This window comes from Bradyrhizobium sp. LA6.1 (genome assembly GCF_040547805.1).
Lineage (GTDB): Bacteria > Pseudomonadota > Alphaproteobacteria > Rhizobiales > Xanthobacteraceae > Bradyrhizobium > Bradyrhizobium barranii.
The window spans coordinates 113,157-197,308 of the sequence record NZ_JBEPQK010000018.1; the positions used below are offsets into that span (position 1 = coordinate 113,157).

Annotated in this window: 93 protein-coding genes (1 of these 93 only partly in view); 42 read left to right on the forward strand and 51 right to left on the reverse strand. The window is 63.9% G+C overall.

What is annotated here, in order from left to right; genetic code table 11:
- The 6 genes from fabF to ABIB99_RS34065 all read right to left on the reverse strand — a co-directional run.
- Positions 1-1,248: the 5' portion of a beta-ketoacyl-ACP synthase II gene (gene fabF, locus ABIB99_RS34040; RefSeq protein WP_135215283.1), read on the reverse strand. Its footprint begins 18 nt before the window's first position; the window shows 1,248 of its 1,266 coding nt (coding positions 1-1,248); it begins with the start codon at positions 1,246-1,248; its stop codon lies off the left edge, out of view.
- A 108-nt stretch (positions 1,249-1,356) separates the two neighbouring features.
- Positions 1,357-1,596, reverse strand: coding sequence for an acyl carrier protein (locus ABIB99_RS34045; RefSeq protein ID WP_008130699.1), 240 nt, complete (start codon positions 1,594-1,596; stop codon positions 1,357-1,359).
- 307 nt (positions 1,597-1,903) lie between these two features.
- On the reverse strand, positions 1,904-2,641 hold the full coding sequence (gene fabG / locus ABIB99_RS34050) for a 3-oxoacyl-[acyl-carrier-protein] reductase (protein WP_028147729.1): 738 nt from the start codon (positions 2,639-2,641) through the stop codon (positions 1,904-1,906).
- A 12-nt stretch (positions 2,642-2,653) separates the two neighbouring features.
- Positions 2,654-3,613 carry an ACP S-malonyltransferase gene (fabD, locus tag ABIB99_RS34055; RefSeq protein WP_038931867.1) on the reverse strand — a complete coding sequence of 320 codons (960 nt, stop codon included), beginning with the start codon at positions 3,611-3,613 and terminating at the stop codon, positions 2,654-2,656.
- Between the two features lie 172 nt (positions 3,614-3,785).
- Complete coding sequence (locus ABIB99_RS34060) at positions 3,786-4,811, reverse strand: fatty acid desaturase family protein (RefSeq protein ID WP_354179811.1); 1,026 nt, start codon at positions 4,809-4,811, stop codon at positions 3,786-3,788.
- Positions 4,812-4,814: 3 nt separating this feature from the next.
- Positions 4,815-5,519: a TetR/AcrR family transcriptional regulator C-terminal domain-containing protein gene (locus ABIB99_RS34065; protein ID WP_063983699.1), complete on the reverse strand. Its 705-nt coding sequence runs from the start codon at positions 5,517-5,519 to the stop codon at positions 4,815-4,817.
- A gap of 345 nt (positions 5,520-5,864) precedes the next feature.
- Between ABIB99_RS34065 and rpsF the strand changes: the two genes are divergently transcribed.
- From rpsF to rplI, 4 genes are all read left to right on the forward strand, one after another.
- Positions 5,865-6,371 (forward strand): 30S ribosomal protein S6, encoded by a 507-nt coding sequence (gene rpsF / locus ABIB99_RS34070; protein WP_014495806.1) that lies wholly within the window; start codon positions 5,865-5,867, stop codon positions 6,369-6,371.
- A gap of 5 nt (positions 6,372-6,376) precedes the next feature.
- Entirely contained in the window at positions 6,377-6,616 is a 240-nt protein-coding gene (gene rpsR / locus ABIB99_RS34075; protein WP_007592020.1) for a 30S ribosomal protein S18, read from the forward strand.
- Between the two features lie 128 nt (positions 6,617-6,744).
- Complete coding sequence (locus ABIB99_RS34080; protein WP_063983701.1) at positions 6,745-7,722, forward strand: YybS family protein; 978 nt, start codon at positions 6,745-6,747, stop codon at positions 7,720-7,722.
- A gap of 48 nt (positions 7,723-7,770) precedes the next feature.
- Complete coding sequence (rplI, locus tag ABIB99_RS34085; RefSeq protein ID WP_063983702.1) at positions 7,771-8,373, forward strand: 50S ribosomal protein L9; 603 nt, start codon at positions 7,771-7,773, stop codon at positions 8,371-8,373.
- A gap of 36 nt (positions 8,374-8,409) precedes the next feature.
- On the opposite strand, the gene ABIB99_RS34090 is transcribed toward rplI, so the two are convergent.
- The 4 genes from ABIB99_RS34090 to ABIB99_RS34105 all read right to left on the reverse strand — a co-directional run bounded on the left by ABIB99_RS34090 (position 8,410) and on the right by ABIB99_RS34105 (position 11,200).
- Positions 8,410-8,877 carry a PaaI family thioesterase gene (locus ABIB99_RS34090; RefSeq protein WP_028149711.1) on the reverse strand — a complete coding sequence of 156 codons (468 nt, stop codon included), beginning with the start codon at positions 8,875-8,877 and terminating at the stop codon, positions 8,410-8,412.
- Positions 8,878-8,887: 10 nt separating this feature from the next.
- Positions 8,888-9,484, reverse strand: a complete 597-nt coding sequence (locus ABIB99_RS34095) for a TetR/AcrR family transcriptional regulator (RefSeq protein WP_231144888.1) — start codon at positions 9,482-9,484, stop codon at positions 8,888-8,890.
- A 108-nt stretch (positions 9,485-9,592) separates the two neighbouring features.
- Complete coding sequence (locus ABIB99_RS34100; RefSeq protein WP_354179817.1) at positions 9,593-10,582, reverse strand: hypothetical protein; 990 nt, start codon at positions 10,580-10,582, stop codon at positions 9,593-9,595.
- Positions 10,583-10,894: 312 nt separating this feature from the next.
- Positions 10,895-11,200: a hypothetical protein gene (locus ABIB99_RS34105; RefSeq protein WP_231144886.1), complete on the reverse strand. Its 306-nt coding sequence runs from the start codon at positions 11,198-11,200 to the stop codon at positions 10,895-10,897.
- A 442-nt stretch (positions 11,201-11,642) separates the two neighbouring features.
- On the opposite strand from ABIB99_RS34105, the gene ABIB99_RS34110 reads away from it, so the two are divergent.
- Entirely contained in the window at positions 11,643-13,151 is a 1,509-nt protein-coding gene (locus tag ABIB99_RS34110) for a replicative DNA helicase (RefSeq protein WP_063983703.1), read from the forward strand.
- Positions 13,152-13,197: 46 nt separating this feature from the next.
- Positions 13,198-14,475, forward strand: a complete 1,278-nt coding sequence (alr, locus tag ABIB99_RS34115) for an alanine racemase (protein ID WP_354179915.1) — start codon at positions 13,198-13,200, stop codon at positions 14,473-14,475.
- Positions 14,476-14,635: 160 nt separating this feature from the next.
- Here the strand turns inward: alr and ABIB99_RS34120 are convergent, their stop codons facing one another.
- The gene (locus ABIB99_RS34120; RefSeq protein ID WP_071914679.1) at positions 14,636-14,860 is read right to left on the reverse strand and encodes a cysteine rich repeat-containing protein; all 225 of its coding nucleotides are present in this window, start codon (positions 14,858-14,860) and stop codon (positions 14,636-14,638) included.
- Here ABIB99_RS34120 and ABIB99_RS34125 point away from each other — a divergent pair.
- Both ABIB99_RS34125 and ABIB99_RS34130 read left to right on the forward strand, forming a co-directional pair.
- Complete coding sequence (locus ABIB99_RS34125; protein ID WP_354179820.1) at positions 14,859-15,308, forward strand: hypothetical protein; 450 nt, start codon at positions 14,859-14,861, stop codon at positions 15,306-15,308. The two genes, ABIB99_RS34120 and ABIB99_RS34125, sit on opposite strands and share 2 nt — an antisense overlap.
- A 68-nt stretch (positions 15,309-15,376) precedes the next feature.
- Positions 15,377-16,153 (forward strand): exodeoxyribonuclease III, encoded by a 777-nt coding sequence (locus tag ABIB99_RS34130; protein ID WP_354179822.1) that lies wholly within the window; start codon positions 15,377-15,379, stop codon positions 16,151-16,153.
- A gap of 104 nt (positions 16,154-16,257) precedes the next feature.
- Here the strand turns inward: ABIB99_RS34130 and ABIB99_RS34135 are convergent, their stop codons facing one another.
- From ABIB99_RS34135 to ABIB99_RS34145, 3 genes are all read right to left on the reverse strand, one after another.
- The gene (locus tag ABIB99_RS34135; protein WP_354179824.1) at positions 16,258-17,073 is read right to left on the reverse strand and encodes a DUF4886 domain-containing protein; all 816 of its coding nucleotides are present in this window, start codon (positions 17,071-17,073) and stop codon (positions 16,258-16,260) included.
- A gap of 97 nt (positions 17,074-17,170) precedes the next feature.
- Positions 17,171-17,539, reverse strand: coding sequence for a GFA family protein (locus tag ABIB99_RS34140; RefSeq protein ID WP_354179826.1), 369 nt, complete (start codon positions 17,537-17,539; stop codon positions 17,171-17,173).
- Positions 17,540-17,616: 77 nt separating this feature from the next.
- The gene (locus ABIB99_RS34145) at positions 17,617-17,934 is read right to left on the reverse strand and encodes a hypothetical protein (RefSeq protein ID WP_354179828.1); all 318 of its coding nucleotides are present in this window, start codon (positions 17,932-17,934) and stop codon (positions 17,617-17,619) included.
- A gap of 181 nt (positions 17,935-18,115) precedes the next feature.
- Between ABIB99_RS34145 and ABIB99_RS34150 the strand changes: the two genes are divergently transcribed.
- The 8 genes from ABIB99_RS34150 (at position 18,116) to ABIB99_RS34185 (ending at position 24,098) form a co-directional block, all read left to right on the forward strand.
- Positions 18,116-18,856 carry a FadR/GntR family transcriptional regulator gene (locus ABIB99_RS34150; protein WP_071914689.1) on the forward strand — a complete coding sequence of 247 codons (741 nt, stop codon included), beginning with the start codon at positions 18,116-18,118 and terminating at the stop codon, positions 18,854-18,856.
- Positions 18,857-18,909: 53 nt separating this feature from the next.
- Complete coding sequence (locus tag ABIB99_RS34155) at positions 18,910-19,809, forward strand: NAD(P)-dependent oxidoreductase (RefSeq protein WP_354179830.1); 900 nt, start codon at positions 18,910-18,912, stop codon at positions 19,807-19,809.
- Between the two features lie 10 nt (positions 19,810-19,819).
- Positions 19,820-20,503, forward strand: a complete 684-nt coding sequence (locus tag ABIB99_RS34160) for an amino acid ABC transporter permease (RefSeq protein ID WP_063983713.1) — start codon at positions 19,820-19,822, stop codon at positions 20,501-20,503.
- Between the two features lie 7 nt (positions 20,504-20,510).
- Positions 20,511-21,179, forward strand: a complete 669-nt coding sequence (locus ABIB99_RS34165) for an amino acid ABC transporter permease (RefSeq protein ID WP_028169586.1) — start codon at positions 20,511-20,513, stop codon at positions 21,177-21,179.
- Between the two features lies 1 nt (position 21,180).
- Complete coding sequence (locus ABIB99_RS34170) at positions 21,181-21,939, forward strand: amino acid ABC transporter ATP-binding protein (protein WP_028149724.1); 759 nt, start codon at positions 21,181-21,183, stop codon at positions 21,937-21,939.
- A gap of 19 nt (positions 21,940-21,958) precedes the next feature.
- Positions 21,959-22,753 carry a transporter substrate-binding domain-containing protein gene (locus tag ABIB99_RS34175; RefSeq protein WP_354179833.1) on the forward strand — a complete coding sequence of 265 codons (795 nt, stop codon included), beginning with the start codon at positions 21,959-21,961 and terminating at the stop codon, positions 22,751-22,753.
- 68 nt (positions 22,754-22,821) lie between these two features.
- Positions 22,822-23,268: a ribose 5-phosphate isomerase B gene (gene rpiB / locus ABIB99_RS34180; RefSeq protein ID WP_063983716.1), complete on the forward strand. Its 447-nt coding sequence runs from the start codon at positions 22,822-22,824 to the stop codon at positions 23,266-23,268.
- A gap of 104 nt (positions 23,269-23,372) precedes the next feature.
- Positions 23,373-24,098 (forward strand): sulfite exporter TauE/SafE family protein, encoded by a 726-nt coding sequence (locus tag ABIB99_RS34185; protein WP_354179835.1) that lies wholly within the window; start codon positions 23,373-23,375, stop codon positions 24,096-24,098.
- Positions 24,099-24,104: 6 nt separating this feature from the next.
- Here ABIB99_RS34185 and ABIB99_RS34190 read toward each other — a convergent pair whose 3' ends face one another.
- Together ABIB99_RS34190 and ABIB99_RS34195 are read right to left on the reverse strand one after the other, a co-directional pair.
- Positions 24,105-26,183: a putative bifunctional diguanylate cyclase/phosphodiesterase gene (locus tag ABIB99_RS34190; protein WP_354179837.1), complete on the reverse strand. Its 2,079-nt coding sequence runs from the start codon at positions 26,181-26,183 to the stop codon at positions 24,105-24,107.
- The gene (locus ABIB99_RS34195; RefSeq protein WP_354179839.1) at positions 26,183-27,340 is read right to left on the reverse strand and encodes an ABC transporter substrate-binding protein; all 1,158 of its coding nucleotides are present in this window, start codon (positions 27,338-27,340) and stop codon (positions 26,183-26,185) included. Before ABIB99_RS34195 ends, ABIB99_RS34190 begins: the two co-directional genes overlap by 1 nt.
- Positions 27,341-27,541: 201 nt before the next feature.
- Here ABIB99_RS34195 and radA point away from each other — a divergent pair, with 201 nt between their 5' ends.
- The 6 genes from radA to ABIB99_RS34225 all read left to right on the forward strand — a co-directional run bounded on the left by radA (position 27,542) and on the right by ABIB99_RS34225 (position 34,913).
- Complete coding sequence (gene radA, locus ABIB99_RS34200; protein ID WP_063983719.1) at positions 27,542-28,990, forward strand: DNA repair protein RadA; 1,449 nt, start codon at positions 27,542-27,544, stop codon at positions 28,988-28,990.
- 166 nt (positions 28,991-29,156) lie between these two features.
- Complete coding sequence (locus ABIB99_RS34205) at positions 29,157-29,786, forward strand: CvpA family protein (protein WP_063983720.1); 630 nt, start codon at positions 29,157-29,159, stop codon at positions 29,784-29,786.
- Positions 29,787-29,815: 29 nt separating this feature from the next.
- Positions 29,816-31,321 carry an amidophosphoribosyltransferase gene (purF, locus tag ABIB99_RS34210; protein WP_063983721.1) on the forward strand — a complete coding sequence of 502 codons (1,506 nt, stop codon included), beginning with the start codon at positions 29,816-29,818 and terminating at the stop codon, positions 31,319-31,321.
- A gap of 216 nt (positions 31,322-31,537) precedes the next feature.
- Positions 31,538-32,278, forward strand: a complete 741-nt coding sequence (locus tag ABIB99_RS34215; protein ID WP_354179843.1) for an SDR family NAD(P)-dependent oxidoreductase — start codon at positions 31,538-31,540, stop codon at positions 32,276-32,278.
- A gap of 78 nt (positions 32,279-32,356) precedes the next feature.
- On the forward strand, positions 32,357-33,520 hold the full coding sequence (locus ABIB99_RS34220; protein WP_354179845.1) for an NHL repeat-containing protein: 1,164 nt from the start codon (positions 32,357-32,359) through the stop codon (positions 33,518-33,520).
- 166 nt (positions 33,521-33,686) lie between these two features.
- Positions 33,687-34,913, forward strand: coding sequence for an ABC transporter substrate-binding protein (locus ABIB99_RS34225; protein ID WP_071914710.1), 1,227 nt, complete (start codon positions 33,687-33,689; stop codon positions 34,911-34,913).
- A 105-nt stretch (positions 34,914-35,018) separates the two neighbouring features.
- On the opposite strand, the gene ABIB99_RS34230 is transcribed toward ABIB99_RS34225, so the two are convergent.
- The 8 genes from ABIB99_RS34230 to ABIB99_RS34265 all read right to left on the reverse strand — a co-directional run bounded on the left by ABIB99_RS34230 (position 35,019) and on the right by ABIB99_RS34265 (position 43,969).
- A complete protein-coding gene (locus ABIB99_RS34230) occupies positions 35,019-36,275 on the reverse strand; it encodes a TCR/Tet family MFS transporter (protein WP_354179847.1) in 1,257 nt (418 codons plus the stop codon).
- Positions 36,272-37,654 (reverse strand): ribosome biogenesis GTPase Der, encoded by a 1,383-nt coding sequence (gene der, locus ABIB99_RS34235; protein ID WP_166095820.1) that lies wholly within the window; start codon positions 37,652-37,654, stop codon positions 36,272-36,274. Before der ends, ABIB99_RS34230 begins: the two co-directional genes overlap by 4 nt.
- Before the next feature lie 49 nt (positions 37,655-37,703).
- A complete protein-coding gene (locus tag ABIB99_RS34240; protein ID WP_354179849.1) occupies positions 37,704-38,255 on the reverse strand; it encodes a hypothetical protein in 552 nt (183 codons plus the stop codon).
- Positions 38,256-38,299: 44 nt separating this feature from the next.
- Positions 38,300-38,953 (reverse strand): tetratricopeptide repeat protein, encoded by a 654-nt coding sequence (locus tag ABIB99_RS34245; protein WP_063983726.1) that lies wholly within the window; start codon positions 38,951-38,953, stop codon positions 38,300-38,302.
- 166 nt (positions 38,954-39,119) lie between these two features.
- Positions 39,120-40,712, reverse strand: coding sequence for a class I adenylate-forming enzyme family protein (locus ABIB99_RS34250; RefSeq protein ID WP_354179852.1), 1,593 nt, complete (start codon positions 40,710-40,712; stop codon positions 39,120-39,122).
- Positions 40,713-40,787: 75 nt separating this feature from the next.
- Complete coding sequence (locus ABIB99_RS34255) at positions 40,788-41,372, reverse strand: NnrU family protein (protein ID WP_354179854.1); 585 nt, start codon at positions 41,370-41,372, stop codon at positions 40,788-40,790.
- A gap of 166 nt (positions 41,373-41,538) precedes the next feature.
- On the reverse strand, positions 41,539-42,117 hold the full coding sequence (locus ABIB99_RS34260) for a UCP034077 family protein (RefSeq protein WP_166095795.1): 579 nt from the start codon (positions 42,115-42,117) through the stop codon (positions 41,539-41,541).
- A gap of 232 nt (positions 42,118-42,349) precedes the next feature.
- On the reverse strand, positions 42,350-43,969 hold the full coding sequence (locus tag ABIB99_RS34265; protein ID WP_085402821.1) for a peptide chain release factor 3: 1,620 nt from the start codon (positions 43,967-43,969) through the stop codon (positions 42,350-42,352).
- 158 nt (positions 43,970-44,127) lie between these two features.
- On the opposite strand from ABIB99_RS34265, the gene sugE reads away from it, so the two are divergent.
- Entirely contained in the window at positions 44,128-44,442 is a 315-nt protein-coding gene (gene sugE / locus ABIB99_RS34270) for a quaternary ammonium compound efflux SMR transporter SugE (RefSeq protein ID WP_354179857.1), read from the forward strand.
- Here sugE and ABIB99_RS34275 read toward each other — a convergent pair.
- From ABIB99_RS34275 to ABIB99_RS34305, 7 genes are all read right to left on the reverse strand, one after another.
- Entirely contained in the window at positions 44,435-45,439 is a 1,005-nt protein-coding gene (locus tag ABIB99_RS34275) for an inorganic phosphate transporter (RefSeq protein ID WP_166352684.1), read from the reverse strand. The genes sugE and ABIB99_RS34275 overlap by 8 nt on opposite strands.
- Before the next feature lie 15 nt (positions 45,440-45,454).
- Positions 45,455-46,099 carry a DUF47 domain-containing protein gene (locus ABIB99_RS34280; protein WP_014495845.1) on the reverse strand — a complete coding sequence of 215 codons (645 nt, stop codon included), beginning with the start codon at positions 46,097-46,099 and terminating at the stop codon, positions 45,455-45,457.
- Positions 46,100-46,255: 156 nt separating this feature from the next.
- Complete coding sequence (locus ABIB99_RS34285) at positions 46,256-47,224, reverse strand: branched-chain amino acid ABC transporter permease (protein WP_071914733.1); 969 nt, start codon at positions 47,222-47,224, stop codon at positions 46,256-46,258.
- A gap of 1 nt (position 47,225) precedes the next feature.
- Positions 47,226-48,089 (reverse strand): branched-chain amino acid ABC transporter permease, encoded by an 864-nt coding sequence (locus ABIB99_RS34290; RefSeq protein ID WP_063983732.1) that lies wholly within the window; start codon positions 48,087-48,089, stop codon positions 47,226-47,228.
- A 72-nt stretch (positions 48,090-48,161) separates the two neighbouring features.
- Positions 48,162-49,382 (reverse strand): ABC transporter substrate-binding protein, encoded by a 1,221-nt coding sequence (locus ABIB99_RS34295; protein ID WP_354179861.1) that lies wholly within the window; start codon positions 49,380-49,382, stop codon positions 48,162-48,164.
- Positions 49,383-49,430: 48 nt separating this feature from the next.
- Positions 49,431-50,177, reverse strand: coding sequence for an ABC transporter ATP-binding protein (locus ABIB99_RS34300; RefSeq protein ID WP_063983734.1), 747 nt, complete (start codon positions 50,175-50,177; stop codon positions 49,431-49,433).
- Complete coding sequence (locus ABIB99_RS34305) at positions 50,170-50,925, reverse strand: ABC transporter ATP-binding protein (protein ID WP_063983735.1); 756 nt, start codon at positions 50,923-50,925, stop codon at positions 50,170-50,172. Before ABIB99_RS34305 ends, ABIB99_RS34300 begins: the two co-directional genes overlap by 8 nt.
- Before the next feature lie 302 nt (positions 50,926-51,227).
- On the opposite strand from ABIB99_RS34305, the gene ABIB99_RS34310 reads away from it, so the two are divergent.
- On the forward strand, positions 51,228-51,908 hold the full coding sequence (locus tag ABIB99_RS34310; RefSeq protein ID WP_354179864.1) for a PAS domain-containing protein: 681 nt from the start codon (positions 51,228-51,230) through the stop codon (positions 51,906-51,908).
- Positions 51,909-51,946: 38 nt separating this feature from the next.
- Here ABIB99_RS34310 and ABIB99_RS34315 read toward each other — a convergent pair whose 3' ends face one another.
- Positions 51,947-52,300, reverse strand: coding sequence for an ArsC family reductase (locus ABIB99_RS34315; RefSeq protein WP_354179866.1), 354 nt, complete (start codon positions 52,298-52,300; stop codon positions 51,947-51,949).
- A gap of 104 nt (positions 52,301-52,404) precedes the next feature.
- On the opposite strand from ABIB99_RS34315, the gene ABIB99_RS34320 reads away from it, so the two are divergent.
- The 3 genes from ABIB99_RS34320 (at position 52,405) to ABIB99_RS34330 (ending at position 54,411) form a co-directional block, all read left to right on the forward strand.
- Positions 52,405-52,776, forward strand: coding sequence for a tRNA-binding protein (locus ABIB99_RS34320; protein WP_354179868.1), 372 nt, complete (start codon positions 52,405-52,407; stop codon positions 52,774-52,776).
- A gap of 216 nt (positions 52,777-52,992) precedes the next feature.
- Positions 52,993-53,625 (forward strand): TetR/AcrR family transcriptional regulator, encoded by a 633-nt coding sequence (locus ABIB99_RS34325; RefSeq protein ID WP_354179870.1) that lies wholly within the window; start codon positions 52,993-52,995, stop codon positions 53,623-53,625.
- 3 nt (positions 53,626-53,628) lie between these two features.
- Positions 53,629-54,411, forward strand: coding sequence for a sulfite exporter TauE/SafE family protein (locus ABIB99_RS34330; RefSeq protein ID WP_354179872.1), 783 nt, complete (start codon positions 53,629-53,631; stop codon positions 54,409-54,411).
- A gap of 2 nt (positions 54,412-54,413) precedes the next feature.
- Here ABIB99_RS34330 and ABIB99_RS34335 read toward each other — a convergent pair whose 3' ends face one another.
- The 11 genes from ABIB99_RS34335 to ABIB99_RS34385 form a co-directional block, all read right to left on the reverse strand.
- Entirely contained in the window at positions 54,414-55,118 is a 705-nt protein-coding gene (locus ABIB99_RS34335) for a glutathione S-transferase family protein (RefSeq protein ID WP_071914746.1), read from the reverse strand.
- A gap of 92 nt (positions 55,119-55,210) precedes the next feature.
- Positions 55,211-55,354: a hypothetical protein gene (locus ABIB99_RS34340; RefSeq protein WP_166095729.1), complete on the reverse strand. Its 144-nt coding sequence runs from the start codon at positions 55,352-55,354 to the stop codon at positions 55,211-55,213.
- A gap of 118 nt (positions 55,355-55,472) precedes the next feature.
- Entirely contained in the window at positions 55,473-56,138 is a 666-nt protein-coding gene (locus ABIB99_RS34345; protein WP_354179875.1) for a DUF429 domain-containing protein, read from the reverse strand.
- Positions 56,139-56,166: 28 nt separating this feature from the next.
- Complete coding sequence (locus tag ABIB99_RS34350; RefSeq protein WP_354179877.1) at positions 56,167-56,514, reverse strand: carboxymuconolactone decarboxylase family protein; 348 nt, start codon at positions 56,512-56,514, stop codon at positions 56,167-56,169.
- A 3-nt stretch (positions 56,515-56,517) separates the two neighbouring features.
- Positions 56,518-57,039 carry an RNA polymerase sigma factor gene (locus tag ABIB99_RS34355; protein WP_354179879.1) on the reverse strand — a complete coding sequence of 174 codons (522 nt, stop codon included), beginning with the start codon at positions 57,037-57,039 and terminating at the stop codon, positions 56,518-56,520.
- Positions 57,036-57,245, reverse strand: a complete 210-nt coding sequence (locus ABIB99_RS34360; protein ID WP_063983742.1) for a YgaP family membrane protein — start codon at positions 57,243-57,245, stop codon at positions 57,036-57,038. The genes ABIB99_RS34355 and ABIB99_RS34360 overlap by 4 nt, the downstream gene beginning before the upstream one ends.
- A 95-nt stretch (positions 57,246-57,340) precedes the next feature.
- Entirely contained in the window at positions 57,341-58,525 is a 1,185-nt protein-coding gene (locus ABIB99_RS34365) for a serine hydrolase domain-containing protein (protein ID WP_354179881.1), read from the reverse strand.
- Positions 58,526-58,602: 77 nt separating this feature from the next.
- Complete coding sequence (locus ABIB99_RS34370; protein WP_354179883.1) at positions 58,603-59,295, reverse strand: GNAT family N-acetyltransferase; 693 nt, start codon at positions 59,293-59,295, stop codon at positions 58,603-58,605.
- A gap of 4 nt (positions 59,296-59,299) precedes the next feature.
- Entirely contained in the window at positions 59,300-59,647 is a 348-nt protein-coding gene (locus tag ABIB99_RS34375; RefSeq protein ID WP_063983745.1) for a Lin0512 family protein, read from the reverse strand.
- A 181-nt stretch (positions 59,648-59,828) separates the two neighbouring features.
- Entirely contained in the window at positions 59,829-61,493 is a 1,665-nt protein-coding gene (locus ABIB99_RS34380; protein ID WP_354179885.1) for an acetolactate synthase large subunit, read from the reverse strand.
- Positions 61,494-61,686: 193 nt separating this feature from the next.
- Positions 61,687-62,580, reverse strand: coding sequence for a LysR family transcriptional regulator (locus ABIB99_RS34385; RefSeq protein ID WP_063983747.1), 894 nt, complete (start codon positions 62,578-62,580; stop codon positions 61,687-61,689).
- Positions 62,581-62,697: 117 nt separating this feature from the next.
- Between ABIB99_RS34385 and ABIB99_RS34390 the strand changes: the two genes are divergently transcribed.
- Positions 62,698-62,925 carry a tautomerase family protein gene (locus ABIB99_RS34390; protein ID WP_014495867.1) on the forward strand — a complete coding sequence of 76 codons (228 nt, stop codon included), beginning with the start codon at positions 62,698-62,700 and terminating at the stop codon, positions 62,923-62,925.
- Here the strand turns inward: ABIB99_RS34390 and ABIB99_RS34395 are convergent.
- The 3 genes from ABIB99_RS34395 to ABIB99_RS34405 all read right to left on the reverse strand — a co-directional run bounded on the left by ABIB99_RS34395 (position 62,912) and on the right by ABIB99_RS34405 (position 64,881).
- Positions 62,912-63,556: an O-methyltransferase gene (locus tag ABIB99_RS34395; RefSeq protein WP_354179888.1), complete on the reverse strand. Its 645-nt coding sequence runs from the start codon at positions 63,554-63,556 to the stop codon at positions 62,912-62,914. The two genes, ABIB99_RS34390 and ABIB99_RS34395, sit on opposite strands and share 14 nt — an antisense overlap.
- A 19-nt stretch (positions 63,557-63,575) precedes the next feature.
- On the reverse strand, positions 63,576-64,202 hold the full coding sequence (locus ABIB99_RS34400; RefSeq protein WP_354179890.1) for a PadR family transcriptional regulator: 627 nt from the start codon (positions 64,200-64,202) through the stop codon (positions 63,576-63,578).
- A gap of 127 nt (positions 64,203-64,329) precedes the next feature.
- Complete coding sequence (locus tag ABIB99_RS34405; RefSeq protein WP_354179892.1) at positions 64,330-64,881, reverse strand: carboxymuconolactone decarboxylase family protein; 552 nt, start codon at positions 64,879-64,881, stop codon at positions 64,330-64,332.
- A gap of 70 nt (positions 64,882-64,951) precedes the next feature.
- Between ABIB99_RS34405 and ABIB99_RS34410 the strand changes: the two genes are divergently transcribed.
- Both ABIB99_RS34410 and ABIB99_RS34415 read left to right on the forward strand, forming a co-directional pair.
- Positions 64,952-65,305, forward strand: coding sequence for an MmcQ/YjbR family DNA-binding protein (locus ABIB99_RS34410; RefSeq protein WP_354179894.1), 354 nt, complete (start codon positions 64,952-64,954; stop codon positions 65,303-65,305).
- A 100-nt stretch (positions 65,306-65,405) separates the two neighbouring features.
- Complete coding sequence (locus ABIB99_RS34415) at positions 65,406-65,561, forward strand: hypothetical protein (protein WP_094184234.1); 156 nt, start codon at positions 65,406-65,408, stop codon at positions 65,559-65,561.
- Between the two features lie 77 nt (positions 65,562-65,638).
- On the opposite strand, the gene ABIB99_RS34420 is transcribed toward ABIB99_RS34415, so the two are convergent.
- The gene (locus ABIB99_RS34420) at positions 65,639-66,109 is read right to left on the reverse strand and encodes a MarR family winged helix-turn-helix transcriptional regulator (RefSeq protein WP_135215233.1); all 471 of its coding nucleotides are present in this window, start codon (positions 66,107-66,109) and stop codon (positions 65,639-65,641) included.
- Positions 66,110-66,257: 148 nt separating this feature from the next.
- Between ABIB99_RS34420 and ABIB99_RS34425 the strand changes: the two genes are divergently transcribed.
- The 3 genes from ABIB99_RS34425 to ABIB99_RS34435 are packed head-to-tail and all read left to right on the forward strand — an operon-like array spanning position 66,258 to position 68,050.
- Positions 66,258-66,659 carry an Ohr family peroxiredoxin gene (locus ABIB99_RS34425; RefSeq protein WP_354179896.1) on the forward strand — a complete coding sequence of 134 codons (402 nt, stop codon included), beginning with the start codon at positions 66,258-66,260 and terminating at the stop codon, positions 66,657-66,659.
- A 46-nt stretch (positions 66,660-66,705) separates the two neighbouring features.
- On the forward strand, positions 66,706-67,119 hold the full coding sequence (locus ABIB99_RS34430; protein WP_354179897.1) for a cupin domain-containing protein: 414 nt from the start codon (positions 66,706-66,708) through the stop codon (positions 67,117-67,119).
- Between the two features lie 52 nt (positions 67,120-67,171).
- Positions 67,172-68,050: a bifunctional helix-turn-helix transcriptional regulator/GNAT family N-acetyltransferase gene (locus ABIB99_RS34435; protein ID WP_063983755.1), complete on the forward strand. Its 879-nt coding sequence runs from the start codon at positions 67,172-67,174 to the stop codon at positions 68,048-68,050.
- Positions 68,051-68,056: 6 nt separating this feature from the next.
- Here ABIB99_RS34435 and ABIB99_RS34440 read toward each other — a convergent pair whose 3' ends face one another.
- On the reverse strand, positions 68,057-69,277 hold the full coding sequence (locus tag ABIB99_RS34440; RefSeq protein WP_063983756.1) for an MFS transporter: 1,221 nt from the start codon (positions 69,275-69,277) through the stop codon (positions 68,057-68,059).
- A gap of 322 nt (positions 69,278-69,599) precedes the next feature.
- Here ABIB99_RS34440 and ABIB99_RS34445 point away from each other — a divergent pair, with 322 nt between their 5' ends.
- A complete protein-coding gene (locus ABIB99_RS34445) occupies positions 69,600-70,061 on the forward strand; it encodes a cupin domain-containing protein (protein ID WP_063983757.1) in 462 nt (153 codons plus the stop codon).
- 17 nt (positions 70,062-70,078) lie between these two features.
- Here ABIB99_RS34445 and ABIB99_RS34450 read toward each other — a convergent pair whose 3' ends face one another.
- Together ABIB99_RS34450 and ABIB99_RS34455 are read right to left on the reverse strand one after the other, a co-directional pair.
- Positions 70,079-70,660, reverse strand: coding sequence for a DUF308 domain-containing protein (locus ABIB99_RS34450; protein WP_354179898.1), 582 nt, complete (start codon positions 70,658-70,660; stop codon positions 70,079-70,081).
- Positions 70,661-70,765: 105 nt separating this feature from the next.
- Positions 70,766-71,350, reverse strand: coding sequence for a TetR/AcrR family transcriptional regulator (locus tag ABIB99_RS34455; protein ID WP_063983759.1), 585 nt, complete (start codon positions 71,348-71,350; stop codon positions 70,766-70,768).
- 78 nt (positions 71,351-71,428) lie between these two features.
- Between ABIB99_RS34455 and ABIB99_RS34460 the strand changes: the two genes are divergently transcribed.
- From ABIB99_RS34460 to ABIB99_RS34470, 3 genes are all read left to right on the forward strand, one after another.
- Complete coding sequence (locus ABIB99_RS34460; RefSeq protein WP_231144870.1) at positions 71,429-71,926, forward strand: peptide deformylase; 498 nt, start codon at positions 71,429-71,431, stop codon at positions 71,924-71,926.
- 428 nt (positions 71,927-72,354) lie between these two features.
- On the forward strand, positions 72,355-74,097 hold the full coding sequence (locus tag ABIB99_RS34465; protein ID WP_231144868.1) for an adenylate/guanylate cyclase domain-containing protein: 1,743 nt from the start codon (positions 72,355-72,357) through the stop codon (positions 74,095-74,097).
- A gap of 752 nt (positions 74,098-74,849) precedes the next feature.
- Positions 74,850-75,800 (forward strand): transglycosylase SLT domain-containing protein, encoded by a 951-nt coding sequence (locus tag ABIB99_RS34470; protein WP_354122525.1) that lies wholly within the window; start codon positions 74,850-74,852, stop codon positions 75,798-75,800.
- A gap of 481 nt (positions 75,801-76,281) precedes the next feature.
- Here ABIB99_RS34470 and ABIB99_RS34475 read toward each other — a convergent pair whose 3' ends face one another.
- A complete protein-coding gene (locus ABIB99_RS34475; protein ID WP_354179901.1) occupies positions 76,282-77,334 on the reverse strand; it encodes a phosphatase PAP2 family protein in 1,053 nt (350 codons plus the stop codon).
- Positions 77,335-77,456: 122 nt separating this feature from the next.
- Here ABIB99_RS34475 and ABIB99_RS34480 point away from each other — a divergent pair, with 122 nt between their 5' ends.
- The 5 genes from ABIB99_RS34480 (at position 77,457) to clcA (ending at position 83,916) form a co-directional block, all read left to right on the forward strand.
- Complete coding sequence (locus ABIB99_RS34480; RefSeq protein ID WP_354179903.1) at positions 77,457-78,446, forward strand: phosphatase PAP2 family protein; 990 nt, start codon at positions 77,457-77,459, stop codon at positions 78,444-78,446.
- Positions 78,447-78,684: 238 nt separating this feature from the next.
- On the forward strand, positions 78,685-79,686 hold the full coding sequence (locus tag ABIB99_RS34485; RefSeq protein ID WP_354179905.1) for an ABC transporter substrate-binding protein: 1,002 nt from the start codon (positions 78,685-78,687) through the stop codon (positions 79,684-79,686).
- Between the two features lie 295 nt (positions 79,687-79,981).
- Positions 79,982-81,655, forward strand: coding sequence for an arylsulfatase (locus ABIB99_RS34490; protein WP_063983765.1), 1,674 nt, complete (start codon positions 79,982-79,984; stop codon positions 81,653-81,655).
- A 360-nt stretch (positions 81,656-82,015) separates the two neighbouring features.
- On the forward strand, positions 82,016-82,279 hold the full coding sequence (locus tag ABIB99_RS34495; protein ID WP_028157629.1) for a hypothetical protein: 264 nt from the start codon (positions 82,016-82,018) through the stop codon (positions 82,277-82,279).
- A gap of 218 nt (positions 82,280-82,497) precedes the next feature.
- Positions 82,498-83,916 carry a H(+)/Cl(-) exchange transporter ClcA gene (clcA, locus tag ABIB99_RS34500; RefSeq protein WP_354179908.1) on the forward strand — a complete coding sequence of 473 codons (1,419 nt, stop codon included), beginning with the start codon at positions 82,498-82,500 and terminating at the stop codon, positions 83,914-83,916.
- Positions 83,917-84,152: the final 236 nt, after the last annotated feature.

The window sequence follows — 84,152 nt, forward strand, 5'->3', positions numbered from 1 at the left end:
GAAGATCACCGACGCGTTGGTACCGCCAAAACCAAAAGAATTCGACAACGCGACGTTGACCTCGCGCTGCTTCGCAATGTGCGGCACGAGATCGATCGCAGTCTCCACCGACGGATTGTCCAGATTGATGGTCGGCGGCACGACATTATCGCGAATCGCGAGAATGGCGAAGATCGCCTCGATCGCGCCGGCGGCACCGAGGAGATGGCCGGTCGAGGATTTGGTCGAGGACATCGCGACCTTGGAAGCGGCGTTGCCGAGCAGCCGCTCGACCGCACCGAGCTCGATCTCGTCGCCGAGCGGTGTCGAGGTGCCGTGGGCGTTGATGTAGTCGAGATCGGATGCCGTGAGGCCGGCGCGCTTGAGCGCTGCCGCCATGCTGCGGAAGCCGCCATCGCCATCGGGCGACGGCGAGGTGATGTGATAGGCATCGCCCGAAAGACCGTAGCCGATCACCTCGGCGTAGATCTTGGCGCTGCGACGCTGAGCGTGCTCGAGTTCTTCCAGGACGAGGACGCCGGCGCCCTCGCCCATCACGAAGCCGTCGCGGTCCTTGTCGTAGGGGCGCGATGCCTTCTCGGGCGTTTCGTTGAAGCCGGTCGAGAGCGCGCGCGCGGCATTGAAGCCGGCAATGCCGATCCGGCTGATCGGCGACTCGGCGCCGCCGGCAACCATGACGTCGGCATCGCCCAGCGCAATCAGGCGGGCGGCGTCGCCGACCGCATGTGCACCGGTCGAACAGGCCGTGACCACCGAATGGTTGGGCCCCTTCAGGCCGTGCGCGATCGAGACGTAGCCGGAGGCAAGATTGATGAGACGGCCCGGAATGAAGAACGGCGACACCCGGCGCGGTCCGCGCTCCTTCAGGAGGATCGCGGTTTCGGCAATGCCGGTGAGGCCGCCGATGCCGGAACCGATCATGGTGCCGGTCGCACACTTGTCCTCTTCGGTCTCGGGATGCCAGTTGGCATCATCGAGCGCCTGGCCGGCTGCGGCCATGCCGAAGATGATGAAGTCGTCGACCTTGCGCTGGTCCTTCGGCTCCATCCAGGTATCGGGATTGAAAGTATCGTTCGTGCCGTCGCCGCGCACGACGGTGCAGGCGTATTTGGTCTGAAGATCGGAGACATCGAAGCTCTCGATCCTGCGTGCGCCGCTTTCGCCGTTGAGGATGCGTTTCCAGGTCGGTTCGACGCCGCAGCCGAGCGGCGACACCATGCCGAGACCAGTGACGACAACCCGCCTCATATTCGAAAACTCCGCATCGAAAGATTCACGGCCAATAACAAGAAACCGGCTGACCGCTGGTCAGCGGCCCGTCCGGTTTCAATGTTGTCCCCGCGAAAATGAAGAGCCTTAGCTCTTCGCGTTCTTCTCGAGAAACTTCGTGGCGTCGCCGACGGTGAGAATCGTTTCCGCGGCGTCGTCCGGAATCTCGCAACCGAATTCTTCTTCGAACGCCATCACCAGCTCGACGGTGTCCAGACTGTCGGCGCCGAGGTCGTCGATGAAGCTCGCAGCGTCGACAACCTTCTCGGGTTCAACACCAAGGTGTTCGACCACGATCTTCTTAACCCGCTCGCCAATGTCACTCATTGCATAACCTCGTGTTGTTCCCTGTAGACCCGACCCCCCGGGACGATACGAGCCGTCGTGGTCGTTGACTGCCTTCGCTTACGAACTTTGATTGGCCCCATCTTAACCGATGCAGGCCCGGCGAGACGGCCAAGGCTCCGCATCGCCAATATACAGGGTTTCAAAAACCTGCAATGGCGTTCTTTGCCCATCCGTTGAGCGTCCGGTTATCATACTTCAACTGCCTTGACTACAAGCCTCATTTCGCACCGGAAACGGCCGTTTGCCGCATCCCGCACCGCCCATGTGGGCAGTGCGGAAGGAGACGTCAGATCATGGCCATGCCGCCGTTGACGTGGATGGTTTGTCCCGTGACGTAGGCCGCTTCGTTCGAACTCAGGTAGACGGCGGCGGCTGCGATGTCCTCCGGCGTCCCCAGGCGGGCAGCCGGAACCTTGGCCAGAATCGTCTCGCGCTGCTTGTCGTTGAGCGCATCGGTCATCGGCGTCTTGATGAAGCCCGGCGCGATGCAGTTCGCGGTCACGCCGCGCTTGGCGTATTCGGCACCGAGCGTCTTGATCATGCCGATCAGGCCGGCCTTCGATGCCGTGTAGTTGCCCTGCCCGGGATTGCCGGTGACGCCGACGATCGACGTGATGGCAATGATACGGCCGAAGCGCTTGCGCATCATCAGCTTGGTCGCGGCGCGCGCCAGGCGGAAGGTCGAGGTCAGATTGATGTTGATGACCTCCTCCCAGTCCTCGTCACGGAGCTGGACGAAGAGATTGTCGCGGGTGATGCCGGCGTTGGCGACGAGAATGTCGACCTGCCCCATCGCGGCTTCCGCGGCGGGCACCAGCGCCTCGACCTCGTCGGCCTTGGAGAGATTGCAGGGCAGCACATGGGTACGCTCGCCGAGCTTGCCGGCAAGCTCATCCAGCACTTCCTTGCGCGTTCCGGAAATCGCAACGGTAGCACCCTGCGCGTGCAGCGCCTGCGCGATCGCGCCGCCGATGCCGCCGGTCGCGCCGGTGACGAGCGCCTTTTTGCCAGTCAGGTCGAACATTGAAAAACTCCTTCAGGCCTGCTTCGCAGCGGCCAATGCATCCTTGGCAGCGGCAATGTCGTTGGGACCACCGACCGACACGCCGACGGCGCCGTCCGCAATGCGCTTGACGAGACCAGACAGCACCTTGCCGGCGCCGATCTCGAAGAAGCGGTTGACGCCCTGCCCTGCCATATAGGCAACCGACTCGCGCCAGCGCACCGTGCCGGTGACTTGCTCGACCAGGCGGCGACGGATCTCGTCGGGATCGCTGATGGCGCTCGCCAGCACGTTCGACACCAGCGGCGCCGCCGGCGCCTTGATCGTGACCTTCGCCAGCGCCTCCGCCATGGCGTCGGCGGCGGGCTGCATCAACTTGCAATGGAACGGTGCGGACACCGGCAGCAGCATTGCGCGCTTGGCACCCTTGGTCTTGGCAATCTCGACGGCGCGATCGACCGCAGCCTTGTCGCCGGAGACGACCACCTGCCCGCCGCCATTGTCGTTGGCAGCCTGGCAGACCTGGCCCTGTGCCGCCTCGCCTGCGACCTCCATGGCGGCCTCGTAGTCGAGACCAAGAAGAGCGGCCATCGCACCGGCGCCGACCGGCACGGCTTTTTGCATTGCGAGACCGCGGGTGCGAAGCAACCGCGCGGTATCCGAGATCGTCAGGCTGCCGGCCGCGGCCAGCGCCGAATATTCACCGAGCGAGTGGCCGGCGACGAAGGCCGCATCCCGCCCCACGGAAAACCCGGCTTCGGCCTCCAGCACACGCAGCGTGGCGACAGATACCGCCATCAGCGCCGGCTGGGCGTTCTCTGTAAGCTGGAGCGTTTCTGCAGGACCATCCCAGATGATCGCCGTCAGCTTCTCCCCAAGCGCGGCATCGACCTCGTCGAACACGGCGCGCGCCACCGGAAAGGCGTCGGCCAAGGCCTTGCCCATGCCAACCGCCTGGGACCCCTGCCCTGGAAATGTGAATGCTGCCGTCATCGGCGCTCCCTGCTTGTCGGGCGTGATCCCTGCGAGAACCGGCAGCCGATGACGCACGGCCTTAGGCCATGGTTCCGGATCATGCTCCAAAGGGGGCCGTAGACACTGTCCGGGGCCGGAATGTCAAGCCAAGATAGGAACTTCGCCCGGGATTCAACGGGGAATGCTGGCCCTAGAATCCACCATTGGTCTGATTGGCGTCGACCGCCGCCCCTGCCTGCGCGCGGCGCGCGCTGTTCACGAGCTGCCCCGGCCGGTCGTCCCGGTCCGGCTTCGCGGTCGCCAGCCGCAGCACCGCGGCGTAGCCCGGCTGCACCTCCATGCGATCTGCGTGCCGGCTCGCACTCAGCAGGCGATGCACCTTCGGCAGATTGTAGCAGGGCACGTAGAACAAGAGATGATGCTCGAGGTGATAGTTCACGTAGTACGGCGCGATGAACAGCCGCTCGAGGAAATTCGCATGCGTGGTGCGGGTGTTGCGCAAGGGATCGCTGCTGTCGGGCACGACAGCGTGCTCGGCGATGTTGCGGATGCGGGTGATGACCATCATCCAGGTCAACAGCGGCACCAGCCATAGCAGCGGATAGGCCCACCACACGCCGGCTGCCGCAAGCGCTGCGAACATCGCGGCATTGGCGAGGCATTGCGGGCCGAGCTTCTCCCAGAAATGCGCAGCGCGCTGCCGCAACGTCCAGTCCTTCGGCCCGAGCGCATTGAGCAGTTGCGCCTTGCGCTGCTGGTAGCCGGTCTGCCCGGTGATGTCGCGAATGAACTTGCGGCGATAGCTCAGCTTGGTGATCGGAAACGGCGCCGACAGCACGAGATCGGGGTCGTCCTCCTGCTGGGTGCGCGCGTGATGCTGAAGGTGGTAGCGCCGATAGCTGCGCGTCTCCGCGAAGAGAGGATAGGCGCAGAACCATTGGCTCAGGGTCAGATTGGTCTTCTCGTCAGCGGACAGGCAGCCATGCGCGCCGTCATGCATCAGGATCGCGAGCCCGAGCTGGCGCGAACCGATGATGGCAACGGCGAGAATGTAGGTGATCGGGTTGGGCCACCACGCCACCAAAGCGATCGCTGCGACAATGAGTGCCCAGGCGTGGGCGATCAGCGCGACGCCTTTCCAGGTCACGCGCTGGCGCACGTCGGCGAGCTGGTCGTCGGTCAGGAAATCGCGGGCACGCATGCGAAGTGCAGTCATGGCCTAACCCTCCTCATTCGAATTGCCAGATGCGTCGCGCTCGTCGACCAGACGGAGGCGCGCCGTGTCGCTGGCTGATTTCGCCTGCTCGCCAAGCACACGCAGCATCTCGGCGCACAATTCATCCGGCGACCGGCCCATGGCGTACCCCTCGAGAATGACGCCGATGGCGACGGCCCAGAACCGCCGCGAGCTTTCGTCGGGCGCACGCAGGGAGCGCCAGCCGTGCCGCGCGACCTGGCTCGCATAGGCGCGTGCGCCTTCACCGTGCAGGCGCTCGATGGTGCGCTCGACCAGCGGCGCAAGATCCTGGCGCCGCCGGGTCAGCGTCAGCGCCTCTGCGAAGAAGGCGACCGAATCGCTCGCCGTCACGGTCTCGGCTAGCGCGCGGGTATAGTCCCGCGGCGTGCGCGCTTTCAGCGCTGCCTGCTCCGTCGCCCGCGCCAGATACAGCAGCTCTCGGCAAGCGCATTCGACGAACAGCGCCTCCTTGGTGCGGAAGTAATAGGTGATCTGGCTCGGGAACGCGTCCGCGGCGGCGGCGATGTCGGTGATGGCCGTGCCGGACAGCCCCCGCTCCCTGAACAGCGGGCTCGCCGCATCCAGCAGCAGCGACCGCATCTTGCGGCCGGCCGAACGTGTGGCCCGTGCCGCATGCTTGGGGTCGCCAGCCGCCTCTAACGGCTCATGGACCGACTTTTCCGCCATTGGGGTCCTCTGCGTTGATTTATTTGTATGCTATACAAACAAATAAATCAAGCTGGTATGGTCCGCGAGGACCGGTCCCGCTGCCCGCACCGGAACCATCCGGGGCCGAAAGCACGGCCTCCAACCTTGCAAAGCCGGCCAAAATCCGTATAAGCGCGCCATCCGCAGACCCCGGCCGGGAGCTGAACGGACGGTCTCAGCAAATCATTCGTGATTTTGGTGTGGCAGGGCCAGTCGGCCCGTCGTCCCGTGTTTCCGCCTTCTGAGCTTAATCCCAGAGTCCTTTCCGAAGGCCTCTTAAGGGCTTGACGCCGGGCGATGCGCCAACATGAGGAAAGGACCATTATGGCTCTCTATGAGCATGTTTTTCTCGCGCGCCAAGACGCGAGCACGCAGCAGGTCGAAGAGCTGACTGCGCAGATGACCGGCATCGTCGAGGGTCTCGGCGGCAAGGTCACCAAGACCGAGAATTGGGGCGTTCGCTCCCTCACCTACCGCATGAACAAGAACCGCAAGGCGCACTTCGTGCTGCTCAACATCGACGCGCCGTCCGCGGCGATCGCCGAGATCGAGCGCCAGGAGCGCATCAGCGAAGACGTGATCCGCTATCTCAGCGTCCGCGTCGAGGAGCTCGAGGAAGGCCCGTCGGCGATGATGCGCAAGGCTGACCGTGACCGCGAGCGTGACGACCGTGGCGGCGGCTTCCGCGGCGATCGTGAAGGCGGTGGCTTCCGTGGCGACCGCGAGGGTGGTTTCCGTGGCGGCGATCGCGACGGTGGTGGCTTCCGCGGTGACCGCGGTCCGCGCCGTCCGCGCGACGAAGCTGAAACGACAACGCCGGATGCGGAGTAAGATCAATGGCTGAAGCTGGTGCACGCCGTCCGTTTTTCCGTCGTCGCAAGAGCTGCCCGTTCACGGGCGCAAATGCTCCGAAGATCGACTACAAGGACTCCAAGCTCTTGATGCGCTACGTTTCCGAGCGCGGCAAGATCGTGCCGAGCCGCATCACCGCGGTGTCGGCCAAGAAGCAGCGTGAGCTCGCCCGCGCCATCAAGCGCGCGCGCTTCCTGGGCCTGCTGCCCTACGTCATTCGCTAAGACGAATTCGGCCGGCGGCGACATCGCCGCCGGCCGCGCTTTTTTGGTTTCATAAGGCTTCCGGGTCGTCCGGTCGCCGATGGTTGGGGCAAGATGCCTCTAACCGCTCGAAGGGAGCGGGACAGCTGATGATGACTCTTGGACTGATAGCTCTGATCGCCGGCGCTGCGTCGGCCCTGATGTTCGCCTCGATCGTATCGGGCGCGCTGATCTCGCTCGTCCTGTTCTATCTCGCACCGCTGCCGCTGATGGTCGCCTCGATCGGCTGGGGCCCGCTTTGCGCGAGCCTCGGCGGCATCGCAGCTGCGATCGGCCTCGGGGCCCTGTTCGGCCTGCCCTACTGCATCGCCTTTGCCGTGACCGTCGCGCTGCCCGCGTGGTGGCTCGGCCATCTCGTCCTGCTCAGCCGGCGGGTTGGACCCGTCGCGCCGGAAGCCACCACCGAGCCGCCGGCCGAGCCCGAGCTCGAATGGTATCCGGTCGGTCGCATCCTGCTGTGGATCGCGGGCTTCGCCGCGCTGACCACGATCGCCGCCCTGCTCACCCTCGGCACCGACGCCGAGACCATCACCGGCACGCTGCGGCGCGGCTTGATGCGCCTGCTCCGCACCGCCGACCCGCAGACGTCAGGCGAAGCCGGTCAGTTCGTCGACGCGCTGGTGCTGATCGCTCCGGCCGCCGCCACCATCGTCGCGATGATGACGCTCACCCTCAATCTCTGGCTCAGCGGCAAGATAACGGCGACATCGGGCCGCCTGCTGCGTCCGTGGCCGGACATGATGACGGCCGAGCTGCCGCCGATGACGCTGGTGGCGCTCTGCATCGCGCTCGCGTTCTGCTTCACCGGCGGGTTGCTCGCGATGGTCGCGCAGATCACGACGGCGGCGCTGATGATGGGCTATGCGCTGACCGGATTTGCCGTGCTGCATACGCTGACGCTGGCGCTGAAGAGCCGCACCTTCTGGCTCGGTTCGACCTATGCCGTCGTCGTGGTGTTCGGCTGGCCCGTCATCGCGATGGTGATCCTCGGCCTCGCGGATGCCGTGTTCGGCTTCCGCGAGCGCTTCCTGCGCAGCCGCCAGCCACCGCCGCTGCCAACCTCTTAAGTTCAACCCCAAAACCCAACTCACTCAACACTTCAAAGGAGAACGAATATGGAAGTCATTTTGCTGGAACGCGTGAGCAAGCTCGGCCAGATGGGCGAAGTCGTGAAGGTTCGCGACGGCTATGCCCGCAATTTCCTGCTCAAGCGCGGCAAGGCGCTGCGCGCCACCGCCGACAACCGCGCCAAGTACGACGGCATGAAGGCCGATCTCGAGGCTCGCAACCTCCAGTCCAAGGGCGAGGCGTCCAAGGTCGCCGAGAAGATCCAAGGCAAGAACATCATCGTGATCCGTCAGGCTTCCGAAGCCGGCCAGCTGTTCGGCTCGGTCACGGTGCGCGACGTCGTCATTGCGTTCGAAGCCGACGGTGTCTCGCTTGAGCGCCCGCAAGTGCAGCTCGACGCGCCGATCAAGACCATCGGCAAGCACACCATCACCGTCGCCGTTCACCCCGAGGTCGAGGTCGAGGTTTCCGTCACGGTTGCGCGCAGCCAGGACGAGGCCGAGCGCATCAACCGCGGCGAGGACATCTCGACCCGCAACGAGGACCGCGATGCGGCCGCCGAAGCGATCGCCGCCGCCGGCGAGTTCTTCGATCCGGAAGCCCAGCAGGACGACGAGCCGGCGCCGGCTGCGGACGAGACCGAGAAGTAAGACCCGCGTTCGCGCAGGTTGCGACGCCCGGCCGCCTCAGGCGGCCGGGCTTTTCGTTTTCGCGGCGACGTCCTCGCTCAGCATCGCGATCGAAGCGAGCGCAGTTGCCGTGTGCTTCTCGACACCGTCGTTGACGCAAAACACGTCGGCCGCGACCACCGAGACCTGGCGGCCCGGCTTGATCACCCTGGCCCGGCAGATCAGTTTCTCGCCGACCGCCGGCGACAACAGATTGAGCTTGTATTCCGCCGTCAACGCCGGCTGGCCGCGCGAGGTCGCCGCCGCGATCGTCGTGGCGTTGTCGACCAGGAAGGCGGTGACGCCGCCGTGGAAGAAGCCGTGCTGCTGGAGCAGCTCGGGCCGGCGCGCGACCGCAATCGTGCAAGTGCCGCGCGACAATTCCGAGAGCTCGGCGCCCACCAGGTTCATAAACCCCTGACGGCCGACATTGGCGTGGATGCGCTCGGCTACAGCTGCGAATTCGGGATCTGCTTCGGCTCGCATGCGGCTTCTCCTATTGCTTGTGGATCCGATCGGGCGGCCGCAGCGCACGGATGGCACAGGCGACAAGCGTGTCGGCTTCGCTGCGCGGATCGGCGCGGTCACGTCCCGAGAGAAAGGCGCGGCAGAAGATCTGGGCAGGGCCGATGAGCTGGCTGACGAACATCACCGGCGTCATCGGCAAGAGCTCGCCGCCGGCAACCAACGGCGCGCGCCAGCGCTCGATGCCTTCGGCAAGGCGCGCATTCTGCGCGCGCTGAGCGTCGCGGACGTCCTCGCTCCATTCGCTGCGCGATATCTCGAAGAGATAGCGGGCCTCGCGCCGGCTCGACACCACCCAGTCGAGATGGGCCCGGATCAACCGATCGATGCCCTGCCCGGCCCTCGGCATCGGATCGAGCGCGGCCAGCACCGCGGCGTGATAGTGCCGCAGCACCTCCAGGAACAGCGCGCCCGCCAGTTCCTTCTTCGATCCGAAGACATGAAAGAAGCTGCCGTTGGAGGCGCGTGCCCGGGCGCGGATCGCTGCCACCGTCGCGGCTTCGAAGCCGACGCGGTCGAATACGAAAAGCCCGGCCGCCAACAGGTCGTCACGCACGCTCGTCGTCATCGACGCCTCCTAGAGCATCACTCTAGAGTAACGCTCTAATTGCGGTCAAGACGATGCGAAGGCCGCGATGCGTGCGGCCTTCGCAAATCGACGGAAAATCTGGCTCGCTTAGCGCGAAATCGGCGGTGTGGGCGGACCGGACGAGTCGGCTGGCGCCGCGGGCGGGGCCGCAGCGGTCGCGGGCGGTGCAGGCTCCTGCGGCTTGGCTGCCGGCTCGGAGCTCACGGCAGGCGCGGCCGGCTTAGCAGCCTCCTCCGCCGGCTTGGCCTCGGCGGGCTTCGCGGCGGCAGACGGTGCAGCCGGCGTGACCTGCGGTACCGGATCGGGCCGCAGCGCCGGAGTATCGCTGCCGCGCGGCTCGACCTTGGCACTATCCGGCCTGGCCTCAGCGGGCTTCTCTGCCGGCTTGTTCTCGGGCTTCGCCTCGTCACGGCCGGGCTCGACCTTGGCCGAGTCGGGCCTGGTCGTGTCAGGCTTGGTCTCGGCCTTCGGCTCGCTCTTCTTGTCTTCAATGGCCGGCGCGGCGGCGTCGACCTTCGGTGCTTCCTCGGTCCCGGGCTTGGCGCGACGCTTAGCTTTGCGTCCCTCGGGCGCGGCCTGGCCCTCGGGCTTCGCACCTTCCTTCGATCCCTCCTCGGGTGGCCGTGCCGCGCGCTTCTGACGGGCGCCCTCGGGCGCGGCAGCCTCGCCGTCCGGCTTGGCGGCGTCCTGGGAGCGCTGGCGGCGCCCCTGATGGTCCGGCGCCTGGCCGGGCGCGGTATTGGCTTCCTTCTCCTTGGCGCCGTCCTTTTTGTCCTTGCCGTCCTTGGCCTGGTAGCGGGTGTCGGTGGCACCGTTGGAGACGAGGTAGGACGCGAGCACGCCGGCCATGTCGGAGCTGGTCGTGTAGTGCTGGCGCAGGAAGCCCGGCAGCGAGCCCGGCGCCACCGTCTTCAACAGACCGCGCGGGCTCTTGTGGCAGGCACTGCAGGTCTGCGCGAAAAGCTGGGATGGGGCCTTGCCGGCCTCGAGGTTCGTCGCCTGCGCAAGGACGGTATCGGTCGCGCCGAAGCCGATCAGAAGAAATACCGTCGCGAGGCTGAGCGCTCGGCTCGACATTCCCATCATCTCCATTGAATTTACGCGAATGCAGCCGGCATAAGGCGCGGCGGCGGGTCACCTTTTAGCGGATTGAGCCGCGAATGGAAGCAGCCTCCACACGCAAGGATGTGATTAAGCGCTTTTGGAATATCGGCTGTGATCACAGCGCAATAGCGCTGCAGCTTGTTCGAGTGCCGGTGGCCTCGTGAGACGACGCGTCGCCTGTCGGAAGCGGCACATCGTCGCAAAGTCACGACGCCGCAGACACCCGTCATCGTGCGCGCGAAGGCGGCGCCGAACCCGGACCTGACGCTGGTTGGTGAATGAATCCTAATGACGCAGGGTCGAGATCTGGGACGATCGGAAAGAGGCTGTTAACGCCAGTTGCGCCCGCAGGTCCGCGAGGGTCTCGGGCGAGACCGGCTCGCGCCGCACTTCGGGCCGCTCGGCGTGCTGCATGGCCGCGATCAGCCCCGACAACCAAAGCCGGCTGGCCGCCTCGCTTCGCCAATTCTGGTGCTGCCGTTCTGGCCGCATCGCTCGCCTCGTTCCCTGGTGGCGGGAGACAACCCCCCGACCGCCTTCCTGTTCCGGGTCGTACCCCGAAAGAATCCGGGGAGATGTGATCTGTTTCACATAAGTCTCGTCGGGCCCGGCTTAGACCGTCGCCATGAGCAAGCGGACCCAAACCTCATTCGACGTGCAGGACGACCTCCGCACCGATTACGCTCTGATCGCCACCGGCGTCGGAGCGGCCTTGGTTGCGCTGGTCTACCTCCTGCTGGTCTGAATCCGAGCCCAAAGCTCCCGGCGTGCGTCATTTCGCGCGCTTCTTGATACGTCTGCGCGCCAATCCATTAGGTTCATGTCACCCGGAGTTTTCCGTGGCGCGGTCACGGCCGCTTCCGGGACGGGCGAGTTCCGCAAAAACCGTCAAGCGCGGCGCGTGCCGCGGCTGCCAATCATCCACCATTTTAACTGAGCGGTTGATAGCGGTCAGCTTTTGCTTCCGCTTTGGCCTGAGGCGGCGCTTTATCCCGGCCCCGTATCCGCCCCAGAAAATTGCTAACGCTCGACCATGGCCCTGACTGATTCGAACGTCCTCAAACTCGCGCCCGAGCCCGGAACTCCGGCGTATCGGAGCGCGCCGCATAATATCGAGGCGGAACAGAGCCTTCTCGGCGCGATCCTGGTCAACAACGACGCCTTCTACCGCGTCTCCGACTTCCTCGAGCCGAAGCATTATTTCGAGCCGCTGCATCAGACCATCTACGAGACGGCCAGCAGCCTGATCCGGATGGGCAAGATCGCCACGCCCGTCACGCTGAAGACGTTCCTCCCGGCCGACACCGATGTCGGCGGCATGACCATCGGGCAATATCTGGCGCGGCTCGCGGCGGAAGCGACCACCATCATCAACGCCCAGGACTACGGCCGCACCATCTATGATCTGGCGCTGCGACGCGACCTGATCGGCATCGGCGAGGACATGGTCAATGTCGCCTATGACGCGCCGGTCGACTTCGCGCCGCGGGCGCAGATCGAGGACGCCGAGCGCCGCCTGTACGAACTCGCCGAATCCGGCCGTTATGACGGCGGCTTCCAGAAATTCTCGCAGGCGTTGGCGGTCGCGGTCGATCTCGCGGCCAAAGCGTTCCAGCGCGATGGAAAGCTGTCCGGCATCTCGACCGGCATGCGCGACCTCGACACCAAGATGGGCGGCCTCCAGCACTCCGACCTCATCATTGTGGCCGGACGCCCGGGCATGGGCAAGACTTCGCTGGCGACCAACGTCGCCTACAACGTCGCCAAGGCCTATGTCGGCGAGGTCCAGGCTGACGGCACCATGAAGGCCGCCAATGGCGGCGTGATCGGCTTCTTCTCCTGCGAAATGTCGGCCGACCAGCTCGCCACGCGTATCGTCGCCGAGCGCACCGGCATTCCCTCCTCCCACATCCGCCGCGGCGGCATCTCGGAAGCCGATTTCGACAAGATCCGGGAAGTCTCGATCGAGCTGCAGTCGCTGCCGTTCTATGTCGACGCGACCGGCGGCCTGTCGATCGCGCAGCTGATGGCACGCGCGCGCCGGCTGAAGCGGCAGAAGGGCCTCGATCTCCTCGTGATCGACTACATCCAGTTGCTCTCCGGATCCGGCAAGCGGAGTGACAACCGAGTACAGGAAATCACGGAGATCACGACCAGCCTGAAGGCGCTGGCCAAGGAGCTCAACGTTCCCGTGATCGCGCTGTCCCAGCTCTCACGCCAAGTCGAATCCCGCGACGACAAACGGCCGCAGCTCTCCGACTTGCGTGAATCCGGATCAATCGAGCAGGACGCCGACGTCGTCCTGTTCGTTTACCGCGAGGAATATTACCTCGCGATGAAGGAGCCCCGCCCAGGCACGCCTGAACACGAGAAGTGGCAGCTTGACATGAGTCTTGCGCACGGAAAAGCCGAGGTCATCATCGGCAAGCAGCGCCACGGCCCGACCGGCACCGTCGATTTGGCGTTCGAAGCCTCGGTCACCAGGTTCGGCGACCTCGCGCCTGACAGTCAGTTGCCGGTTCGCAGCGGCAACGACTACTGAGTTCCTTGAACCAGACCGGCCTCTTGCGTAAAACGGCGCCATGACAATGGCGTCCGACCCGAAAATGATCCCGCAATCCGGCCTCCTCTCCGCGGAGGCCAATCAGGCTGCCGCGCTCGCAGCCTATGGCGGCGTGCTCACCGTCGATCTCGACGCCATCATCGCCAATTGGCGCAAGCTCGAGAAGACGGCCGTGCCGGCCGAATGCTCGGCCGTGATCAAGGCCGATGCCTATGGCTGCGGCGCCGCGCAGGTCTCGCGGGCCCTGAGCAAGGCCGGTTGCAAGACCTTCTTCGTCGCCACCATCGAGGAAGCGCGCACTGTGCGCGAAGCCGTGCCGGAAGCCGCGATCTACGTGCTCGGCGGCTATTTCCAGAACACCGGCGAGCACTACGCCAGGATCAATTGCCGGCCGGTGATCGGCGATCTCAACGAGCTTGCCGAATGGGACGTGTTCTGCCGCCGCACCGGCTGGACCGGAGGCGCCGCTGTTCACATCGACACCGGCATGAACCGGCTCGGGCTGACGCTTGCGGACGCGCAGGCCATCATCCCCCGCATCAACGCCGGCGATCACGGCATCACGCTGGTGATGAGCCATCTGGTCTCGGCCGAGCAGCTCAACAGTCCCGTGAATGCAAAACAGCTGGCAACCTTCCGCAGTATCGCCAGCGAATTTTCCGGCGTGCCGGCTGCGCTTGCCAATTCCTCCGGAATCTTCCTCGGCGCGCCCTTCCAGTTCGACCTGGTGCGGCCGGGCGCAGCGCTCTACGGCGTCAACCCGACGCCTGAGGCCGACAACCCGATGCAGCCGGTGGTCGACCTCAAGGCGCGCATCGTGCAGACCCGCAATGTCGAACGCGGCGAGAGCGTCGGCTATGGCGGCACCTGGACTGCGCGGCGGCCGACAAAACTCGCAATCATCGCAGTCGGCTATGCCGACGGCTATTTCCGCGCCGCCAGCTCCAATGACGGCACCCGCGGCGCCGAGGTCGTTGTCGCCGGCAAGCGCTGCCCGGTCGCGGGCCGCGTTTCAATGGACCTGATCGCGATCGACATCACCGACTTGGCCCCGAATGCGGCGCGGCGCGGCCACATGGTGACGCTACTCGGCGAGGGCATCACCGTCGACGAGCTCGCGCATCATTTCGGCACCATTGGCTACGAGGTGCTGACCAGCCTCGGCCGCCGCTACGCCCGCGTCTACAAGGGCGGCAATGAGGTGGAGCCGCTGGTCAAGCCGGAGCCCGCGCCGACGGCCGAGCAGCCGCCCTCCCCGCCGCCGATCGAGCAGCCCGCGAGCCCGCCGCCGCTGCCGTCTTAATCGACACTCTCGTTCCCCGCACGCAGCGCAGCGCTCTTTCAGCGGTGCGCTGCAGAGCCGGGGCCATCTCTCAACATCGTACCGTGTAGCTATCTGGGGTCCCGGCTCAGCGCAGCAACGCTCACGCGTTGCAGCGCGTCCGGAACACGACAGTGGCGCTTTACTTCTTCCGGCTGTCGAGCGCCGTCTTGCAGGACGCGCTGAGCTGGTCACGCTTGGCGTTGAGGCAGGCGATGATCTTGCCGCCACCGGGCGCGATGCCGGCGCAGAATTTGTCATAGTCCGCCTTGCACGCGCCGCGTGGATCGGACGATTGTGCCGACGAGACACCGGAGAACGCGACGACGAATGCGACGATGGCGAGGCTCAGACTGGACTTCAACATGGATTTGGATCTCCGGTGGCGGCGCAAACGACCGCGGCCGCAATCTCTACATGAAGATTGCGGCACTCAACGTCAACCGAATCTGTCCTACGACCGCGCGGCGAAGCCTGATGTCGCTGCCTCGCCCGTGGTCCTAGGGGCGATGATGCTTCATCGATCTCATCGCGCTCTATTATCCGCGCACCTTGTTATCGATAACCCACGCATCCATGCTCTCTTTGCACGCGTTGCCGATATGGCTCCTGTACCTGTTCAGGCAAGCAACAATGCGCCCGCCCCCCGGCACGACACTGGGGCAGTATTTGAAATATTCCACCCTACAGGCGATTTCCATTTTCTCGGCAGCAAGAGCCACTCCGGAAAATGCGGTTGCGGCCACGACTACGGCAAGGCAAAGCTTGGTCATCGTCAAACCTCCATCGTGTCGATCGGCAATTTTGGGTTGTAAGCATACATCGTGGAACGCCGATGACAACGGTTGCGAGTCATTTCTGAAGATTTCCAGTCGTTGGGCCCATGAGGATCGCGACGTTCAACATCAACAATGTCAACCGCCGCCTGCCCAACCTGTTGCGTTGGCTGAGCGCGGCGAAGCCTGATGTCGTCGCGCTCCAGGAACTGAAGGCAGCCGACGGCGAATTTCCGGCGGCAGCCATCGAAAAGGCCGGCTACGGCGCGGTGTGGTGTGGACAGAAAACGTGGAACGGCGTCGCCATCCTCGCCCGCAATGCCGAGCCCATTCTCACGCGCGATCGCTTGCCGGGAAAGCCTGATGATCGCGAAGCCCGCTACATCGAGGCCGCCGTGCGCGGAATCATCGTTACCAGCATTTATCTGCCGAACGGCAATCCGCAGCCGGGGCCGAAATTCGACTTCAAGCTCGACTGGTTCGCGCGCCTCAAGCGCCACGCCAAGACCTTCATCAAGCAGGATCTGCCCGTGGTGCTCGCCGGCGACTACAACGTCGCGCCTGATGAGATCGACATCTATCCGACGCGGTCATGGGACAAGGATGCGCTAATCCAGCCGAGGAGCCGCGCAGCCTTTGCCTCGCTGGTCGAACAAGGCTGGTGCGATGCGATCCGTGAGTTGCATCCGGACAAGCGCATCTACACGTTCTGGGACTACAAGCGAAACCGCTGGCCGCGCGATGCGGGCCTGCGGCTGGATCATCTCCTGCTCAGCCCCGCCCTCGTCTCGCGGCTGGCCAAGGCGGGTGTCGACAAGAAGGTGCGTGGCGAGGATGGCGCAAGCGATCACGCGCCGGCGTGGGTGGTGCTGAAGGAGCGTTGAAGGTGCCGTAGGGTGGGCAAAGCGAAGCGTGCCCACCAAAGCCGCTTGGACTTGGGGAGAAATGGTGGGCACGGCGCGAGCGCGCCTTTGCCCACCCTACGAGATCAACGCCCGTAATAGTCCTGCACCGTGTCCCACGCCGCCTTCTGCAACAGCTGCGTCGTCTCGGGATCGAGGCCCATGTTGTAGGAATTGCCGACCGGCGAGCGCCCGGTCAGCGCGGCGAGTGTTACGCAGGTTGCGAGGTACGTGCCCGCCGGACTCGGGTGCCGCTTGTCCGGCGCATACAGACTGAGTTCCGGCTGGAGCTTGCGCACGCGCGCGAAGGCGAGACCTGCGGGGATCACGAGCGCATCATTGGCATTGCCGGCGAGCGTATAGGCCTCGGCCAAGGCTTCCGTCATCTCCGGCTTGTCGGCATAGGCCCAGGACATAAAGAACACCGGCCGCATGCCGTGGGCACGGACGATCTCGCTGTCCTTCTTGGCGAAGGTCGCGAACGCGTCCTTCAATTGCGGATGGATCGGGCACTGGCTGCAATCCATCATGACGACGGCGTCGAACTGCCTGCCCGGCTTGTTGAAGACGACGTTGTTCTGCTCGTCGAAGGAATAGGCGCCGATGCCGCCCGGTCGCAGCAGATTGTCCATGTCGTGCCAATCGAGGCCGGAGCCGCCGATCGTGGCCATGGTGTTGCGGTACGCCGCCTTGTTGTCAGCATCAGCCGCGCGCTCCATGAAGGAGAGATGCCCGGGCATGCCGTTGTTGTAGTAGAAGAAGCTGTTGCCGACGAACAGCGCGGCCTTGGGGAAGTCAGGTCCTGATGTCGTGACCTTCGGTTTGGTCTGCGCCTGCGCGTTGAAGCCGGCTGCAACGGCCAGACACATTGCGAGCATCACTCGCGCAAAAAGACGCATCATGGCTTCCCCCCTTTTTCTCTGGGGCCGGACCAAATCAGCTTTTCAAAATCGCCTCAAGGTCACAGACGCGCAGCGGACATGCGCGCGCCCTGCATGCTCACCACAAATTCCTGCCGTCGATCATGTTCACCGGCACGGCATCGAGATCGAAATCGTCGAACAGGCGCGCGTTCACGGCAACCTTGGGATTGTCGAAATCGGGCTTGCCGGTCGACCAGTCCGGCGACTCCGAATAGGTGCCGCAGCCGCAGCTCGCGCAGAAATGATGTTTGACCGTGCGGCTGCCCCAGAGATAGGTCGTGACGTTTTCCGGCGGCGACAGCAGGCGAAATTGCGCGGGCTTGTAATAGGCCCACAACGCGCCACGCTTGGCGCAGAGTGAGCAGGTGCAGCGCGTCACGCTCGCCGGCGCCTCCGTCACCTCGAACACCGTCTCACCGCAATGACAGCTTGCCTCGATCGGCATCGACCCGCTCCCCGTTTTGTCAGGAGATGGTCGTAGCCTGCCCCTGCTGCCAACATGCTGTCAGCAGCGCGACTCCGTCACGGAGCCTCATTCGCGGACAACCGCCTGGCGTTCGCGGCCACGTGCTCGCGATAGCGCTGGACGATCGCGGCCGGCGTTGCTCCCGCAAGCAGGCTCGCGGCCGCCTCGAAAGCCGCGGCGATCTTCTCGCTGACCATCAGCACGGCCTCCTGCCCGGCGGCCTCGTCGCCATGGCTCAGCTTCTCGCACCGCAGCCGCACCACCTCGCTCGCTTCGACCGCGAGCATCGCGCCCGCATACCAGGGAAAACCGTTATCGGATCCGCTGAGCGCCGCATGGCGGTCGAGGGCGGAGAAAGAATGATGATCGGGCATCGCGGACCTCAAGTTCTTTGAGTGAGCGCTCCGATCAATAAGCCTCAAATTTGAAGGATCCGGCCGGGGAACTGATCGGATTGGCCACGCCTGCGACACCCGCAATTAACCAAGGCTCTTGACGCCGACGCGCTGGTTAGCCTACTGGTCTGACCAAGATCAGACCAAAGAAGAGACCGGGATGGAAGTGAAGCGGGCCACCGAGGGCGAAAAAGGGTTCGAGAAGGTGTTCGCCTTCCTGCGCGAACGCCTGCTTGCGGGCTCGCTCAAGCCCGGCGACCGCCTGGTTTCCGAGCGCGAGCTGGCAACCCTCCTCGGCGTCAGCCGGCCCATCGTCCGCGAGGCGCTGCGCGCCCTCACCGTGCTCGGCATCGTCGAAATCCGCGACCGCATCGGCACCGTGGTGACGCAGCCGGATGTCTCGGTGCTGAACGACTTCTTCACCTTCGCGCTCGCCCAGCAGGCGGACATGCTCGATGACGTCATGCAGGCGCGCGTCGCGATCGAGTGTCAGGCGATCCGGCTCGCCTGCGAGCGCGCCAACATCGCCGATTTCGAACGTCTGCAGCGTGCGCTCGCGAAGATTGGAGAGACGATCGACGAGGCGGATGCCGGCGGCATGGCCGACTTCGAATTCCATCGTGCCATCGTCGTGGCATCGCATTCGGAAACGCTGACGGTCCTGCACGGTTCGCTGGCGGGACTGCTGACGCATTCGCATCGCAGCCGCCGCGAGCTGGTGCAGGCCTTCCCGTCGATGAAGACGTACCTGATCGACGACCACCGACGCATCTTCGACGCGATCATCGCGCGCGACCCCGAGCGAGCGGATGCGACGCTTCGCAAGCATTTTGCCATTGGCGACGAATACCGCAGGCGCGCCGTCGTCGGCGACATCGACAAGACCAGCGCCTCAGGCTGATCGCGGCAGGCCAACAAGCAAGAAACCACTCAACCAAGAAACGGACGACTGACATGGGACGGAACGACAAGGGCAATGTCGGCTTCATCGGCATCGGCACGATGGGCCGCGAGATGGTGCGCAACCTCCTGGTGGCCGGGCATGCGGTTCGCGTCTTCGATCTCAACGAAGCCGCCCTGGCCGACTGCGTCAAGGAAGGCGCGGCCGGCGCCAACAGCCCCGCCGACGCCGCGCAAGGCGCCGACATCGTCATCACCATGTTGCCCGATACACCCCACGTCGAGGCGACCGTCTACGGTGAACATGGTCTCCTGAAGTCTCCCCCGCCCGGCAAGCTCGTCGTCGACATGAGCACGATCTCGCCGGTCGCCGTCCGCCGCATCCATGCCGACCTGCAAAAGGCCGGCGTCAGCTTCATCGACGCGCCGGTCTCGGGCGGACCGGTGGGCGCCAAGAACGCTACGCTCTCGATCATGGCCGGCGGTGATGCGGCGGCCTTCGCGCAGGCCGAGCCGTTCTTTCGCGCAATGGGCACGACCATCACGCATGTCGGCGCCTCCGGCGCGGGCCAGACCGTAAAACTCTGCAATCAGCTGATCTGCGGCATCAACATTCAGGCCATCTGTGAGGCACTGGCGCTCGGGCGCGCGTCTGGCCTCGATCTCAATCTGCTGCGTCGCGTTCTGCTCGGTGGCTCCGCCGCGTCCTGGATGCTTGACAAGCTCGGTCCCGCAATGATTGCGGGCGACGTCTCCGCCGGCTTCCGGATCGATCTCCAGCTCAAGGATCTCCGCCTGGTGCAGGAGCACGCACAGGCGCTGAGCGTGCCGCTGCCCGGCACCGCGCTCGTCACCAGCCAGTACGTGGACGCACGCGCGCATGGCGAAGGCAGCAACGGCAACCAGGCGCTGTTCCGCGTCTATGACCGCATGACCAACCAGACCACCGGCTGAACCTGATACGATGAGCCTCCAACTCGACTTTCCCGCGGTGCTGGAGCGTTGGCCGAATTTTCTGGCCGGCGCGGCGCTGACGCTGGAGTTGGCGGCCTTCGCGACGGTGCTCGGCGCCCTGTTCGGCACGCTCGCGGCCGTCGGCCGCGGCTCACGAAGCCCGCTGATCGCGGGCGCCTGCAAAGGCTATGTCGAGACCATCCGCAACACGCCACTGCTGGTACAGATCTTTCTGGTCTATTTCGGCCTCGCCAGCCTCGGCCTGAAATTCTCCGCCTTCACCGTGGCGGTGGCCGCGTTGACGATCAATGTCGGCGCCTACACCGCCGAGATCATGCGCGCCGGTTTCGAAGCGATCCCGCGCGGACAGATCGAGGCCGCCGAAGGGCTGGCGCTGTCGCGACTGCAAATCTACTGGCACATCATCCTGCTGCCGGCGATCGAGAAGGTCTATCCGGCGCTGACCAGCCAGTTCGTACTGCTGATGCTGGCTTCCTCGGTCTGCTCGCAGATCTCGGCGGAGGAACTCACCGCCGTCGCCAACTACATCCAGTCGGACACCTATCGCGCCTTCGAGACCTACATCATCGTCGCCGTGCTCTACGTCATCCTGTCGCTGGTGATGCGCGCAGGCTTCTGGGGCCTAGGCCTCGTGCTGTTTCCGCGCCGGCGCCGGCTCGGCACACCGTTGTGAGATGACCATGGGCGGACATCTCAACATCAATCATCTGATGTTCCTCGGCCAGGGCGCGCTGTGGACGATTGGCCTGTCCGTGATCGCGCTGATCGGCGGCGGCATTGTCGGCTTCGTGATTGCGCTCGCGCGCATCTCGCCGCTCAAGTCGGTGCGGATCGCCAGCGGCGTCTATGTCCAGCTGATCCAGGGTACGCCGCTGCTCGTCATCCTGTTCCTCGGCTATTTCGGCCTCGCCGCGATCGGCCTCAAGGTCTCGCCGTTAGCCGCCGCCGGCGCCTCGCTCACGCTCTATGTCTCGGCCTATCTCGGCGAGATCTGGCGCGGCTGCATCCAGTCGGTGCCGAAGCCGCAATGGGAGGCCGCCGAAGGCCTCGCGCTGAGCCGGACCCAGCGCATGATGAAGGTGATCCTGCCGCAGGCGATCCGCATCGCGACGCCGCCGACCGTCGGCTTCATGGTGCAGATCATCAAGAATACCTCGCTCGCCTCCGTGGTCGGCTTCGTCGAGCTGATGCGGTCGGGCCAGATCGTCAACAACTCGCTGTTCGAGCCGTTCGCCATCTACGCGATCATCGCCGTCGTCTATTTCGCCATGTGCTATCCCCTGTCCCTGTTCAGCCAGAAGCTGGAACGGCGGATGGGGCGTGGCAGGTCCAACCTCGCACCAGCCTGACATGCAGCAAAACCCCTCCTCCTCCGAACCGATCGTGTCGCTCCGCGACGTGCAGAAGAGCTTTGGCCCGCTTCGGGTGCTCGATGGCGTCTCCTTTGCCGTCGAACGCGGCGAGGTGCTGGCACTGATCGGCCGCTCCGGCTCCGGCAAGAGCACGGCGCTGCGCTGCATCGACCGCTTCGAGAAGGTCGACGGCGGCGAGATCGTCGTGTGCGGGCATCGCGTCGATCGCCCTGATGTCGATCTGCGCGCGCTGCGCCAGGACGTCGGCATCGTGTTCCAGAGCTACAATCTGTTTCCGCACCTCACGATCGAACAGAACATCACGCTCGCCCCCTGCGCGGTGAAGGGCATGGCCACCTCGCAAGCCAGGGACCTCGCGCGCAAAGTGCTGGCCCAGGTCGGGCTCGAGGAGAAACTGCACGCCTATCCCGAGCAGCTCTCGGGCGGACAGCAGCAGCGCGCGGCCATCGCCCGCTCGCTCGCGATGCAGCCGAAAGTGATGCTGTTCGACGAGGTCACCTCCGCGCTCGATCCCGAGCTTACCGGCGAGGTGCTGAAGGTGATCGAGCAATTGGCGGCGGACGGCATGACCATGGTGATGGTCACCCATGAGATGGGTTTTGCCAAAGGCATCGCCGACCGGATCGTCTTCATGCATCGCGGCAAGGTCCACGAGACCGGCCCCGCCTCGATCCTGACGTCGCCGGCGACGCCCGAACTCACGCAATTCGTGGGCACTGGAAACTTAAAATCATAACAGGAGAGGAGAACCAAGGATGACAAACAAGACACTGCTGGGGACCGCCACCGCGCTGTTCGGCCTCGTCATGATATCAGCCACGCCGGCATCGGCCGATCTGCTCGACGACATCACGCAGGCCAAGAAGATCCGCATCTCGACGGACGTCGCCATTCCGCCCTCGGGCATGATGGACAGCAGCATGAAGCCGACCGGCTCCGACGTCGAAGTGGCGCAACTGCTCGCCAAGGATTGGGGGCTCGAGCTCGAATTCATCCAGACCACCGGCGCGACACGCATCCCCAACGTCCTGACCGGCAAGGCCGACATCATTATCTCGACCCTGTCGGTGACGCCCGATCGCGCCAAGGTCATCGACTTCACAAAGCGCTATGCGACGCTGCAATCCGACGTCGGCTGCCTGAAATCCTCGACCGTCAAGGACTGGTCCGACCTGAAGGACAAGTCGATCGGCGTCTCCCGCGGCACCACGCAGGACACCACGCTGTCCAACATGAAGGACAAGGACCTCAAGATCTCGCGCTACGACGACGACGCCACGATGGTGACGGCGGCCGTCTCCGGCCAGGTCGACTGCGTCGCCTCGTCGGCGACGATCATCAACCAGATCGGGGTGAAGAACCCGTCGCGTGTGTTCGAATCCAGGATCCTGCTGGCGACCTTCGACCTCGCGATCGGCCTGAAGAAGGGAGAGCAGCGCCTGATGGACAAGCTCAATGCCTGGATCACCGAGAACGTCAAGAACGGCAAGCTCAACGCGATCTACAAGAAATTCCACGGGGTCGAGCTGCCGCCCGACATGCGCAGCTGAAACCAGGGAAAATCGTGGCAGCCGCGAAGCGGCTGTCACGACCAACATAAAATCAAGAAGGACATCACATGCGTCTCGTCATCGGATCCGACCACGCCGGCTGGCCGCTCAAGCAGACCGTTATCGACCACATCCGCAGCCTCGGCCACGACGTCGTCGATGTCGGCTCCTATGACGACAAGCCGGTGGATTTCCCCGACATCGCGCGGGCCGTTGCGCAGAAGGTGACGTCAGGCGAAGCCGCACGCGGCATCATGGTGTGTGGCACCGGCGTCGGCGCCTCGATCGCGGCCAACAAGATGAAGGGCATTCGCGCCGCGGTCTGCCACGACGTTCATTCCGCCCATCAGAGCGTCGAGCATGACGACGTCAACGTCATGTGCATCGGCGCGCAGATCGTCGGCGCCTGGCTCGCCGTGGATCTGGTCTCGTCCTATCTCTCCGCCGAATTCTCTACGGACGAGGATTTTCGCCGCCGCGTCGAGAAGCTGCGCATCATGGACGAGCAAGGCTGACGGCCGGCCGGGATGGCATGCGCTGAGCGATTGGTTCCCTCGCCTGGAATGGATCGCCCGCATCGCCGGCCACGGCTAAACTCTCCCGATTCGTGGAGAGCACCTTGGCCTTTCTCTTCGTCCTCATCGTCGGCCTGATCGCCGGCACCGTCTCAGGCATCGTCGGCACGGGGTCGTCGATCATGCTGATGCCGGTGCTGGTCTATGCCTATGGGCCGAAGGAAGCCGTGCCGATCATGGCGGTCGCCTCCGTGATGGCGAACTTCTCGCGGATCTTGGCGTGGTGGCGCGAGGTCGACTGGCGGGCCTGCGCGGCCTATTCGGCGACGGGCATTCCGGCCGCCGTGCTGGGCGCGCGCACGCTGCTCGCGCTCCCCTCGCACGCCGTCGATCTCGCCATCGGCATCTTCCTGATCGCGATGGTGCCGGTGCGGCACTGGCTGGCGCGGCACGACCTCAAGGCCAATCTCTGGCACCTCGCGATCGGCGGGGCGATCATCGGCTATCTCACCGGCATCGTGGTCTCGACCGGCCCGCTCAGCGTGCCGCTGTTCCTGTTCTACGGCCTGTCAAAGGGCGCGTTCCTCGCAACCGAAGCGGCCTCCTCACTCGGCCTCTACTTCGCGAAGTCCGTGACCTTCGAACGTTTCGGCGCGCTGACGCAGGATGTCTTCATCAAGGGCCTGATCGCAGGCTCCTCGCTGATGTCGGGCGCCTTCATCGCAAAACGCTTCGTGCTGCATCTCAAGCCGGAGATGTTCCGCCTGGTGATGGACGCGATCATGATCGCGGCCGGGCTCTCCATGCTCTGGAACGCAACGCAGTCCTAATCGCGCTCAGGCGGCGAATTCGGGCGCGATCGACGGGCTGCCGGCGAGGACGCGGCTTGTCTCAGTGGGTACCGCCTGCTTTTCGAGCCATTGCAGCACGGCGTCGAGCGGCTGCGGCCGATGGTAGTGATAACCCTGCCCGAGCATCACGCCCATCTCGCGCATGGCGTCAGCCTGCTCGGGCCGCTCAATGCCTTCCGCGACGAGCGTCAGCCCCAGCGTGCCGGCGAGCGAGGCGATGACGCCGACGATCGCCTTGTCTTCCGCGCTGTCAGGGATCTCGCTGATGAAGGCTTTGTCGATCTTGACCTTGTCGAGCGGGAACCGCCTGAGATGCGCGAGCGAGCTATAGCCGGTGCCGAAATCGTCGAGCGCGATGGTTGCGCCTAGGCGCCGCAGGCGGTGCAGCGTCTCGGAGGCGCTGGCGATGTTGTTGATCAGCGAGCCCTCGGTGATCTCGAGCTCCAGCAATGATGCCGCGACATCGAAACGCGCGCAGGTCGCGCGCAGCTCGGCAGCGAGCGAATGGTCGGCGAGCTCGGACGGCGGCAGGTTGATCGCGATCCGGATCTGCGGCCTGCCGGCGGATGCCAGTCGCTGCAGCGCGCGACAGGCATCGGTCAGCACGTAGCGCGTCAGCCGCGCATTGTTGCCGCTGCGCTCGATCAGCGGCAGGAATTCGCCGGGACCGATCAAGCCAAGTTCGGGATGGCGCCAGCGGATCAGCGCCTCGAGCCCGACAACGGCCTGGCTCTCGAGGTCGACCTGGCTTTGATACCAGACCTCGAACTGCCCCTCGGCGAAGCCTGCGGGAATGGCGAGCTCGAGATCCCGGCGACGGCGATAGTCGCGCTGAAGCGCTTCGTCGAGCACGGCGACGGTGCCCGGCGCCTTGCTCTTGGCATGGTAGAGCGCGATGTCGGCGAGCGCCGGCAAATGCGACAACTCGGGATCGCCGGCGCGGCGCACGGCAAGGCCGATGCTGGCGCGCGGCACGACCTGTTTGTCGTGCAGCCGGATCGGCTCGGAAATCGCATCGAGCAGCTGGCGCGCGAACGCCTGGGCGGTCGCTTCATTGCTGACCTCGGGGCGGATGACGACGAATTCGTCGCCGCCGAGCCGGGCGACCCAATCCTGCGGTTCGACCGCATCGCGAAGGCGCTCGGAGATGTGCACCAGGAACTTGTCGCCGGCATCATGGCCGAAGGTGTCGTTGATGCCCTTGAAGTCGTCGAGATCGATGAAGCAGAAGGCGATCAGCGAGTCCGGCGAGCCGGCATCGCCGCTCAGGGTCACCAGATGCTCGGACAGCGAGCGACGATTGGGCAGGCCCGTGAGCGGATCGTGCGCGGCCATGTGCCCGAGCCGGTCGAGCGCGCCCGATGTCGTGTGCTGCATGGCGTTGAAGGCACGCGCGAGCTGGCCGAATTCGTTCGTCGATTTGATGTCGGCCGGATAGGCTCGCCCGTCCTGCTTGCTGCGCTGGATCGCCGACATGATCGCGGTAAGCGGCTTGCCGATGAAGATGTTGGCCGATATCCGCATCGCGATCAGGGTGGCAAATGTTGCGAGCAGGCCGACCACCAGCAGCAGCAGCAGCCGGCTGCCCGTGTCCGTGTAGACTGTCGCATAGGAATAGGCGATCGCGATACGACCGGCCTGCACGGCGATGTTGCCGTTGCTGTAGCGGATCGGACGCGAGACTTCCGATACCGCCTGGTCCGCCGGCCGCGCCACCACCCGCGCGATCGCGACGCCGGTGTCGTCATAAACGGCCGCCGCGGCAATGGTCTCGTCGTGCATGATCTCGTTGAGCACGCTCGTGACCTGATCGTAGCGCATCTTCCAGAGCGGCTCGGCGATCAGCTCGGCGCGGCTCTCGGCCGTGCGGGCAATGCGCGCGTCGAGCTGCCTGATCTGCGACCAGAAGCTCGATGCCTCGACGCCGGCGGAGGCGAGCAGCTGCACCACCAGCAGCACCGGCACGGTGGCCCAGAGCATCGCGCGGACCACCGAGCGCGAGCGCGACGGCGCCGCCGCCTGCTGCTTGCGATCCGGATCGGTCATGTCGTCACCGTTTCGCATCAGTCAGCAGCGCCTTCCGGAAGCGCCAGCGAAGAGATGAGCGCATCGATGGAGAAATCGTACTGGCCGCAGCGCCCCGCCCTCGCCCTGAAGCGCGCGAAATCGATCCGATCGAAGGCGCGCGTCTTGATGAGGTCCCCGACCGCAGCGAGATTGTCGCGCGTGATCGCAGACGTCTTGGCCTCGACGCGGGGCGATGCGGCCGCGAAGTCGCAGCCGTCGGCGTAGTCGCGCAGGAGGACGATCGACCAGCCGCCGAGCAGGAAATGTCCGCCATCGGTCATGAGCAGACGGCCCGCCTTGATCTCGCGCAGCGCGTCCTCCGACCAGTTGAGGCCGACCAGCTGGATGTTCCGGCCGGGCGTGAGGCCGGCAGCGACCACCGCGCGAAGCGCGCCGAGCGCCATCGGATCGTTTCCGGCCCAGATGCCGGCAGGCCGGATCTCCTTGCGCGCGGCCCAGCTCAGATAATTCCTGGTGACCTGCTCCGCCTCCGACTGGGTCCAGTTGGCGAACAGCATCCGGTCCACCACCACGTCGGGCGCGGCGTCCACCGCGAGCTTGAGACCGGCGTTGCGGGCGATCGAGGCCGGCGTGATCTCGTCGCCGCCGATGCCGAGAATGTGGATCTTGCCGTCCGGGCTCTGCCATTTCTCGGCGCGCGCCACTTTGATCAAGGCATTGGCCATCCTCGCACCCGCGGTCTGGAGATCGGTCGTGATGTCGCCGAGCCAGGTCTTGAGCTTTTGCCGGGGCGGTCCGAGGCGCGCGGCGTCGTCGCCGATCAGCGTGTTCGAGAGCAGCAGCGTCTTGACCCCGGCGGCCTCGGCCGCCTCCAGGATGGGAACGGCAGCGGATTCCTCGTTCGACAGGATGAGGAAGTCCGGCTTGTCGGCGCGTGCCACCACGCCGAAGCCAAGCTCCTGCATGGTGCGGTAATTCCGCTCGCTGGTCAGCACCTCGACATGCGCGTCGAGCTTGCGGCCCGCGGCCTGCATGGTCTGCGCGACCATGTCCCAGTAGACCTCGCCGGTCTTGCCGGGGTTGACGAAAACGATGTTGAGACGCCCGGCGTCGGCCGCAACGGCGCCGCCTGCCGGCAGAAGAAAGCCGCAGGCCATGCCCACGGCGAGCATTATCCGCAAGACTACCGTCATTCGTTTCGCCATCCCGTATCGGTTTCGAAACTGGACCCGCGTCCGCTAACGTTTGGCAAAGTCCGGAACGGCGCGGCGGCGTAGAGCTAACAAAGGGTGTATCGGCTGCGGCGAATTGGGCTAATGGGGGTGCCGGCGATCGCCGTCTCGCCCGTCATTCCGTGCTATCAGCAAACCTGAAACCTCCGACTCGCTGTCCCCATGGCCAAGAACACGCTTTCCTTCGTCTGCCAGAACTGCGGCGCGGCCTATAACCGCTGGCAGGGCAAGTGCGAGTCCTGCGGCGAGTGGAACACGCTTGCCGAGGAGGACACGACCGGCAGCGTGCCGGTCTCGATCCGCTCCAAGCGCAAGGGACGGACGTTTGCGTTGGAGAGCCTGTCGGGGAAGACCCAGGACGCTCCTCGCCTGTCCTCAGGCATGACAGAGCTCGACCGCGTCACCGGTGGCGGCTTCGTCCGCGGCTCGGTGCTGCTGGTCGGCGGCGATCCCGGCATCGGCAAGTCGACGCTGCTGACGCAGGCCACCAGCATGATGGCGCGCGCCGGCCACCGCATCGTCTACATCTCCGGCGAAGAGGCGGTCGCCCAGGTGCGCCTGCGCGCCGAGCGGCTCGGCCTGTCGGACGCGCCGGTGCAGCTCGCGGCCGAGACCTCTGTCGAGGATATCGTCTCGACGCTGTCGGAAGGCGCGGTGCCGCGGCTGATCGTGATCGACTCGATCCAGACCATGTGGACCGACACGGTGGAATCCGCGCCCGGCACGGTCACCCAGGTGCGCGCCTCGGCGCAGGCGCTGATCCGCTTCGCCAAGAAGACCGGTGCTGCCATCATCCTGGTCGGCCATGTCACCAAGGACGGCCAGATCGCAGGCCCCCGCGTGGTCGAGCACATGGTCGATGCGGTGCTGTCCTTCGAGGGCGAAGGCTCACAGCAATTCCGCATCCTGCGCGCAGTGAAGAACCGCTTCGGCCCGACCGACGAGATCGGCGTGTTCGAGATGACCGGCCTTGGCCTGCGCGAGGTCACCAATCCCTCCGAGCTGTTCCTGTCCGAGCGCGATCTGGGCACGCCGGGCACCGCAGTCTTCGCGGGCATCGAGGGTACGAGGCCCGTTCTGGTCGAATTGCAGGCCTTGGTGGCCCCCACCTCGCTCGGCACCCCGCGTAGGGCCGTGGTCGGCTGGGATCAGAGCAGGCTCTCCATGGTGCTGGCGGTGCTGGAGGCCCATTGCGGGGTCAAGCTGTCCGGCCACGACGTCTATCTGAACGTCGCGGGCGGCCTGCGCATCCACGAGCCGGCGGCCGATATGGCCGCCGCGGCCGCACTGGTTTCATCCCTGGTTAATGCGCAGTTACCCACCGATGCTGTCTATTTCGGCGAGATTTCGCTCTCCGGCGTCATCCGCCCGGTGGCGCAGACCCCGGCCCGGCTCAAGGAAGCGGTCAAGCTCGGCTTCAAGCGCGCCGTGCTGCCCGAATCGGCCCGTGGCGGCGATGCTGGCGGCGACGCCGGACTGTCCCTGAACGCGATCAACAGCCTGACGACACTGGTGGCCGAGATCGCGGCCCGGGGCTCCCGCCGCGGCGACTCGAGCCCGCCGGCGGAGAAAAATGCCACACCGGCAAGATTCCGCCGTGGAGAGGGTTAGGTGGAGGTGACGTCCTCCGCCCCCACCGCTATACAGCCGTCACAAAAGCAGCATGGGATTGCGTGGTTGCGGCCTTGCCGGGAACGCCGTCTGGCCCTCACTTAGGGCCACGGCCAAGCACCGATTCGCTGAGCACCTTTGAAGTACGAGCGGACCCGACCAGCCGATGCCAGTAACACTCCTCGACCTGATCCTGCTCGGTGTGATGCTGATCTCGGGCCTGCTCGCCATGGTCCGCGGCTTCATGCGCGAAATCCTGTCGATCGCGGCCTGGGGCGCAGCGGCGATCGTGACGCTGTACTCGTTCTCGAAGCTGCTGCCGACCGCAAAGACCTATTTCAACAACGACACGGTGGCGAGCGTCGTCGTGGTCGCCGGCGTGTTCGTGGGCACCCTGGTCGTGGTCTCCGTGATCACGGTCCGGATCTCCGACATGATCCTGGATTCGCGCATCGGCGCGCTAGACCGCACCCTGGGCTTCCTGTTTGGCCTCGCTCGCGGGCTTTTGATCGTCGTGGTCGCGTTCCTGTTCTTCACCTGGCTGGTGCCGGACAAGCAGCGCCCGGACTGGGTCACGGGGGCCAAATCTCGCGTGGTGCTCCAGGGAACCGGGGATTGGCTGATGGCCCTCTTGCCTGACGACCCCGAGAACACCATCTTGAAGAGATTCAAGAAAAACAAACCAGATGATGATCAAGCTGATTCCGAACCGCAGCCTTCGGGCACTGGCGACGGATACAGTAAACCTGCTCGTGACAGCCTCAAGAAGCTGATCGAGAAACCTGCGGCGCGTTGATTAGGCCCTAAAAGAGAGGCGCGGACGAGATGCGACACCCTGACCAGGACGCCCAACTTGATCTCGGCCCAGCCGCGCTAGAGCTTCAGGACGACCTGGAGGGCGATACGCTCCGCGAGGAATGCGGCGTCTTCGGCATCTACGGCCACCCTGACGCCGCGGCCATCACGGCGCTCGGCCTCCACGCCCTCCAGCATCGCGGCCAGGAGGCCGCCGGCATCGTCTCCTACGACGGCAGCCGCTTTCACTCGGAACGCCGCCTCGGCCTCGTCGGCGACACCTTCTCCCGCCGCGAGGTGATCGACCGCCTGCCCGGCAATATGGCCGTCGGTCATGTCCGCTACTCCACCACCGGCGCCACCATCCTGCGCAACGTGCAGCCGCTGTTCGCCGAGCTCAATGCCGGCGGCCTTGCGGTCGCCCACAACGGCAACCTCACCAACGGCCTGACGCTGCGCCGCGAGCTCGTGAAGAACGGCGCGATGATGCAGTCGACCACCGACACCGAGGTGATCCTGCATCTCGTCGCGCGCTCCAGGCGCAGCCGCTTCATCGAGCGCTACATCGACGCCCTGCGCGAGATCGAGGGCGCCTATGCGCTGGTTTCGCTGACCAACAAGAAGCTGGTCGGCGCGCGCGATCCACGCGGCATCCGCCCGCTGGTGCTCGGCGAGCTCGACGGTTGCCCGATCCTGACCTCGGAGACCTGCGCGCTCGACATCATCGGCGCGCGCTTCATTCGCGACATCGAGCCCGGCGAAGTCATCGTGTTCGACGAGAACGGCCAGGACATCCACAAGCCGTTCCCGCCGATGGCGCCACGCCCCTGCATCTTCGAATACATCTATTTCTCCCGTCCGGACTCCATCGTTCACGGCCGCTCGGTCTACGAAGTGCGCAAGGCCTTTGGTGCGCAGCTCGCGCGCGAGAGCCATGTGCCGATCGACGTCGTCGTCCCGGTGCCGGATTCCGGCGTACCCGCCGCGGTCGGCTACAGCCAGCATTCCGGCGTGCCGTTCGAGCTCGGCATCATCCGCAACCACTATGTCGGCCGCACCTTCATCCAGCCGACCCAGGCGATCCGCGAGTCCGGCGTGCGCATGAAGCATTCGGCCAACCGCGCCGCGATCGAAGGCAAGCGCATCATCCTGATCGACGACTCGCTGGTGCGCGGCACCACCTCGAAGAAGATCGTGCGCATGATGCGCGATGCCGGCGCCAAGGAAGTCCATTTCCGCCTCGCCTCGCCGCCGATCCTCTATCCCGATTATTACGGCATCGACCTGCCGGATCGCGGCGGCCTCCTGGCCGCGACGCATTCGCTGGAGGAGATGCGCGAGATCATCGGCGCCGACTCGCTCGCCTTCTTGTCGATCGACGGCATGTATCGCGCCATGGGCGAGCCCGGCCGCGACCCCGCCAATCCGAAATTCTCGGATCATTGCTTCACCGGGGCGTATCCGACCCACCTCACCGACCAGACCCAGACCGAGCAGCAGCCGCGGCAATTGTCGCTGCTGGCGGAAGCGAGCTGACGAAAGACCGCGACGATGCAGCTGGCCATCGCCATTCTCTGCGGAGGGCTTTTGGTCGGCTTCATCGTCTTGCCTTCAGGCAGGGCATGAAGGTGCCGCCTGACAGCTCGGGGAACGGCCCGAACAATAGTACCAATATCCAGTAGGGCTGCGGCGGGAGCTCGAGGGCAGAAATTCCGGGCTTGTCCCGGCCATCCACGCCTGTAAAACCCCGCCATGACAAATCCCCTCGCCAACCGCATCGCTCTCGTCACCGGCGCCTCGCGCGGCATCGGCTTTGCCACGGCCAAGGCGCTGGCCAAGGCCGGCGCGCATATCGTTGCGACGGCGCGCACGCAGGGCGGGCTCGAAGAGCTCGATGACGAGATCCGGAAAGACGGCGGCAGCGCCACGCTGGTGCCGCTCAATCTCACCGATTCCGACGGCATCGCGCGGCTCGGCGCCGGCCTGCACGAGCGCTACGGCAAGCTCGACATCCTCGTCGGCAATGCCGGCGTGCTCGGCCCCTCCTCGCCGGTCGGCCACATCGAACTGAAAACTTTCACCGACGTGATGGCGGTCAACGTCTCGGCGAACTTCCAGCTGATCCGCTGCATGGAGCCGCTGCTGAGGCAGTCCGATGCCGGCCGGGCAGTGTTCATCACCTCGGGCGCCGCCAACAAGGCCACCGCCTATGTCAGCCCCTACGCCGCCTCCAAGGCCGCGCTGGAAACACTGGCCCGCGCCTGGGCGCAGGAAACCACGAACACGCCGCTCCGTGTCAACCTGTTCAACCCGGGCCCGATCCGCACCCGGATGCGCGCCACGTTGATGCCGGGCGAAGATCCGGCGACGCTGGAGACACCCGAGCAGGTCGCCGAATTCATCGTCCCGATGTGCGCGCCGGACTGGACCGAAACCGGCAAGTTCTACGACTACAAGACCCGCACGCTGATGAGCTTCCGCTCGCCGGCCTGATTGACTCGCGTGCCTCCCCGCGATTGACTGCCCGCGCTCAAGCGGCAGCAAGCCGCAAGCCAAAAAAGGGAGGTTGCCATGGCGCCGTGGCATAATCGTGCAGGGCTTGTCTGTACAAGGCTCGGCCGTGCGCTCACACGAGTCTCTCACGCCTTCTCCATCCTGATTGCAGCCATCGCGTTCGTGCTTCCAGGCACGGCGACTGCGGGTGACGTCCCGACCTTCGCGGTCGATGCCTCCTGGCCAAAACAGCTGCCGAACAACTGGATCCTCGGCCAGGTCGGCGGCATCACCGTCGACTGGCAGGGCCATATCTGGGTGATCCATCGCCCGCGCTCGCTCACCGATGACGAGAAAGGCGCGAGCCTCAGCCCGCCGCGCTCGAAGTGCTGCGTGTCGGCGCCTCCCGTGCTCGAATTCGACACCGACGGCAATCTGCTGCGGTCGTGGGGCGGTCCGGGCGAAGGCTATGAATGGGTCGGCCGCGAGCACGGCATCGAGGTCGACGAGCGCGGCTTCGTCTGGGTCGGCGGCAACGCCGACAACGACAACGCCATTTTGAAGTTCACGCTCGACGGCAAGTTCGTCGCCCAGATCGGCAAGATCGCGCCGAGCCTCGGCAGCAACGACACCACGCAGCTCGGCAAGCCCGCCGAAACCGCGATCGACAAGGAGGCGAACGAAATCTACGTCGCCGACGGTTATGGCAACCGCCGCGTCATCGTGTTCGATGCGACGACGCTCGCCTACAAGCGGCACTGGGGCGCCTATGGCAACAAGCCCGATGACAACAAGCAGGCGGCGTATGATCCCAAGGCGCCCGTCTCCCAGCAATTCGGAAATCCCGTCCATTGCGTGAAGCTCGCCAATGACGGTCTCGTCTACGTCTGCGACCGCATCAACAATCGCATCCAGGTGTTCAAAAAGGATGGCACCTTCGTGAAGGAGTTCTTCTTCGAGAAGAACACCCTCGGCAACGGCGCGGTGTGGGACATCGCGATCTGGCCCGATCCGAAGCAGACCTATTTGCTCAGCGCCGACGGCGAGAACAACGAGATCCGGGTGATCAAGCGCGAGGACGGCAGCGTGGTCGGCAGCTTCGGCCACAACGGCCGCAATGCCGGGCAGTTCCACTGGGTGCATGCCATGGCGATAGACGCCAAGGGTAACGTCTATACCGCCGAGGTCGATACCGGAAAGCGCATCCAGAAATTCAGGCTGACGTCGGACGCGCTCAAATAGCGTCTCAGCACACTTTGCCCAAAGGTTAACCGACGGATGACGCTACGCCGCAGCGTCATCCGGCTTTAGGCGCATTGCCGCCGGCCGTGGGACACGGTAGAGCGATCAGCCGGAACAAGGCTCCGCAAGAGAGCCGTCCGCATATTGAAAATGGAGGAGACCTTTTATGACGACGACGCTCGCGCGCCGCTACGCGGCCCTTCTGGCCTGTGCCACCTTCGGTTTTGCAACATCCGCTTACGCGCAGGACAAGACCGTCAAGATCGGCGTCTTGAATGACATGTCGAGCCTTTATGCCGATATCGGCGGCCCGAACTCCGTGGTCGCGATCAAGATGGCCGTCGAGGATTCCGGCCTGCTCAAGAAGGGCTGGAAGATCGACGTGCTGAGCGGCGATCACCAGAACAAGCCGGACGTCGGCGTCAATATCGCTCGGCAATGGATCGACAACGAGAAGGTCGATGCGATCGCCGACACGCCGAACTCCGGCGTCGCGCTTGCGGTCAGCAACCTCGTCAAGGAAAAGAATTCGGTGCTGCTGAATTCCGGCGCCGCCTCTGCCGACTTGACCGGCAAGGCCTGCACGCCGAACACGATCTCCTACACTTACGACACCTACATGCTCGCCAACGGCACCGGCAAGGCGCTGACCAAGGCCGGCGGCGACACCTGGTTCTTTCTTACCGCTGATTATGCCTTCGGCCACGCGCTGGAACGCGACACCACGGCCGTCGTGACGGCGAACGGCGGCAAGGTGCTGGGCAGTGTCAAGCACCCGATCAACAGCTCGGACTTCTCGTCCTTCCTGCTGCAGGCCCAATCGTCCAAGGCCAAGGTGGTCGGCCTCGCCAATGCTGGCGGCGACACCACGAACTCGATCAAGCAGGCGGCCGAATTCGGCATCGTATCGGGTGGCCAGAAGCTCGCGGCGCTGCTGCTGTTCATCAATGACGTGCATTCGCTGGGGCTCAAGACCGCGCACGGCCTGACCTTCACCGAGTCCTTCTACTGGGACATGAACGAGCAGACCCGCGCCTGGTCGAAGCGCTTCGCCGCCCTGGCCAGCAAGAACGCAATGCCGTCGATGACCCAGGCCGGCAACTACGCGATGGTGCTGCACTATCTCAAGGCGATGGAAGCGCTCGGCGGCAACCCGCATGACGGCGCCAAGGTCGTCGCCAAGATGAAGGAGCTGCCGACCGACGATCCGCTGTTCGGTAATGGCCCGCTGCGCCAGGACGGACGCCGTCTCATCCCGGCCTATCTGTTCGAGGTGAAGAAGCCCGAGGAGTCGAAGGGCCCGTGGGACTACTACAAGCAGATCGCCACGATCGCGGCGGAAGACGCAGCCAAGCCGCTCAAGGACAGCGAGTGTCCGCTGGTGAAGAAGTAAGACAGTCGACGTTGCCGTAGGGTGGGCAAAGGCGCGTAAGCGCCGTGCCCACCTTCTCTCCGCGAGTTGACGAAGTAGCGGTGGGCACGCTTCGCTTTGCCCACCCTACGAGGCCGTCTTCGTAGTCGCCAGCGTCCGCATCGCGATCGCGACACATGCCACCATCAATACCGCCGCAAGCAGGAACGGCGCGCCGGGCAGATGCCACGGCGCGCTGGCGCCGATGAAATAGGAAAACGTCAGCGTGAACAGGAACGGCCCGACGAGCTGAGAGACGCTCTGCACGCTCGCGGTCGCGCCCTGCAACTGGCCCTGCTGATCGGGGGCCACCAGTCGCGTCATCAGCGATTGCATGGCGGCGCCTGAGATGCCCCACAGCGACATCACGGGAATGCCGATCCAGAACAGCGGGCCGGCCGGCGCGGCGCCGAAGATCACGAAGCCGATCGCGCCACAGCACAGACCGAGCACCAGCGCATTCCGCTCGCCGAGCACGCGCACGATCGGGCCGATGGCGAGCCCCTGCACCACCATGGCGCAGATGCCGACCATCGCGAGCGTCAGACCCACGGTCTTAGAATCCCAGCCGTAGCGATAGGTCGCATAAAGCACGAAGGTCGAGGGCAGCACGACATGCGCGACCTGTGCGATGAAGTTGACGATGGATAACGCGGCCAGCGCCGCGTTGGACCGCAGCAAGTGCAGCGCTCCGACCGGATTGGCGCTGGTCCAGCGGAACGGCGCGCGCCGCTCCGGCGCCAGCGATTCCGGCAGGACGAAGAGCCCATAGAGCGCATTGGCAAAGCTCAAAGCCGCCGACGCCCAGAACGGCAGCCGCGGATCGATATCGCCGAGCAGGCCGCCGAGCGCCGGGCCCAGGATGAAGCCGGCGCCGAAGGCAGCTCCAATCCTGCCGAAGACGGCCGCTCGCCGCTCCGGCGGCGTGATGTCGGCGATATAGGCAAAGGCGGTCGAAATGCTCGCCGAGGTGATGCCCGAGATCACGCGGCCGATGAACAACCAGAGCAGCGACGGCGCGAGCGCCATCAGCACATAGTCGGCGGCGAGCCCGAAATTCGACAGCAGCACCACCGGCCGCCGTCCGAAGCGATCCGACAGCGCGCCGAGCACCGGCGAGAACACGAACTGCATGAGCGCCCAGGCGGTGCCGAACAGGCCGAAGATGCGGGCCGCATGCGCGGTGTCGTTGTCGACGAAGCTCTCGATCAGCTTCGGCAGGATCGGCATGATCACGCCGAGCGCGAGCATGTCGAGCAGGATGGTGACGAAGATGAAGGCGACGGCACCACGCCGGACCGGCGCGGCGCTTCGCGCCGTCGCCTCGCCGGCATCGTTGCTCACGACGGCCGCTTGCGCTTGTGGGCGAAGGGGTTGGCCTTTTCGCGCAAGGTGATGCGCACCGGCGTACCCGGCAGCTCAAAGGTCTCGCGCATGGAATTGGTCAGGTAGCGCAAATAAGACTGCGGCACCGCGTCCGCGCGCGAGCAGAACAGCACGAAGCTCGGCGGACGCGCCTTGTTCTGCGTGATGTAATTCAGCTTGAGCCGTCGGCCGGACACCGCCGGCGGCGGATTGGCCTGCACGGCCTGCTCGAACCAGCGATTGAGCGCGGATGTCGGCACACGCCTGTTCCAGACCGCGTAGGCGTCCTGGATCGCCTGCATCAGACGATCGATGCCCTCGCCCATCAGACCTGATACGGCGACGATCGGCACGCCCTTGATCTGCGGCAGCCAATGGTCGGCATCCCGGCGCAGGCCCGAGACGGCGCCGCCGCCCTTGGTCTCCATCAGATCCCATTTGTTGACGGCGAGCACGACCGCGCGGCCTTCGCGCTCGATCAGATCGGCGATGCGCAGATCCTGCTCCTCGAAGCGGTTCTGCGTATCCATCATCATCACGACGACTTCGGCAAAGCGGACCGCACGCAACGCGTCGGCGACCGAGAGCTTCTCCAGCTTTTCCTCGATGCGCGAGCGACGGCGCAGGCCTGCGGTATCGAACACGCGAAAATCGCGGCCCTTCCAGTTGATCTCGACCGCGATGGAATCGCGCGTGGTGCCGGCCTCCGGGCTCGTCAGCAGGCGCTCCTCGCCGAGCAGATGATTGATCAGCGTCGACTTGCCGGCATTGGGCCGGCCGACGATCGCGACGCGGATCGGACGCGTCGCGGCCTCCTCCTCGGTCAGCGGCTCGTCGTCCTCGGCTTCATCTTCCTCGACAGGCTCCGGCATCAACTCGCGGAGGGCGTCATACAGCTCGCCCATGCCCTCGCCGTGCTCGGCCGAGACCTGGATGGGATCGCCGAGGCCGAGCGCAAAGGCCTCCATCGCGCCGGCATCGCCATGCTTGCCTTCGCTCTTGTTGGCGACCAGCAGCACCGGCTTGTTGGCCTTGCGGGCGAAATCAGCGAAGGCGCGGTCGGTGGGCGTGAGGCCGATGCGGGCGTCGACGACAAAGAACAGCGCGTCGGCCTGTGCGATCGCGGCCTCGGTCTGCTCCTGCATGCGCGCGGTCAGCGAGCCCTTGGCGCCCTCGTCGAGGCCGGCGGTGTCGATGATGGTGAATTCGAGATCGCCGAGCCTGGCCTCGCCTTCGCGGCGGTCGCGGGTGACGCCCGGCAGGTCATCGACGAGCGCGAGCTTCTGCCCAACCAGGCGGTTGAACAGCGTCGATTTGCCGACATTTGGCCGGCCGATAATAGCAATCGTGAAGGACATCGGTCATTCGTGCGCTGCGAAGGCCGCGCCTGTCAATGTAATGAAGTGATCAGCGCGAAAAGCTGCCGCTCGGCATCGGTGCCGGGAAAGCTCCCTGCGATTGCTGCTGGGTGGTCTGGGTCGGTTGCGCCTGCTGGACGGGTTGATCCGGCGGCGGGGCGGTGGTGCGCTTGCGCACGATCTTCTGCTTGGGCGGCGGAGCGGCCGTGGGCGGCGCGGCCTCCGGCTGGGCCTCGCCGTCGACCTCGCCCGCCGGCGCCTCAGCGGGCGCGGCCGCGGTGCTGGAAGGCTGTTTGGTCTTCTTCGCCTTGGCACCCTTTGCCGGCTTGGCCTCGGGCGGCGGCTCGGCGGGCAGAGCCGCGACGGCCGGTGCGTTCGGATCCGGCTGCTGCTGTGCTGCACCCTTGTACATCTCCCGCGGCACGCCCTGCTCAAGGCCCGGAACGCCGTCCGGGAAGACCGGCTTGCGGTCGCCCGGCAGCTTCTTCTTGGTGTCGAGGAAGTCGAGCATGTCGCTTGGATCGAAGCTGGAGCAGCCGCCCAGGATGCCCGTGAAGGCGATCAGGACGGCGGCTGCGATCAAGCGGGGCGTGCGGCGCATCTTGTGTCTCGTCTACGTCAGAGAGCCCGAAGGTCAGCTCTTGGTCAGCTTTTGGCGACGGGCGGCAGCAGGGCCTGGAGCGCCTCGGCGCGTGAGCGCAAACCGGGCGGCGTTTCGCCGTCCTCGGCAATCGCGTCGAGCCATTTGCGGGCCGCGGTCATGTCGTTGTTGCGCCAGGCCGACAGCGCCAGCAACTCGCGGGCGCTATGGCGGAACGTGGATTTGGGCGCGGCGGAGGACTCCAGCCGCTGCTGCATGTCGGCATAGGACGCGCTGTCGACCAGCAGGCCGGCGGCGCGGATCTTCGCCAGATCCTGCCACTCACCACCGATGCTGCGATCGGCGGCGATGTCGTCAAACATCTTGGCGGCCGCCTTGGGATCGCGGGGCGCTGCCTCGGCCGCGGCACGTAGCCGCGCCAGGGTGCGATAACCCGAGGGAGCCTTGGCGGCGAGCGCGGTGAAGGCGGCCTCGGCCTCCGCGTGCTTGTCCTGGTCGGACAGCTCAGCGGCCTTCTCGAAGGCGGCGCCGGCCTCGGCGGCCTTTTTGCCCTCCAGATACTGGTAGCCGCGCCAGCCACCGACGGCAGCCACGATCAGCACCATCAGGGCGATGAAGACAATCGAATACTTGTCCCACAGCTTCTTGAGCTGTTCGCGACGTACTTCCTCGTCGACTTCGTCAAATAATTCAGACACTTATGCTAATCCCATGCCCGTCCGGGTGCGCGCGCCAATGCGTTCGCGTCAGGAATCCCGTCCCCCACGTGGCGGCGGGGTACCCTAACGATATGGCGGTGGCAAGGCAAAGCGAGCCCAATCAAGGCGTTAACCACCCGGAACAGCCCGGACCGGCCTGTCCGGCTCAGGTTCCCAGGAGCTCCCGCAGCTGCCGCTTCAGCACCTTGCCGTTGGCATTGCGCGGCAGCGGCTCGGGGGTGATCGCCATGGTTTCGGGGACCTTGTAGTCGGACAGCCGCTCCGCGCACCAGGCGCGCAAGGCCTCGCCGGTCACCGGGGCGCGCGTCACCACCACGGCGTGGACGCGCTCGCCCAGCACCGGGCAGGCCTTGGCAATGATCGCGCTCTCGACCACGGCGGGGTGGCCGGCCAGCACGGACTCGACCTCGGCCGAATAGATCTTCAGGCCGCCGCGATTGATCATGTCCTTCTGCCGGTCGAACACGCGGACAAACCCCTCCGCATCGACCGAGCCGAGATCGCCGGAATGCCAGAATCCGCCCGTGAAGCTTTCGGCCGTGGCCTTCGGGTTATTCCAGTATCCCTTGATGACGGAGGCGCTCTGGATCCAGAGCTCGCCGATCTCGCCATGAGGCAGCTCGCGCCCGTCCGCTCCCATCGCGACGATGCGGGCACCGGGACACGGCAGGCCGACACTGTCGATGTGGCTTGCAGTCAGCTCGCCCGGCATGATCGTCGAGGGGGACGTCGTCTCGGTCGAGCCGTAGCAGTTCGCGAGCTTCAGGCCGGGAATCGTCGCCTTGAGCTTCTCGATGGTCGCGACCGGCATCGGCGCGCCGCCAAAGCCACCGATGCGCCAGCTCGAGAGATCGTAGCCCTCGAAATTGGGCTGGAGCAGGCAGAGATTGTACATCGCCGGCACCATCACCGTGTAGGTGACGCGCTCGCGCGCGGCGAGCTTGAGATAATCGGCAGCCTTGAACTCCGGCATGATGATCAGCGCGCCGCCGCAGCGGATCATGGTCGTGATGTTGGCGACGACGCCGGTGACGTGGCCGAGCGGCACTGCCGCGATCGAGCGGTCCGCTTCCGTCAATTGCAGGCAGGAGACGAATACCATCGAGGAATGGACGATGTTGCAATGGGCGAGCATCGCACCCTTCGGCTTGCCCGTCGTGCCCGAGGTGTAGAGGATCATCGCGGTGTCCTCCTCGCGGATCTCGACCGGCGCCGGTGCCGGGACGTTGTCGGCGAGCACGGCGAAACGCGACAGGGCCTGATCGCTGTCGACGGCGATGCGGTGGATGACATCGGGGACATCAAGCGCATCGGGCAGCCGCCCGGTGAGCCCTGCTTCATGGATCAGGATCCTGGCGCCGCAATCGGCGAGGACATAGGCGATCTCGGGCTTCTGCTGGCGCGTGCCGAGCAGCACCGTCACCAGCCCCTCGTGGGCCGCCGCGAACAGCAATAGCGGAAACTCGATGCGGTTGCCGAGCAGGATCGCGATGCGATCGCCGCGCTGCAGGCCGAGCTTGCGAAAGCCCGCCGCGATCCGCGCGGCCTGCTCCACCGCCTGTCGCCAGCTCAACCGGACATCGCATGCGATCAGCGCTTCGCCATCCGGATTGCGGGCGCAAGCGTCCGCGATCATCGCCCACAGGCTCGCCGGCCGGTCGCAGAAGGCCGGCACCACCCGATCACCAAAGCGCGCCTCGAACCGCATCGGCGGGATCTGAGATTGCGACCAGTCCATCGGGATGCCCTCGGCTGTTGCTTGTCACGTTCCGCGCACGGCTGCGCGGAACCGTCTTGCGCTGATCGGCTGTCGTCAGCCTCCCATGACGGGAACGCCGATCACAACCGGGTGGAATGCGAAGGCCAGCGCGAGATAGGCGACGACACCGACCGCAACGGCGATCAGATCATTGGTGACCCCACCCACTGGAATGGGCGGGCCGCCGCCATCGGTGCGATGCTTCAGCGAGATGCGGTCGTACACGGCCCAGCCCAGGAACGAGCCAAACAGGATGATGGAGCCGAGATCGCCATTGGCGAGCAGATGCGCGGCCGCCCACAATTTGATGCCCGCCAGCATCGGATGCTTCAGCGTCGCATAGATGCGCCCGCGCAAGTAGGACGCCACCACCAGGATGACCGCAGGCAGCATCAGCGCTACTGTAATGTGCTTGAATGCGACCGGCGGCTCCCAAACCGAGATCATTCCGGCAGCGCGATAATGGGCGAAGCCCCAGATGATCAGCGCCAGTCCCGCAAGCGAGACGGCCGCATAGAGGATCTTGTAGGTCCCCTCGCCCAGCCTCGCGATCGCTTGCGCGCGCGCCTCTCGTTTCGTTGTGAACACATGGGCCGCAAAAAACAGCATCAGCCCCAGGATCATGACCAGCAGACCCACGACATCCTCCCCTCGACCAGCGCCCCCGCCCATGGCGTATCATCGATTGGGCGCGGGTCGCAACTCTCACGCCTCATGGTGAGGCGTGCAGGCTCGGGTCTGCAACAGCGCGGCCTTCATCCCGCGAGACCCGCGCAAGCGCAGTCCGCAAGATGCGGGGATAGAGCTATTTTCCAAGCTCGCGATTATCGACATAGCGGATCGCGATCGGGCGTCCGGCCAGAGCGCCGCCGAGGCCGCTGGTGAATTTGAGCGGCAGGCAGGCCTTCAGCGATGAATTGATCGCGTTGAGATAGGTCGTTCGGGTATCGGCCGGGACGCCCGCGGTCGCATAGGTCAGCTGCGGCGGACCGATCATGCCGCCTGCCTTGTTGAAGCTGAAGCGCACCGCCATCTGCATGCCCGCGCGCGCATTGTCCGATGGCGGCGACCAGCAGGTGCGCAGCTCGGCGAAGAGATCGCCGATCGTATCGAGATCGTGATCCGGCCTCTGATATTTCGAGCGATCTGCCTCCGCCGGCACGGTTTCGATCGTGAGCTGGAGATTCTGGCCGTAGGGGTAGTCGATCTCGGGAATGCAGGGGCCGGGCTCGAGCGGGCTGCAATAGTACGGCGTGCAGGGCCGGCCGGCGAGCACGCTGCACGGCTCATGCGAAAACGGGATCGGATTGATCTGGCGGCGCTGCGCATCGGCGGCAACCGTCGATATCGCCAACAGGAGGAAAACGAGGATGCCGCGCCACATGATGCGAGCTCACAATGTCACACGCACAAACGTGGCATTGCCAACGAACGCGTCAAGCCTGCGGCTGTTCACATGCTCGCGTTTAGCTCCGGTGTCGTCGCCCGGCTCGACCGGGCGACCCAGTACTCCGAGACGGCGGTGATGGAATCGAGAGGCTGCGGCGTACTGGATTCCCCGCCTTCGCGGGGAATGACAGCGGAGTGTGGCCACGCAGCAGCGCGCAGAGAGCGCCCTACCCCTTCTTCTTGACGTCCTTGACGTTCGTGAACTCGATGCCCTCGGCGCGCTCCCTGGCGTAGCCGAGATAGAACTCGTTTCTCGCAAGATACACGGGATCGCCGTCGACATCGTCGGCGATGCTCGAGGTGTTGGCCGCGATGAAAGTGTCGAGCTTCTTGCGATCTTCGGATGAGACCCAGCGCGCGAGCTGGAACTCGCTGACCTCGAACTCGACCGGCAGCGAATATTCCGCCTCGAGCCGTGCCTTCAGCACGTCGAGCTGGAGCGCGCCGACCACGCCGACCAGCGCCGGTGCGCCGTCGCGCGGGCGGAACACCTGCACAACGCCCTCTTCGGACATCTGCTGAAGCGCTTCCTTCAGCTTCTTCGCCTTCATCGCGTCGGTGAGACGCACGCGGCGGACGATTTCCGGCGCGAAGCTCGGCACGCCGACGAAGGTGAAATCCTCGCCCTCGGTCAGGGTGTCGCCGATGCGCAGCGTGCCGTGATTGGGGATGCCGACGACGTCGCCGGCGAAGGCTTCGTCCGCGACCGAACGATCCTGCGCGAAGAAGAATTGCGGGCTCGACAGCGGCATGCTCTTGCCGGTGCGCACCAGCTTGGCCTTCATACCGCGGCTGAGCTTGCCGGAGCAGAGGCGCGCGAAGGCGATGCGGTCGCGGTGGTTCGGATCCATGTTCGCCTGGATCTTGAACACGAAGGCGCTCATGCGCGGATCAGTGGCCTCAACCTTGCGCTGGTCGCTCTCCTGCGCGCGCGGCTCGGGCGCGAACTTGCCGAGACCTTGCAGGAGGTCGCCGACGCCGAAATTGCGCAGCGCGCTACCGAAATAGACCGGCGTCAGATGGCCCTCGCGAAAGGCGGCGAGCTCGAACGGTTTTGAAGCCTCGGTGACGAGCTCGAGCTCGTCCTTCACCGCGGAGACGTCAAGATTGGCGTTGAGCTTGGCCAGTTCCGCAATCTCGATCTGCTGGGCCGCGCCAGTCTTGGCGCCGCCGCCTTCGAGCAGGCGCACGCCGCCATTGGCGACGTCATAGGTGCCGAGGAAATCGCGGCCGCGGCCGACCGGCCAGGTCATCGGCGTGGTGTCGAGCGCCAGCGTCTTCTCGATCTCGTCGAGCAGCTCGAAGACGTCGCGGCTCTCGCGGTCCATCTTGTTGATGAAGGTGATGATCGGAATGTCGCGCAGGCGGCAGACCTCGAACAGCTTTCGGGTGCGCGCCTCGATGCCCTTGGCGGCGTCGATCACCATGACAGCGGAGTCGACGGCCGTGAGCGTGCGGTAGGTGTCCTCCGAAAAGTCCTCATGGCCCGGCGTGTCCAGCAGATTGAACACGAGACCCTCGAACTCGAAAGTCATGACCGAGGTCACGACCGAGATGCCGCGCTCGCGCTCGATCTTCATCCAGTCCGAACGGGTGTTGCGCCGCTCGCCCTTGGCCTTGACCTGGCCGGCGAGATTGATGGCGCCGCCGAACAGCAGCAGCTTCTCGGTCAGCGTGGTCTTGCCCGCGTCCGGGTGGGAGATGATCGCGAAGGTGCGCCGCCGCGCTACTTCGGTGGCAAGCGGGGAACGGGCCGGCGAGTCGGCTGATATGGCGATGTCGGACATTGCGGGAGCGTTTGGCAGGGAAAATGGGCCTGATCAAGCCTCATGTGGTGATTGCGGAGCCCTTCGGCCAGCCCCATATTCGCTCCCGGGGAGGACGGCCTCCCCGCCCATCAGCATATCAGCCGCGGGGACGACCCTGCCTTGAGTGGAGGGTCGTCATGGCCTGGAGCATCCTGTTCGTCGCCGGCCTGCTGGAAATCGGCTGGGCGATCGGGCTCAAATACACCGAAGGCTTTTCCAAGCTCGTTCCGTCCGTCCTCACGCTCGCGGCGATGGCCGGCAGCATCATCCTGCTCGGCCTCGCCCTCAAATCACTGCCGATTGGAACCGCCTATGCGGTCTGGACGGGGATCGGCGCGGTCGGCACTGCGGCGCTCGGCATCGTCCTGTTCGGCGAGCCTGCCACCGCGCTTCGCCTCGCCAGCATCGGGCTGATCGTCGCAGGAATCGTCGGGCTCAAGCTCGTTACTTGAAGAGCTGGACCGCCCACCAGGTCAGCGCCGCGACAATGGCCGAGGCCGGGATCGTGATCACCCAGGCATAGACGATCGAGCTCGCGACGTTCCAGCGTACCGCCGAGACGCGGCGGGCCGCGCCGACGCCGACGATCGCGCCAGTAATGGTGTGGGTGGTCGAGACGGGAACGCCGAGGAAGGTCGCCATGAACAGGGTCGCGGCGCCGCCGGTTTCGGCGCAAAAGCCCTGCATCGGCGTCAGCTTGGTGATGCGCAGGCCCATGGTGCGGACGATGCGCCAGCCGCCCATCAGCGTGCCCAGCGCCATCGCGGCCTGGCAGGACAGCACCACCCAGAACGGCACCGAGAATTCACCGCCAAGATGCCCTTGCGAATAGAGCAGCACGGCAATGATGCCCATGGTCTTCTGGGCGTCATTGCCGCCATGGCCGAGCGAATAGAGCGAGGCGGAGGCGAATTGCAGGATGCGGAAGGCGCGATCGACCGCGAACGGCGTCGAGCGCACCGAGAGCCAGGACACGATCGCGACCAGCATCATCGCGAGCAGGAAGCCGACCAGCGGCGACAGCACGATCGCCAGCACCGCCTTGGACAGTCCGCTCCACACCGCAGCCGAGATCCCCGCCTTGGCCATGCCGCCGCCGACGAGACCGCCGATCAGCGCATGCGACGACGAGGACGGGATGCCCAGCCCCCAGGTCACCAGGTTCCAGACGATCGCGCCGACAAGGGCCGCGAAGATCACCTGGGCGTCGACCACCGCGGGATCGATGATGCCGGTGCCGATGGTCTGGGCAACATGCAGCCCGAACACCATGAAGGCGATGAAATTGAAGAATGCCGCCCAGAGCACCGCGAATTGCGGCCGCAGCACGCGGGTGGACACGATGGTCGCGATCGAATTGGCGGCGTCGTGCAGGCCGTTCAGGAAGTCGAACAGCAGCGCGACGGCGATCAAGCCGACGAGGACAGGAAGTCCGAGCGCAGCATCCACGGCGCGACTCCTGCCCTAAACTTGCTCGATGACGATGCTGTTGATCTCGTTCGCGACGTCGTCGAAACGGTCGGCCACCTTTTCGAGATGGTCGTAGATCTCGACGCCGACGATGAAATCCATCGCGCTGCCATCACGATGCTTGAGGAACAGCTCCTTCAGCCCGATGTCATGGAGATCGTCGACCCGGCCCTCCAGCTTGCCCAGCTCCTCCGTGATCGCGGTCAGCATCGCGACGTTCGGGCCGATCGACTGCATCAGCGGCAACGCGCGCCCCACGAGATTGGCGCATTCGATCAGGAGCCCGCCAATCTCCCGCATCGGCGGCTCGAAGGTGCGGACCTCGAACAGCATCACGGCCTTGGCCGTCTGCTGCATCTGGTCGATGGCATCGTCCATCGAGGTGATCAGATTTTTGATGTCGCCACGGTCGAAGGGGGTGATGAAGGTGCGGCGCACCGCCGTCAGCACCTCACGGGTGATGTTGTCGGCGTCATTCTCGAACTGGTTGACACGCTGGCAGTAGACCGGCGTCTCCTCGCCCCCATTGAGCATGCCCTGGAGTGCGATCGAGCCCTGGATCACGGTCTGTGCATGGCGGTCGAACAGGTCGAAGAACCGTTCTTCCTTGGGCAGGAAAGCGCGAAACCATCGCATCATGGGGATAGGCTACCGGTTGGAAATGGCCCGGCCCGAACGGACCGTCATGAAACTGTCATAGACCATTTCCACCCCGCGCGCGTGTCATCTCACGCCCGCGAAGCAGGATCATCCACCGGATTATCGCGCCAATGAAATTGGCGCGATATCAATGACTTAGAGCGAGCGCCGGAAGTAATGAGCGATTTCGCCGATGACGCCGCGGCGGAAGGTGAGCACGCAGACCACGAAGATCGAGCCCTGGATCACCGTCACCCATTGGCCAAAACCCGCCAGATATTGCTGCATGGCGATGATCGCGAAGGCACCAACCACGGGGCCGAAGATGGTGCCGAGACCGCCAACCAGCGTCATCAGCACGACCTCGCCCGACATCGTCCAGTGCACGTCGGTGAGCGAGGCATTCTGCGCCACGAACACCTTCAGCGATCCGGCAAAGCCGGCCAGCGTGCCGGACAGGACGAAAGCCAGGAATTTATATTGGTCGGTCCGGTAGCCGAGCGAGATCGCGCGCGGCTCGTTCTCGCGGATCGACTTCAGCACTTCACCGAACGGCGAGTTGATGATGCGGTAGATCAGCAGGAAGCCGGCGAGGAAGCCGGCCAGCACGACGTAATAAAGCACCGTCGGCTTGGAGAGATCGAGCAAGCCGAACATCCGCCCCTGCGGAATGCCCTGAATGCCGTCCTCACCATGGGTGAACGGCGCCTGGAGGTAGATGAAGTACAGGAGCTGCGACAGCGCCAGCGTGATCATCGAGAAATAGATGCCCTGGCGGCGGATCGAGATATAGCCGGTGATGAGCGACAGCCCGAACGCCGCGACGATTCCAACGAGGATGCCGAGCTCCGGCGGCAACGCCCACACTTTCAGCGCGTGCGCGCTGCAATAGCCGGCGGTGCCCATGAACATTGCGTGGCCGAACGACAACAGGCCGCCATAGCCGATCAGCAGGTTGAAGGCGCAGGCAAGCAGCGCAAAGCACAGCGCCTGCATCACGAAGAACGGATAGACGCCCGTGAAGGGCACCGACGCCAGCAGCAGCGCCATCACCACGAACACGACCATCTCGTCACGCATCGCGCGCGGGGTTACCGGCAGCGTGTCGTCCGTCAAGGCTGTCATATCAGGCCGCCCTTCCCGTCAGTCCCGTTGGCTTCACCAAGAGCACCAGCACCATCAGCACGAACACGACGGTGTTGGAGGCCTCGGGGTAGAAATACTTGGTCAGGCCCTCGATCACACCGAGCGCAAAGCCGGTGATGATGGAGCCCATGATCGATCCCATGCCGCCGATCACGACCACCGCGAACACGACGATGATGAGGTCGGCGCCCATCAACGGCCGCACCTGGTTGATCGGCGCCGAGAGCACACCGGCGAGCGCGGCAAGGCCGACGCCGAGACCGTAGGTCAGCGTAATCATGCGCGGCACGTTGATGCCGAAAGCGCGCACCAGCGTCGGATTCTCAGTGGCGGCGCGCAGGTTAGCACCGAGCCGCGTCTTCTCGATCAGGAACCAGGTGGCGATACACACCACCAGCGAGAAGATGACGACCCAGCCGCGATAGATCGGCAGGAACATGAAGCCGAGATTCATGCCGCCCTTGAGCTGGTCCGGAATGGCGTAAGGCAGACCGGAGGAGCCGAAATAGTTCTGGAACACGCCCTGCACGATCAGCGCGATGCCGAAGGTCAGGAGCAGGCCGTAGAGGTGGTCGAGCCCCGTCAGCCATTGCAGCATGGTCCGTTCCAGGATCATGCCGAAGATGCCGACGATAACAGGCGCGATCAGCAGCGCCCACCAGTAGTTGATGCCGCCGAGGCTCAGCAGGAAATAGGCAACGAACGCGCCCATCATGTAGAGCGCGCCATGGGCGAAATTGATGATGTTGAGCATGCCGAAGATCACGGCAAGCCCGAGACTGAGCAGCGCGTAGAACGAGCCGTTGATCAATCCCACCAGTAGCTGAGCGTAAAGAGCCTGCATCGATCCCGCACCCGGTCCCTTCGGCGTTGCCTGAAAATCGCCCGCAGGCCTGATCGCCTGCGGGCGGTTATCTTACTTCTTCAAGAGCGCGCACTTGCTCTCGGACAGCGGCGTGAAAGCCTGGTCGCCCGGCACGGTGCCGACCAGCTTGTAGAAGTCCCACGGCCCCTTGGACTCCGAGGGCTTCTTCACCTCGAACAGGTAGGCGCTGTGGATGGTGCGGCCGTTCGGCTGGATCTCGCCCTTGCCGAACAGGTCGTCCTCCGTCGGCAACGACTTCATCTTCTCGACGACCTTGACGCCGTCATGGGGATTGCCGCCGAGCGCTTCCAGCGTCTTGAGATAGTGACGCACGCCCGCATAGACGCCGGCCTGCACCATGGTGGGCGGCGCGTTGTTCTTCATCTTGTCGGAGAAGCGCTTGGAGAAGGCCCGGGTCTTGTCGTCCATATCCCAATAGAACGTCTCGGTGAAGTTGAGGCCCTGCGCGGTCTCGAGGCCAATCGCCTTGACGTCGGTGAGGAACAGCAGCAGCGCCGCGAGCTTCTGTCCGCCCTTGACGATGCCGAACTCGGCCGCCTGCTTGATCGAGTTGGTGGTGTCGCCGCCGGCATTGGCAAGGCCGATGATCTTGGCCTTGGACGCCTGCGCCTGCAGCAGGAACGAGGAGAAGTCCGGCGTGTTGAGCGGATGCTTGACGCCGCCGACCACCTTGCCGCCGTTGGCGGTGACCACGGCCGTGGTGTCGCGCTCGAGCGCCGCACCGAAGGCGTAGTCCGCGGTCAGGAAGAACCAGCTGTCGCCACCGGCCTTCACCAGCGCCTGCCCCGTGGTGTGGGCCAGCATGTAGGTGTCGTAGGTCCAGTGCACCGTGTTGGGCGAGCACTGCGCGTTGGTGAGGTCCGAGGTCGCGGCGCCCGAGTTGATGTAGACGCCATTCTTTTCCTTGATGACGTTGTTGACGGCGAGCGCCACGCCGGAGTTCGGCACGTCGACGATGACGTCGACTTTTTCGACGTCGAACCACTGCCGCGCGATCGCGGTGCCGATGTCGGGCTTGTTCTGGTGATCGCCGGAGATGACGTCGATCTTCCAGCCCTTCGCCGCAAGGCCGGAATCTTCGACGGCCATCTGGGCGGCGAGCGTCGAGCCGGGACCGCCGAGGTCGGCGTAGAGGCCGGACTGATCGGACAGCGCGCCGATCTTGACGGTCTTGTCCTGCGCAAAGGCTACGCCAGCCGTGGTGACGGCCAACGCCGTGCCGAGCAGAAACGACGCAATCGACTTTTTCATGCTACTTCCCTCGTGAATTTTCTCGTGGCCGTTTGACGCTTGGCCGTCTTAGACGCCGAGATAGGTGTGGAGCTTGTCCATGTTGGCGGCAAGCTCCGAATTGGAAAATCCGTCAATGATCTTGCCGTGCTCGACCACGTAATAGCGGTCGGCGACGGTGGATGCGAACCGGAAGTTCTGCTCGACCAGGAGGATGGTAAAACCCTCCTTCTTGAGCCGTGCAATGGTGTGGCCGATCTGCTGGATAATGACAGGTGCAAGACCTTCGGTCGGCTCGTCCAGCATCAGGAAGCTCGCGCCGGTGCGCAGGATGCGCGCGATCGCGAGCATCTGCTGCTCACCGCCGGAGAGCTTGGTGCCCTGGCTGTTGAGACGTTCCTTCAGGTTCGGAAACAGATCGAAGATCTGCTCGAGCGGCAATCCGCCCGGGCGAACCACCGGCGGCAGCAACAAATTCTCCCGCACATCGAGACTGGAGAAAATGCCGCGTTCCTCCGGGCAGAACGCGATGCCCATCCGCGCGATCTTGTCGGAGGTCGCGCGGATGATGTCCTGGTTGTTGAACTTCACCGAGCCGGTCCGCTTGCCGATGATGCCCATGATCGACTTCAGCGTGGTCGTCTTGCCGGCGCCGTTGCGGCCGAGCAGCGTGACCACCTCGCCCGCGTTCACGTCGAAATTGATCCCGTGCAGGATGTGGGACTCGCCATACCATGCTTCCAGGTTGCGGACCTGGAGGATGTTGCCGCCGGTTGCGGCTTTTGCGGGAGCGTCCGCGGTTGCAGTCTCACGCATGACCGGCTCCCAGATAGGCTTCCTTGACGCGCTCGTCCTTGGTGAGCTCGCTGTAATGGCCTTGCGCCAGCACCTGCCCGCGCGTCAGCACGGTGATGATGTCGGAGAGATTGGCCACGACGCTCAGATTATGCTCGACCATCAGGATGGTATATTTCGCCGAGATGCGCTTGATCAGCGCCGCGATCTTGTCGATGTCCTCGTGGCCCATACCCGCCATCGGCTCGTCCAGCAGCATCATCTCCGGGTCGAGCGCGAGCGTGGTTGCGATCTCGAGCGCGCGCTTGCGGCCGTAGGCCATCTCGACCGCGGGCGTATTGGCAAACTCGCTGAGGCCGACATCGTTCAACAGTTCACGCGCGCGATCGTTGAAGCGGTTGAGCACGGACTTGGAGCGCCAGAAATCGAAGGAACTGCCGTGCTGGCGCTGAAGCGCGACGCGGACGTTTTCCAGCGCGGTGAGATGCGGAAACACCGCCGAGATCTGGAATGAACGGACCAGTCCCAGGCGCGCCACGTCGGCCGGCGCCATCGCCGTGATGTCCTGCCCCTTGTACAGAATTTTGCCGGCGGACGGTTTGAGGAACTTGGTCAAAAGATTGAAGCACGTCGTCTTGCCCGCCCCGTTCGGGCCGATCAACGCGTGAATGCTCCCACGGCGAACCTTGAGCGCAACGTCGCGGACGGCGAAGAAGCCCGCGAACTCCTTGGTCAAGCCTTCCGTTTCGAGAATGAACTCATCGGCCAAACAGATTTCCCCCTGCCCGCACAATACGCGTGGCTGTCCTTAGTTACTTCGGCTTTCCGGGGGCCTTGGAGCCTGTCCCGGAACGTCGCCTCCGGGCGCGGAATATGCCGGAGGTGACGGGGGTTAGGCAAGGCGGAAAGCTGAGCAGATCAGGTCTCCGGCCGGGAGGCTTATGCTCCCTTAGTCGGACGCGTTTTGATGTCGCCTGCCCGGCCTCCCGGTTCGCAAGGCACCGGTCATCAAGCCGTCGTTAACGGTCTTTCATCCCGCGCGCCAGCCTTCATAGAAAATTTTCCCGCCGCATGGATCATGCGCGGGTTTTATGCGTCGGGAATATTGTCTTGGATTTTGCAAGCGCCGCTCCTTCTGTCGTCAAGTCGATCAGGCAGCGTGATCTCCTGAACACGTGGCTGCGACTTTATGCGCGCGGGCGGATGGTGCCGGCGATCTGGGAGTATCAGCCCGCGCGGCTCGAGGAAGAGCTGTCCGATCTCATCTATTATACCGTCGACATCTCGGCGCCGACGCCGCGCCTCATCATCCAGAGCGAAGGCACGCGCATCTCGCGCGCCTATGGACATACCGGCAAGGGCGTTCTGCTCGACGACTATATCGGACCGCGCCTCGCACCCTTCGTGATGCCGATCTATTATGAATGCGTGGCACGTGGGCTTCCGGTCTACAGCGTGGCCGACGTCGACGACATCTATGGCCGCGTGGTTGCCTATGAACGGCTGCTGCTGCCGTTCCAGACCGACGGCAAGGTCTGCCACGTCATCGCCTCGCTCAAGACGTTCTGCGAGGACGGCGGCTTCGAGATCAAGAATCTGATGCGCGGAAATGACGCGCTGCCGCGCCCGAAACTGCGCGCGGTGATCGACCGCGATCTCTTCCATCGCGCTCCCGGCCGGATCGCTGCCGCCGACCTCGTCGAGTTCGCCGATCAGCCCGGCGTCACCACCGAGATCGTCGAGCTAAATTAGGGGCAGCGCGATTTGGCGCCGACCTACTTGGCCTTGACCTACTTGGCCTTGACTTCCTTGGCATAGATATCCGGCTTGAAGCCGACCAGAAGCTTGCCGCCGACTTCGAGCACCGGCCGCTTGATCATCGATGGTTGCGCTAGCATCAGCGCCAGCGCCTTCCTCTCGGTGAGGCCTTCCTTGTCGGAATCCGGCAGCTTCTTGAAGGTCGTGCCGGCGCGATTGAGCAGCGTCTCCCAGCCAGCCTTGTCGCTCCACTGCTTGAGCTTGTCCTTCTCGACGCCCGCCGCCTTGTAGTCGTGGAACTCGTAGGCGACGCCATGGGTGTCGAGCCAGGCGCGCGCCTTCTTCATGGTGTCGCAGTTCTTGATGCCGTAGATGATGTTGGGCAAGACCTTCCTCGCGCATGCGTCGTTGGATGACTGCAGCGTTGTACGAAACTCCGGTTCGCGCGACAACATTGCGAACGAACCTCGCTCTCCGAACGGATACATCAATGCACGTCACTCACGATCCCGCCGCAGCCGCGTCGCCAGCCATCGACTTCAACAGCTTCCTCGCGGTCGATATCCGTGTCGGCACCATCGTCGATGCAAAACCGTTCCCGGAGGCGCGCAAGCCGGCCTGGCGGCTGTGGATCGACTTCGGTCCCGCGATCGGCGTGCGCAAGAGCTCGGCCCAGATCACCGAAAATCATCCGCTCGAGACGCTGGTGGGGCAGCAGGTCGCGGCCGTCATCAACTTCCCGCCGCGCCAGATCGGCCCGGTCGTCTCAGAGGTGTTGACGCTCGGCTTCCCCGATGCCGAGGGCAAGGTCGTGCTGGTGCAGCCGAGCAAGCCTGTGCCGAACGGCGGACGGCTGTTCTAGCCGCGCGATCGCGGGCCGGGCCGCCGTTACCTCCCGCCATATCCCCCCGGCAATGGTTTGATCCTCCTGTTTCCGGATCGTCTGGACTTGACCGAGATCGCCTTTGATAATAAAACTGACTGACTAATCGTTTTTTATTAATGTCCGGCTTTGCAAGAGCCGCGTCGAGCAAACGGTCAAAACGACCGATCTGTCAGTTATTTATGGACGGCCAAAATGCCCAAGATCAGCGACAAGCAACGCGAAGGTAGGCGGCAGCAGATCCTCGAAGCGGCCCTCGCCTGCTTCGCCGAGCAAGGCTTTCACCAGACCGGCATGGCCGACATCGTCAAACGGTCGGGCTTGAGCCACGGCGCGGTCTATCTCTACTTCCAGAGCAAGGACGATTTGATCGAGGCGCTCGCCGACGACCGGCATCGTCGCGAGGCCGTGCTCAACTCGGTAGCGCAGGGATCGGGTGATCCGATCGAAGGACTCCACGCGCTGATCCGCGTCTACGCGCAATGGCTCACCGATCCCGCCGGCGAAGCGCGGCGTCGCGTCGGCATTCACGGCTGGGCGGAGGCCCTGCGCAATCGCCGCGTCCGCACCAGCGTCGTCGAAGGCATCGACATGCCGCGCGCGCTGATCGTGGCGCTGGTCGAGCGCGGGCAGCATGACGGCCTGATCAAGCGCGACCTAGACGCCGACGCGGTCGCACGCGTGCTCATCGCGATCTTCCAGGGCTTCGTGCTGCAGAAATGCTGGGGCGAGGATTTTGACATCGAGGCCTGCATGATGGCCGTCGGCGGCGTGATCGAGGGATTTCGCACGACCAGGCCTGACATCAAGCGACGGACCAGGACGTAAGCGATGTCCTGGATCCACGATCTCCTCGCAGGCATCGGCGTCGGTCTCGTCGGCGGGCTGACATCGGGCTTCATGGGAACGAGCCCGGGCGGCGGGCTTGTCGTCTTCACCGTGCTGCTGCTCGGCGCGGAGCAGCATGTCGCCCAGGGGACGTCGCTGATTACGCAGGTCCCTCCCACTGGCCTCGCCGGCGTACGCCGCTACTGGCAGAGCGGCAATCGCAGCCCGCTGCAATGGATCGCCTGGATCGGCCTCGGATTTCTCGTCGGCGGTGCGGGCGGCGGTTACGCAGCAGCGGCGGTCTCCGACTCGGTGCTGCAATGGACCTACGTCGTCTATCTCGTCGCGCTGATCGCCCTTCTGATCCTGCGCCGCAACCGCAAGGACGGGAGCCACGCGGCCGCCGACCGAGACGAACTGCCTTGGCTCCCCCTGCTCCTCATCGGCGCGCTCGCCGGATTTTCCTCCGGCTTCATGGGCATCGGCGGCGGACTCGCGATCACCGTCGGCCTCGCCGCGGGCCTACGCGTCCCGCAGCACCAGGCGCAACTCGTCAGCCTCATCTTCTCGGTCATCCCGACCAACATTCCGGCGGCCTGGATCTACTGGAGCAAGGGGCTCATGGTCGGCTGGCCGGCCATCATCGGGATTCTCGCCGGCCTCTGGATCGGCACCGATCTCGGCGCACGCGCGGCCAACGGCGTCAGCAAAGCGGTGCTGCACAGGGTCATGATCGCCCTCATCTCGGTGATGGCGCTCTACATGACGCATAAGGCGCTGACCTGATTCTACGGCCGCTTCGGAATGTTCAGGCCGCGCTGCACGGCAGGACGCGCCAGCCCCCGTTCGAGCCAGGCACCGACCGACTTGAACTGGCTGAATTCAACGAGATCGCCGGCGCCGTAGAAGCCGATGAGGTTGCGCACCCAGCCGAGCATGGAGATGTCGGCGATAGTGTAGTCGTCATCCATGAACCACTGCCGGCCGGAAAGATGCGTCTCCATCACGCCGAGCAGACGCTTGGCCTCGCTGACATAGCGTTCGAGCGGCCGCTTGTCCTCGAAATCCTTGCCGGCGAATTTGTGGAAGAAGCCGACCTGGCCGAACATCGGCCCGATGCCGCCCATCTGGAAATGCACCCACTGGATGGCCTGGTAGCGGCGCGCGGCGTCCTCCGGCAGAAGCTTGCCGGTCTTCTCGGCGAGGTATTGCAGGATCGCCCCGGACTCGAACAGCGGCAGCGGCCGGCCGCCGGGACCGTTGGGATCGAGGATCGCCGGGATCTTGCCGTTCGGATTGAGCGAGAGGAATTCCGCCGTCTTCTGGTCGTCCTTGCCGAAGTCGACGAGGTGGACCTCGTAAGGCAGACCGATCTCCTCCAGCATGATCGACACCTTGACGCCGTTCGGCGTCGGCAGCGAATAGAGCTGAAGCAGTTCCGGATGCCTGGCAGGCCAGCGCTTGGTGATGGGAAAGGCGGACAGATCAGGCATCGGAACCCCGGCTTCGTTCGTGAGATGCCGCCTAATCTAGGCGAGCCGTCGAACGGCGCAAGGCCGAGCCGTGATCATGCATCGAAGCCGGACTACAGGGGCCGCAGCAGATGCCTGGCCGCGTACGCGATATCGCGCTGCGCGCGTTGCTCGATGAAGAGCTGCCCGGTGACGAGCAGCGCCCCGGTGAAAACGAGCGCGAGCATCGCGGTCGCGAACTGACTGGCATCCTTCATCGCACGAGCTTCTCCGTCATCGGTTCGCACGGGGAACGCGGGCCGACCGTCGACAGTTCCTGCACGCTTCAAATAAATTGCCACTTTATCCCGAATCGAGACGCGCGAGGCCGCGACCTCAATAATTGATCTCCATCCGCAGTCCGCGCGGATCGACCTCCTCGCCGCCGACACGCTCTGTGCTGTCGCGGGCCGCGACCGCGCAGGCACAGGCATCGATGAGATCGTCGCGGCCGATGCCGGTGCCATGACGCTGCGTCAGCCATGTCTCCAGGCGCGTGAAGCCGCGTTGCGCCAGCAGCGAGATGCGCTGCTCACGACCTCGCGCCGACGTCTTCTTCGGAAGACGGACTCGGCCCGCCAGGTTCCAGAAAATCAATTCCGGATGCGCTTCGCCAATTGTCGCCTGCCGCACCGGCGTCATGATCTCGTCGACGTCCCTGATCTTGTCCCTGATGTTCCAGAGCTGCGCCGACACGCCCCTGCCCTTGCCCTCCCGCTCCCAATAGTGGCGATTGGCTGCCGCCATGTCGGGAAATGTCCAGAGATCGCGGCGCGCGCCAAGAAACACGGCAGGGCCGACCAGCTCGCGTGCACGCAAGTCGCAGGCTCGATGGCCGCTGGGCTTCAATCCGATCGGCATGTCGATCATCGCACGCGCATGCGACATCGCAAGCAAGCGCGTCAGGCCCGGCGAATAATCAAAGCCATGATCGCCGCGCTCGTCGATCCAGGCTGCGACCCAGCCGAAGCGAAATCCATCGAGACCGAGATAGTTTGGCAAATCATACGTCCCGACGTCGACTAGACATCTATGCTTCTCCCTCGTCTCGATGCCGCTCGAACAAGCGCCGGGCCAGCAACGCATGGCCGAGCGTGCCGCCGGCGCGCACGGCCGCGGCGATCAATGCCGCTTCGGCGACTTCCTCCCGCGTCGCGCCGGCTTTCGCTGCCTGCGCCGTATGCACGTCGAGGCAATAGGCGCATTGCGTGGTGAGTGCCACCGCGAGCGAGATCAGCTCGCGATATTTCGGCGGGATCAATCCGTCCTTGCGCTCGACCGCGTGGTTGAACGCAAGGAACGCGTTGGCCTCGACCGGCGCGAGCGCCACGAAAGCCGGGACAGACTTCAGATCGTCAGGCGTTTGATAATCGGTCACGTCTCACCTCGTCAGATATTCGCGCATCAGGGCGCGGGCGCGATGCAGGCGCGCCTTCACGGTCGGCCTGGACGCACCGAGCGCGGCGGCGATTTCGTCGATGGTCATTTCCTTGACGTCCCGCATCAGCGCGACATCGCGATAATGCGCCGGCAACGCTTCGAACGCAGCCGCCACGTCAAGACGCAAATCCGCTTCGGAGCGCGACGGCAGCGGAGCCTCCGCCTCGCCGTCGTCGATCGATGGCGCAAGCCCCGCCTTGCGCGCGAGCCGCAGACATTCGCGGCGGACCACGCTGAACAGCCACGCGGAAAGAGCGACGAGCGAGCGGATCGTGCCGACATGGCGGAACAGGATCCACATCGCCTCCTGGGTTGCATCCTCGGCATCCGCCGAGCTGCGGCAGGTGGCGCGTGCGTAGCGGCGGATATCCGGCTGCGCCGTCTCGAGCAGAGACGCGATCGCCTGGGGATCGCCGAGCCGGGCCGCCTCGAACAGATTTGACGAGATCGCCGCCGCACTCACGACACGCCTCCCCGTCCGATCCCGGCCATCGCGCACATCGGGCAATAGCCGACGAGCCCCGTCAGTGCGAAGCCTGCGCCCCCGAGCGCCACCAGCCACGCTGCGACGCCGGTGAGAAAAACGAATGCGGCAATCGCAACCGCAATTCCGAGCGCAACCCGCACCGCCTGATGCAGACCGCCGATATTCTTCCTGTAGAATGCCATCACATCCTCCGAAATCAGCCGAAGCAAAATGCCTCGACCATCAAGAGGACGCGAAGGCCGGAAAGGATTCGCGGACGCCGGCAATTTTTTCGCGATCAGCCCCCGACCGCCTGGTAGGCCAGGCGCTTGAACTCGAAGAAGAATGGGTTCCAGAAGCCCATATGGCGCTGGGCCATCAGCACGCCGACAGTGTTGGCCTGCGGACAAATCCACCAATGGGTGCCGGCAAGCCCACCCCACTGGAATTCGCAGGTCGAATTCGGGGGATCGAACGGCGTCGGCGCAAACGTGACGGCGCCGCCGAGACCAAAGCCCTTGCCGGGGATCGGGCCGAGATTGGCAAATCGGATGGTCTGGCCCGCTGGCAATTGGTTCGTCATCATCTGCCGCAGCGTGTCGGGCTTCAGCAGCGCATCCGAACCGGGGAGCAGCGCGCGTACCAGCGCGAGCATGTCGGGCAAGGTCGAGACCAGACCGCCGCCGCCCGAGAGCCGCGGAAACGGCCGCCGATAGGCCTGCGGATAAGGCAGATTGTCGGCCCGCGTCAGGCCCGGCTTCATCGGATCGAGCACGTCGGCACCGGTGTAGAGCGCAACCAGCCTGCCCTGCTGCGCCTCGGGCACTGAGAAGCCGGTATCGACCATACCGAGGCGATCGAAGATGCGCGCCTTGAGGAAGGTGTCGAGCGCATGACCGGAGACGACCTCGACCACGCGGCCGAGCACGTCGGTCGCCACCGAATATTCCCAGCCCGCGCCGGGATGATAGGACAGCGGCAGATCGGCAAGCTTGTCGATCATGTCGGTCAGCGGCGTGAGCGGATTGAGCACGCGCGCCTCGTTATAGCCTTTGAACAGCACCGTGCCGGGATCGAAAATGCCGTAGCTGAGGCCCGAGCTGTGGGTCAGCAGCTGGCGGATCGTGATCGGGCCCTTCGCCGGCTCGACATCGGCAAGGCTCGCGGCACCCTGCTTCAGCACCTTGCGATTGCCAAGCTGCGGCAGGAATTTCTCGACGGGGTCATCAAGCCCGATGCGGCCCTCCTCGACCAGCAGCATGATCGAGCACGTCACGAAGATCTTGGTGTTGGAGAACGCGCGAAAGATGTGGTCGGGCCGCAGCGCGGCTTTTGCCTCGCGATCGGCGAAGCCGACGCAGTGCTGATCGACGACATCGCGCCCCCGCAGCACCGCCCAGGACACGCCTGGAATGATCTCCTGATCGACGTAACGCTGCATCGCCGTCCGCGCGGCGGAAAAATCAGGTGTTCTGGCGTCCATGTGTGTTTCCCCCAATTATGGTTGGAATGGATATAGCGCGAATTGGCCGGATATGAAGCCCGTCCGGATAGCGCAGCTCATCCCTGCTTCGCCAGCACCGTCACATACAGGCGGCGGCGGATGCGCATGCCCTGCCGCTGATACAGTGCGATCGCCGACGCGTTGTTCGAAAAGACGTGCAGGAACGGAATTTCGCCGCGCGCCTCGATCCGGCGCGCGACCGCCGCGAGCAGCGCCTGCGCGTAGCCGCGCCCGCGATAGTCCGGATGCACGCAGACGGCCGTCATCTCGACGAATTTTCCCGGCTTCATCCGCTCGCCCGTCATCGCGACCAATTCTCCACCAACGCGGATGCCGAGGAACGTGCCGAGTTCATGGGTGCGCAACGCGAACGGACCGGGCTTGGTTAGCTCCGTCAGCGCCATCATGGCGGCGACGTCGGCCGCGCCCAATTTGACGATTTCGGCATCGCGAAGTGGGCTGTCGGCCGGCGAGCCGATCATCTGCTCGCCGGTCTCGGCGAGCACGACCTTGAAGCCGGCGGGAACGTCGACCGGCTCCGGCGTGAACAGCGCGGCGACCTGCGAGCCCGCCAGGAGATCACCGAGCGCGGCGAAGCTTGCCTCGGACATGTCGACCATGTCGGCAAACGGTGTCATGTCCACGGGATAGCGCCGCGCGCGCGGGCCGCCCTCCGCCAGATGCTTCTGGCTCGTCGTCAGCGCACTCCAGATCGGACGATCCAGTAGCCGCTCATCGCTGTCGGACACCGGCTTAGTCCTTGTCGAAGCTGACGATCACCGCCGCATTGGCGATCAGGATGGGATCGTTGGCCACTTCCGTGGCCGAGGGAATCTCCAGCCCGCCCTTGACCGCAGTCACGGTCACCGTGCCGTAAGGCAGCTCCTTCGCAACGGCGTCCTTGTCCACCGCCTCAGGGTTGGGCACCGCAATCGTGACGTCGACGAACATATCGTTCGCGGTCTTGCCGATCATCCGGAAGAATCCGAGGCTCGAATGCCTGATGGCATCCGATACGGCACGCTTCGCCGCCTTGGTGGCGTCCCTGCCGTGAACGTCAACGCCCATGCCCATCTCGGTGATACAGCGAACGCGAGTCATTTCATAATTCCTGTGGTTGGTTGAGCTACGTTGATGCAGGTTGTTATCGGATTTTGGCTGATCAGCATACTCCGTCATTGCGAGGAGCAAAGCGACGAAGCAATCCAGACTGCCTCCGCGGAAAGATTCTGGATTGCTTCGCTGCGTTCGCAATGACGATGTGGCGAGAGCATCGACCACATCACGCCTTCGACTTCTCGTGCGCCCGCAGTTCATCTACCAGCACGCGCACGTTCTCCGAATAGTCGATCGGGATTACGACCAGGTGCACGCCGCCCTCCTTGAAGGCCGCATCGAGCGTCGGGCCGAAGCTGTCGATGCTCTCGATGCGATGTCCCTTGGCGCCGTAGGCCTTCGCGTAAAGGACAAAATCGGGATTGCCAAAGGTCATGCCGTAATCGGCGAAGTGATCGACGGCCTGCTTCCAGCGGATCATGCCGTAGGCGTTGTCCTCGAGCACCAGCACGACCAGGTTGAGCTTGAGGCGGACGGCGGTCTCCATCTCCTGGCTGTTCATCATGAAGCCGCCGTCGCCGGCGACCGCGAGCACGCGGCGATCGGGATAAAGCATCGCGGCCATCATCGCCGACGGCAGGCCGGCGCCCATCGTCGCCAGCGCATTGTCGAGCAGCAGCGTGTTGGCGACCCGGGTTCGGTAGTTGCGCGCGAACCAGATCTTGTACATGCCGTTGTCGAGCGCGACGATGCCATTCTCCGGGATCACCTGGCGGATGTCGTGCACGATGCGTTGCGGTGTCGGCGGCCAGCGCGCCTCGGTGGCGCGGTCGGCGATGTGCGTGAGGATCTCCTCGCGCAACGGCAACAGCGCCGCCGCCTGCGGCAGCTTGCCTTCGAGCCGGTCGGCGAGCAGCTCCAGGCTCGGGCCGACGTCGCCGACGACCTCGGCATCCGGGAAATAGACCAGCTCGACGCTGGCCGGCGTGTAGCTGACGTGAATGACCTTCGGTCCCGACGGCCCCATGATGAAGGGCGGCTTCTCGATCGGGTCATGGCCGATCGCCACGATCAGATCGGCTGCGTCGATCGCGTCATGGACGTAGTCGCGCTCGGATAGCGCCGCCGTACCCATGTAGAGATTAGTGCCGCCGGGCACCGTGCCCTTCCCCATCTGTGTCGTGAAAAACGGAATGCCGGTTCGCCGCACGAAGCTGGCGATGCCGTGGGTCGAGCGCGGCCTGCTGGTCGCAGCGCCCATCATCACCAACGGACGTCTTGCGGCCAGGATCATCTCGGCCGCGCGGTCGAGCGCGGCGCGATGGGCGACCGGAATTTCAATCGGATGGACAGGGATCACGGGGACAGCCGGCACTTCATCGCCCGCGATGTCCTCGGGCAGCTCGAGATGCACCGGCCCCGGCCGTTCCTCCATCGCCACGCGAAAGGCATCGCGCACCACGGTCGGAATGCTGGAGGCGCTGATGATCTGCCGGGAGAGCTTGGTCAGCGGCTTCATAGTCGCGACCACGTCCACGATCTGGAAGCGCGCCTGCCGGCTGCTCATGATCGGCTTCTGGCCGGTGATTAAAATCATCGGCATCGCGCCGAGATGGGCATAGGCGGCACCCGTGGACAGGTTGAGCGCGCCCGGGCCGAGCGTCGAGAGACACACTCCCGGCTTGCCGGTGAGCCGACCATGCGTGGCGGCCATGAAGGCCGCGGCCTGCTCGTGACGGGTCAGGACCAACTCGATCTTGGAGGTGCGCAGTGATTCGACGAGGTCGAGATTTTCCTCTCCAGGGATACCGAAGATGCGATCGACGCCCTCGTTCTCCAGCGCCGCGACAAACAGGTCCGATCCTTTTGCCTTGCGTTCCTGCCCGCTCATGTCGCCTCCGCTCGCTGTGCGTCCCGTGGTCGGGAGCGGTCACATGGTAGCGGCTCGTGGCGCAGGCACAACTCACAAAGAGGCGGGCGATTGTTCCAACATCGTCAATACGCTCGCAACGACGCCGTTTCCGAATTCCGGTAGAGCGGATTGACCGACTGTTCGGACATTTTGCCTGTCGGGCTACGAAGCTCTACAGCTTCGCCTCGGCAAAGATGCCTGATATCCAGTCGAGGAAGACGCGCAGGCGGAGCGCGAGCTGGCGGTTTTGCGGATAGAGCGCGGAGAGCGGCGTCGGCGACGGTGGATAGCCTGCCAGCACCTCGACCAGCGCACCGCTGGCGAGATCCGCTGCGAAGCGATAGCGGGGCGCCTGCGTGAGGCCGAAGCCGAGCCGCGCGAGATCGGCCATGGTGTCGGAATTGTTGACGCGAACCCTGCTTGGCAGCACGACATTGCGCAGCCCGCCGGCGATAGAAAACTCCAGCGGCAAAACATCGCCGGTGCGCGATGAGATGAACGCGACCATCTGATGGCCGTCGAGCGTATCAGGCGTCGCGGGCAAGCCGTGGCTGGCGAGATAGCCCGGGCTCGCCACCGTGATTTCCTCGACCGTCCCGAGACGGCGCAAAATCATCCCGCTGTCCTCGGGCTCTCCCGACCGGATCGCGCAATCGATGCCCTCGCGCACGAGATCGACCAGCCGATCGCCCTGCCCGATCTGCAAGTCGAGTTGCGGATGGCGCGCCAGGAATTCCGGCAGGTGCGGCAAGATGAAGGTGCGGGTCAGCAAAGGATGTGCGTCGATGCGCAGCAAGCCACGCGGTCGCGCATCGCGCATCGTGGTTTCGGCTTCCTCGACCTCCGCGAGGATGGCGACGCAGCGGCGGTAATAGTCCTCGCCGTCGAGCGTCGGCGTGACATGCCGTGTCGTCCGTTCGAGCAGGCGCGCGCCCAGCCGCGCCTCGAGCCCGCGCAAAACCTCGCTCGCCGTCGAGCGGGGAATGCCGAGGTCGGCAGCCGCAGCCGTAAAGCTCTGCCGTTCGACGAGGCGGACGAACAGGCGCATGGCGTCAAACCGGTCCATAGCCGATTGTTCACCACAGCCGACAAGTGATGACAAGTTTTTCGCGATTATCCGGTCGCGGCGATCGGGCATTCTCGAACAGGAGCAACCACACCCCATCACACGGAGAGACCCATCATGCCTTTCGCCAATATCAAGATCCCCCAGGCCGCCCTATCGCGGGCGCAGAAGGCGGAGATCGTGCACAACCTCACCGCGCTGTTCGCGCACTATTTCGGCGAAGCGGCGCGGACGCACACCATGGTGCTGATCGAGGAAGTGCCTGATGGCGGTTATGGCCGCGCCGACGAGGTGTTCGTGGTTCCCGACGCCTATCGCGCAAGCGACGCCGCTACCTCACCTTGAGGCTGAGCTCGGTGCCGCCCTTGAGCGGCAGCGTCATCGATACGAAGCCGTTGTCGGGATCGCGGATGAAATCGAGATAGTCGGGCTCGGCATTGTCGTTCATGACGTAGCCGCCGACGCGCAGCTGCGGCGCGACGATCCCGATCACCTCGCGCGCCAGCGAGGGACCGCTCTCACCCGGCCAGCCGTCGATCAGAACGAAGTCGACGGGACCGCCGAGATCGCGCAAGGTTTTTCGCGCATCGCCCTCGCGGATCTCGGCGTAGTCGGCAAGGCCGGCCTCGGCGAGATTGCGTTTGGCGGTCTCGACCTTGGCCGGCACGATCTCCGAGCCGATCACGGTGCCGCCGCCATTGTCGCGGATAGCGGCCGCGAAATAGAGCGTGGACATGCCGACCGAGGTGGCGAACTCGGCCACGCGCGTAGCACGCAAGCCACGGCACAGCAGATAGATCAGTTCGCCCTGCTCGGAATGAATCGAAAAGCCCTGCTCGGCATAGGCGTGGGGATCACGGCTGTTGAAGGAGCCGCGCGGCCCGCCGCCGGCCGGCCGCTGCCGCGCGCCTTGGAGGCGCGCGAGGACGGCGTTGACGCGTGGGTCTTGAATCGGGCTGTGGGGCCGATCATTCATGTGTTGCTTCGCCTCTCAGTTATTTGCCGAGGATTTCCGCGGCGGCACGATCCAGGATCGCCGCGATGCGGCGTGCCTCGGCGGGGTCGCTGCCAAGCCTGGAACGCAGCGCGCGCTTGAGGTTGTGGCGGGCACGGTGCAATTCGTCGGAGGCGTCGGCATCGAGATCGCTGACGCCAGCAAAGGCCTCGCGCACCTCGTCCATGCGGCGCCCGATCCGCGACAGCGCTTGCAGGATCGCGTCCGCAGTCGCGCGGTTCTCGGCGAGATGCGCCTCGCCCTGCGGCGTGATGCTGTAGAGCTTTCGACCGCCATCCTGCTCGACGCTGCTGTGGCCGACCTCTTCCAGATAGGTCAGCGCCGGATAAATCACGCCCGGGCTCGGCGTGTAGAAGCCGTCGGACCGCTCCTCGATAATCTTGATCAGCTCGTATCCATGAGCCGGCTTTTCGGCGAGCAACGCCAGGATCACGAGCTGGAGGTCCTGCGAGGACAGCCGCCTTGCGCCGGGGAAGTCGCCGCCCGGGCCGCGCCCGAAGAAGCCGTGCCCGCCGCGGCCGAAGCGTCGACCGCCGCCGTGCCGGCCCATGACGAAATGGGCGAAATGCCCGAAGTGGAAGTCTCTTTGGTCTCGTCCGTGGTGCATATCGTACGTCCTTTTGTAAAACATATCTTACGATATAATTTGAGATAAGCGACCCGCAAACCACAAGTCTGTGACCGGGGCCTTGGCGCTGGTCCCGGCTCGGGGGAACAGCACCGCCGGCGACCGATTACTCCGCGGCTTCGCTGTGAGGAACGCCCTGCTCGACCTCGAGCTGAAGGAGGTCGTTGAAGCGGTTGAAGGCACCGCAGAGCGCGATGCGCCAGGTCAGCTCGACAATCTGGGCTTCCGAGAAATGCGCGTGCAGGCGGGCGAAGATCTCATCGCGGGTCTTGTTCCAGTTGTTGGTGACGGCAATGGAATATTCGACGACGAGCTTGTCGAGCTCATCGAGCTCGGGATGGTCCTTGTAATCGACGAGGCGCGCGGCGCCCTCCTCAGACACGCCCTGCACCGCCAGCTTTGGTGCGTGGTGCGAGACGCAATAGTCGCATTTGTTGAGCAGCGAGACCGTGACTAGGGCGAGCTCCAGATGACGCTTCGAGACATTGCCTTCTTCAGCAAGATCAACCAGCAGCGACCACATATGCTTGAAGATCGGCAGGCGGTGGGCCATGACACCGGCCTGGTTCTCGAACGCGCCGTAGGTCGTCATCTTGTCCCACAACGGCCTCAGCGCCTCCGGCAGATCGTCCCTGGTCTTGATCGAAACGCGCGACATCGCAAATTCATCCCTTGTTGGAAGATGCATGTTGCCATAACGGCAGGCCTTTCGTCTCAATTGCGATCGCATGACACCCAAGACATTCGAAGCTCGCTGCCTGCGCCTGCCCGCAGCCACCAAGGTGGTGCAGTGGGAAGGCACCTCCGTGTTCAAGGTCGGCGGCAAGATGTTCGCGCTCGGCGGCGGCTTTGCCGCGGGCTCCGGCGGCTACATGTTCAAGGTCTCGGACATGGGCTATGCGATGCTGATCGAGCATGGCGTGGCACGACCGGCGCCCTATCTGGCGCGCGCCAAATGGGTCCAGCTCGCCAGCAACAACGCACTTCCCGATGCGGAACTCACCGCCTATCTGGCGCAGGCCCATGCCCTGATCGTCGCAAAGCTCACGCGCAAATCGCGCAAGGCGCTCGGGCTGGACTAAGCACTCTCCACAACGTGATGCGCTGATCAACGTACTCCCATTGGACTTTTGCTGCACCGCACCTAGCTCGAAGCAAAGCCCATTCGAGATGGAGTGCTCCATGAGCAAGCCCAACACCACTGCAGCCAACACTTATCGCTATGAACTCGTGCATGATGATGATGACGCCGACTTCGTCGCCTACCAGCGCCGTCGCGAAGACGGGTTCTGGCAGACTTTTGCGACTTGGATGATTCCGCGCACGGTCTGCAACTAGAGCCGCGCGCTTTTCCTCGTACTTGTATCGGAGGCGGATGCCGCCTCCGACTTTCCCAGCGGGAAGGCGCTGCCCGCTCAGCGTTTCTTCTCTCCGGCCGCCTGGGTCGCGCGCAGCAGGTTGTCGCGCAGCCGGCTCACCGTCTTCTGCACCACCGGAAAATCGTCGCCGAGGCCGGTCGCCTCGATCACGGACTCGCCGAGATCCTGTTCGATCAGTTTTCGGCCGCCCGGCGTCAGGCTCACCCGCACCTGCCGCTCGTCGGCGGGATCGCGGTGGCGCTTGATGTAACCGATCTGCTCGAGCTTCTTCAGGATCGGCGTCAGCGTGTTGGATTCCAGGAACAGCTTTTCGCCGAGCGCGCTGACGGTCTGCTCATCCTCGTCCAACAGCGCCACCATGGCGATGTACTGGGTGTAGGTCAGCCCGACCTTGTCCAGCAGGGGCTTGTAGGCGCGGCCGAAGGCCAGATTGGCCGAATAGACGGCAAAGCACAGGAAATTCGACAGTTTTCGGCCTTTGCCGGCGGCTTTGGCGGGACGGGACACGTGAACCTCCGCAATTCGTGATCTCCCGATCAATATAAATCGCATCCGATTAAATCGGAAGAGCTTGACCGGACAAAGCGACGGGTTTATTTCAATTCGCATCCGATTCGATCGGACACGATCTACGTCGAACCCGAAAGGATGCGCCATGACCACCGCTGCAAAGCTTCTCTTCACCGGCAAGACCCACGTCACCTCCGGCCCCGACGGCGCCGCGCACGCGAACGACGGCTCTCTCGATATCAAGCTGGCCCAGCCGCACCCGGCCGCCGAGAACCTGTTCGCCGCCGCCTGGTCGGCCTGCTACCTCGGCGCGCTCGGCCTCGCCGCCGCCCAGCGCAAGGTCAAGCTGCCGAGCGAGCCGTCGGTCGACACCACGATCGACCTGAACAATGCGAACGGCGCCTTCTTCCTGCGGGCCCGTCTCGACGTCAGCGTTCCCGGCGTCGATCGCACGATCGCCCAGGAGTTGATCGAGGCGGCGCACGGCATCTGCCCCTACTCCAAGGCCGTCCACGGCAACATCGAGGTGACCACCACCCTCGTCTGACCCGCCACACCCGACGCCACGATCAAGAGAACATCAGGAGCCGACCATGAGCCCCTATCCATTACGAACCCTGCGCCTGCTTGCGAGCGCTGCCGTGCTTGCCACCAACCTTCTCACCCTGCCGGCGGCAGCCCAGCCGGCCGGCGTCACGCGCACCGACCTCCAGCGCCATGATCTCAGCGCGCCCGGCCGCGAGGCGATCCAGGTCCGCGTCGACCTCGCGCCCGGAGTTGCGTTCGGCCGGCACACTCATCCAGGCGAGGAGATTATCTATGTGCTGATAGGCGCCATCGAATACGACGTCGAGGGCAAGCCGCCAGTGACGCTGAAGGCAGGCGACGTGCTGTTCATTCCAGCGGGAGCGGTTCATGCGGCGAAGAACGTCGGCCCGGACACCGCGAGCGAGCTTGCAACCTATGTCGTCGCCAAGGACAAGCCGCTGCTGACGCTGGTGAAGTGAGACCGGCCGTCTCGATTGACCCGCACACAATATCTGACTAAAGTCAGATATCATGCTCGATCCCGTCTCCCGCGTCCGCCGCTTCAATCGCGCCGTGACCTCCGCCGTCGGCGCGCTCGACACCTCGTTCCTCGGGCGCGGCCGACCGCTCGGGGCGGCGCGCGTGCTCAATGCGATCGGACATGGGCGCTCGGACGTCGCGGAGATTCGCGACTATCTCGGGCTCGATTCCGGATTGATGAGCCGGCTGCTCCGCAGCCTCGAGGACGAAGGGCTGGTCGAGACCACGACGCATGAGGACGATGCGCGCCGCCGTGTCGCGACGTTGACGCGTGCGGGACGGCGCGAGTTCGCAGCCTACGAGGCGCTGTCCAATACGCAGGCCGAAGGCTTCCTGGCGCAACATTCGCAGCGCGAGGCGCTGCTGGCGGCGATGGACCTGATCGCCTCCGCGCTGACGCGCGAGCGCGTCGCGTTGGACGAGATGGATCCACGGAGCGAAGCAGCACGTTATTGCCTGCGCGAGTACTATTCCGAGCTCGGCCGCCGCTTCAAGCAGGGTTTTGACGTCTCGCTGTCGCGCGATCCTGACGCCAAGGACATGCGCCGTCCGCGCGGCACCTTCATCGTGGCGATGTCCGACACGCTGCCGATCGGCTGCGTCGGATTGAAGGGAACGGATCACGGCTATGCCGAGATCAAGCGTCTCTGGGTTGCCCCCGCAGCGCGCGGATTGCGGCTCGGCCGGCGCCTGATGGACGCGGCCGAGAATGCCGCACGCGACCTCGGCGTCACGCTGCTGCGGCTCGACACCAACAGCGCGCTCGCCGAAGCCGGCCAGCTCTACCGCACCACGGGCTGGCGCGAGATCCCCCGCTTCAACGATGATCCCTACCCGGATCTCTTTTTCGAAAAGCACATCCAGTCATAGACCTCGTCACGCCGCCGCCACCGCGGTCTCGCCTTGCGGCTTCGCGAATGGCCTGAAATTCATCGCCATCAGGAAGGCGCCGAGGCCCATTGCCCAGGAGGCGATATAGAGCCAGGCGTAGCTGGAGAAGGCGTCGTAGATCAGGCCGCCGGCGAGCGGGCCGGTCGCCATGCCGAGGCTGCCGGCCATCGCCGTGCCGCCGATCACCGTGCCCATCATGCGCAGCGGAAAGTTCTCGCGCACCAGCACGGCATAGAGCGGCATGGTGCCGGCATAGATGAAGCCGAAGACGGCGCCGACCGCGTAGAACGTCGCGAGCTGCTGCGCGAAGACATAGGCGAGCGCGCCGAACGCCTGCAACAGCAGCCCCGTCACCAGCACGCGCTTGGCGCCGAAACGATCGCCGAGCAGCCCGAAGGCGATACGGCCGCCCATGCCGGCAAAACCCTCGATGCTGTAGATCGTCACCGCCGCGATCAGCGGGATGCCGCAGCTCACGGCATAGCTGACGGTGTGGATGATCGGGCCGGAATGGGTGGCGCAGCAGAAGAAGTTGGTGGCAAGCAGGATCATGAATTGCGGCGAGCGCAGCGCCTCGCCCAGCGACATCTCCCCTTGCGGCGCGCTCTCGCCCGCAGGCGCGGCCACGGCATGCGCCAGCGCGGGCGGGCGTCGCACCAGGAACGAGACCGGGATCATGATGGCGCCGACCACCAGCGCCACGATCTGCATCGAGGTGCGCCAGTCGTGGCCGGAGACGAGCCAGGCCGCGAGCGGCGCCATCGTCATCGGCGCCATGCCCATGCCGGCCGATACCAGCGACACAGCCAGGCTGCGATGGGTGTCGAACCAGCCGGTGACGGTCGCCATCATCGGCGCGAAGATCGCCGCGCAGGAGGCGCCGACCAGAAGGCCGAACATGACCTGGAACGCCAGCAGCGAAGTCGCATGACTTGCGGCGAACAGGCTGAGCGACAGCACCGTCGATCCCGTCAGCACCACCGGCAGCGGCCCGAATCTGTCGGTCGCCGTGCCCCAGGCCATGCTGGTGAAGGCCATCGCCAGGAAGCCGATCGTCATCGCGCTGGAAATGCCGGTCACCGACCAGCCGGTGTCCTTGGCGATCGGCTGGAGGAACACCGGCAGCGAAAACATGCCGCCGATCGCGACGCAGCCGAGCAAGCCGCCGGCGGCGACGATCACCCAGCGATAGGAGGAAGCGTTCATTTGGGTCTCCCGTCAGATCTGTCTGGGTGGAAGACGAATGGGAACTGCGCTTGCCGACAACGGCATCGAGGACACCAGATTTTTTTGGCGCCGCCAAACAAACCCCCGAAAACAACCCCATGCACAGTAGCCGGCCGCTGCCGGATCAAAGACTTACCAACGCCCTGCAACGCGAGGGGCGCGTTTGACACGTCGGGCAAAACACCGGCACAATGTCATCATCCCGCCAACGCGATCTCATCACACTCCGGACGCCGCCGATCTGGCGCACGCCACCGATCCGGTGCGCGGTCAATGCTCCGACTTCGGAGGGAATAGCTGCATGCCAAAGATTGATCTCGCCACCGTGCCGGGCCGAAAAGGCTCGGGTTATCCCGCGCCGCTCGACGCGCCCTGCGCCGAGCGCATCCGCCAACGGCTGGGCAATGCCGGAAAGCTTAAGGATTTCGGCGTCAACCTGATGCGTCTGCCGCCAGGCAGCTGGTCGAGCCAGCGCCACTGGCATTCGCATGAGGACGAGTTCGTCTATGTGCTCGAAGGCGAGCTGACGCTTGTCGAGGACGAGGGCGAAACCGTGCTGAGCGCCGGCGACTGCGCCGCCTTCCCGAAGGGAAGCGGCAACGGCCATCACATGATCAACCGGTCTGATGCGACGGCCGTCTACCTCGAAGTCGGCTCGCGCTCGCCCGATGACCTCATCACCTGCTCCGACGTCGACATGATGAGCCCGGCTTCCAGCGGCCGGTTCCTGCACAAGGACGGCACGCCCTATCCGCACGAATGAACGGCAACAGCGACGCCTCACATGGCTGCGCCATGCCGCCACTCGGTCACGGTCAGCCATACCGCCGAGACCAGGAAGTAGATCGCGCCGACCGCAGCGTAGCCCGCGACATTTGCGATCGTTGGAGACATCGGCGTCGTGGCCTGAAAGATGAAGAAGCCACCGGCCAGAGCCGACTGGCCGCCGCTGAGCACCATGGCCCACTGCGCGCCAAAACTTCTCCAGCGGCGAATCGCGGTCCCCAGCTGGAGCAATCCGGACAGGATCGCCCAGGCCCCGAAGACGCCGAGCACCCCGTTCATGCTCATCTGCAAGGCGACGAGGACCGCGACAGTGGTCACCAGGCTGACCAGAACGTTCAGCGCCTGCGTGCGATTTTGAGCGAGCCCGCCACTGCGCAACGCGTCGACCAAGTTCGCCGCCGCATCCCATGCCGGATAGAGCACGAGCAAGGCTCCGGCAATCGCCGCGGATGACGGCCCGACGACGGCAAAGGCGGCAACGAGCCAGGCGACGGAGAACGCCGCCCGGATGAAGTAGTAGAGCTTCAGCCATTGCTCGCGGTCGGCCCGAACGAGATCCAATTGATGATGCGTCACTGCACTCTCTCCTTTACCTACTAGTTGGTAGTTTTCCCGCACAACAAGTCACCCTCGCCCGCAAGCTCACCTGCGGGCGTGTCGTTGTCGTCTCGTCGATATGTTTCAGTGCCTGGCGGACAACCGATCCAGCAGCGGCCCGGTGATCACACCGAACATCTTTGGATCGCCATAGGCACGCGCCGACAGCATCGCGCCGTGAACGGTCGCCATGAAGCCTTCAGCCTCGATCTTCGCTGCGCTGGAGAGATGCAGCTGCCCCTTCCGCTTGCCGCGCTCCATCACCGAGGTCAGCCACGACGCCAGCGAACGGAAATGCGCGCGGACCTCAAGCGCCACCTGCTCCGGCAGGATCGGTAGCTCGCAGGCAAGCAGCGCACACACGCAGAAAGGCGCCGTCGCATCATTGATGCACGCCTCCCAATACCGGACATAGCTTTTGAGCTGGTCGCGGGGGTCCGCGACATTGCGTTCGAGCGCGGACAGTCCCGCCTCGGCTTCCGCGCGATAGCGCGACACGAGGGTTCGGACCAGATCGACCTTGCTGGCGAAATGGTGGTGGATGCTCGGCTTGCGGATACCGACGATTTCGGCCACGTCGGCATAGCTGAAGCCGTTATAGCCGCCCGCGATGATCAGGGTACGCGCGCAGGCCAGGATGTCGTCGGCCGTCGAGGAAACGTTGGTCATGGCGGATTGACTACCTTCCAGTTGGTAGGCAGTCAAGAACGGGATGCTTCAACCATCCGTGAGTGGTAGGGAGCCTGCATGACCATTCGTCCCCTCCTCCGCTATCCCGATCGCCGGCTCGCGACGCCGGCCCATCCCGTCACCGCATTCGACGGCGCGTTGCGCGAGCTTGCAGCCGACCTGCTCGACACCATGCGCGCCGCGCCCGGCATCGGCATCACGGCGCCGCATATCGGCGTGCCCTTGCGCGTCGTCGTGCTCGAGCTCGACGCCAAGGCGGGTCCGCAAACCTACGTCAATCCGGAGATCGAGTGGGCTTCGCCCGAGATGATCCTGCACAAGGAAGGCAGCGTCTCGATGCCCGGCGTCAACGACGAGGTCCAGCGCCACGCAAGGGTGCGGATCAGCTACTGGGATCTCGACGGCAACATGCACAGCGAGGAGTCGGATGGCTTACGCGCCGTTTGTCACCAGCACGAGATCGACCAGCTCGACGGCATGTTCTGGATCCAGCGGCTGTCGCGGCTGAAGCGGGAACGGCTGGTGAAGAAGTTCGAGAAGATGTCGCGGGATTGAGCGCGTCGCACAGCCAGTGCAGGCTCGCCGACAGACCTGGTTGTGTCGATGCGTGTTGCAGCTCTGAGATGTTCATGGATTTCGGTAGAGGTCGGCACTGGGTCTCGGCATACAGAGCGAGATTTCAGAGAGAACTCCCGCCACTGCAGCTCCAGGTTTGCACGAAATTCAAGCCGATTGGCGTTGTACTTCCAGAGGGCGTGTACTCATTGAGGCGAGATGTCCGCTTTCGGATGCGAAGCAGAACTCACGTGCTCGATCCAAGCCTTACCGGTCGTGACCCAACTCGGACCTTCCGAGTTGCCGCAACAGCAAATGCCACCTCGGGGCAACAGGGCCCTCCCGCGATTACCGCTCACAGGTCCGCAACAAAGTGCTAGGCTCCTCCTGGCCCCAGCGAATTTTTGGCTGGCCGTTCGGAGAGCGCTGTGACGGAGCAGCGGGTTCAAAGGCGATTAGCGGCGATTTTGGCTGCCGACGTGGTCGGCTACTCTGCGTTGATGCAACGCGCCGAGGAAGCTACCTATGCCGAGTTCGAGCGGCTCAAGCGAGAACTGATCGAGCCGAGCCTCTCCCGCCACGAAGGCCGTCTAATCAAGACAACGGGTGATGGCGCACTCGCCGAGTTCGCCAGTCCCCTGGCCGCCATGAGATGCGCGGTTGAGATACAGGATCATCTCGCCGAGGGTAGCGGTCCATTCAAGCTACGCATCGGGCTCAACCTTGGTGACGTGATCGTTGGACAGGACGACGACCTCTACGGCGACGGGATCAACATTGCTGTTCGGCTGGAGGGGATCGCCGATCCGGGCGGTATCCTGATTTCCGACAAGGTCTACAACGAAGTCGAGGGCAAGCTAGACGCTGGCTTCGAGGATCGTGGCGAGCAGCAGCTCAAGAACATCTCCAAGCCGGTCCGCGCCTACGCTGTCCGCGCCGGAGCGCCAGGGGCGCTGACAGAGGGGCTGAGTGCGGCCCCGCCACACCCGGACAAGCCTTCCATCGCCGTACTGCCGTTCGAGAACATGAGCGGCGATCCCGAACAGGAATACTTTGCGGACGGAATGGTCGAGGAGATCATCACCGCACTGTCGCGCTTCAAGTCGCTGTTCGTGATCGCGCGCAATTCGAGCTTCACCTTCAAGGGTCGAGCGGTCGATATCAAGGAGGTCGGGCGAAGGCTCGGCGTGCGCTATGTCCTCGAGGGGTCTGTGCGGAAGGCGTCGGGGAAAGTTCGCATCACAGGGCAGTTGATCGATGCGGTTACAGGCGCGCACATCTGGGTGGACAGGTTTGAGCGTGACCTGACCGACGTTTTTGCTCTTCAGGACGAAGTAACGCTCGCCGTTGTCTCGGCCATTGAGCCAAAGATGCTTCAAACAGAAATTGAATTGGCGACGCGGCGGCGGCCAGAGAACCTCACCGCGTATGATTTTTATCTCCGTGCCATGCCGCAGTTCTACCTAAGGACCCGCGAAGGGTTGGCCGAGGCAATCCGACTGTTCCACCGCGCCTTGGAGCTCGACCCTCGGTTCGGCGCTGTCGCGGCTCTGGCAGGTGTCTGCCACATGCTCAACGTCCTTTTGGGCTATGCCAACGACCCTCAGTTCGACCGCAAGGAAGCGGTTCGGCTTGCTCGTTTGGCATTGAGCATCGACGATGGCGATCCGGACACGTTAGCAAGGGCTGCCGTAATCTCGGCGTTCATGGTCGGCGATCGTGAAGCCGAGATCGAAATGGCTGACCGGGCGGTCGGGCTCAACCCAAATTCATGGCTCACATGGAGCTGCAGAGGCCATGTCTATAGAATTGCGGGGCTGCCGGAGGAAGCGATCTGGAGCTTTGAACGTGCCGTTCGCATGAGCCCAGTAGACCCGCTACTATACATGACGCTTACTGGCATTGGGCAGGCCCTTATCGAGCTTCGCCGCTTTGACGAAGCCATCGTCGTATTGAAGAAAGCCCTTCGTCAGAACCTTTATTTGGCAACTTACCAATGGCTCGCGTCCGCCTTCGCCCATCTCGGACGTGACGCTGAGGCGCACGACGCGGCGGCGCGTGTGCTTGAGATCGATCCCGCCTTTACAATATCGGCGCTTATCGCCCGGGCCGGACTATCAAACGCAAAGCTGTTTATTGAGGGTCTTCGGAAAGCGGGGTTGCCCGATTAGCTCTCCATCCCATGAGGCGATTGAATAGCGGCACTCTGCTGCGACGCATGAGTCCGGTTATGGCCCATCGCTTCAGTTTGCGACATGTCCGGAGCGGGGAGTAGACCGGAAGTCTTCGAGCTACGGGCCAACCGACGCGATTGACCCAACTGAGACATTGGCGCACTAGTTTACTGTTGTGCAAGAATGCGGCAGGCGCTGTGGTAAGCCGCAACGCTCCGGCCCGAGCGGAGACAACGGTCACGGCAGACCTGAGCTTGGCTAGACCAGCTCCGCTGAGACCGACGCTAGCGCGTCATAAAGCGGATCGCGATTGTCCATTCCCAGCGAACCGTCCTCGGGTCTTGCGACGTCGCGGCCTCGAGATGCTTGGGAGCGGTGTGCGCGCGGGCGCCGGTCTCGATGCGCTAACGCACGAAGATGCCTTGTTTAGCGATGGTTGCGCGATATGGCGCCCGTCCTGTTCCTCGGCGGGAGGCGCATCACGACCGCAACTTTCAATTTAGGCAATCTTGGCGACGTGACCGAGACCGGCCGCACCTGCGCCACAGGTGCGCCCCATTGTCATCCCCTCACCTCCTTAATCTGCGTGCCAAGTCGGGGACGTGAATGGGGGGACCGCGGCCGCGCGGCTGGCGACATTGAAGATTTGGCAAACAAGCTGTATTGCCGGCGCGCTGACAGCGACTTCGCTTGTCGCGATTGGTCAGATCGCGGTACCGCGCCCAAGCATCGCAACGCCGAATGCAAGAGTGGCTGATGCATTCAGCGGCATCCCGCTGAATGTGACGACGGTTCTGTCAAATGCTGGCGCCGCGTTTCCGGCCCCGGCCATCGAGACGAAATTCGATACAGGATTATCGGCTAATGCGATCGTTGCGGCGGGATTCAGCGCCGCGGCGCCGGACTCGGTGCCGCCGTCCGATGTAACCACTTCGCAAGAGCCAATGGTGCAGGTCGCCAGCCTTGAGGCAGCGTCGCCCGAGAACTCGGCAACGCTACAGCAGGACCGTCCGCCCGTTGCTTCGCCCAATCCGGGCGAAGGCAAACCGTCGTATCTCAAATACTACGTCTACTCGGAAATTCCGCCGCCGGAAAAACCCGCAAAGATCGCCTTGTCGGCGTTGAGCGACGTTCCGCTCGGAACGCCCGTCCAGGAGATCGAACGTGCAGCCGAAGCGTTCGGTGTCGATGTCAACTTCATGAAGGCGGTCGCCAAAATCGAATCCGATTTCAATCCCAAGCAACGCACCGGCTCCTATATCGGCCTGTTCCAGCTGAGCAAGTTTGAGTTCAGCAAATACGGATCGGGCGACATCCTCAATCCTCGCGACAACGCTGTAGGTGCCGCCTACAAGTTTCTCAGCGAGGCTGCGCTATTCGAAATATTGACGCAGAAAAAGCCGACCCTTTCCGACCTCTACCTGATCCACCAGCAGGGCTGGGAAGGAGCCGCCCAACACATCAGCCGTCCGCAGCGGATTGCCTGGAAGTCGATGTGCGCAACCCGGGAGGGCTCGGCAAAGGGCGAGCGATGGTGCAAGCGCGCTATCTGGGGCAATACGCTGCCTGCGGTCAAACGCGAATGGAAGTCGGTCGATGATCTCACCTCGGGTGCGTTCGTGGCGATGTGGCGGGACCGCGTCGACACGCTCTATGCCCGCTATCCTGTGCTAACGGCGGCGGCCGAACGCTCGAGATAGAACAGCTTGCGACTGCGCACACGCACACCTCTGGGTCGACATTCGTTTCGTCGAGAAGCTGTGTCGGCAATCTAGTTTCCGGCGCCAGGTAAGTTTGCGTTCCGCTCAGAGACTGGGTGGTTGTTCGGCTCCCGCGGCCGGATTGACCCAATACCTCGACCAGTGCCGCTCCGCGGCCCGGACTCCTAGATTATTCACAGGCAATCACGTCGGCTGATAACCCATCAGCGAAGTGACGACACTCCTCGTTGAGGTCCGCTTAGTGGGGTGAAGCGGACTGGATTTGCTCACTCTGAGTTCTTCGCATTTTGACCCAAAGCGGTCGAACGTACCCAATCTAGTTGTTGTCATCGTCTGCTGTGGGAGCCTTCCGAAGAAGGTAGGAGCGCAGCCAGCAAAATTAGTGCTTTCCCCAAATTTATTGAAACGTCACCAACGTTAGACTCTGTCACCGGCACGCCAGTGGTGACCATTACAGCAGTCATTGCACGTGAAGCTCTGTCACTTGAGACACAGGCGACGCTCCTTTCCAACGGCCTTCCTGAGCCAGATGGTTTCCGAGACGTTGCACAGTGTAAATTGATCCGAGGGCAACGACCAATCCAGCCCAGACATCAGCGAAGAAGTGCCCACCACCGATCGGCGTAGCCGCGATCATGACGACATTCCACAAAAGGCCGGCGATCCTCAGCCACCGGAACGGCCAAAGAGCCCAAGCGTAAAGAACCGCACAAACGGCATGAAAACTCGGAAACGTCAGGATAGAACCTAGAGAATAGGCGTTGAGCAGTCTGGTGGTGCCGTCGCGCACGAGCGGAAGTTCTTTCAGGGTCCCGTAGTAGACGACTGGTTCGATATTGGGATGGTCGGCCGGCACGATTCCGACCGCGTGATAAGCGCCAATCGCCGGCACCAGCGTGGAGATGATGGTTGTCGCAATCAGCGCGATGGCGAAGCCAAACGCGAACTCTGCTGCACGTCGGTGATGACCGAACAGCGGCAGGATAAACATCAGGATAAGAAGCTGCCGATGGATGGAACCGTATGTTTGCGTGAAAGCCCAGCGCAGCGGCAGTTGGTCGTTCACGAGGCCGAGGTAGGCCCTGAAATCGAATCCAAGCATACGGTCGAGCGCCAGCAGATTTTTTTCCTGCATGGGCAAATTCGCTGCAGCCGCGACGTAACCGAGAGAAATGAGCAGCACGAGCATTGAAATGAACTGCGCCAGCGTTATGAGCGTGGCGTAGATCTTCGCGTTTCTGGCCGCGGATCGCTCATTGAGATGACCGATGATACCGTAGAGCCCGGCCATTCCGAGCATGGCGAGGTAGCTGCTCCACTCGACACGGAAACTGGTTAGCAAAAGGCCAAGACAAAGACTGACCAGAACAAGGAAGATGAGCGCCCAATTCAGCTGGAACAGGCGCAGAGAAACAAGTTCGTCTTGCGTTAAGCTGTCCTGCTTTGAATGTGACGCCCCCCCCATAAGACTCCAGAGCCATTTGCAGTCACCCGTGGAATTGCGATAGCGCAAATAGCATTACAACCATTAATACATTAACAATAAAAGCGTGTGTAACAGATTGGGTACACGCCTTGACACGCCCTCAGATTGTAGGTCGTTGTGGCTATTGTGCTTCCAAAGAGGAGTCGCACTTGGTCGGTCACATGGAGCGACGGATTGCAAACAGGTTGCAATTGATCAATTGGAGCCTTGTAGCTGGATGTGCGATGTCACTTTGCCTCGGACTGGCTGTAACAACCTTCACGCTGGAAGGTCTGGTAACGACGGAGGTCGTCACAGCGCCAGCGCTGGCGGCTACCGGGTTGTGGCTCATGCGGCGGAGTTGGGGCGAGCGACCGGCATTCACGATGCTTGCATTTGCGCAGATGGGATCTGGCGTGATCTGCGCGGCGCCGCTGTCGTATATCGGCTTGAGCGCCGGGATGCCGCTGCAGGACTCAAGATTCGCCGAGCTCGACCGATTGCTCGGCCTGGATTGGCCTGCATATTTCCATTTTGCGATGGCCAATCCGGAATTGCTGCTCTACGCCAAGTTCTTTTACGCAATGATCCTCGTGCCAGCCTTCGGCGTACCGGTCATACTGGGGCTGACGGGGCAATATATCCGTCTGCAGCAGTTCGTGATGGCGGCAATTTTGGCGTCGTGCGTGGTGATTGCTGTCTCCACCCTGTTTCCGGCGATCGGCACCTATTTCGAGTTTGGGCTCCCCTCCGACACCGAGATATTCAAGGCGAACGGATATGGAGGACAGGCGCGCGACATACCGATGCTACGCGATGGCACGCTGCGAGCACTCAAGCTCACGGAACTCGGCGGCATCCTCACCTTCCCGAGCTTTCACGCTGCGACGGCGCTTCTTAGCATCTGGAGTTTGTGGAGCATCTGGTGGCTGCGTCCCGCCCTCCTGATCTTGAATGCGGGAATGCTCGTTGCGACCCCGCTGGTTGGGGGGCATTATTTTGTTGATGTGATCGCCGGCGTGTCGGTGGCTGCGCTGACGATCCAGTTGTCGAAATGCCTAACGGCGGTCGTCGCTGCAAGCCCGCTGGCGGTCTCGACGCAGTCGGCATCGGCGGAACCGGGTCGGCTGGTCGATCCTGCCTTTGGCCGCGGCGTTTGAACGGCCACGCCGTCGTAAGAAGTCCCGGTTTGGGATACACCTTTGGACGCCGGCTTTTGGCTCCAAGCGGTCGACCCGGCATGTCCGCTAGATGTCCGCTCCTTGGGGGTGAAGCAGACTTGATATGCTCAGCCCGAGTTCTTCCGTGTGTGACCCAAAGCAGACTTTCACCGGCCTGATTACACTTCCAAGGCGCCACCTTTTGTCTGTACGATAGTTCGGCTTGGCTGAGGGCCGCATGAAACGGCGCAAGTTCATCACGGTTGTTGGGGGTATGGCTGCAACGTGGCCGTTCGCAGGTCATGCTCAGCAATCGACCAAGCTTCATCAGATCGGTGTGCTTTCACTCGGCCGCGGTGACAAGTCCGACGCAAGTCTAAAGACTCTCGATGCGTTTGTGCCGGCATTGCGTGTGCTCGGCTATACTGAAGGAAAGAATGTCGCGTTTTACCGTAAATTCGCAGACGGCGATGAGGACAAGCTCAACGAGTACGCGCAGGAATTCGTGACGCACCGCTTCGACGCAATTGTTGCTTTGGCTACCCCGGCCGTCCGCGCAGCCAAGAAAGCGACTTCCACCATTCCGATTGTCGGCATAGGCATGGCAGATCCCGTCGACGACGAACTCGCTTCCAGCCTGGCGCGGCCGGGCGGCAATGTCACCGGGACGGCATTTCTCGGCCCGGAGTTGGTGTCCAAACGGCTTCAACTGCTTAAGGAGATCGTTCCCGGTCTCTCTCACGTTGTCGTTTTGTGGCACCCTCGCGCATACGGTGAGCGCACAATGAAGGGGATGCTGAACGAGATTGAGAGCGCCGCCCGATCTCTCGGAGCAAGCCTTCAACTTGTGCCGGCGGATAGCCCCGCCGATCTCGAAAGCGCGTTTGCGGAGTTGGCCAAAGCGCGAGCGGATGGTCTCGTCGTGTTTCCTAGTCCGATGCTGTACAGCCAGTACTCTCGGATTGTACCCTTTGCCGAGAAGAACCGCCTCCCGACGATCTACGCCGCCAGAGAGGGCGTGGAGCTCGGTGGCCTTGTCTCTTACGGAGTCAACCTGCCTGACCTGTCACGCGCGACCGCTATCTATCTGGACAGAATACTCAAAGGCGCAACGCCGGCCGAGTTGCCGATACAGCAGCCAACCAAGTTCGAGCTGGTTGTAAACCTTAAAGCGGCCAAGGCGCTTGGTTTGGCGGCTGGTCGAGACTCTCTCCTGACCGCCGACGAAGTGATCGAATGAGCAGGCAGAATGTCTGCGATTGGCCCCTTTGAGACATGCCGCCCCTCACGATGAATGTCGGTTTTCGGGGGTAAAGCGGAAGTAGCGCGGACATCGCCAAACCGTCGCTTTTGACCCGCAGCGGACATCGTGGAGCGACGCCTAGCAAGCGGCATAGACCCGTCACAATCGGTGTCTTGATCTAAATCAAACAATCGCACATTGAACACGCTGTGGCGCAGAGCTAAAAGCACGACTGCGACATATCCATTCGTTTGGCACAAGTGACCGACCTTTGAAATCGGAGGAAGCAGTCATGAGTATCCGAAAGAGTGTTGCGCACGGCATGTTCGCACTGTTCGGCGCGATGTTGGTTGCGGTACCTCAAGCGACCGCACAGCAGCAGAAGCGGCCAAATGTCGTCATGCTAATGACGGACGACACTGGATGGAACGATTTCGGCGCCTATAGCGGGGGTGGCGCCGCGCTCGGCCATCCAACACCAAACATCGACCGGATCGCTAAGGAAGGCGCGACGTTCACGAACTGGTACGGGCAAGCAAGCTGCACGGCAGGCCGCGCCTCGTTTATAACCGGACGTATTCCGATCCGTTCGGCGCTCTCCATCGTGGTCGCTCCGGGCGATGAGAATGCGCTCAAAAAGGAGACGCCGACCATAGCCGAATTTTTTCAAAAGAACGGCTACTCCACCTACTTTTCTGGCAAGTGGCATCTCGGTGATAAGCCGGAGTCCTATCCGATCGAGCACGGGTTCGACGAGATGAAGGCGTTCGCCGCATACTATCCGGGCGTCTACACCTATGCCGATACGTCCAAGTGGTTTCATCCATGGTTTCCCTCGTACAACCCAGAGATCGCGAAAGCCTATTTTGATGTCGTAAACATGTACGAGTGGGAGGGAGTTGCTGGACAACCGGCGAAGAGAGGCGAGTACATTACGTACGATTACCTCGCCAACTTTGACGTCCGGCAGGCTGATTACGCAATCGATTACATCAAGAAGCACGCCAAGGACGCCAAGCCATTCTTCATGGACGTCAATTTCATGAAGATGCACAACCCGACCAACGCATCATCAAAATTCGCCGGGAAGTCGCGGTTGGGCGATTACTCGGACTCGGTGATAGAACTCGATGACGACATCGGCCGGGTCATGGACGCGATCCGTGCCGAAGCGCCGAATACGATTGTGATCGTAACGGCAGACAACGGGGCGTGGCAGGATGCTTATCCTGATGCGGGCACCACGCCTTTCCGCGGCGAAAAGGGTTCAGCATTTGAAGGAGGCTGGCGCGTACCCGGGTTAATGTGGTGGCCCGAACACATTCCCGCCGGTGCAAATTACCATGAAATGATGTCCCATATCGACTGCTGGGCAACGCTCGCCAAGATGGTCGGCCTGAGCCCGCCGCCGCACGGCGCCTGGACCGACGATAATGGCAGGCCAATCTACTTCGACAGCATCGACAACAGCGAGTACATCCTCGGCCGCGCGAAGCACTCGGCACGAAGGTCGTGGATTTACATCGACGGCGAAAGCTTCATGGGAGCGCGGGCGGATGTCGGCGGTGATCCAACCAACCCCGATCTCAGCATCGCGTGGAAGTATCTCTGGACGGCCAAGGACACTTGGCTCGGTCCGGAGCAAAATCTCGGCGCGATTGGCTCGGTCTACAATCTGACGATGGACCCATTCGAGAAATACGACATGGTTTTCAACGGCGCGATGTCGGCACGTATGCCATTGCAGTCGCCGGGCAAGTACACCGGACAGGACAACGGCTGGGTCTTGGCACTAATCTTCCCCGTCGTGATGGAGTTCAACAAATCGATTGCCGACTATCCAAGCATCAAGCGTAAGCCGGGCGGAGCCTCGAACGATTGGAGACCGGATCTGCAGCGCCCGGAAAACCCGGTCCCGATGCTCGACATGAAAAACCTGCCGAATATCAAGGGGAGCGGTGGGTAATATCGCGACGTCCCGTGAAGCCATTGGCTGACGGGCTGCATCAAGCGGCATACGGCGGGTCGGCTTTCACGAGCGGCTCGCCGTCGCGCATCGAGTGCTTGCCCGGCGGGAGCCAACGTCGCCTTTTGGCCCATCAGCGAAGTGACGACACCTTTCATTGAGGTCCGCTTGGTGGGGTAGAGCGGACTGACTTTGCTCACTCTGTGTTCTTCGCATTTTGACCCGAAGGCGACATCCGAGGAGGTCGCCAGACAATAGCCTTGCTGAGATCACTCTCCTTGACATTTCAGCTTGTCGACGCTGACGCTGCATTGCTCGGCGATCGTCTTGCAGCCTTCGCAGCGTTGGAAAGGGATCACCATGAGGAAGACGTTGTTGGCTCTCGCTGCCGTCGCGACTTTGGTCGTTTCAGCAGCCTCGCCCGCTTATGCTGGTCCGCGCTATGATTACGGCCCCGGCGGCAATCCGTATCCGCGCACTTATCCCGGACCCGGCGGCTATCCGTACTGGTCGGGCTATGTCGATGCCCCGGTTGGAGAGCCGATCCCGCCCTGCCACTGGATAACCCAGCGCTTCTGGGACGGGCATGGCTGGCGCGAGCGCCGCGTGCGCATCTGCGGCTGATCAGGTCGCGGCTGTTTCAGTTGTCTGTTTTTGGCCCGTGGCTGACCTCTGCTCAGAGGGCTGCAATGTCTGCTTTCAGGAGATAAGCGAACCAGGTCAAGCAGGTTGTCGAAGTCAGCCTGTGACCCAAAGCGGGGCCTTGGTTCGGCGCACCTTATCGTTGGGACGTGCGGTGAGGTCCCTAGCATATCGGTCGGAGAGGCAGTTGTTCGGTCAAGTTGGAAGCATTCTTTTCCGGGACATTCGCCAGCGATTTTGGCAAAGATTATCCCTTGCGAAGGCCTCGGGATCATCGACCAGCCGTGGACCATAACCCTGACGACGACCGGCAAGTCGCAGACGAACGTCGCAGCCTGTTGGGGCTCGCGGCGATGGCTCTCATCATAGGAGCGGCGACTGGATGTGTTGGGGCGATCTTCCGGCTTTTGCTCGCGCATGCCGATCGTCTGCGCGATGCGATGATCGCCTGGGCCCATGGCCACGCAATCTGGGGGTTCTTGACTGTCGTCGGCGCGTGCGGTGTCGCGACCCTGGTTGCCGCGGGGATGGTGCGGCAATTCTCGCCACACGCTTCGGGCAGCGGCATTCCGCATGTCGAAGCTGTTCTGCGCGAAGAGATCCCGCCGGCTCCGTTTGGCCTGGTGCCAGTGAAATTCTTCGGCGGAATACTGGCGATCGGCTCCGGGCTGGCGCTGGGCCGTGAGGGGCCGACCGTCCAGATGGGCGCCGGCATCGCGGTTTTCGCTGCGCGCGTCTGCCGGTTGTGTTGGGCGGACTCGCGAGTGCTTCTGGCGGCCGGCGCCGGCGCCGGCCTTGCAACGGCCTTCAATGCGCCGATTGCCGGGCTCGTGTTCGTGCTGGAGGAACTGGTGCAGAGGTTCGAACACCGTGTTGCCATCGCCGCCCTTGCAGCACTGGCGACGGCGATCCCAGTCGCAAGGCTGCTTCTCGGTGACGCGCCCGACTTTCACATCGGGCCGCTGAGCTATCCCAGCGCTGAGTCCGCCCCGCTGTTCCTTGCTCTGGGTGGCATCGCAGGCCTGCTGGCCGTCGCATACAATCGCACCCTGCTCGCGACCATCGCAGTTCGCGACCGATTTGGAGGGCTACCGATACCGATCGAGCTACGCGCCGGATTGATCGGCGCAAGCGTCGGCATGTTGGCCTGGTTCGCGCCCGAACTGGTCGGTGGCGGAGATCAGATCACGCAGCGGGCGCTGATCGGCCACGAGAGTGTCGGGATCCTGGGGGGCGCATTCCTGATCAGATTCGGACTCGGCGCTCTCTCATACGCTGCCGGCACGCCCGGCGGCCTGTTCGCACCCTTGCTCGTGCTGGGAGCCCAGTCTGGGTTGCTGTTCGGGGCGGCTTGCCGTCTTGCATTCCCGGCGCTCTCTATCCAGCCGGAAGCATTTGCTTTGGTGGGCATGGCCGCTCTCTTCACCGGCGTTGTGCGCGCGCCGGTGACCGGCATCGTTCTCGTCGCTGAAATGACCGGTAACGTGACGATGCTGCTGCCGATGCTGGGAGCTTGCTTCATGGCGATGCTGCTGCCCATGCTGCTGGGTAATGCGCCGATTTACGATTCCCTGCGTGAGCATACGCTGCGCTTGGAGCGGCAAATCAGACAGAGATGAGATCGGTGTCACCCACCCCAACGACGCCGATGCGTTGCAACGTTTTGAGCCTTCGACTTCCCCATCGGAAATTCTGTTCTTGAGCAGCGTTCATTTCCGCTTGTGGGCCCCTGGCGGACGCTTTGTGGTCTTTGCTCAGATGTCGGCTTGTGACCCTGGCTGTGTAAAAACGCGGCGCTTGACGTGATTCTCGCGGTATGATTCCCGCACGATTTGCGGGGGTCTCGGATGAAGCG

What these genes read in the sequence shown, in the direction of transcription:
- ABIB99_RS34310 (WP_354179864.1), top strand. Translation starts at nt 51,228, where the DNA reads ATGGATCATGCGCGGGTTTTATGCGTCGGGAATATTGTCTTGGATTTT.
- ABIB99_RS34045 (WP_008130699.1), bottom strand. Translation starts at nt 1,596, where the DNA reads ATGAGTGACATTGGCGAGCGGGTTAAGAAGATCGTGGTCGAACACCTT.
- ABIB99_RS34135 (WP_354179824.1), bottom strand. Translation starts at nt 17,073, where the DNA reads ATGATGCGTCTTTTTGCGCGAGTGATGCTCGCAATGTGTCTGGCCGTT.
- ABIB99_RS34065 (WP_063983699.1), bottom strand. Translation starts at nt 5,519, where the DNA reads ATGGCGGAAAAGTCGGTCCATGAGCCGTTAGAGGCGGCTGGCGACCCC.
- ABIB99_RS34225 (WP_071914710.1), top strand. Translation starts at nt 33,687, where the DNA reads ATGACGACGACGCTCGCGCGCCGCTACGCGGCCCTTCTGGCCTGTGCC.
- ABIB99_RS34110 (WP_063983703.1), top strand. Translation starts at nt 11,643, where the DNA reads ATGGCCCTGACTGATTCGAACGTCCTCAAACTCGCGCCCGAGCCCGGA.
- ABIB99_RS34430 (WP_354179897.1), top strand. Translation starts at nt 66,706, where the DNA reads ATGAGCCCCTATCCATTACGAACCCTGCGCCTGCTTGCGAGCGCTGCC.
- ABIB99_RS34140 (WP_354179826.1), bottom strand. Translation starts at nt 17,539, where the DNA reads ATGCCGATCGAGGCAAGCTGTCATTGCGGTGAGACGGTGTTCGAGGTG.
- ABIB99_RS34340 (WP_166095729.1), bottom strand. Translation starts at nt 55,354, where the DNA reads ATGAAGGATGCCAGTCAGTTCGCGACCGCGATGCTCGCGCTCGTTTTC.
- ABIB99_RS34125 (WP_354179820.1), top strand. Translation starts at nt 14,859, where the DNA reads ATGGATTTGGATCTCCGGTGGCGGCGCAAACGACCGCGGCCGCAATCT.
- ABIB99_RS34395 (WP_354179888.1), bottom strand. Translation starts at nt 63,556, where the DNA reads ATGAATGATCGGCCCCACAGCCCGATTCAAGACCCACGCGTCAACGCC.
- ABIB99_RS34300 (WP_063983734.1), bottom strand. Translation starts at nt 50,177, where the DNA reads ATGCGTGAGACTGCAACCGCGGACGCTCCCGCAAAAGCCGCAACCGGC.
- ABIB99_RS34290 (WP_063983732.1), bottom strand. Translation starts at nt 48,089, where the DNA reads ATGCAGGCTCTTTACGCTCAGCTACTGGTGGGATTGATCAACGGCTCG.
- purF (WP_063983721.1), top strand. Translation starts at nt 29,816, where the DNA reads ATGCGACACCCTGACCAGGACGCCCAACTTGATCTCGGCCCAGCCGCG.
- ABIB99_RS34250 (WP_354179852.1), bottom strand. Translation starts at nt 40,712, where the DNA reads ATGGACTGGTCGCAATCTCAGATCCCGCCGATGCGGTTCGAGGCGCGC.
- ABIB99_RS34160 (WP_063983713.1), top strand. Translation starts at nt 19,820, where the DNA reads ATGAGCCTCCAACTCGACTTTCCCGCGGTGCTGGAGCGTTGGCCGAAT.
- ABIB99_RS34170 (WP_028149724.1), top strand. Translation starts at nt 21,181, where the DNA reads ATGCAGCAAAACCCCTCCTCCTCCGAACCGATCGTGTCGCTCCGCGAC.
- ABIB99_RS34400 (WP_354179890.1), bottom strand. Translation starts at nt 64,202, where the DNA reads ATGCACCACGGACGAGACCAAAGAGACTTCCACTTCGGGCATTTCGCC.
- ABIB99_RS34490 (WP_063983765.1), top strand. Translation starts at nt 79,982, where the DNA reads ATGAGTATCCGAAAGAGTGTTGCGCACGGCATGTTCGCACTGTTCGGC.
- ABIB99_RS34120 (WP_071914679.1), bottom strand. Translation starts at nt 14,860, where the DNA reads ATGTTGAAGTCCAGTCTGAGCCTCGCCATCGTCGCATTCGTCGTCGCG.
- ABIB99_RS34155 (WP_354179830.1), top strand. Translation starts at nt 18,910, where the DNA reads ATGGGACGGAACGACAAGGGCAATGTCGGCTTCATCGGCATCGGCACG.
- ABIB99_RS34460 (WP_231144870.1), top strand. Translation starts at nt 71,429, where the DNA reads ATGACCATTCGTCCCCTCCTCCGCTATCCCGATCGCCGGCTCGCGACG.
- ABIB99_RS34295 (WP_354179861.1), bottom strand. Translation starts at nt 49,382, where the DNA reads ATGAAAAAGTCGATTGCGTCGTTTCTGCTCGGCACGGCGTTGGCCGTC.
- ABIB99_RS34410 (WP_354179894.1), top strand. Translation starts at nt 64,952, where the DNA reads ATGACACCCAAGACATTCGAAGCTCGCTGCCTGCGCCTGCCCGCAGCC.
- radA (WP_063983719.1), top strand. Translation starts at nt 27,542, where the DNA reads ATGGCCAAGAACACGCTTTCCTTCGTCTGCCAGAACTGCGGCGCGGCC.
- ABIB99_RS34190 (WP_354179837.1), bottom strand. Translation starts at nt 26,183, where the DNA reads ATGCGAAACGGTGACGACATGACCGATCCGGATCGCAAGCAGCAGGCG.
- ABIB99_RS34435 (WP_063983755.1), top strand. Translation starts at nt 67,172, where the DNA reads ATGCTCGATCCCGTCTCCCGCGTCCGCCGCTTCAATCGCGCCGTGACC.
- ABIB99_RS34325 (WP_354179870.1), top strand. Translation starts at nt 52,993, where the DNA reads ATGCCCAAGATCAGCGACAAGCAACGCGAAGGTAGGCGGCAGCAGATC.
- ABIB99_RS34335 (WP_071914746.1), bottom strand. Translation starts at nt 55,118, where the DNA reads ATGCCTGATCTGTCCGCCTTTCCCATCACCAAGCGCTGGCCTGCCAGG.
- ABIB99_RS34260 (WP_166095795.1), bottom strand. Translation starts at nt 42,117, where the DNA reads ATGTGGCGCGGCATCCTCGTTTTCCTCCTGTTGGCGATATCGACGGTT.
- ABIB99_RS34090 (WP_028149711.1), bottom strand. Translation starts at nt 8,877, where the DNA reads ATGCGAGCCGAAGCAGATCCCGAATTCGCAGCTGTAGCCGAGCGCATC.
- ABIB99_RS34265 (WP_085402821.1), bottom strand. Translation starts at nt 43,969, where the DNA reads ATGTCCGACATCGCCATATCAGCCGACTCGCCGGCCCGTTCCCCGCTT.
- ABIB99_RS34195 (WP_354179839.1), bottom strand. Translation starts at nt 27,340, where the DNA reads ATGACGGTAGTCTTGCGGATAATGCTCGCCGTGGGCATGGCCTGCGGC.
- ABIB99_RS34445 (WP_063983757.1), top strand. Translation starts at nt 69,600, where the DNA reads ATGCCAAAGATTGATCTCGCCACCGTGCCGGGCCGAAAAGGCTCGGGT.
- ABIB99_RS34285 (WP_071914733.1), bottom strand. Translation starts at nt 47,224, where the DNA reads ATGACAGCCTTGACGGACGACACGCTGCCGGTAACCCCGCGCGCGATG.
- ABIB99_RS34415 (WP_094184234.1), top strand. Translation starts at nt 65,406, where the DNA reads ATGAGCAAGCCCAACACCACTGCAGCCAACACTTATCGCTATGAACTC.
- ABIB99_RS34215 (WP_354179843.1), top strand. Translation starts at nt 31,538, where the DNA reads ATGACAAATCCCCTCGCCAACCGCATCGCTCTCGTCACCGGCGCCTCG.
- ABIB99_RS34405 (WP_354179892.1), bottom strand. Translation starts at nt 64,881, where the DNA reads ATGTCGCGCGTTTCGATCAAGACCAGGGACGATCTGCCGGAGGCGCTG.
- ABIB99_RS34100 (WP_354179817.1), bottom strand. Translation starts at nt 10,582, where the DNA reads ATGTCGAGCCGAGCGCTCAGCCTCGCGACGGTATTTCTTCTGATCGGC.
- rpiB (WP_063983716.1), top strand. Translation starts at nt 22,822, where the DNA reads ATGCGTCTCGTCATCGGATCCGACCACGCCGGCTGGCCGCTCAAGCAG.
- alr (WP_354179915.1), top strand. Translation starts at nt 13,198, where the DNA reads ATGGCGTCCGACCCGAAAATGATCCCGCAATCCGGCCTCCTCTCCGCG.
- rpsR (WP_007592020.1), top strand. Translation starts at nt 6,377, where the DNA reads ATGGCTGAAGCTGGTGCACGCCGTCCGTTTTTCCGTCGTCGCAAGAGC.
- fabG (WP_028147729.1), bottom strand. Translation starts at nt 2,641, where the DNA reads ATGTTCGACCTGACTGGCAAAAAGGCGCTCGTCACCGGCGCGACCGGC.
- ABIB99_RS34320 (WP_354179868.1), top strand. Translation starts at nt 52,405, where the DNA reads ATGCACGTCACTCACGATCCCGCCGCAGCCGCGTCGCCAGCCATCGAC.
- ABIB99_RS34330 (WP_354179872.1), top strand. Translation starts at nt 53,629, where the DNA reads ATGTCCTGGATCCACGATCTCCTCGCAGGCATCGGCGTCGGTCTCGTC.
- ABIB99_RS34365 (WP_354179881.1), bottom strand. Translation starts at nt 58,525, where the DNA reads ATGGACGCCAGAACACCTGATTTTTCCGCCGCGCGGACGGCGATGCAG.
- ABIB99_RS34385 (WP_063983747.1), bottom strand. Translation starts at nt 62,580, where the DNA reads ATGGACCGGTTTGACGCCATGCGCCTGTTCGTCCGCCTCGTCGAACGG.
- rplI (WP_063983702.1), top strand. Translation starts at nt 7,771, where the DNA reads ATGGAAGTCATTTTGCTGGAACGCGTGAGCAAGCTCGGCCAGATGGGC.
- ABIB99_RS34485 (WP_354179905.1), top strand. Translation starts at nt 78,685, where the DNA reads ATGAAACGGCGCAAGTTCATCACGGTTGTTGGGGGTATGGCTGCAACG.
- ABIB99_RS34240 (WP_354179849.1), bottom strand. Translation starts at nt 38,255, where the DNA reads ATGCGCCGCACGCCCCGCTTGATCGCAGCCGCCGTCCTGATCGCCTTC.
- ABIB99_RS34150 (WP_071914689.1), top strand. Translation starts at nt 18,116, where the DNA reads ATGGAAGTGAAGCGGGCCACCGAGGGCGAAAAAGGGTTCGAGAAGGTG.
- ABIB99_RS34205 (WP_063983720.1), top strand. Translation starts at nt 29,157, where the DNA reads ATGCCAGTAACACTCCTCGACCTGATCCTGCTCGGTGTGATGCTGATC.
- ABIB99_RS34060 (WP_354179811.1), bottom strand. Translation starts at nt 4,811, where the DNA reads ATGACTGCACTTCGCATGCGTGCCCGCGATTTCCTGACCGACGACCAG.
- ABIB99_RS34130 (WP_354179822.1), top strand. Translation starts at nt 15,377, where the DNA reads ATGAGGATCGCGACGTTCAACATCAACAATGTCAACCGCCGCCTGCCC.
- ABIB99_RS34390 (WP_014495867.1), top strand. Translation starts at nt 62,698, where the DNA reads ATGCCTTTCGCCAATATCAAGATCCCCCAGGCCGCCCTATCGCGGGCG.
- ABIB99_RS34375 (WP_063983745.1), bottom strand. Translation starts at nt 59,647, where the DNA reads ATGACTCGCGTTCGCTGTATCACCGAGATGGGCATGGGCGTTGACGTT.
- ABIB99_RS34360 (WP_063983742.1), bottom strand. Translation starts at nt 57,245, where the DNA reads ATGGCATTCTACAGGAAGAATATCGGCGGTCTGCATCAGGCGGTGCGG.
- rpsF (WP_014495806.1), top strand. Translation starts at nt 5,865, where the DNA reads ATGGCTCTCTATGAGCATGTTTTTCTCGCGCGCCAAGACGCGAGCACG.
- ABIB99_RS34440 (WP_063983756.1), bottom strand. Translation starts at nt 69,277, where the DNA reads ATGAACGCTTCCTCCTATCGCTGGGTGATCGTCGCCGCCGGCGGCTTG.
- ABIB99_RS34165 (WP_028169586.1), top strand. Translation starts at nt 20,511, where the DNA reads ATGGGCGGACATCTCAACATCAATCATCTGATGTTCCTCGGCCAGGGC.
- ABIB99_RS34455 (WP_063983759.1), bottom strand. Translation starts at nt 71,350, where the DNA reads ATGACCAACGTTTCCTCGACGGCCGACGACATCCTGGCCTGCGCGCGT.
- sugE (WP_354179857.1), top strand. Translation starts at nt 44,128, where the DNA reads ATGGCCTGGAGCATCCTGTTCGTCGCCGGCCTGCTGGAAATCGGCTGG.
- ABIB99_RS34280 (WP_014495845.1), bottom strand. Translation starts at nt 46,099, where the DNA reads ATGATGCGATGGTTTCGCGCTTTCCTGCCCAAGGAAGAACGGTTCTTC.
- ABIB99_RS34175 (WP_354179833.1), top strand. Translation starts at nt 21,959, where the DNA reads ATGACAAACAAGACACTGCTGGGGACCGCCACCGCGCTGTTCGGCCTC.
- ABIB99_RS34495 (WP_028157629.1), top strand. Translation starts at nt 82,016, where the DNA reads ATGAGGAAGACGTTGTTGGCTCTCGCTGCCGTCGCGACTTTGGTCGTT.
- ABIB99_RS34080 (WP_063983701.1), top strand. Translation starts at nt 6,745, where the DNA reads ATGATGACTCTTGGACTGATAGCTCTGATCGCCGGCGCTGCGTCGGCC.
- ABIB99_RS34095 (WP_231144888.1), bottom strand. Translation starts at nt 9,484, where the DNA reads ATGACGACGAGCGTGCGTGACGACCTGTTGGCGGCCGGGCTTTTCGTA.
- ABIB99_RS34220 (WP_354179845.1), top strand. Translation starts at nt 32,357, where the DNA reads ATGGCGCCGTGGCATAATCGTGCAGGGCTTGTCTGTACAAGGCTCGGC.
- ABIB99_RS34145 (WP_354179828.1), bottom strand. Translation starts at nt 17,934, where the DNA reads ATGCCCGATCATCATTCTTTCTCCGCCCTCGACCGCCATGCGGCGCTC.
- ABIB99_RS34380 (WP_354179885.1), bottom strand. Translation starts at nt 61,493, where the DNA reads ATGAGCGGGCAGGAACGCAAGGCAAAAGGATCGGACCTGTTTGTCGCG.
- der (WP_166095820.1), bottom strand. Translation starts at nt 37,654, where the DNA reads ATGTCCTTCACGATTGCTATTATCGGCCGGCCAAATGTCGGCAAATCG.
- fabD (WP_038931867.1), bottom strand. Translation starts at nt 3,613, where the DNA reads ATGACGGCAGCATTCACATTTCCAGGGCAGGGGTCCCAGGCGGTTGGC.
- ABIB99_RS34425 (WP_354179896.1), top strand. Translation starts at nt 66,258, where the DNA reads ATGACCACCGCTGCAAAGCTTCTCTTCACCGGCAAGACCCACGTCACC.